Source organism: Ruegeria arenilitoris, assembly GCF_013032445.1.
Lineage (GTDB): Bacteria > Pseudomonadota > Alphaproteobacteria > Rhodobacterales > Rhodobacteraceae > Ruegeria > Ruegeria arenilitoris_F.
The window spans coordinates 1-112516 of the sequence record NZ_WQCA01000008.1 but is presented as its reverse complement, the minus strand read 5'-3'; the positions used below and the strand labels follow the sequence as shown (position 1 = coordinate 112516).

The window sequence follows — 112516 nt, the reverse complement described above, 5'->3', positions numbered from 1 at the left end:
GGAATTACCGAAAGCGCGACGTTAACCGTGTCGGGGACCGATTCTCTCTCAGGCCACTGATCCGCCGACCGTCAGGCCGTCCATCAGAACTGTGGGCTGACCCACGCCCACCGGCACCCATTGACCGTCCTTGCCGCACGTCCCCATGCCTGGATCAAGCGCCATATCGTTGCCCAGCCCGCGAATACGGTTCAGCGCCGACGGACCGTCGCCGATCAGCGTCGCGCCTTTGACCGGACCGCCGATCTTGCCGTTTTCGACGCGATAAGCCTCGGTGCAGGAGAACACGAATTTGCCGTTGGTGATATCGACCTGACCGCCGCCAAAACCAACGGCCCAGATGCCGTCTTTAATATCTGCAACCAAAGACGCAGGATCAGCGTCCCCGCCTAACATCACGGTATTTGTCATGCGCGGCATCGGTTTGTGCGCATAGCTCTGCCGCCGCCCGTTGCCGGTGGGCGCAACCCCCATCAGGCGGGCGTTCTGACGGTCCTGCATGTAACCGGTCAGGACGCCATCCTCGATCAACACGGTCCGCGAACTGGGTGTGCCTTCGTCATCCACCGTGATCGAGCCGCGCCGGTCCGCGATTGTGCCGTCATCCACGACGGTCACGCCTTTGGACGCGATCTGCTGACCCATCAGCCCAGCAAAGGCCGAACTGCCCTTGCGGTTGAAATCGCCTTCAAGCCCGTGTCCGATGGCTTCGTGCAGCAGGATACCGGGCCAGCCGGGGCCAAGGGCAACCTCCATCACTCCGGCCGGGGCAGGGACGGCGTCCAGATTGACCAGCGCGATACGCAGTGCCTCGCGGGCTTTGTCCTGCCAATCCGACGGGTCAATCAGCCCGTCCAGACCAACTCGACCGCCTCCGCCCGCCGAGCCGCTTTCGCGGCGGCCGTTCTGTTCCACAATCACGGAAACATTCAGACGGGTCATAGGCCGCACATCGCGGACAAGAACGCCATCGGGGCGCAAAATCTCGACCTCCTGCACGGATGCCATGAGTGAGGCGCTGACCTGCACGACGCGGGGGTCCAAATCGCGGGCGAAGGCGTCGATCTCACGCAGAGTTTCGATCTTCACCGGAAAACTGGCGGATTCGATCGGGTCTTCATCCGTATAAAGCCGTGTGTTGGTGGCACGCGGTGCCTCGGCCAGCGTGCCGCCGCCGTCACCCACGGCCAGCCGCGCGGTTTCCGCCGCGCGTTTCAGCGCGGGAATCGAAACGTCGGTGGAATGGGCATAACCTGCCACCTCTCCCTGCACCGCTCGCAGGCCGAACCCTTCGGACGCATCAAAGGACGCCGTCTTCAAACGCCCGTCATCAAAGATCAGAGACTCGGATTTACGGCGTTCGACGAATAGTTCTCCGTCCTCGGCCCCGGTAGTGGCAGATTGCAGAACCGCAAGTGCTTCGTCCTGTGGAAGAGCGCTTTCAAAAGGGCGAAACGGGTCGTTGGGCATCACTTGGGACCTTTCGGGTTTGATCCAGATCAAAAATAGCGTCTGTTTGACGCAAGCATTTTGCTTTATCTAACATCCGGAATATGGTTTTTAACTTTGCCAAAGACAACGGGAGAGGTGCGACCGATTCACACCTTTTCGCCAGGGACGCAAAGATCAAACGATCAGGACAGAAAATGAAGAATGCTTTGATGCTTTCGGGGCTTGTGACAGCCCTCTCCAGCCTTCCCGCCATGGCTCAGGAGCTTGAGATTATTGGCAAACCGGTTGACGGCGGCATGGGTTTCCAGCCCGCGGCCACCAGCCTTGCCGACGGTATTCAACGGCTGGACAGCATGATTCTGGTGATTATCACCGTGATCTGCGTGTTCGTTGCTGCTCTGCTGGTTTACTGCATCGTGCGTTACAACCAGCGTGTGAACCCAACGCCGGCGCGTTTCTCGCACTATACCCCGGTTGAGATTGCCTGGACCTTGGGGCCGATCCTGATTCTGGTCTTTATCGGTGCGTTCTCTCTGCCGGTGCTGTTCAAGCAGCAGGAGATCCCTGAGGGCGACGTCGTGATCAAGGTTGTGGGCAACCAGTGGTACTGGACCTACGAATATGTCGATCACGATTTTGCATTCGACAGCTATCTGCTGGGCCATCCGGCGACGCTGGACGAAGGTGCCCGCCCTGCTGATGCCGACGTAACGCCGTTTGTTCTGGATGACGCGATGCGCGCCAAACTGGCTGATGCAGGTTACAGCGATGATGAATGGCTGTTGGCCACCGATACCGCGGTTGTTGTCCCGGTTGGCAAGATCGTCGTTATGCAGGTCACCGCGTCCGACGTGATCCACTCCTGGACGATCCCATCCTTCGGCGTAAAGCAGGACGGTGTGCCGGGACGTCTGGCCGAATTGTGGTTCCGTGCGGACAAAGAAGGCGTGTATTTCGGCCAGTGTTCGGAACTGTGCGGCAAGGACCACGCCTATATGCCGATCACCGTCAAAGTGGTCAGCGAAGAGGCGTATGAACAATGGCTGCAGGGCGCTCTGGAAGAGTATGCGGGTCAGCCTGCTTCCTTTCAGGTTGCCTCGAACTAAGCCCGTATAGGCCTAGGTGAACACACGCAGGCTGCGCGGTGACCGCGCAGCTTTCGCCTCCAGAAGGACCGGAAATGAGCGACGCAAGCATCAACGCCAGCACAGTGACCGCCACGGCGCACGCGGACGAGGCCAGCTTTGGCGACTATTTCGCCCTGCTGAAGCCCCGCGTGATGTCTCTGGTCGTGTTTACGGCTCTGGTCGGTCTGCTGGCCGCACCAGTTCCGGTGCATCCGTTTGTAGGCTTCTGTGCCATCCTGTTCATCGCCATTGGCGGCGGCGCGTCTGGCGCGCTGAACATGTGGTGGGATGCGGATATCGACAAAGTGATGAAACGCACCAAGGGCCGCCCAATCCCATCCGGCAAGGTGCAAGAGGGCGAGGCGCTGGCGCTTGGCCTGGCTCTGTCGGGCTTGTCGGTCATCATGCTGGGGCTGGCGACGAATTGGTTTGCGGGTGCGTTTCTGGCGTTCACCATTTTCTTTTACGTCGTTGTCTACACGATGTGGCTGAAGCGCTCGACGCCCCAGAACATCGTAATCGGCGGCGCAGCAGGGGCTTTCCCGCCGGTGATCGGCTGGGTGGCGGCCACCGGGTCGATGACGCTTGAGCCGTGGCTGATGTTCGCCCTGACTTTCATGTGGACTCCGCCGCATTTCTGGGCGTTGGCGCTGTTCATGCGCTCGGATTACGACGATGCGGGCGTGCCGATGCTGACCGTGACCCATGGTCGCCGCGCAACCCGGTGGCATATCCTGATCTATACAGCGCTGCTGGCGGCGCTGGCGGTTGGCACCGCGTTCTCGGGCATTGGTGGCCCGATTTATCTGACCGTTGCGGTGGTGATGAACGCGCTGTTTCTGCGCGGCGCGTGGCAGATCTCGCGCCGGACCGAGGACGATGCAGAGGCAGATAATTTCAAGGTCGAGCGCTCTTTCTTCAAGTTGTCGCTGCTCTACCTTTTCCTGCACTTCGGTGCGATTCTGGCCGAAGCGCTGCTGAAACCCTATGGCTTGGGAGGTTGGTCATGAGCCTGCGCAAAAGCCACGAGCTGCACGAACGCCGCTTTAGCCGTAATCTGGGAGTTGGCCTGACATTGGCGGCCTTTATCGTGATCATCTTCGGCCTGACCATCGTCAAGGTTTCGGGCACCAGCATGGGTGTTCCGGCGCAGGAGGCGCAGAACTGATGGCATTGACCGGTCCGCAGAAAACGGTGGCGCAGACGGTGGGTGTGGTTGTCCTGATGGGCAGCCTGGCCTGGGCCGCGGTGCCGTTCTACGACTGGTTTTGCCGTGTCACCGGTTTTGGTGGCACCACCGGCGTGGCTGCGACCGCGCCCGAGGAAATTCTGGACCGCATCGTGACCGTCCGGTTCGATGCCTCGAAAGCCAAAGGTATGGCTTGGGAGTTCAAGCCGGTCGAGCGCGAAATGGACGTGCGCATCGGTGAAACCGGGCTGGCCTTCTATGAGGCCTATAACCCGACTGACCGCCCGATTGCTGGGCAGGCGTCCTACAACGTCGCGCCCTATTCAGCCGGTGGGTATTTTCAGAAAATAGCCTGCTTCTGCTTTGAAGAGCAGGTGCTGCAACCCGGCGAACGGGTTCAAATGCCGGTAAGTTTCTTTGTCGATCCTGAAATGGTCGACGATCTAGAAGCAAAGTATGTTCATACGATCACTCTGTCGTATACATTCTACGAAATTGACCTGCCAGAGGGCTATGCTGCCCTTGAAGCGCAGGCAGATACAAACACGAACTAACGCCTGTAGGTGAGGGACGCTGATGGCACACGCAAAAAACCATGATTATCACATTCTGGCCCCGTCGATCTGGCCTCTAATCGGCGCGCTTGGCGGCTTCGTGATGCTGTTCGGAGCTGTCCTGTGGATGCACGGCATCACCTCGTTCATGTTCTGGATGGGGCTGGTTGCGGTTCTGTACACCATGTTTGCCTGGTGGTCCGAAGTGGTGACCGAAAGCCGCGCCGGGGATCATACGCCAGTTGTGCGCATCGGCCTGCGCTATGGCTTTATCCTGTTCGTGATGTCCGAGGTGATGTTCTTCTTCGCTTGGTTCTGGTCGTTCTTCAAACATCGCATGTACCCGATGTACGACTATGCTGGCACCGAGTATATTCAGCCCGATATCCACGCGGTTGATCCGTTCCACCTGCCGCTGATCAACACTTTGGTTCTGCTGCTGTCGGGTTGTGCGATCACTTGGGCACACCACGCTCTGGTTCACAACAATGACCGCAAGGCGCTGGTGCAGGGTCTGGCCATTGGTATCGTTCTGGGTATCGCATTTACCTTCTTGCAGGCATTCGAATACTACGAGCTGCTGGCTCACGAAGGCTGGGAATTCGGTGGCGACCAGTTCTATTCGAACTTCTTTATGGCAACCGGGTTCCACGGTGCCCACGTGATCATCGGGACGATCTTCCTGTCTGTGTGCCTGATCCGGGCGCTACGGGGTGACTTTACCCCCGAGAAACATGTCGGCTTTGAAGCAGCGGCCTGGTACTGGCACTTCGTGGACGTTGTCTGGCTGTTCCTGTTCTTCGCCGTCTACATCTGGGGTCAGGCGCCTTTGATGTAACGCCGATCAGGCTGTTTAATTGCAAAAGCCGCCCCTAGGGGCGGCTTTTTCTCGATAAGGGCGCAAGATTGCGCCCGATACAATTGCGTGGTTGCAATTCGACCTGCGCCCCCCTTAACAAGACGCCGGTTTCTGTAACAAGGTTTAGCCCCGACATGCGCCGTATTCTGTTCCTGCTGATCTTCGGACTCGCCGGTTTAGGCGTGCTGATCTGGCTGGGTGTCTGGCAGGTGCAGCGGCTGGCGTGGAAGCAGGGTGTTCTGGCCGAGATCGAAGCGCGTATTGCGGCTGATCCGATTGGTCTGCCCAAGGCCGTTTCCGAAGAAGACGACAAATTTCTTCCCGTTACGGTGGTCGGAGACATGGAGCCGGGGGAAATCCACGTTCTGGTTTCGGTCAAACAGGTCGGGGCAGGGTATCGGATCATTCAGTCCTTTAGTACCGAAGATCGGACCATTCTTGTAGACCGGGGTTTTGTGCCGACGACCGCCAAGCAGGTTGATCGCCTGACCGGCCCGATGGAAGTCACCGGGAATCTGCACTGGCCGGACGAGATCGACAGCTACACGCCCGAGGCGGATATCGACGACAACATCTGGTTTGCCCGCGACGTCCCCAATCTGGCGGCGGCTCTGGGGGCCGAGCCGGTGCTGCTGATCGCGCGCTCGGAAACTGACCCGAACATCACACCTCTGCCGGTGGATACGGCGGGCATTCCCAACGATCATCTGCAATATGCAATCACATGGTTTGGTCTGGCTCTGGTCTGGGCCGCGATGACCGGTTATTTCCTGTGGCGCAACCGCGCCCCTTCTGAAAGTGAAGAGCAATGAAATACATCTCGACCCGTGGCCAAGCGCCCGAACTGACCTTTGAAGAGGCGATGCTGACCGGATTGGCCCGCGACGGCGGCCTGTACCTGCCTGCAGAGATTCCGGTGATGTCGCAGGATGAAATCGCAGCGCTTGCCGGTCTGCCCTATGAGGAAATCGCGTTTCGGGTGATGTGGCCCTATGTCAGCGGCTCGTTCGCCGAGGAGGAGTTCAAGGCCATCATCGCCCGGGCCTATGAAGCGTTCGGCCATGATGCGCGTGCGCCGCTGAAGCAACTGAACGAAAACCACTTCCTGCTGGAACTGTTCCATGGGCCGACGCTGGCCTTCAAGGACTTCGCGATGCAGTTGATCGGCCAGCTGTTCCAGGTGGCTCTGAAACGGCGCGGCGACCGGGTGACTATCGTCGGCGCGACCAGTGGTGATACGGGCTCAGCGGCCATTGAGGCGTTCCGGGGGCTGGACGCGGTGGATGTGTTCATCCTGTTCCCGCATGGCCGCGTGTCCGAAGTTCAGCGCCGTCAGATGACGACGCCTGCGGACAGCAACGTGCATGCGCTGGCCGTGGATGGCGATTTCGACGATTGCCAGGCCGCGCTGAAGGATATGTTCAACGATTTCGACTTCCGCGATGGAGTTAAACTGGCAGGCGTGAACTCGATCAACTTTGCCCGCGTTCTGGCGCAGATCGTGTACTACTTCTCGGCGGCGGTCAGCCTTGGCGCGCCGCATCGCAAGGTCAGCTTCACTGTGCCCACCGGTAACTTCGGCGACATCTTCGCGGGTTTTCTGGCCAAGCGTATGGGCCTGCCGATCGACCGTCTGGTCGTGGCAACCAACCAGAACGACATCCTGCATCGCTGCCTGTCGGGCGAGGGGTATTTCAAGGGCGACACTATCCCCTCGATCAGCCCGTCGATGGATATTCAGGTCAGCTCGAATTTTGAACGTGCACTGTACTACGCCTATGGTGAGGATGGCAGCGCCGTTTCTCAGTTGATGGATGAACTGAAGAATGGTGGCTTCAACGTCAGCCAGGGCACAATGGAAGCGCTGCGCGAGAGTTTCGACTCGGGCCGTGTGTCCGAAGACGAAACGCTGGCGACGATCAAGCACACGCAGGACCACAGCGCCGAACTGGTCTGCCCTCACACGGCCGTTGGCATCAAGGTCGCCGAAGAGCATCGCGCGACGGACGTTCCGATGATCACTCTGGCCACCGCACATCCCGCGAAATTCCCGGCAGCGGTCGAGAAGGCCAGCGGCGAACATCCGCCTCTTCCATCCCGCATGTCTGATCTGTATGAACGTCCGGAACGGGTGACCCGCATTGCCAACGATCTGGGTGCCCTCGAGGATCATATCAGAAGGCACATCGCTGAGTGACAGTCAGACAAGACCAACTGAAGAACGGGTTTCGTATCGTCAGTGAACATATGCCGGGGCTGCAATCTGCGGCCATCGGCATCTGGGTGACCGCCGGCGGGCGGCATGAACGGATCGAGCAGAACGGTATCGCGCATTTCCTTGAGCATATGGCCTTCAAGGGAACCGAGCGGCGTTCTGCGCTGCAAATTGCCGAAGCGATCGAGGATGTGGGCGGGTATATCAACGCCTACACCTCGCGCGAGGTGACGGCCTACTACGCGCGCGTTTTGAAAGATGACGTGGCGCTGGCGATGGATGTGATTGGTGACATCGTACTGAACCCGATCTTTGATCCGCGCGAGATCGAAGTCGAGCGCGGCGTGATCCTACAAGAGATCGGTCAGGCTTATGACACGCCGGACGATGTGATCTTTGATTGGCTGCAGGAGCAGAGCTATCACGATCAGCCTCTGGGCCGCACCATTCTTGGTCCCACCGAGCGGGTGAGTTCCTTCTCGCGAGAGGACCTGTCGGGATTCGTGGCCGAGCATTACGGCCCCGAGCAGATGATCCTGTCTGCGGCTGGGGCCGTGGATCATGACGCGTTGATGAAAATGGCCGAAGAGATGTTTGGCCACCTGCAACCGCGCAAGGGCTTGATCCCCGAAACGGCTCGATTTACAGGCGGTGAAGCGCGGCAGGAGAAAGAGCTGGAACAGGCGCATTTCGCGCTCGCACTGGAAAGCCCCGGATACCGCGACGATGCGATCTACACCGCGCAGATTTATTCGACTGCTTTGGGCGGCGGCATGTCCTCGCGCCTGTTTCAGGAAGTGCGGGAAACGCGCGGGCTGTGTTACACGATCTTTGCCCAGACCGGCGCCTATGCCGATACCGGAACAACCACGATCTATGCCGGGACCTCGGCCGAACAGGTCGCGGAACTGGCCAGCATCACCATTGACGAAATGAAACGCGCCGCCGATGACATGAGCCCCGAAGAGGTCGCCCGTGCGCGCGCGCAGATGAAGGCCGGGATGCTGATGGGGCTTGAAAGCCCGTCGAACCGTGCGGAACGTCTGGCGCGGCTCGTGCAGATCTGGGGCCGGGTGCCCTCGCTTGAGGATACGGTCGCCAAGATTAATGCGGTCAGCACCGAAGACGTGCGTGCCTTTGCCGAAGACATGGCCGTCAAGGCGCCGGCGGCGCTGGCGCTTTATGGTCCGGTGTCAGGCGCACCCAGCTTGGCGGAACTGCAGGAGAGGCGTGCGGCGTGATGCTTCTGGGCAGACGCAAGCTGAAACTCGAAACCGAGCGCCTGAGCTTGCGCCCGCCCGTGCATTCCGACTTCAACGACTGGGCGGCGCTGCGGCGCGCATCTAGGGAATTCCTGACCCCGTGGGAGCCGGTCTGGGCCAAGGATCATCTGAGCCGGAAATCCTTCACCAATCGGGTCTATTGGGCACAACGCTCGGTTTCTAGCGGCACGGCGATCCCTCTGTTCCTGTTCCGCCGCTCGGACGACGTGCTGGTGGGGGCGATTACATTGGACAACGTCCGCCGCGGCCCGGCACAGGCTGGAACGCTTGGGTATTGGACCGGCGAAGCCTTTGCCCGCAACGGCTATATGCACGAGGCGATTGGGGCCGTGGTGCACCACGCCTTTACCCGTCTGGACCTGAGCCGGATCGAGGCCGCATGCCTGCCCGAGAACAAACCCTCACGTGGATTGCTGGAAAGCTCGGGCTTCAAATACGAGGGTGTGGCGCAATCATACCTGCAGATCAACGGGCGTTGGCGGACGCATGTCCTGTATTCCAGCCTGCGGTCGGACCGGCGCGGGAAGACCGACGCGGGGTAGTGGGCTCTGCCCCCGCCGCGGTGGGCCGCGACTCCCCCGGGATGTTTATGGCCAGATGAACAAGGGGCATGACTTGGGGGTTTTCTGCGCTACACTTCCCACATGCGCTGGGTGTTTGCGGCATTGATGGTGATTTCGAGCGGAGCTGCGGCGCAGGAGCGGCGGCCGAGCCATTGTATCGCCATCGCGGATGCCGCGCCTGGGATTGAGTACATTCACAAAGCCGCGTGGCAAGACCCGATCCCTGAGTATTCAGTTCGGATCAGTTATATCGCCCATGCCTCGTTCCTGATCCAGACGCAGGGCGGGTTGAACGCGGTGACAGATTTCACCGGCTTCATCGGCAGCGCCGACCTGATCCCGGATGTGGTAACCATGAACCACGCGCACAGCACCCATTGGACCGCCCATCCCGATCCGGCCATTCCGCATGTGCTGCCCGGTTGGGGAGAGTTCGGGCAGGGGATCAAGCATCACCTTGATCTAGGTGAGATGTTGGTGCGCAATGTCTCGACCGATATCCGGTCCCCCTATGGTGGGGTGGAAGAGCACGGCAATTCGATCTTTGTGTTCGAGATTGAGGGGCTGTGCATCGGTCATCTCGGCCACCTGCACCACGTCCCTTCGGACGAGCAATTCGCGGCATTGGGTCGGTTGGATGTGGTGATGGCTGCGGTTGATGGTGGCACGACCATGCCTCTGCCCGACATGATCTCGGTCTTGAAGCGGCTGAAAAGCTCGGTGATCATCCCGATGCACTGGTTTTCAGGCTTTTCGTTGGACCGGTTCCTTGTCGATATCCGCAATGACTTTCCGGTTGAACGTAACGGGGTGTCGGAACTGGTTGTTTCGTTGAAGACGCTGCCGGATCGGCCTACGGTGGTGGTGCTTGAGCCGCGCTATCTGATTGAATTGGAATAGGGCTTGTCGCGACCGCACCGCTTGGGCAAGGAATAGGTATGACACTGAATCCTGCCGATGAGACCCTTGCAAAGCTTATCCGGGCCGACCTGGGTGACGATATTCTGCGACCTGTTTCCGAGCGATACCTGGAGGAACCGCGCCGCCGGTTTGCTGGGCACGCGGGGCTACTTGCTCTGCCGCGAACGGTCGAGGACGTTTCCGCGCTGGTCCGGCTGGCCTCGGACGCGCGGGTGCCGGTGGTGCCCTATGGCGGTGGCACCGGGCTGGTGGGCGGACAGGTTGTGCCTGATGGGCCTGCGCCGCTGTTGATCTCATTGGAGCGGATGACGGCGATCCGGGCGGTGTATCCGACCGAGAGTATCCTGATCGCCGAGGCGGGTGCGATTCTGGCTGATGTGCAGGCCGCTGCCGAGGATGCTAACCGGCTATTCCCCCTCGCGTTGGCGGCGCAGGGGTCTTGCAGGATTGGAGGCAACCTTGCCACCAACGCGGGCGGGGTGAACGTGCTGCGCTATGGCAATGCGCGTGATCTGTGTCTGGGGTTGGAGGCAGTTCTGCCCAGCGGTGAGATTTGGCACGGGCTCAGCCGGTTGCGCAAGGACAACACCGGCTATGACCTTCGGAACCTGTTGATCGGGTCCGAGGGCACGCTGGGGATTATCACGGCGGCCTCGTTGCATCTGTTTCCGCGCCCCGAAGCGGTGGGGACTGCGATGCTACAGGTCACTTCGCCCGAGTCAGCGATTGAGTTGCTGGCGCTGGCGCGGGATCAATTGGGTGACGCGGTCAGCACGTTTGAACTGATTCACCAGCAGGGACTGCAGTTCCTGACCGAGGTGCTGCCGGAGGTACGACAACCCTTTGCGACCCAGCCCGAATGGTGCGTACTGATCGAATTGGGGATGTTTGCCGGGCAATCGCCGTCTGAAGCATTGGAAACGCTCTACGCCGCTGCGGACAAGGCTGGCCTTGTCGGCGATGCGGTCATCGCACAGAGCGAGGCGCAGCGCATGGACCTGTGGGCCGTGCGCGAACGTATCCCCGAGGCGAACCGGTTGATTGGGTCGGTGTCGAGCCATGATATCTCGGTCCCGATCTCGCGGATTCCCGAGTTTATTGTTCGCGGCGCCGAGGTGGTGTCGGCGCTTGGTCCGTTCCGTATTAACTGCTTTGGGCATCTGGGGGACGGCAATCTACACTACAACGTTTTCCCACCGCTGGGATATGAACGGTCGGAGTTCGATGGGAAAAGGCAGGCTGTAAAAACCGCCGTGCATGACCTTGTGAACGAATTCCACGGGTCCGTCAGTGCCGAGCACGGTGTCGGGCGGCTCAAAACCGGCGATCTTGAGAAATACGGGGATGCGACAAAGCTGGCTGCCATGCACGCCATCAAAACTGCGCTGGACCCGTTGGGAATCATGAACCCAGGCGCGGTTTTGCGGTCGTAGAAACGGCCCGGGATAACCGGGCCGGTTCGTTTTATTGAGGCAGGATGACTTTATCGATGACGTGGATGACGCCATTTGAGGTCTCGATATCAGCCTGAACCACATTGGCGTCATTCACCATCACGCCATTGTCCAGATCGATAGTGATGTCTCCGCCCTGAACCGTGGCTGCGGTCATGTCGTCGGACAGATCGCTCGACATCACTTTGCCGGGCACCACGTGATAGGTTAGCACTGCGACCAGTTGATCCTTGTTCTCGGGCAGCAGGAGCGTCTCCACCGTGCCTTCGGGCAGAGCGGCGAACGCGTCATCTGTTGGGGCGAATACGGTGAACGGGCCTTCGCCTTTCAGCGTATCCACCAAATCGGCCGCCTGTACGGCAGCCACGAGGGTTTCAAAGCTGCCAGCGCCGACGGCAGTGTCGACGATATCTTTCGAATGGCCATCTGCGAAAGCGGATGTGCCGACTAACAGGCTGGTCACGCCAGCAATAGCGAGGTTGCGGAACATGATACAAATCCCTTGTTGAAATGCCTCAGGTGGCATCAACAGGGGTACGGGTGATCCTCGCAACAAGATCACCGGATGTGTCTGTGGGACCGGGTTGAAATCGCGACACGCCGCGCTAAGCCTGCGCAGGCCCTGATTTCCACTCACAGTCTTGTGAACGAAGGGTGCCTACAGCCCCTCGAATTCGCACAGAATATGCACGTCCATACCCATCTCTTCCAGCACCTTGCGGCCACCCAGTTCCGGCAGGTCGATGATGAAGGAACATGAGACGATCTCACCTCCCAGCCGTTCGATCAGTTTAATCCCGGCGGCGGCGGTGCCGCCGGTGGCCAGCAGGTCATCGACCACAAGGATTTTCTCGCCCGGCTGAATGGCGTCATCATGGATTTCGACGATGGCCTCGCCATATTCCAGTTTATAATCTTGGCTGATTGTGGTGCCAGGCAGCTTGCCCTTTTTGCGGATCGGGACAAAGCCGACGCTCAATTGGTGCGCGATTGCGCCGCCGAGGATGAAACCGCGCGCCTCAAGGCCCACAACCTTGTCGATCCGCTCGCCCGCATATGGGTGCAGCATCTGGTCGATTGCCATCCGAAACCCGCGTGGGTCGGCAAACAGGGTGGTGACATCCCGGAACATGATCCCTTCGTGCGGGAAATCAACGATGGTTCGGATGTAATCCTTGACCGACTTGTTTCTGGACATGGCCAACCCCTTTGGCGTCAAAACACGCGGGCGTGTTTGGCCCATTGGGGTCAGCCTTGCAAGGAAAGATTACCGTCGTCTTACTTGCGACGTTGCGAAATAGCGTTCGGCAGGCTTTTGTACCGGTAAAGCGCGGCAGGCAGCCACGACAGATGCGGTTTGCGCCAGTTGCGCTGGTCTCGCAAAAGAAATGCCTGAGCAGCATGAAGGTTCATTGCCATAATCCCATTTTTTTGTTAGGTGCTCGATAACTACAACTTCTATGCTATGTATATACATTGCATCTCGATTGGAATCAAGAGCTGAACGGGGAAAAGGCGCGTGGCTAAGAAAGACGGTAAAAGTTCTACCAAGAAAAACAGTCAGTTGGTCTTGCGTCTGGACAAGGATGAGCGCGACGCTTTTGTTGAACTGTGCAAGGAACTGGATACCTCAGCCGCGCGGGAAATCCGGCGGTTTATCCGCGGGTTCATGAAGGAACACGCCGAGGAGTGATCCTCAGGCCGGGCGGCGCAGGACGGCGGTCGCAACCCCCATACCGATCAGAGTCAGCCCTCCGAACCGGGTCATCGCGGTAATGACGCCGGCCCTCCCGATCATCAGGCGCAGCCTGTCGGCCAGCAGTGCATAGGCCAGCGCGTTCAGCCAAGCGAGGCCGACAAAGGTTGCAATCAGGATGGCGAATTGCGGGCCCAAAGGGTCTGCCGGGCGCAGGAATTGCGGCACGAACGCAATGAAGAACGCAATGGATTTCGGATTCAGCGCAGTGACGGCGGCCGCGTGGCCAAAGACGCTGCGGGCGTTGACGTCGCGCCCGGTCTCCACTGTCTGCAACCCACCCGCAGGCGCGCTGCGCAGCAATTTGATGCCCAGCCATACCAGATAAGCAGCGCCTACCCATTTCAGCACGGAAAACAGCGTGGCCGAGGCCAGTACCAGCGCCCCTAAGCCCAGCAGCGACGCAGTCATGGCTACCAGATCCCCCACCGCGACCCCGGTGGCCGAGGCCACGGCGACGCTGCGCCCTTTCGACAGGGCATAGCTGAGCACGAGCAGAACGGTCGGCCCAGGGATCAGAAGCAAAGCGGTCGATGCGGCCACAAAGGCCAACCAGAGGTCGAGGGACATGCGGGTTCCTGTTTTGATGTTGCCCTCACCAAGCCCCGACGCGGCGGCAAGGTCAAGCCTTTCGTGAATTGCGCAGCTGTTCTGTTTCCGGGTGCCAATCGAAGGGGCGCGTGCCAGATAAAGATATTGTTAAGGCTTCTACATCTTCCTTGAAACAAACGTCTGACCTTCCAAACTTGGATTAAGTGAGGATTGGAGGCTATCGTGTCGCAGACGCATCCCGACTATTCGAAAGTGTTCGAAGATATGTCTCGGTCGAAAACCGGACGGTTGAGGCGTGTGCTGGTCCTTTTGCTTCTGATCGGTGGCGTATTTTACGCCGGAATCGTGGGGTACATGTACGCAAATCAGAACGCGCTGCTGTACAAGCCTTCTGGAGAGCTGCCCGACCCTAGAACAGTCGGGCTAGCCGACGTGGATGTAATCAAGGTCCCCATGCCCGACGGCGTGGTATTGACCACATGGACCGCACCTCCGGCAATCGAGGGCGCGCCGACGGTTCTGTTTTTCCATGGTCAAAGCGGCAATCTGGGCGACCGGGCGGACCGTATGCGCGAAATCCTCAACAGCGGTTATGGCCTTCTTGCGCCCAGCTATCGCGGTTTCCCGGGCAGTGGGGGTGAGCCTTCGGAACTGGCCCTGATCTCGGACGGGATTCAGTTGTTTGACCGGCTGGATGCTGAGGGTGCGGAAATTGTTCTGCACGGCCAGAGCCTTGGAACTGGCGTGGCGGCTGCGGTGGCCGAAGAGCGCCCGAATGCGCAACTGTTGGTGCTTGAGGCGCCGTTTACCGCCACCGTGGATGTGGCGGCCGAGCGCTATCCGTTTCTGCCGGTCTCGGTCCTGATGAAGGATCAATTCGCCACCCGGGACTTGATCGACAGTATCACTGTGCCAACCCTGATCTTCCACGGCACCGAGGACGAAACCATTCCGCTGCATCATGGCGAGGCGCTGGCGGCGATCTCAGGGGACACCGCGCAATTGCACGTTATCCCCGGCGGTACCCATAACGACCTCTGGTCGCATGGGCTGTGGGCCGAGGTACAAAGCGCACTGGGGCAACAGACCGATTAAAGTATCCGACCGGCAACCGCATCCAGCTTGGCCAACAGCGCCGGGTCGCGTTTTTCCGGCGCCGTCAGGATGGCGTATTCCAGCGCCCGGTCGCAGCCATGTGGGCAGGGTGCGCGTTCGGCCCCCAGCAGATCGGGCAGGCCTTTGACCAGCGCCCGGCCTTTTTCGGCATTGCCTGTCAGGGTCGCGATGATGGCCGACACGTCAACTTCACCGTGGTCGGGGTGCCAGCTGTCATAATCGGTAACCATGGCGATTGAGGCGTAACAAAGCTCGGCCTCGCGGGCGAGTTTCGCTTCGGGCATATTGGTCATGCCGATCACGTCGCAGCCCCATTGTTCGCGGTACATCTTGGATTCCGCCAGGGACGAAAACTGCGGCCCTTCCATTGCCAGATAGGTGCCGCCACGGTGGATGGTGATACCCGCAGCCTTGCCCGCGGTTTCGCAGGCATCGGACAGGCGCGGGCAGGTGGGGTGGGCGACGCTGACATGGGCAACGCATCCGGTGCCGAAAAAGCTTTTCTCGCGGGCAAAAGTCCGGTCGATGAACTGATCGACGATCACGAAGTCGCCTGGCGCCAAGTGTTCGCGAAACGACCCGCAGGCCGAGACCGAGATCACATCCGTCACCCCCAGTCGTTTCAGCGCATCGATATTGGCGCGATAGGGCACTTCGGTCGGCGAATGCACATGACCGCGTCCGTGGCGGGGCAGGAAGGCCATGCCAACACCATTCAGCGTTCCGGTCAGGATCTGATCCGAAGGATCGCCCCATGGGGTTTCGACAGTCACCCATTCTGCATTCTCCAGCCCGTCGATCTCGTAAATACCTGATCCACCGATGATGGCGATTTTGGTCTGGGTCATGGCCGTGCTCCGCATGAAAAAAATCCGTTGGGGAATTTCTGCGGGGCGGTAGAGGATTTGGCAAGTGGCTTCAACGGTTTGTGTTGGTTACAGGTCCGGTATGCGCCTGGTGCATATCAGGGTCCCGCCTGACGCGGTATCTAAGGTGGGTTTTGACCGCTAAAAGGCCCCTTTCGCGAGAACAAAACAGACCGACAGGACCGCCCCATGCCCCGAGCCATGCTGGCAAGCTTTGCCAATCGTATAGCCAAACCCGATTTGCGTTGGGTGCCGGACGAAGGGCTGACCGCTTCGCGCCTGCGGATTGAACTGCTGTCCGGTCTGACCGTGGCACTGGCACTGGTGCCTGAGGCCGTGGCTTTTGCCTTTGTTGCCGGGGTGCATCCTCTGGTTGGTCTCTATGCAGCTTTCATGGTCGGTCTGATCACGGCGCTGATCGGTGGCCGTCCAGGCATGATCTCGGGCGCAACCGGGGCGCTGGCCGTGGTGATGGTCGCGTTGGTGGCTGAGCACGGCGTCGAATACTTGTTCGCGACCGTTGTGCTGATGGGCATCCTGCAGGTGATTGCCGGGGCCATGCACTGGGGGCGGTTCATCCGTCTGGTGCCGCATCCGGTGATGCTGGGCTTTGTGAACGGTCTGGCGATTGTGATCTTCCTGGCGCAATTGGGCCAGTTCAAGGTGCCAGGCACCATGGAAAACACTGGCCACGGTGTTGGTGGGGGCGAGTGGCTCTCAGGTCTGCAGCTTTATACAATGCTGGGTCTTGTGGCGCTGACCATGGCGGTGATCTGGGTCATGCCGCGTATCACGCGCATCGTTCCTGCGCCTCTGGCTGGTATTCTGGTTGTGGCTGCGCTGGTGATCGGCTTTGGACTGGATGTGCCGCGCGTTGGCGACCTGGCCTCGATCGAGGGCGGACTGCCCGCGTTCCACATCCCGATGGTGCCGCTGAACTGGGAAACCTTTGAGATCATCCTGCCCTACGCCGTCATTCTGGCCGCCATCGGCCTGATTGAATCGCTGCTGACCCTGAACCTTGTTGGTGAAATCACCGGTAAGCGTGGCGGAGCCTCGCAAGAGTGTATCGCGCAGGGCGTCGCAAACGTGGCCACAGGTTTCTTTGGTGGCATGGGCGGTTGTGCGATGATCGGGCAGTCGATGATCAACGTGAAATCCGGCGGTCGTACCCGTATCGCCGGTATCGCGGCGGCGCTGTTCCTGCTGGTGTTCATCCTCTTCGCCTCGCCCCTGATCGAGCAGATCCCGCTGGCCGCACTAGTCGGGGTGATGTTCATGGTGGTGATTGGAACTTTCGCCTGGAACTCGTTCAAGATCCTGCGCAAAGTACCGCTGACGGACGCCTTCGTGATCGTTCTGGTAACCGTTGTGACCGTGATGGAAGACTTGGCAGTTGCCGTGGTCGTCGGTGTTATCGTCTCGGCACTGGCCTATGCCTGGAATAATGCCAAACGAATTCACGCCGTAACTCGCGAATCCTCCACCGAAAGGGGTGCCAAGGTTTATGAAATCCAAGGCCCGCTTTTCTTTGGCTCATCCGAAGGTTTTGTCGAACTGTTCGACGTGCCAAATGATCCAGAAACGGTGATCGTGGATTTTGCCGAGAGCCGCGTTGTGGACCAGTCGGCGCTGCAGGCCATCGAGAACATCGCCGCCAAATATGAGGCCGCAGGTAAGCGCGTGATGCTGCGCCATCTCAGCCGTGACTGTCACAAGCTTCTTACCAAAGCCGGTCACCTGATGGTCGATAGTGATGACGACCCGGATTACGAACTGGCGGTGGATTATTCAGTTCGCACCGGTATCCTGGGCGGCCACTGAGGCCGCACGGCTCTGCCTTAGCGACGTTGATTAAAAAATAGCGGGGATAACATCCCCGCTTTTTTAGTCGTCCGGGCGGCTAAGGGAAAACAGCTCGGTGACAACCGAATAATCCCGGTATCCCAATCGGGCCAACGGCTGGAAAGCCGTGACATCAAAAATGCCATCCTTCAGGCAGTCGTCGCGCAGGTGAACACCAGTGACTTCGCCAAACACGACCCGGTTTGACTCTCCTGGCAGGGTAACGATTTTCGTCAATTTGCATTCCAGCGCGGCCGGAGCACCCTCGACCCGTGCACAGGGGATAGTCTCGCATTCAACGGATGTCAGACCGGCGTGATCGAATTCGTCGTGGTGTTTGGGCAATCCTGCGGAACTGGCATTCATCGCGTCCCGGTGCGCATGGGCGACGACGTTGACGCAGAACACACCAGTTGCCTCGATATTGGCGACACTGTCCTTACCGTTTTCCTGATCGTGCTTGGTGCCAGTTGACGCGAACATCACCTGCGGTGGGGTATAGGCAACTCCGTTGAAGAACGAATAGGGGGCCAGATTGTTGATCCCCTCCGGGCTGCGGGTGGAAATCCAGCCGATCGGGCGGGGCGTGATGACGGCGTTGAACGGGTTGTGCGGCAGGCCATGGCCGTCTTCGGGGCGGTAGAACATATGAACTCCAAGCGTTTGCCCAAGGCGTACCGAAGTGCTAGGGCGAATGCCAGCAAGGAAAAGAGGGCCGGGGTGCAGCAGTTCGGGATCAGGCCGGAAGAGCCGGATGATTGGTGGGAGGTCGAGGCCCTCTATGACCTGTGCTTTGCGCCCGGGCGTGAGGCGCTGTCCTCGTATCGTCTGCGCGATGATGTGCCGCCTGTGGCCGGGATGTCTCTGGTGGCGCGGGACGGGCAGGGCATTCTGGCCGGAGCCATCCGGTTCTGGCCGGTGCATGTGGGTGACCACGATGCGCTGCTACTGGGGCCGGTGGCTGTGCACCCCACCCACCAAGGCGAAGGGCTGGGCGGTTTTCTGATCCACGAAGGCCTTGAGGCCGGTCGCTCATTGGGCTGGGATCGTGTCATGTTGGTTGGTGATGCGCCGTATTATGCCCGGTTCGGATTTACGCGTCTGAGCGGGGTCGAGATGCCGCCCCCCACCAACCCGGACCGTGTTCTGGGAGTGGAGTTGTCGCCCGGCGTTTGGGAGGGCATTCGTGGTCCGGTGACCCGCTGGAGGCTCTGAGCTATTGAAACGCTTGCCGTAAGCCCCGATGTCTAAAGGACAGGAGGGTACTTATGCAGGACGTGGTTCTTGTCGAAAAACTGGATGCCGAGGCCGAATTGGACCGTTTGGCCGGGTATTACAGATCTGCGGGCGGTCCGGGCGTCAAGCTGCTGAACAGTCTGGGCGGGTCGGCAGAATCCTTGCTCGAGCAATTGCCCGAGCCGATCAGGCAGGGTTTGACAGGAGCGACGGAACAGGCCCTGTGGCTGGCAATGCACGCGGCAGAAGGCTCGCGCCGCGCGGTTCCCGACCAACACCCTTGGGTCAACACTGCAGTGACCACCGCCATGGGCGCAGCCGGAGGAATGGGTGGAATATCTACTGCCCTAATGGAACTACCTGCGACCACTGCGATGTTGTTGCGTGCCATACAAGGGGCCGCAGCCCGCGAGGGTTTCGACCCATCGGAAGAGGGGGTGAAGTTCGACTGCGTCCGTGTACTGTCGGCTGCAGGGCCCTTGTCCAGCGACGATGGTGCCGATCTCGGGTTCTTTTCCGTCAGGCTGACGCTGACCGGTCCGGCCATGCAAAAGCTGATCGCGACGGTTGCTCCGCGTCTGTCGGTCGTACTGGGGCAAAAACTGGCTGCGCAGTCCGTGCCGGTACTGGGGGCGATTGCCGGGGGCGGCACCAACTATGTCTATACACGCTATTACCAGCAGATCGCCCGCGTGCATTTTGGCCTGCGGCGATTGGCGATTGATGCCGATATTCCGCATGATGATTTGGTGCGAAAACTGGCGACGCGCATGTGACCCAAAGCCAAGGGCTTGGAGGAAAACGCTTCATATGGTATCAGTGGTCTGAGGTCCCGCTAAATAGGCAAAAAAATCGCGGGAAAACAGGCAAGGATTCCATTTGAAAGGCGGCTAGCGTGATTGACGCCAAATTTGCGCCCTATGTTTCGCGAAAGACCAGGCACCTCCCGGTGCTGCAGCAATCGGCTGCACTGTGCTATCGCATCGAGCAGGGGCGCCCTGAGGTGTTGCTGATAACGACACGTAAATCCCGTCGTTGGATCATTCCCAAAGGATGGCTGATCAACGGGTTGAGCCCGTCCGAAACAGCCTGCCAGGAAGCTTGGGAAGAGGCCGGAATTCGCGGACTGTGCGAAGCCCAGGCGGTGGGGCGGTTTTATTACCAGAAGAATCGCAACAAAAAGGGGCCGGTATTGTGCGCGGTTGATGTATTCCCCTTGCTGGTGCAATCGGTCGCATCTCGTTTTCCTGAGTGCAGGCAACGGGATCGAAAGTGGTTTTCGCCAAAAAAAGCCGCCTCAAAGGTCAATTCACACGAACTGGCACTATTGTTACGAAAGCTTGAGCCTGTTAGGCACTGAGTTGCCCCTGGAGGGGCTTGATATTGTCTTGTGCCCCGGTATCTATTTGGCAACCGACATTTTGGACGGAACATGATTCAATACGCATTGAAATGCAGCAACGGCCATACATTTGACAGTTGGTTTAAATCGGCCGCCGCTTACGACAAATTGGCATCCGCAGGCATGGTGACATGCGCGGTGTGTGGGTGCGCGCATGTCGAAAAGGCCATAATGACGCCGCGTGTGCGCCCAGCTCGCAATGCCGAAGCGCGGACCTTGGTTCCGACGCCTGAGGCCGACACGATAGAGGTGGCGGCGCCAGCACCCGACGTCGAAAAGGTGTTGGCAGAACTGCGTCGCAAGGTTGAAGAAAATTCCGATTATGTCGGCAAGGATTTTGCCAGCGAAGCGCGCAAGATTCATTTGGGAGACGCCCCCGAACGGGCAATTTATGGCGAAGCCAGGCCGGAAGACGCGCAGGCCCTGATTGATGACGGGGTACCGGTGGCTCCGCTGCCATTTGTTCCCAGCAGAAAGACCAACTGATTCATGCATGTTGTGATCACCGGTGCGGGTCGGGGAATCGGTCGAACGCTGGCGGATCGCTTTCGCGCGCGGGGTGATACGTTGACCGGTACCGCGCGAGACGGTTCTGAGCAAGTTGTGTTGGATGTCGCCGACCCGTCGCAGCACGCGGACATGGCGGCGCAACTGGAAGGCCAGCCGGTTGATCTGCTGATCTGCAATGCAGGTGTTTATCTGGACAAAGGGCAGGGCATCGAGGGCTATCCGGCAGAGATGTGGGCGCAGAGCTTTGCCATCAATGTCACTGGCGTGTTCCTGACCGTTCAGGCCTTGCTGCCCAACCTGCGCGCGGCGCGCGGCAAGGTTGCCATTCTGTCCTCGCAAATGGCGTCGCACTCGCGCGCACCGGGCGGTAGCTACATTTATCGCGCCTCAAAGGCCGCAGCACTGAATCTGGGGCGGAATCTGGCGACCGATCTGCGCGCGGACGGCATCGCCGTAGGCATCTATCATCCGGGTTGGGTAAAAACGGATATGGGCGGACCTGATGCCGAAATCACTTCGGATCAGGCCACAGAGGGCCTGATCGAGCAGTTTGATGCGTTGTCACTGGACAATACGGGTTGTTTCGAAACCTGGGATGGTCGTCCGCACGCTTATTGACGGATCAGCGCCGCTGAGGGAATTTCGTAAACTTCATCCGGATCGATGAATACCACCGTCAGGTCACCGCGGGTTTCGTGGCTGATCCGGGCGGGTGAACTGCTGGAATTCGGGACGCCATCTGTGAAATAGATGCTGCGTACCTCACCACCACCCAACGAGACAGCCAATGTCGTGGTGCCATCGTCATGGTGGCGCAATTCGGCACGGCAGCTGCTCAGCGGTTCGCCGCCCGAGGCGCAGGGCACCGTGCCCAGGGCGTTCTTGCCATCGGTTGCGGCCAGTGTGGCCACTTGCGCTAATGCGGGTGAAGACAGCAGGACAACGGCGATGGCAAGGCGGAGCATGGAAAACCTCTTGGAAAATGCGTCGTCTAAGGCTGACACCCCCTCAACCGGATGTAAAGCGGCCCCGTGCGGCGCGCAGTGCGGTTTTGAACCCTTGCCCTTGCGGCCCCCCTCGCATAAGACGCACGGAACCTGAAGTCCAAGGCGCGGAGAGACCACCCCCATGCCCTTACTCGTTATGAAATTCGGTGGCACATCGGTTGCCAATCTTGACCGCATCCGCCGCGCGGCCAAACGCATCGGCGTCGAAGTGGCCAAGGGTTATGACGTGATCGTCATCGTTTCGGCCATGTCCGGCAAGACCAATGAATTGGTGGGTTGGGTTGACGAGACCTCGCCGCTGTACGACGCACGCGAATATGACGCCGTGGTGTCTTCGGGTGAAAACGTGACCGCTGGTCTGATGGCGCTGACGCTGCAGGAAATGGATATTCCAGCCCGCAGCTGGCAGGGCTGGCAGGTGCCGCTGAAAACCACCAGCGCCCACAGCCAAGCCCGGATCGAGGAAATTCCCACCGAAAACCTGAACCAGAAATTTGGCGAAGGTATGAAGGTTGCCGTTGTGGCAGGCTTTCAGGGCATCAGCCCCGAGGGCCGCATTACCACGCTGGGACGCGGTGGTTCGGACACAACTGCTGTGGCTTTTGCAGCTGCGTTTGGTGCCGAGCGCTGCGACATCTATACTGATGTGGACGGCGTCTATACGACCGACCCGCGCATCTGTGAAAAGGCGCGCAAGCTGGACCGCATTTCGTTCGAGGAAATGCTCGAACTGGCCTCGCTGGGGGCCAAGGTGCTGCAGACTCGCTCGGTCGAGCTGGCGATGCGTTATAAGGTGAAACTGCGCGTTCTTTCTAGTTTCGAAGAACAATCCGACGAGGCCGGTACACTGGTCTGCGACGAGGAGGATATCATGGAATCCAATGTTGTGGCCGGTGTGGCCTATTCCCGTGACGAGGCCAAGATGACCGTCGTATCGGTAGCGGACCGCCCCGGTATCGCCTCGACCATCTTTACCGCGCTCAGCGATGAGGGCGTGAATGTGGACATGATCGTGCAGAACATCTCGGACGAGGGGCGCACGGATATGACCTTTTCCTGCCCGACTGATCAGGTTGCCCGCGCGGAAAAGGCGCTGCTGGCGATCAAGGATGCGGGTGAGCTGAACTACGCCGAACTGGTCGCAGATGAAGATGTCTGCAAGGTCTCTGTTGTCGGGATCGGGATGCGCTCTCAGTCTGGTGTTGCGGCCAAAATGTTCAAGGTGCTCTCGGATGAGGGGATCAACATCAAGGTCATTACAACCTCTGAGATTAAAATTTCCGTCCTTGTCGACAGGAAATACATGGAACTTGCGGTTCAGGCACTGCATGATGCTTTTGAACTGGACAAGGCGGCCTGAGCATTCAGCCAAGGGTTTAGCCTGACACCTTAATTTGGTTGGGCCATGGCGGACGGCACTGAAACAGAATCACGCAAGCTGCTAGGGCGGCTGCGCGAGGAGATGGCGAGCGAGGCCGCCGGTCAGGAACGTCTTGACCGGATTACCAGTCTGATCGCAGACAGCATCAGTGCTGAGGTGTGCTCGGTCTATCTGTTCCGCGATGAAGATACGCTGGAGCTTTGTGCCACCGAGGGCCTGTCGCCCGAAGCGGTTCACAAGACCCGTATGCGCATGGGCGAGGGGCTGGTGGGGCGCGTTGCCCAATCCGGCAAGGTGATGAACACCGCTGATGCGCCGTCAGCCAAAGGTTTCCGTTACATGCCGGAAACCGGGGAAGAGCGATTTTCGTCTTTCCTTGGGGTGCCCATTCAGCGTCTGGGTGAGAAGCTTGGCGTGCTGGTGGTCCAATCCCGCGAAGCACGAGAGCTTTCGGCGGATGAGGTATATGCACTGGAAGTCGTCGCCATGGTTCTGGCTGAAATGGCCGAACTGGGTGCATTCGTTGGTGAAGGCGCAGCTTTGTCGCCGTTGCACCAGCAATCCGTGCAATTAAGTGGCGGGCCTGCGCAAGAGGGTTCGGCCGAGGGGCATGTCTGGCTGCACGAGCCGCGCGTTGTGGTGACCAACCCCATTGCTGAAGATCCGCATCGTGAGCTTGAACGGCTAAACGAAGCCGTAGAAGAACTGCGTGTAGGCGTAGATAAGATGCTGGAAATCTCGCAGGGGGCTGACAAGGAACAGCTACAGGTTCTCGAAGCCTACCGCATGTTCGCCAACTCCAAGGGTTGGATGCGGCGGATGGAAGAGGACATTGCGCGTGGCCTTAGCGCCGAAGCTGCAGTCGAGAAAGAGCAGTCACAGGCCCGCGCCCGGATGGGGCAGGTAACCGATCTCTATTTGCGTGAGCGGTTGGCCGATCTGGACGACCTGTCCAACCGGTTGCTTCGAATCCTGACCGGGCAGGGCAAAACTGATGGGGCCGACCTGCCGCCCGATCCGATCCTGATCGCCCGCAATATCGGCCCAGGCGATCTGCTGGAATACGGCCGGTCGTTGAAGGGCATCGTGCTCGAAGAAGGCTCGGTTGGCAGCCATGCCACCATTGTCGCCCGTGCGCTGGCGATTCCGCTGGTTGTCCACGTCGGTCGCATCACCACCGAAGCGTTGAACGGTGACCATATACTGGTCGATGGCGATCAGGGCGTAGTACACCTACGCCCCGAAGATACTGTGGTCAGCGCCTTCCGCGACAAGATTGCGATGCAGGCCAAGGCGCAGGAGCGCTACGCCTCGATCCGCGAAACCCCAACCGTGACGCGGGATGGGGAAAGGATCAATCTGGTGATGAACGCAGGCTTGATGGCCGACCTGCCCTCCCTGAACAACTCGGGAGCCGAGGGCGTTGGTTTATTCCGGACTGAGCTACAGTTCCTGATCCGCAACCAGATGCCGAAGCGGTCCGAGCTTGTGACGCAATATCAGCGGGTTCTGGATGCAGCCGGTGATAAGCGCGTCGTGTTCAGGACGTTGGATATCGGGTCGGACAAGGTTCTGCCGTACATGAAACACGTGGCAGAGCCGAACCCGGCACTGGGCTGGCGCGCTATTCGTGTGGGTCTGGATAAGCGCGGTGTAATGCGGATGCAGCTGCAGGCGCTATTGCGCGCCGCCAATGGCCGTCCGTTGACGATCATGTTCCCCTTCGTGGCGCAGGCGGACGAATTCCGCGAAGCCAAGTGGGAGGTCAACAAGACCATCGAGCGAGAAAAACGCCTTGGCCATGTTCTGCCCGAAACACTCGAAGTCGGTGCGATGCTGGAAACCCCGTCGCTCGCGTTTGCGCCGCAAAAGTTCTTTGATGAGGTGGATTTCGTCTCAATCGGCGGCAACGACTTGAAGCAGTTCTTCTTTGCTGCTGACCGCGAGAACGAATTGGTGCGCCGCCGCTATGACACGCTGAATGTCAGCTTCCTCACCTTCATTGAGCGGATCGTCGAGCGGTGCAATATCTCGGATACGCCGCTTTCCTTCTGTGGTGAAGATGCCGGTCGCCCGGTCGAGGCATTGTGTCTTGCCGCGATGGGCATTCGCTCACTGTCGATGCGACCGGCCTCGATCGGCCCGGTAAAAAGCGTCCTGCTGCGCGCCGATCTGCAAGCCGTGCGCAAAATCATTGCTGACGCGCGCCATCGCGGAGAGCAATCCGTGCGGCCCGCCGTTATGGAATGGCTACGCAATCAGAGTTGATTTCCAATTCCGGGCTTGCTTTCTGCAGCTGCATTGCCTATTCAGATCGCAAATGTTAGCGATAACATGACCCATGTCGCAGGTGCCGAGGAAGAGTGGTGCTATGGTGGCGCAGGTGAAAACTGAAGGAGCCCGTCGATGGTTTCACGCGTAATTCCGGTCAATCCGTTTGACCTTGTCTTATTCGGCGCCACGGGCGATTTGGCACAGCGCAAGATATTGCCGGGCTTGTATCACCGTTTCGAAGTGGGCCAGATGCCCGAGGACGCCCGGATTATCGGCACTGCCCGGTCGGACATCGACAGCGATGCGTTTCGCGACCAGATCCGCACCTCGATGAAGGAATTTGCACCAAAATTTCAAAAGGACGTACTGGATCAGTTTCTGAGCCATGTTGAATATGTCCAGGTTGATGCGATGGGCGAATCTGGCTGGCCCGATCTGGCCAAATCCCTGCGTCCTGACGTGGTGCGCGCATTCTACCTTTCGGTTGGTCCAAGCCTGTTCTCGGGGATCGCGCAGCGTCTGCATGATCACGGTATGGCCACGCCAGACAGTCGCATCGTGGTAGAGAAACCTTTCGGACACGACCTGCCTTCTGCCAAGGCGCTGAACGAAGGTTTGCGCGCCTGTTTCGAAGAGCATCAGATTTACCGGATCGACCACTATCTGGGCAAAGAAACGGTGCAGAACTTGATGGCCTTGCGCTTTGCCAACTCGCTTTTCGAACCGCTGTGGAACTCGACTCACATCGACCACGTACAGATCACCGTTGCCGAAACGGTTAGCGTCGAGGGCCGCGGCGGGTATTACGACCAATCCGGCGCGATGCGGGACATGATCCAGAACCACTTGGTGCAACTTTTGTGTCTGACGGCGATGGAGCCGCCCTCGAAATTCGCGCCGAACGCTGTGCGGGACGAAAAGGTCAAAGTGATTGAGGCGCTGGAACCCGTTGAACCTAAAGACATCGCGCGCGGCCAGTATCGCGCTAAAGACGGGGAGGGTGGCTACGTTGATCACGTCGGCAATCCTGCCAGCCGGACCGAGAGTTTCATTGCCCTGAAGGTTCATTTGGGCAACTGGCGCTGGGCCGGGGTGCCGTTCTATCTTCGCACCGGCAAGCGTCTGCGGGCGCGGGAATCCGAGATTGCCGTGTTCTTCCGCGACCCGCCGCATACGATCTTTCCGAATGTTGGCCCACTGCATGGCAACGTGCTGGTGATCCGATTGCAACCGGATGAGGGCATTACTCTGCGCACCACAATCAAAGACCCCGGCCCGGGCGGCTTCCGTCTGTCCGACGTGGCGCTGGACATGAGCTTTGCCGATGCGTTGGGCGCTGAGGCCAGTGCGCCCGATGCTTACGAACGGCTGGTGATGGATGTGATCCGCGGCGATCAGACCCTGTTCATGCGCGGGGATGAGGCCGAGGCCGCTTGGGCCTGGGTCGATCCAATCATTCAGGGTTGGGAAGATCGCGGTGACCGTCCTGCACGGTACGATCAGGGCAGTTCAGGCCCCGAAGAAGCATTGATGCTGATGCATCGCGACGGGCGCCGCTGGCGCCAGATCGGAGGCTAAAGTGGTTCATTCTGTTATCACAGACGTCACCCAGCGGATCATTGACCGCAGCGTCGACCTGCGCGGGCCGCATGTAAAGCGGATGGAGCAGGCCCGGTCAAAGGGCCCAGCGCGCGCGCACCTGTCCTGCAGTGGTCAGGCGCATGCCTATGCCGGTGCGGGGCAGGATCAGCAGTCGATGGCGACGGGTACTGCCGGAAACTTGGGCATCGTCACCTCATATAACGACATGCTCTCGGCCCACCAGCCTTTCGAACGTTACCCTGGCCTGATCCGCGACGCGATCCGCGCGGCCGGTGGCACTGCACAGGTCGCGGGCGGCGTGCCTGCTATGTGTGATGGGGTCACGCAGGGTGAGGCGGGGATGGAACTGTCGCTGTTTTCACGCGACGTGATTGCGCTGGCAACCGGCGTGGCGCTCAGCCACAATACCTATGACGCGGCTGTGTTCCTCGGTGTCTGTGACAAGATCGTCCCCGGTTTGATCATCGGTGCGCAGGCGTTCGGGCATCTGCCTGCGGTCTTCCTGCCTGCGGGCCCAATGACCAGCGGCCTGCCAAATGACGAAAAGGCCAAAATCCGCCAGCAATTCGCCGCCGGAGAGGTTGGTCGCGACGAGCTGATGAAGGCTGAAATGGCAGCCTATCACGGCCCGGGCACTTGTACCTTCTATGGCACCGCTAACACCAACCAGATGCTGATGGAGTTCATGGGCCTGCACCTGCCGGGGTCGAGCTTCGTCAATCCCAACACACCGATGCGTGATGCCCTGACCAAGGAAGGTGCTCGCCGGGCCCTGTCTCTCAGCGCGTTGGGGAATGACTATACGCCGGTCTATCAGATACTGGACGAGCGCGCCTTTGTGAATGGCATCGTCGGGTTGATGGCGACAGGTGGTTCGACCAACTTGCTGATCCATCTGATCGCGATGGCACGCGCAGGGGGTATTGTGCTGGATTGGGAGGACTTTTCCGACATCTCCGCCGTGGTACCCCTGATCGCGCGGGTCTATCCCAACGGCTTGGCCGATGTGAACCATTTCCACGCGGCTGGCGGTCTGGGCTTTGCTATCGGAACGCTGCTCGAAGACGGGCTGCTGCATCCCGACACGCTGACTGTGGCAGGGCAGGGTCTGCACAACTACACCAAAGAGCCCAAGTTGAAGGGTGATGAGCTGACTTGGGAAGAGGGCGCAGGCCACAGCCTGAATGAAAAGATCGTCCGCCCCGCCAAGGACCCCTTCCAGCCCACGGGTGGTCTGTCGCGCCTGACCGGCAATCTGGGAACCTCCGTTATGAAAGTTTCGGCCGTTGCCGCTGAACATCAGGTCGTCGAAGCGCCAGTGCGTGTCTTCCACGATCAGGATGAGGTCAAAGCTGCCTTCAAGGCCGGAGAATTCACTGGCGACGTCATTGTTGTCGTCCGCTTTCAGGGCCCCAAAGCCAACGGTATGCCCGAACTGCACTCGCTGACGCCGATGCTGTCGATCCTGCAGGGCCGGGGGCAGAAGGTGGCGCTGGTCACCGATGGCCGTATGTCCGGGGCTTCGGGCAAGGTTCCCGCCGCGATCCATGTCTGTCCCGAGGCGCTTGAAGGTGGTCCTATCGCCTATCTGCAGGATGGCGACCTGCTGCGAGTAGACGCTGTGAAAGGCGATCTGGAAATCCTCACCCCCGGTGTGTTGGATCGCACCCCAGTCACCGCCGATCTGTCCGCCAATCAACATGGCACCGGGCGCGATCTGTTCGCCGCCTTCCGCAACAATGTCGGTTCCGCCGACGTCGGTGCTAGTATTTTCGGAGCGTAACCAATGTCGAAAACCCAACTTACCCGCGAAATCTGTGCTCTGGCACCGATTGTGCCCGTTCTGGTCGTTGACGATGCCGCACACGCTCGCCCTCTGGCCGAGGCTTTGGTTGCCGGTGGCCTGCCCGCGTTGGAGGTCACCTTGCGCACACCTGCGGCGCTGGACGTGATCCGCGAGATGGCACAAGTCGCCGGTGGCGTCGTTGGAGCAGGCACGCTGGTTACCCCTGATGACGTCCGCGCCGCCAAAGAGGCAGGCGCGCAGTTTGGTGTTTCACCCGGCGCGACCGACGCGTTGATCGCTACCTGTGAAGCAGAAGGCCTGCCATTGCTGCCGGGTGCCGCCACTGCCAGCGAGGCAATGCGCCTTTTGGAGCAAGGCTATGATATGCTGAAATTCTTCCCAGCCGAGGCATCGGGCGGTGCGCCTGCACTGAAAGCCATTGGCGCGCCGCTGCCGCAGATCAGCTTCTGTCCGACCGGTGGGGTGTCGCCTACGAATGCGAAAGACTACCTGTCTTTGTCGAATGTCGTTTGCGCTGGTGGCAGCTGGGTTGCGCCCAAGCAGATGGTTCTGGACGGCGATTGGGTCGGGATCGAAGCACTTGCGCGTGAGGCCGCGAAGCTGACGGATTGACGCCACTTTTTGCTGCGCTAGGGTGGGCGTCAATTCACACAGGTTGACCCCATGACAAACCCAATCTCTCTCGCGCAGGGGCGCGAGTATCTGGCTATTCCCGGCCCGTCGGTCATGCCCGATGCGGTGCTGCAGGCCATGCATCGCCCGTCTCCCAATATATATGACGGCGAACTGATCGAGATGATGCCGGCCCTGACCCGCGATCTGCGTCGTGTAGCCCGGACTGAACACAACGTCGCCATCTACATCGCCAACGGTCATGGCACGTGGGAGGCCGCGCTGTCCAACGTGATCGCGCCGGGGGAAACCGTGCTGGCACCGGCCTCGGGCCGGTTCACCCATGGATGGGCCGAGATGGCCGAGGCAATCGGTGCCAAGGTTGAACTGATCGATTTCGGCACGTCCTCACCTTGGGATATGGAGCGCATCGCGGATGCTCTGCGCGCTGACACTGGTCACCGGATCAAGGCGGTTCTGGCAGTGCATGTGGATACCTCAAGTTCGATCCGTAACGACATCCCGGCGCTGAGGGCGCTGCTGGACGAGGTGAACCACCCGGCGCTGTTGATGGCGGATTGCATCGCCTCGCTGGGTTGCGACCGGTTCCAGATGGATGCCTGGGGTGTCGATGTCATGGTCACCGCCTGCCAAAAGGGGCTGATGACGCCAGCGGGTGTTGGGTTTGTCTTCTTCAATGACAAAGCACAAGCCAAGCGGGCCGAGATGCCGCGAGTCTCGCAATACTGGGACTGGCAACCGCGGGTGAAACCTGAGCTATTCTACCAGTATTTCAACGGTACCGCGCCTACGCACCACCTGTATGGCCTGCGCGCGGCGTTGAACTTGATCCACGCAGAAGGCATCGAGAATGTCTGGGCCCGCCACGAACGCCTTGCCACTGCAATCTGGACAGCCTGCGAAACTTGGGCTGAAGGAGACGCGCTGCATTTGAACGTGGCTGATCGCGGTCACCGCAGCCACGCTGTCACCACTTTGCGTCTGACGGATCAGCGCGGTACGCCATTGCGCCGGTTTACCGAGACGCAGATCGGCTTGACGCTGGGCATCGGCCTTGGGATGGAGGATTGGAACGGCTTTTTCCGTCTGGGCCATATGGGCCATGTGAACGGTCAGATGGTGATGGCGATATTGGGGGGCATGGAGACCGCAATGGCCGCCCAGAATATCCCGCGCGGTAAAGGCGCGCTTGAGGCCGCAGCCGCAGTTCTATCCCAATAAGCACGGCCTATTCAGTCCGCGCTGCCGCCAAGGCTTGTGGCAGCGCGGTCGCGAAGGCGTCCAGATCCGCGGCCTCTCCGCAGCTGACCCGGATGCAGCGATTCTGAGGTGCGGCGAAGGGCATTCGCACAAAGATGCCCTGTGCCACCAGTGCCTCCAGTACTGTCTTGGCAAAGGCACCGTCCCGCCCGCAATCAATGGCCACAAAATTCGTGGCCGAGGGCAGGGGCTCAAGCCCGTTATCCCGTGCGATCTGGCTGATCCGGTCCCGAGCCGTGCTGATCTGCGCCTGCACATGGGCCAGCCATTCGGCATCCTGTAACGCCGCCAGTGCACCTGCCTGTGCGGCCCGGTTCATGCCGAAATGATTGCGCACTTTATTGAAGGCCGCGATCAGCCCCGGTGCGCCGATCGCATAGCCAACCCGCGCTCCGGCCATGCCGTAGACCTTGGAGAACGTGCGCATCCGGATCACGCGTGGGTCATCCGCCCCGATCGGTGTCGCTGTCCCTTCGGGGGCGCACTCCACATAGGCCTCATCCAGCACCAAAAGGCACCCTTCGGGCAGGACTTCCATCGCCTTTACGATATCTGCACCGCTGTGCCAGCTGCCCATCGGATTGTCGGGGTTGGCCAGATAGACCAGCTTTGCACCCACTTCCGCTGCTTTGGCGAACAGCGTTGCGGGGTCCTCGTGGTCATTCCGGTATGGCACTTTGTGCAACACGCCGCCAAACCCGGCCACGTGATAGTTGAAAGTCGGATAGGCTCCGTCCGACGTCACGACCGCGTCACCCGGCCCGACCAGCAATCGAACGAGGTACCCCAGCAGTCCATCAATCCCTTCGCCAACCACGATGTTTTCAGGCTGCAACCCGTGATGATCCGCCAGAGCGTGGCGCAGATCATAGTTCTCTGGATCGCCATACATCCAGATTTCTGTGGCCACCATCGCCTCGACCGCACGCGGCGAGGGGCCGAAGACGCTCTCATTCGCGCCCAGCCGGGCCACAAAGGGCGCACCGCGTTGGCGCTCTTGCGTCTCGGGCCCGACAAAGGGCACGGTTGCGGGCAAAGACAGGGCAAGCGGGGTATAGCGTGGGTCAGTCATGATGCGAGATAACCTCATGGTCCGCTGTCAGGCAACCACCTGTAATCGCGCCGCCAGACGTGCCCCGACGTTGCGGTGGAACTTGGCAACCCTTCCGGGCATGGTTGGGACAACGGAAATTGGGAGGTCCGCATGACACGCGTATCCGTCGAGTACAAAGATCACATCGCCCATGTCACGCTGACGCGCGGCGACAAGATGAACGCGCTGGATGACGCAATGGTCAAGGCGCTGCTGTCCGCCGGGCAGGAGGTTGCGGCCTCAGACGCCCGCGCCGTGGTATTGTCGGGTGAGGGTAAAAGCTTTTGCGCCGGGCTTGATATGGCGAGCTTTGCCAAGATGGCCCATATGGACCCAACCGAGTGGCTGATGACCCGCAGTCATAAAGACGCCAACGAGATGCAGGAACTGGCCTTGGTCTGGCGGCGCGTACCGGTGCCGGTGATCTGCGCCATTCAAGGCGTGGCTTACGGGGGTGGCCTGCAAATCGCGCTGGGCGCCGATATCCGCATCGCACATCCCGAGGCCAAACTGGCGGTGATGGAGATGAAATGGGGCATCATCCCCGATATGGGCGGAATGGTTCTGCTGCCGCAGCTTGTGCGCTCGGACGTGCTGCGGGTGTTGACTTACACCGCACGCCCCATCGGCGCGCAGCAGGCAGCGGAGTGGGGGCTGGTGACGAAACTCTCGGACGATCCGCTGACCGAAGCGCTGGCGTTGGCCGAAGATATCGCAGGCCAAAGCCCTTCGGCCATTCGCGCCGCCAAACGCCTGATTGAAGTGGCCGAGACCAAAACCCGCGCCGAAGTTTTGCTGGAGGAATCCGCTGAACAGGTCGAACTGATCGGCAAAACCGATCAGATGGAGGTCGTGATGGCGCAGATGCAGGGCCGTAAGCCCGAGTTCAAGTAACTAGCGCATAAAGGCGCGGCGGGCGTCGCGTGCCATGTTGTAGCGCATCTCAAGATCAGCGATCCGGGCCATGGCCAATTTGCGTTCGTCCGGATCTGTCAGACCTGCAAACTCTTTGCGTGCCGCATCAAGTTTTTTTCTAATCTCGAACTCTTCCGGCAGCACCCCAGCCTGAGCCATGATCCTATGGCCCGCTGCCAGGGCTGCGTCGCTCTGGGCCTCACCGGAACGGTCTGGCAGAGGGCGGCCCTCGCCTTCCAATCCCTGTAATTGACCCTCGGCTTGGGCCTTTTTGATCTGACGCTCGATCAGTTTTCCAAGCGATCCAAACATAGCGAGAGGATATCCCAGCCTTTAAGGCTTTGAAAGCAACTACCGGGCTCGATTCGTGACCAGATAAGCGACGCCTCCCGCCAGCAGCCCCCAAACCGCAGCGCCCAGACCAAAGACCGAGATTCCGGAGGCTGTGATGGCAAAGGTCAGAATAGCGGCCTCCCGTTCGGCGGGCACTTCCAGAGCTGCATGGGTCGCATTTGCCAGCACTCCGATCAGGGCGATCCCCGTCAATGTTCCCATCAGCAGAGGGTCGGCATGTACGGCAAAACCTGTGATAGCCACCGCAAAGATGCCGAAAAGGCAATAGAATACGCCTGCCATCACGGCAGACCAATATCGTTGGGCTGGATCAGGGTGGCTGTCCTCGTTGGAGCACATCGCGGCGGTTATGGCGGCGAGACAGGTAGCCGGAGCGCCGAAGGGGGCCGACAGGATGCTGGCTGCTCCGACCGAGGAAAACAGTTTGCCCGAAGCGGGCGAGTAGCCAAAACTGCGCATCACAGCGATGCCAGGGATGTTCTGTGTAGCCATGGTGACGATGAAAAGCGGGATGCCAATGCCAATGATCGATGCCAAAGAGAATGTCGGCATGATCCAGACCGGTGCCGCCATCAGGTGAGACGGCGCAACGGATGCATCGCCTGCGTTCAGAACCACAACTATTGCGGCTGCAACCACCGCCGCCGGAACAGCGAACAGTCGGTTTACCCGTCCAGCGATGAACCATGTCAGGATCACCGGCAAGGCTTGCCATGGCAGGTCAACGGCGGCCTTGAAGGGGAGGATGCACAGGGGCAGCAGAACGCCTCCGAGCATCGCCTGCGCCAGGGTTGTTGGGATTGCCGAGGCCAGTCGCCCCAAAGGACGCCAAAGACCGGCGAGCACAGTCAGCGCGCCTGCGTAGAGGAACGCGCCAACGGCTTCAGCGAAGCCCGCCGCTGGCATTGCGGAGACCGCCAATAACGCGGCACCCGGCGTTGACCATGCCACGCTGATAGGTTGCCGATACCACAGGCTTAGGCCAATGGCTGTCAGACCCATCGCAATGGCGGCCATCATAAGGCCCGAGGCGGACTCGGACGCCGAGGCGCCCATCGCCGCCAGCCCCTGCAACACAATGGGGAATGAGCTGAAGAACCCGACGATGGCGACCACAAGCCCCGTTGAGACCGTTTGAATAGGAGGAATTGCGCGCGCCATATCGACCTCTGGAACTGAACCCTCACTTGCTAACAAGGGTTAAGCAGCGGGGACAAGCACTATGAGCGGTAAAGAAAATCCCCACCACCGGATTGGGTGATGGGGATTGGATTCGAGTATTTTTGAAAAGATGAAGATCAGGCGATTTCGGCCAAACGCGCTAGGGCCTCGTTTAGCTTGGCCTCTTCTTCTTCGCGGGCGGCGAGGTTGGCTTTGGCTTCAGCGACAACCTCTTCCGGGGCCGAGGCCACGAATTTCGGGTTGTTCAGACGCCCGCGCAGACCGCCCAGTTCCTTGGCCAGTTTGCCCATGGCTTTTTCCAGCCGTTCCTTTTCGGCGCCGATGTCGATGATATCTGCCAGCGGCAGGCCAAAGGCCGCGCCGGGGGCGGCGATCGAGATGGTGCCTTTGGGCAGTTCATCGGCCTTGGTCAGGCTGTCGATCCGTGCAAGGCGCTTGATCAGCGCCTCGTTGCGGTCCCAAGCGGCCTGACCGTGGTCGTCAATTTCGGTCACCAGCATCGGTACATAGAGGCCTGCCGGAACGCGCATTTGCGCACGGGCCGAACGGGTGTTTTCGATGACCGAAATCACCCAGTTCATCTCACGATCCGCCTCCGCGTCGATCAAGTCGGCAGCGGCGTAGGTCGGCCAGTCGGCGTGAACGATCATCTTGGAACGGTCGCCGGTCAGGCCCCACAACTCTTCGGTGACGAAAGGCATGATCGGATGCAGCAGGACCATGCACTGATCCAGAACCCAACGCATGGTGGCGCGGGTTTCGGCCTGCGCCTCGGCGTCATCGCCCTGCAACAACGGTTTGGACAGTTCCACATACCAATCGCAGACCTTACCCCAGACAAAGGCATAAAGCCCGTTGGCGGCATCATTGAAGCGATAGCTTTCCAACGCCGCGTCAACTTCTTCGCGCACGCGGGCGGTTTCACCGATGATCCAGCGGTTCACGGCGGCCTTGGGCTTCAGGTCGGCCACGTTCAGTTGCGGAACGGCGTCGGTGAATACCTCGTTCATCTCGGCAAAGCGGACGGCGTTCCACAGCTTGGTGCCGAAGTTGCGATAGCCGGTGATACGTTCCTTGGACAGCTTCAACACACCGCCGATGGCGGCCATCGAGGCGTTGGTAAAGCGCAACGCATCGGCACCGAATTCGTCCACAATTTCAAGCGGGTCGATGACGTTGCCGGTGGTCTTGGACATCTTCTTGCCCTTCTCGTCGCGGACGAGCTGGTGCAGGTAGACGGTGTGGAAGGGGATTTCTTTCACCACGGCCAGTTGCATCATCATCATCCGGGCGACCCAGAAGAACAGGATGTCAAAGCCGGTGATCAGAACGTCCGTGGGGAAGTAGCGTTCCAGTTCCTCAGTCTGCTCGGGCCAGCCCAGAGTGCCGATGGGCCAGAGGCCTGACGAGAACCAAGTATCGAGGACGTCAGGGTCGCGCCAGACCGGATAGACCAGTTTGGTCGGATCCTGCTCCAACGCATACTGGGCAAGGCTTTCAGCAAACTTGTGGATCGCTTCTTGTTTGTCGGCGACTTCGACAACGGTCGCGTGGCTCAGCGGGCTGGGAATGTTGGCGTTGTCGTCGAGGAATTTCTCGGTAACGGCATCAAGGTTCGCAGCACATTCCATGACATTGCCACGGTGCAGCATGCCGCCTTCGTTCAGCAAACGGCCCAATTCGACCAGATCAAGATCACCGTCGTTCTCGTCGTCTTTGAACCCCTCAGCGGACAGGTCGAGCCCATACCAAACCGGAATTTGGTGTCCCCACCACAGCTGGCGCGAGATACACCAGGGCTCGATGTTTTCCAGCCAGTGGTAATAGGTCTTCTCGCCCGACTCGGGGATGATCTTGACCGCGCCGTCCTTGACCGCGTCCAGTGCGGGGCCAACGACCTTTGCGGCGTCAACGAACCACTGATCGGTGAACATCGGCTCGATCACAACTTTCGAGCGGTCGCCGAAGGGCTGCATGATCGGCTTGCTCTCGACCAGTGGCACCAGTTTGTCGGCACCTTCGTGCCCGGACTTCAGGGCCGTCGAACCCAGACGCGTGTCATCGGCACGGCACATGACGGCCAGACCGTCATTGGTAATCTCTTCGACGACCTTCGCACGCGCCTCAAACCGGTCCAACCCGCGCAGGTGATCGGGGACGAGGTTGATCGCGTCGATCTCGTTTTCGGTGAACTCACGTCCACGCGCGTATTCCTGTGCCTTGCCCGCCTCGTCGGCATAGGGCGCACCATCGGCCCGCATCGCGCCCTTGGTGTCCATCAGGCGGTACATCGGAATGCCGCCGCGCTTGGCTACCATGTTGTCGTTGAAATCATGCGCGCCGGTGATCTTCACCGCGCCCGAGCCGAAATCGGGATCGGGGTAATCATCGGTGATGATCGGAATCTGGCGGCGATGCTCCTTCGGGCCAACCGGAATTTCGCATAGTTTTCCAACGATTGGCGCGTAACGTTCATCCGATGGGTAAACCGCTACCGCGCCGTCGCCCAGCATGGTTTCGGGGCGGGTTGTGGCGATCGAGATATAGTCGCGTTCTTCCTCAAGCACGATGTTCCCGTCTTCGTCTTTCTCGACGTAGGTATAGGTCTCGCCCCCGGCCAGCGGGTATTTAAAGTGCCACATATGGCCCGCGACTTCGATGTTCTCGACCTCAAGGTCCGAGATCGCGGTCTCGAAATGCGGGTCCCAGTTGACCAGTCGCTTGCCGCGATAGATCAGGCCCTTTTCGTACATATCGACGAAGACCTTGATGACCGCATCATGGAAATTGGCCGAATTCTCGTGCCCCGTGCGCGGGTCACCCGCAGCACCGGCCATGGTGAAGGCATTGCGCGACCAGTCGCAGGAGGACCCCAGACGCTTGAGCTGCTCGATGATCGTGCCGCCGTATTCGCCTTTCCACTCCCAGACTTTCTCAAGGAATTTTTCGCGCCCCAGCTCGCGCCGACCGGGCTGCTGAGTGGCGGCCAGCATCTTTTCGACCTGCATCTGGGTGGCGATGCCCGCGTGGTCTTGACCGGGTTGCCACAGCGTGTCGAAACCGCGCATCCGGTGCCAGCGGATCAGGATGTCCTGCAGCGTGTTGTTGAAGGCGTGGCCCACGTGCAGCGCGCCTGTCACGTTGGGCGGCGGGATCATGATGGTAAAGCTTTCGTCGCGCGATTTGTTCGCGCCTGCCTTGAAGGCTCCGGCCTGTTCCCAGGCCTCGTAGATGCGGGCCTCGGCCTCGGCCGCGTTGAATGTCTTTTCCATCGCCATGGGGTGCGTCCTGCGTCATCAATCTTGGGTCAGCGCCTGCAATAACGAAACGCGGCGCGAAGTGGAAGGGTTTGCGGACGCTCTGGACAATGAACCGGGGCAGCCTAATGTCGCCTGCACGGCAGCGACAGGAGCACGCAATGGAAAAGTTCGGGAAAAGCCAGCCGGTCAAGCGGACCGAAGATCAGCGCTTTTTGACCGGGCAGGGGCGGTACATGGATGATGATGTGCCGAGTGACGCGCTGTTTGCGGCCTTCTTCCGCAGCCCCGTTGCCCATGGCCGGATCACCGCGCTGGATCTTGACGCGGCGTGTCAGGCGGACGGCGTTCGGCTGGTCATGGCGTTGGATGATCTGGCTAAAGCTGGGATCGACACGGTTTTGAACGCGGCGACGGTGACCAACCGGGATGGCTCCAAAGCGGCGGCACCGGACCGGCATATGCTGGCCAAGGATCGGGTGCGGTTTGTTGGTGAGCCCGTGGCTGTCGTCATCGCCGAAACCCCAATGCAAGCCCGCGACGCGGTTGAGATGATCTGGATGGAGACCGACGATCTGCCCGCCAAGCTGGATATCGATGCCGGAGGGGAAGTGCTGCATCCCGAAGCCCCCGACAACCGCGCTTTTGACTGGGGGCTGGGCGACGAGGCCGCAACCGAGGCTGCGTTTCAGCAGGCCGCTCATACCGTTTCGCTGAACGTGGCTGACAATCGGGTGATTATAACCTCGCTGGAACCGCGCGGCTGTCAGGCGCATTGGACCGACGAGCGGCTGCAGTTTGCCTATGGTGGGCAGGGTGTCTGGGCCATGCGTGCGCAATTGGCGCAGAAGCTGAAGCTCGAGCCTGACACTATCCGCGTCACCACCCCTGACGTGGGCGGTGGGTTCGGGATGAAGGTGATGCCGTACCCGGAGTATTTCTGTGTCGCCGTGGCGGCAATGAAGCTGGGCCAACCCGTTCACTGGATGTCGGACCGGTCCGAGGCGATGCTGTCCGATCATCATGGTCGCGATTTAACCTCTCTGGCCGAGCTGGCCTTTGACGCCGATCACCAGATCACCGCCTACCGGGTGCACAGCAAGGTCAACCTCGGCGCCTATAACAGCCATTTCGGGCAGGCGATTCAGACCGACCTGTTCAGCAAGGTTTTGATGGGGGTCTATGACGTTCAAACCACCTATCTGCGGGTCGATGGGTTCTATACCAACACCACACAGGTTGATGCCTATCGCGGCGCAGGACGCCCCGAGGCGATTTATGTCCTTGAACGGTTGATGGATCGTGCCGCGCGTGAATTGGGGGTCGATCCGTGGGTGCTACGCCGGAAAAACTTCATCCAGCCCGAGAGGTTTCCCTACACGTCTGCGACAGGGGAAACCTATGATGTCGGCGATTTCAACATGGTCCTGACCCGCGCTGGCGAACAGACGCAGGGCTTTGCCGAACGCAAGGCCGCCGATGCCGAGCGTGGCCTGATCCGGGGGCAGGGGCTGTGTTATTATATCGAAAGCATTCTGGGTGCCCCTTCTGAGAACGCAAAAATTGCCTTTTGTGAGGACGGGACCGTGAACCTTTACGTGGGCACTCAGTCAAACGGGCAAGGGCATGAGACGGCCTATACCCAGTTTCTATCGGATCAGACGGGTGTTCCCATGGACCGGATCACCGTCATTCAGGGCGACAGCGATCAACTGCCCCACGGGGGTGGTACGGGCGGATCACGCTCGGTCACGGTGCAAAGCACGGCAACGCTGGCCACAATCGACGTCATGATCGCCGCATTCACGCCTTATCTGGCCGATAAGATGGGTGTCGAGGAGGCTGACGTGAGCTTTGATCACGAAACATTCCGAGCGCCCGGATCCAACCTGACGCCCACCCTGACCGAGGCGGCCGAGATGGCTCGCGCCGATGGTCGCACCGATCTGCTGCAGCACGAAGCACGCGCCAACCTGGATGCCCGCAGTTACCCCAACGGAGCACATGTTGCCGAAATCGTTATCGATTCTTACACCGGTGAAACATGGGTGGACCGCTATACAGTTGTTGATGATTTTGGTAACCTTATCAACCCAATGCTGGCCGAAGGGCAGGTGCATGGCGGCGTGGTTCAGGGTATCGGACAGGCCCTGACCGAGCATGTTGTGCATGATGCGCAAGGGCAACTGCTCACGGCTTCGTTGATGGACTACGCCTTGCCCCGCGCGGCCGAGATACCCATGATAAAGTTTACCTCGGCGCCGGTTCCGTCAACTTCCAACCCGATGGGGATGAAAGGCTGCGGAGAGGCCGGTACCGTGGGCGCGCTGGCCGCTGTGGCAAACGCGGTTCAGGACGCGCTTTGGGATCACGGGGTGCGACAGGCGGATATGCCGTTCACACCCCTCAGAGTTTGGGAATTGTTGACACATGGTTCTGTCGCGGCTGAGTAGAAAGGTACTGGGATGGCTCGGACGGCCTCTGCGGTCCGAACACTCGGCCGAGACGCCTCATCGCGAACCTGTCAGCCATGTCATCATCCTCGACGGCACCATGTCGACGCTGGAGCCGGGATTTGAAACCCATGCCGGTCAGACGTTCCGCCTGTGTCAGGAGATGGGCGGCAAGGTCTCGGTGTTCTATGAGGCGGGCGTTCAGTGGGAAAGCTGGAAAACCTCGCTGGATGTGATGATGGGGCGGGGGATCAACCGTCAGATCCGCCGCGCCTATGGCTATCTGACATCACGCTACAAACCCGGTGACCGGATCTTCTTTATCGGTTACTCGCGTGGGGCTTACGGGGTGCGCAGCTTGGCCGGGGTAATCGACATGATTGGCCTGCTAAAGGCCGAGCACGCCACGGTGCGAAATATCAAACAGGCCTACCGCCACTATGAATGCAATCCCGACGGCACCGCAGCCCGGGATTTCCGCCGCAAGTTCTGTCACGAAGAAATCGCCATTGAAATGATCGGCGTCTGGGACACGGTTAAGGCGCTGGGCTTGCGTCTGCCGTTGCTGTGGCGCCGGGCCGAAGAAAAACACGCGTTCCACAACCACCAACTGGGGCCTTCCACCCGGCACGGCTATCACGCCATGGCACTGGACGAAACACGCGAGGTTTATGAGCCGGTTTTGTGGGAGTGCACCTCTGATTTCGACGGCCATGTCGAACAGGTCTGGTTCCGCGGCACCCATGGCGATGTCGGCGGCCAGTTAAACGGGTTTGAAGAGGCGCGACCGCTCAGCAACATCCCTCTGATCTGGATGCTGGACAAGGCCGAGCTGCATGGCTTGCCGCTGCCTGACGGCTGGCGCGACCGGTTCCCGACCGCGACCACTGCGCCTTCGGTCGGCACCTGGCGTGGGTGGGGCAAGATTTTCCTGCTGCGCAAACACCGGAAGGTCGGGCGTGATCCGTCAGAACGCTTGCATGTTTCGGTCGCGCCGGATGAGTTGCCCGGCTGGGTGCCGATGCCGGATTTGCCGTCGCATCCGGCACAGTAGATCAATCGAACAGAGTTGCAGACTGATCCTGTGCAAAGGCGCGAAACGCCGCCAATATGTCCGCGTGAATGTTTCTGGTCAATGAAAGTTCGGGAATTGCATCCGGAGCAAAAAAGGCGGCTTCACTGGTTTCAGCCCCCGGCTTAGGGGCATCTGAGCCGACCTCATCGCACAGGAAAAACAGCTTGTAGAAATCCCGCGTGTCTGGTGGGTATGGGTGCCGCGCTTTGTGACGCAAGGCATAAAGTTGCCTTGCCCGAACCTGCAGTCCGGCCTCTTCCAAGACCTCACGTTCGATGTTTTCCGCCGGAGAACTGCCGATATCCGCGAACCCGCCCGGCATGGCCCAATTGCCATCGCTGTGTTCGCGTACAAGCAGTATACGGCCATCACGAATGACGGCACCTCGGATGTCGATGCTGGGCGTGGCATAGCCGCCTGCATGTGTTGGGAACAACCCGGTGATTTGAGAAATGGGAACGTTGCCAAGATCGGCCAGCATGGCCTGCGCCATCTCGGCGATCTCGTCAAAACGTTCGCGGTCAAACGGGTCTTTGGTAAAGTGCTGGCCGGTTTCGGCCAGCGCCAACAGACGTTTTGCCCGGGTTAGCCAGGTATCCTCCATCGCGGTCGGATCCTGGCGCACGGCCTTTACCGCCGACGGTCGCGACGCGAGCTCATGGGCTGGAACGCCACGCCAACATGCGCCTCGCAATAGGGTTTTCCAGCTTCAACGGGCAGGCCGCAGAACCAGAAATCTTCGGTCGCAGGGTCGCCCACGGGCCATTTGCAGGTCTTCTCGGTCAGTTCCATCAGCGTCAGCTTTTTGGCCTTTTTCTCAACCTCATTGACCTTGGCCAGCGCCTCAGGGCTGATCTCGTTGGCCGAAGGCTGCGGCGGCAGCGGCTGGCCTGCCGGGATGATCTGGCGGCGGGCCGGCACAGCAGGTTTCGCTTCGGCCGCAGGGGCAGGGGCTGGGCGTGCAGGCTCGGTCTTGGGTGCGGGTTTCGGCTTGGCCTCGGCCTTGGGCGCGGGTGCCGGTTTTTCCTTGGGCTCGGCCTTGGCAGGCGCAGCACCGGTTGCGCGGTTCGACAGGCCCAGACGGTGCACTTTGCCGATCACGGCGTTGCGGGTCACGCCGCCCAGTTCCTTGGCGATCTGGCTGGCCGACTGGCCCTCGCCCCACATTTTCTTCAGCAGTTCTACGCGCTCGTCAGTCCAGGACATCGGTTGCCTTTCAAAAGCGGAAAGCGGCCCCGGATTCGGGCCGCCTTGGGAATTCGTCTCAGCCCCCTATTTTAATCACTGCGGGCCGAGTTACAAGCGGTCTTCGAATCAGCTATGGGGCAGACATGCAGAATCTTATCGATCAGGACGCGCGCCGGTTTGGGGCGGTCAATTGGATGGGCCTCTATACGCTGGCCAAACGCGAAACCCTGCGGTTTCTGGCCGTCTGGACACAGACTCTGATGGCACCGCTGGTGACGGCTGGTTTGTTCCTGCTGATCTTCACCATCGCCATTGGGCCGGGGCGGCCCGACGTGATGGGGGTTCCGTTTCTGGTCTTTCTGGCACCGGGCATCATGATGATGACGGTGATCCAGAATTCATTTGCCAATACGTCGTCCTCGATCATTATCGCCAAGATTCAGGGGAACATCGTCGACACGTTGATGCCTCCGTTGTCGCCACTGGAGATTCTGCTGGGCTATTTGGCCGGAGGCATCGCCCGCGGCGTCCTGATCGCCTTTGTCGTCGCGGCCGCGTTTCTGGTATTTCTGTCCATCGCGCCGCAGAACCCGCTGATCACTCTGATTTTCGTGATCCTCGGAGGCGCTTTCATGGGCGCGTTGGGCCTGTTTGCCGGCATCTTTGCCAACAAATTCGATCAGATGGCAGCGATCACCAACTTCATCGTCACGCCGTTGGCCTTTCTGTCGGGCACGTTTTACTCGGTCGAGGCGCTGCCGCCGCTGCTGAACAAGCTGAGCCACCTGAACCCGGTGTTCTATCTGATTGACGGGTTGCGCTATGGGATGATCGGCGTGTCCGACAGTTCTCCGTGGTTGGGAATGGTTGTCTGCACCGGCGCGACGCTGGTGGTTGGCGCGGTCACCTGGCAGATGCTGCGCACGGGTTACCGGCTCAAGGCCTGACGCTGCCGCGTTTCGCGCCACACTAGAATCAGCCCGCCGGTCAGGATGATGGCCGAGCCGATTTGGCTGATCGCATCCGGGATCACGCCGAACACCGCGAAATCGTAAAGGGCGGCAAAGATCAGCGTCGCATAGCTGATAGGCGCTACAAAGGACGCATCCGCGCGGGCCATACCGTTGACGAAACTGGCCTGCGCACAGGCCATCAGTACGCCAATGCCCGCCAGCGCCGCCCATTGCGCGGGTGTCGGCATCTGGAACACAAAACTGACCGCGACCGAGGCAATCGTCAGCCCCATCGCATTATTGACCAACAGGATCTGGATCGGAATTTCCCGGCCCGAGAGCTTTTTGATGAAAATCAACTCCATACCAATTGACGCCGCAGCGGCCAGCGCCAGCAATGCAGCCGGCTGAAAGCTGTCGGGAGTCGGGCGCAGCAGGATCAGCGCACCGGCCAATGCCACGGCTGCGGCTAACCAGCGCCATGGGCCGACACCCTCTTTCAGCAGCGGGACAGCCAACACCATCGCGAAGACCGGGTTCAGGAAGGAAATCGCCGTGGCGTCTGCGATTGGGATGAACGCGACCGAGGCGAACATCAAAGTGATCCCGACCCACCCGAAACTGGTCCGCCCGATATGCAGCCCCCAATGCGGGCGACGTAGTTTTGGGCGCAGGATCCCCACCGCGCTGACGATCACCAGAAAGGCGAACAGAAACCGCCCGTGGCTGATCTGCATCGGATGCAGCGCGGGGCCCAGCGTATCTGTCCCCAGCGCTTTGGCCAGCAGCGTGGTGCCCGCAATAAACGCGCTAGCGGTCACGATCAGCAAGGCCGCAAGGGCAGGGTTCTGGCGCGCGGGTGTCATGCCCCTAGCGGTGGGCCAGCATCGGAAAAATAGCAAGCAGGAAACATTCGTCTCAGAACGAAATTTCGGAGGTCGCGATTTTCAGGGTTTTCACAACGCCTGCGCCTCGCTATACGGCGCGGCATGATCAAACACGCACATATCCTGCGACTCCGACGCCGACGCATTGCCGCGTAACCGGCCCGTTTGATCCATTGCGCGCTGTAAATCCGCGCAAACCCCACCAAATCTGTTGACGAACCCTGCCTTCGTGTATCACTCACGGGGCTCAACATATCGAAAAGGATGATCCGATGATCCCGTCCGTTCTGCCGACCTATAATCGTGCGCCCCTGACCTTTGTGAAGGGCGAAGGCGCTTGGCTGACCGAGGCGGATGGCCGACGTTTTCTGGACCTCGGTGCAGGGATCGCGGTGAACGCGCTGGGCCATGCGCATCCGGCGCTGGTCAACGCACTAACTGAACAGGCACACGCGCTGTGGCATGTCTCGAACCTGTACAACATCCCGCAACAGCAGGCGCTGGCCGACAAGCTGGTCGAGCATACCTTTGCCGACACGGTGTTCTTCACCAATTCGGGTACCGAGTCCTGCGAGTTGGCCGTGAAGATGGCCCGCAAGTATTTCTATGACAAAGGTCAACCCGAAAAGGTCGAGATCATCACCTTCAGCGGCTCGTTCCATGGACGGTCCTCGGCCGGAATCGCGGCGGCCGGGTCTGAGAAGATGACCAAAGGTTTCGGCCCGCTGCTGCCGGGTTTTGTGCATGTCACGTTCGGCGACCTGGACGGTGTCACCGACGCGATCACCGATAACACCGCTGCCATCATGATCGAGCCGGTGCAGGGCGAAGGTGGCATTCGACCGGTGCCCGATGCCGAGATGAAGGCCCTGCGCCAGATCTGCGACGAAAACGGCCTGTTGCTGATCCTGGACGAAGTGCAATGCGGTGTTGGTCGGACCGGTAAGCTGTTCGCGCATGAATGGGCGGGGATTACCCCCGATATCATGATGGTTGCCAAAGGCATCGGCGGAGGTTTCCCTCTGGGTGCGGTACTTGCCAGCGAAGACGCCGCCAGCGGCATGACCGCAGGCACTCATGGCTCGACCTATGGCGGCAACCCGTTGGGCTGCGCCGTTGGCTGCGCGGTGATCGATCTGGTCGCTACCCCCGCCTTTCTGGAGGGTGTGAACCGCAAGGCCGGCCTGCTGCGCCAAAAGTTGGAAGGTCTGGTTGCCGATCACCCGGATGTGTTCGAGGACGTGCGCGGCTCTGGGCTGATGCTGGGCATCAAATGCAAGGCGACCAACACGGATGTTGTGAATGCGGGTTATGACAACGAGGTCATCACCGTTCCCGCCGCCGACAACGTGATCCGCCTGCTGCCGCCGCTGACCCTGACCGAGGATGACATTGCCCAGGCCATGATCCGCCTCGACAAAGCCGCCGCTCAGATCGAGAGCAATCTGGCTACGGCCTGATCTTATACCACATTCTGCGAGGGCGGTGCCCTCAGCAACTGACAGTCAAAAGCGAAACGAAATGAACCATTTTCTCGATATCCACAAAACTGACGCACACGAATTGCGGGCGATGATCAATCAGGCCAGTGAGATGAAGCAAGCCCGTTTGGGCCAGCCCAAGGCCGCGCTGGATGACGAACAGCCGCTCAAGGACCGCATGGTTGCACTGATCTTCGAAAAACCCTCGACCCGGACCCGCGTGTCCTTTGATGTGGGCGTGCGCCAGATGGGCGGGCAGACGATGGTGCTGTCCGGCAAGGATATGCAGTTGGGCCATGGTGAGACCATCGCGGACACCGCCCGCGTGCTGTCGCGCTATGTCGACATGATCATGATCCGGACCTTTGATGAGACGATCCTTACCGAGATGGCCGAATATTCCGACGTGCCGGTGATCAACGGCCTGACCGACCGCACCCATCCCTGCCAGATCATGGCCGATGTGCTGACCTTCGAAGAACACCGCGGCCCCATCGCAGGCAAAAAGGTTGTCTGGACAGGTGATGGCAACAACGTCTGCGCCTCGTTCCTGCATGCGGCAGGCCAGTTCGGGTTTGACCTGACCTTCACCGGCCCGGCGCAGTTCGACCCTGAGGATGAATTCATGGGCTTCGCTCGCCAGAAGGGGTCAAAAATCGTGGTCGAGCGTGATCCGTTCAAGGCTGTCGAGGGCGCCGATCTGGTTGTCGCAGACACCTGGGTCTCGATGCACGATAGCCAATCGGCCAAGGAGCGTCGCCACAACCTGCTGCGGCCGTACCAGGTGAATACGGAGTTGATGTCCCACGCCAAGCCCGACGCACTGTTCATGCACTGCCTGCCCGCGCACCGCGAGGAAGAAGCGACCTCCGAAGTGATGGACGGCCTGAACTCGGTGATCTTTGACGAGGCAGAGAACCGTCTGCACGCGCAGAAGGCCGTAATGCGCTGGTGTCTGGGCGTTTAACGTCTGCGCACATCCCAAACGCGCAGTTTGGCGAGCGTTCGGACGCTCGCCATCAAAACCAAAGCGCAGAGGGCGGATTTGGTCATGATCTCCATTGTGCCTTCGATCAGCATCGCGTGCACCACGCTGCCGACGATGGTCACAGCAGCCAGCAATGTGTGACCCAACCTCCAGACCCGGAACCGAAGCTTCAGACGTTGCCGATATACGCCTAGGATGGCGGCTGCAAAACTCGACCACATTGCAATGACACCCCAAGCTGAAAACGGGGTGGGTGAGACGAACAGCAAAGCGTCCACGACATCAGGCGGGCTGGTGATCCACAGGCCGCCAACGTGGATCAGGATGGCCGCGATCAGGCTGACGCCAACCCACCGGTGCCACTTGCGGCTGGCCAGTGGTGAAAGCCCGGGCAGGTATCGCCCGGCCAGAAGGGGCTGCATCAAGAGCAACCCCATACCGACCACACCCGCAATCCCGGCGATGATGTAGACAGGATCACGCCACGCCAAAAGCGGACTTTTCGCTGCTGCAACCAAGGGTACCGCCAGGACGAGGGCCAGAACTGTCCAGATCAGCAGCGCGCGAGTCACGAATGGTCAGAGGGGTTGAAGGACGAAATGCGCGGCGAGCGTCTTGTCCTTCGAACTCGCCATGATCGGCCGCAGGAACACGGTCTCGAATTCACCGCTGTCATAGGCCAGATGGCCATGCGGCTGGCCGAACGCAGGCACGATCTGCGGCATCTCCAGCCGAAACTCTCCATTCGCGTCGGTCAGTGTTGCCCCGTGGCTCTGCGGGTCGCGTTCGTGGCCTTCGGTCGTGTGCGCCCAAATCTGGATGCGCTGGTTGGGAAGCGGGGCTCCGTCACCCGCGCGGCGCACCGTGCCGGTCATCCAGAAGCCGCCGTCACCGATTTGAGTAACAATGGGCGCACCGGGGCGGTAGTTGTTGGACCCGCCGCGCATGGACGGTGTCGGGGCCAGCCCAGCCGCACGCGCAGGCAGTAGCAAGCCGGTTGTGCCGGTCGCCAGAACGGCACCGCCGAGGGCAATCATGGAACGGCGGGAAAAGCCTGTCTTTGTCATGTCGGGACCTCCTGCAAGGTGTCATCCAATTGGATCGCAACGCGCCACGGCGCTAAGATAGCACGGTTCGCGCCTTTTCCGAGGCAGGTTTCACGGCCCTGTGAACATCCAACGCGAATTTCTTTGACCCCAAGTGAACTGGGGTGCCATCCTCGCGATACCGATCCGAAAGGCCTCCCGATGGACAATATGCAAACAGTGTCACCCGACGAAATCGCCGCCTTCAAGCGCGACGGGGCCGTCGTCTTGCGCTCGAAATTCTCGGAGCATTGGCTATCGCTGCTGCGCGAGGGGATCGATGCGGACCTAGCCAACCCAAGCGAAAACTTCACCCGCCACACCAAAGACCCCAGCGCCCCGGCCTATTTCGAGGATTACTGGGCTTGGGACAAAATCCCTCAATTCACCGATTTTGTACGCAAATCCCCCTGTGCCGCGCTGGCGGGGCAACTGTTATGCGCACCGTCGATCAACCTTGTCATGGACAACTGGTTCCTGCGCGAAGCCGGGTCGACCTCACGCCCACCATTCCATCAGGACCTGTCCTATTTCGACTTCGCGGGCACGATGTGCGTCCTCTGGCTACCGCTGGAGCCGGTGACCAAGGAGAACGGTATCGCCTTTGTGAAAGGCTCGCACCTGTGGGACAAGCTGTTCATGCGGGTCCGGTTCGCGGACGGGCATCCCAGTTACGAACCGACCGAGGTTGCAGGCCTGACCTATCATCCGCCGCCCGATATCAACGCCGACCCGGATGCCTATGACCTGCTGCAATGGGACATGCAGTTGGGCGATTGCATCTTTTTCGACATGCGTACGTTACATGGAGGTCTGTCCTCGGTGACGCCCAGCGAAACGGTCCGACGCTTTACCCTGCGGATGACGGCACCGGACGGGATCATCCGGTATCGCGGCGACTGGGCAAAAGATGAACGCGCGCAGTTCGAGGCGGCAGGCTATCGTGAAGGCGACCGCATCGACGGGCCGTTCTTTCCCCGGCTGTGGCCCTAGACATCGGCAAATTTCCTGCACTCTGACTGTGCAAAATTGCAAGTTTTCCAGCGTAAATTCGCCCTATATCCTTCTTTTGTGAACCTTATACCTCTGATCACAGGAGAGCTGGAATGAGTTGGAACCCGACCCACACCCCCGAATGCCTGTCGGAAAATGCGGCACTTGAGACCTTGATCATCCCGCGCGCCCGCGATTTGGGCGGGTTCGAAGTGCGCCGCGCGCTGCCCTCCCTCAAACGTCAACTTGTGGGACCATTCATCTTCTTTGACCAGATGGGCCCTGCCGAGTTCATCACTGACGGCGGCATCGACGTGCGCCCGCATCCGCATATCGGTCTGGGTACCGTCACCTACCTGTATCAGGGTGAGTTCGAACATCGCGACAGTCTTGGTACGCATCAAATGATTTACCCCGGCGAAGTCAATTGGATGGTCGCCGGCCGCGGCGTTACTCATTCCGAGCGCACCAGCGCAGAAACGCGCGGCAAGAAACACAGCCTGTTCGGCATCCAGACCTGGATCGCTCTGCCTGAGGCTCATGAGGATATGGCCCCAGATTTCGAGCACCACAAACAAGCGTCCTTGCCGCATATTGAGGATAACGGGGTCAGCGCCCGCCTGATCCTCGGATCGGCCTATGGTGAAACTAGCCCGGTCACGATGCTGTCCGAGACCTTTTATCTGGACGTCCAGCTTGAACCGGGTGCTGCGTTTCCCCTGCCGGACGATCATGAGGATCGGGGCGTTTATGTCACTCAAGGCTCAGTCGAGATTGCCGGTGACAAGTTCGACGAGGGCCGCATGATGGTGTTCCGCCCGGGCGATCATCTTTCGGTCAAGGCCGGGCCACTGGGCGCACGGTTGATGCTGCTTGGGGGCGCGACGCTGAACGAGGATCGTTATATCTGGTGGAATTTCGTGTCGTCCTCGAAGGAAAAGATCGAGGCCGCCACCCGCGAATGGAAAACCGCCGACTGGGCGCATGGCGCGTTCCACCTGCCGCCGGGGGATGATCAGGAATTCATTCCGATCTCGGAAGAGTTGGAGCGTACCCGCCCGCGGCTGGCGCGCTGACCAAACGTAAGGGGGTCTTGCCCGACTTATTGATCCCGGCGATCCTTTGCCCCGAGGAGGCGCACCATGAAGATCGTGATCGCAGGGGCGGGCAGTATCGGCTGTTATTGCGGGGCCTTGCTGACCCATTCAGGCCACGACGTAACCTTATTGGGCCGGTCGCGCATTCTGGACCCGATCCGTGATAGGGGGCTGATTGTCACTGATTTCTCGGGCCTGAACCGACACGTGGCTGCGCAGGATTTGACCCTGACCGAGAACGCAAGCTGTCTGACCACCGCAGAAGCCGTGATCGTGTCCGTCAAGACCGGCGCAACGGCTGAAATAGCCGCCCGGATCGCCCAGTATGTGTCGAAGTCTGCCCCGGTTCTGTCGTGGCAGAACGGGATGGACAACGCCCGTATTTTGCGAGCCGCTCTGCCGGACCACGACGTGCGTGCCGGGATGGTGCCATTCAACGTAGTGCCGACCGAACCTGCGTGTTTTCATCGGGCGACTTCGGGTGAGATTGTCATTCAAAGTGGTGTTGGCGCGCTGGGTGAAAAGCTCAGCAGCCCCGATTTGCCGGTTGTTGAGAGCGACGACATCGACGCTGTGCAATGGGGCAAGCTGGTGATCAATCTCAACAACGCGCTGAATGCGTTGTCTGGTCTGACGCTGAAAGAGCAACTGTTGGACCGCAACTGGCGGAGGGTGATGGCGGACCAGATGGCTGAAGCTCTGGCGGTGCTCAAGGCGGCAGGTCACCCTGTGGCCTCGACCACACCTCTGCCTGCGTGGATGACGCCGCATATCCTGCGCCTGCCGACGCCGGTCTTTACCCGGATCGCGGCACGTATGCTTACCATCGACCCCAGCGCGCGGACCTCGATGGCCTATGATCTGATGGCGGGCCGCCCGACCGAGATTGACAGCCTGCAAGGCGAGATCATTCGTCTCGGTAAGCAGTTTGGGGTGGCGACTCCGATCTGTGCCAACGTGCGGGTGTTGATCGAACAAGCGCCCGAGATCGCTCTGTCACCGGATCAGGTTAAGCCTTAGGCAGGGTCAGATAAATGCCGTCAGGAAAACGAAAATCGCCGCCGACATGGCCGCAGCCGCAGGAACGGTAATGATCCAGGCCGCCACAATTGTCATGAAATGCGAGCGACGCACCAGCTTGCGGCGTTGGTGCTCTTCGCGGGCCAGCCGCTGTTCGGCGGGACGCTGGCGGTTCGATTGCTTCCAGCGGCGGTCCGAGTGCCATTCGCGATAGAACCCAACTCCGAACACGGCCCCCACGGCGATGTGGGTGGAACTTACCGGCAGACCCAGCCAGCTGGCAACGATCACTGTGATTGCCGCCGACAGCGCCACGCAGAACGCGCGCATCGGGTTCAGCTTGGTGATCTGGCTGCCCACCATCCGGATCAGTTTGGGGCCGAACAGAAACAGACCGAAGGAAATCCCGAAGGCACCGATCACCATCACCCAGCTTGGGATCGCCACTTTCGAAGCGAAATCGCCGAATTCTGCCGCATGCACGATCGCCGCAAGAGGGCCAACCGCATTAGCCACGTCATTGGCGCCGTGGGCGAAGCTGAGGAACGTGGCCGAGATGACCAGAGGCAGGCCAAACAGCGTTTTCAGAGATTTCGTACGGTTTTCCATCCCCTCGGATTTTCGTCGTACCCAAGGCACTGTCACCGACCAGACCAGCAGGCCCGAGGCCAGACCGATCAGAAGGGCCATCTCAAGCTCGATCTTAACGATCCGCTTCAGGCCTTTGACGGCCAGATAGGTGGAAAACGCCGCTGCCATGACGGCCACGAGGATCGGAACCCAGCGCCGAGCGGCAGCAATCTTGTCGTCCTGATACTGGATCTTGGCCTTGATCAGCGCCAGAAACCCTGCCGCGATCACTCCGCCCAAAACCGGTGAGATCACCCAGCTTGCGGCGATGGCGCTCATTGTGCCCCAGCTCACGGCGCTCAGACCTGCTGCGGCAATACCAGCGCCCATCACACCACCAACGACCGAGTGTGTGGTTGAGACCGGTGCACCGACCCAAGTGGCGAGGTTGACCCACATCGCCGAGGAAATCAGTGCGGCCATCATCGCCCAGATAAACACATTGCTGTTCTGGACCGAGGCCGGGTCGATAATCCCCTTTGAAATGGTCGAGACCACATCCCCACCCGCCAGCAGCGCACCTGCGCTTTCGGCGACGGCCGCGATGACGATCGCGCCGCCCATGGTCAGAGCATTGGCTCCGACCGCCGGACCCATGTTGTTGGCCACGTCGTTGGCGCCGATATTGACCGCCATATAGGCCCCGAAAACCGCTGCCGCGACAACGATCAGCCCGCCATCGGCCTGTCCGAAAAACACGGCTGCCGACAAACCGGCCAGCGCGATAAAGGCCAGCGCGATGCCGGGCGCCAGCATCGGGCGCGCCACATGGACATTCGCGGTTTCGACACGCGAGATGCGGTGCAGGTCGCTATCCAGCGCCTGCCAACGGGTTTTTGTAGTCATGTTCGACATGGGAATTTGCGGCTTATTTGAGTTGACACACGCGGCTAGACGGTTTCACCCGCGCGGGCAACCGCTTTGTCATCAAATTTTTGCGAAACTGTTACAATCGGAGCAGTATGTCGCGCAGTTCCGGTTCATTGACGCGTTCGGCTGCAATTGCAGGAGCTAACCAGACCCTCTTACGTTCGTCTGCTTCGGGAAAGCTGTCCGCAAGATCCTGCACTTCGATCCGGTAGACACTGGTCAGAACGGGCAGGGCCGAGCCGTCTTTCAGGATTTTGTCGTAGGTAAAATAGCCTATCGGCTCTTTAGCAGGGCTGGGCGCACGTACGCCGGCCTCTTCCCAAGCCTCCTGCAGTGCGGTTTCGGCACCGTCCTTGCCATCCATCGGCCAGCCTTTGGGGATAATCCAGCGCCCGGTGTCGCGGCTGGTGATCAGCAGGACCTCTGGCCCGCTTTCTTTTTCACGCGTGCATAACGCTGCGAACTGCACCCGCTTGGGGCGCAGGAAAATGGGTCGTGCGACCTCCTCCCAGATGTTTCGCAACCATTTGGTCATAAACTGATCTTTTGTACGCGCGTTAATGTCAAGCTGAAGAGATATAGCAACAACGCGCGATGTCTTCAATGAGACCCTCTGAATTTCCTGCGCTTTCATCGGCTTGGAGTCTTCGTCGAAAACTCTGAACAAATGGTCAATCGCGGTTTTGTCCCCGCCGCTTGGCGCGCAGGGTGGGATCGGCCTGGGTCGGATCCTCGGGCCAGGGGTGTTTGGGATATTGCGCGCGCATATCCTTGCGGACGTCGGCATAAGACCCCGCCCAGAAACCGGGCAGGTCGCGGGTGATCTGGATTGGTCGCTGCGCCGGGGACAGCAGAGTGATTTTCAGCGCCTCACCCCCTACGACAGGGTGCCGTGTGACACCGAACAGCTCTTGCAGACGCACCGATATTTCAGGCACCGCGCCGCCGTAATCAATCGGCACCTTTCGCCCCAGCGGTGTCTCAAATGATCCCGGCGCACGGCGGTCCAACTCTTGCGTCTGGTTCCAGTCCAGCCGGGCACGCAGGGCGGGCAACAGGTCGAACCGCTTCCACTCCTCGGCATTGCGCACGTTTGAGAGCGTCGGCAGCAACCAGTCTTCTAGGGTATCTGTCAGTCCCTCGATGGTGAAATCGGGCAGGTCCGCGCCCTCGGCCCGTACCAATTCTACGCGGGCGGCAAAACGTGCCGCAGCGTCGCCCAGCCGCAGACTAAGATCGCGCACACCGTCCAGCATGGCTTGCGCTACCGCATCGTCAGGGACGTCTTTCCAGATGCGGTCGCTCAGAGTGATTGCGCCGAGCCGCTCTTGTTGGCGCGCCACCACCCTCCGGTTACGTTTTGACCACTCACAACTGTCGACCCAGTCGATCTGATCCGCAAACAGGTCACGAATTTCGCGTTCCGAGATCTGGGCAGCCATTCGCACGCGCGCCTCACGCGGGTTGCCGTCGGTATCCGTGACCACCAGATAGGGCGCGGCGGCCAGAGTATCGCCAGCAACCAGCACGACCCCTTTGCCGCCGGACAGGACATAGCGTGGCACGTCACCCTTGCGGCGTTGCCCGATCCGGTCGGGATAGGCCAGCGCGGCCACCGAGGCAGGGCTCAGATCGGTGGCGTTGCCTTTGGTACGCAGCCGTTTGGCCTCAGCCTTGATCCGATCTAAGGCACCCGCGTTTACCTGCCAGACTCGATTGCGCTGAAACGCGCGTACGTCGCGCAGCGCTTCCAGCCGTAGCAGCATATCTGCCGGGGCACCTTTAAGCGGATCGCGTTCGGCCATCAGCGCGGCTAATGGCGCAGCGTCCCGCCCGACGCGTTCCAGCATATGCCCCAGACGCGGGTGCAGAGGCAGCGCGGCCAGCGCGCGCCCGTGTTCGGTGATCCGCCCTTTGGTATCCAGCGCGCCGAGCATGTTCAGCAGGGCTTTAGCCTCAGCCATGGTGCCTTCAGGGGGCGGTGTCAGGAAGGCCAGATCGCTCGGTTCTGCGCCCCACAGCGCCAGTTCCAGCGCCAGTCCGGTCAGGTCGGCGGCTTCGATCTCGGCCGGGGGATAGGCGGCCAAAGCACCCTCTTCGCCCTTGGACCACAGCCGATAGCAGACCCCTTCGGCGACACGTCCGGCGCGGCCCGCGCGCTGGGTGGCCTCGGCCCGTGTTACGCGCTCGGTCACCAACCGCGACATGCCCGAGCCCGGATCGAACCGCGCCCGCCGTGCTTGGCCCATGTCGACCACTACGCGGATGTCGGGAATGGTCAGCGAGGTCTCGGCGATCGACGTAGCGAGCACCACTTTGCGGCCTGATTCAACAGGCGCAATTGCGGCGCGCTGGGCGGCGAAGGGCATCGCGCCGAACAGGGGCCTTACTACGCAATCGCCGGATAAACGCCCGGACAAGGCGGCCTCGGCCCGCCGGATTTCGCCTTCACCGGGCAGGAACACTAGTATCCCTCCGCCGGTTTTGCGCGTATCCCGCTCGGCCTGAATCACCAGATCGACCAGAGCGTCCAGCCGCCTTGCCTGCGCCCCCAAAAGACGGTTCAGCCAACGCGTTTCAACCGGATAACTGCGCCCTTCGGAGGTCACCAGAGGCGCCTCCATCAGCCGGCCCACCGGTTCAGCATCCAGCGTTGCGGACATAGCCAGCAGGATCAGATCATCGCGCAGAGCGCCGGTGACCTCTAGGCACAACGCCAGTCCCAGATCGGCGTTCAGGGACCGTTCGTGGAATTCGTCAAAGATCACCGCACCAACGCCCGGCAGGTCGGGCTCGGATTGCAGCATCCGGGTCAGAATGCCCTCGGTGACAACTTCGATCCGCGTGGATTTTGAAACCTTGGCGTCGCCGCGTACGCGGTAACCGACCGTCTCGCCCGCGCGTTGGCCCAGTGTTTCCGCCATCCGTTCTGCGGCGGCGCGCGCGGCCAACCGGCGCGGTTCCAGCATCACGATCTTGCCGTCGCACACGCCCGCTTCAAGCATCGCCAGCGGCACCCGTGTTGTCTTGCCCGCACCCGGAGGCGCCTGCAGCACAGCGCGGCCCGAGGCTTTGAGGGCTGCGAGCAGGTCGGGGATGGCGTCGTCGATGGGCAGGCGTGTCATGCGGGCTTTATCCGCCAACCGTCCGGCAAGGTCCAGTTCCGACAGGCTGCGGCAATTCTCATGGTGCTTGGCACTGGACAAACCCCGTTCCGCTACGCCATCAAGGCGAAAATCGGGTAAGGGACGCGCATGAATACCGCTGAGCTGGGCGACAGGATTTTGAATGGCGAGCGCCGCGCGCTGGCACGGGCGATCACTCTGGTCGAAAGCGGCCGCGATGATCACCGGGCGCAGGCAACCGAGCTGTTGACCCATGTTGCCAAGTCCCAACGACAATCCTTGCGCATTGGTCTGTCGGGGACGCCGGGAGTGGGCAAGTCCACCTTTATCGAAAGCTTCGGCATGATGTTGATCGGGGAAGGGCTGCGCGTTGCGGTTCTGGCGGTCGATCCCAGTTCTGCCCGGTCGGGAGGTTCGATTCTGGGAGACAAAACCCGGATGGAGCGTCTGAGCCGCGAGAAAAATGCCTTTATCCGCCCGTCGCCCAGCCAATCGCATCTGGGTGGTGTCGCCCGCCGCACGCGCGAGGCGATTGCCCTGTGTGAAGCAGCGGCCTTTGACGTGGTTCTGATCGAAACCGTGGGCGTGGGTCAGTCGGAGACCGTGGTGTCCGAAATGTCGGACCTGTTCCTGCTGCTGCTTGCCCCGGCGGGTGGCGATGAGCTGCAGGGCGTCAAACGCGGCATCATGGAGATGGCCGACATGATTCTGGTCAACAAGGCGGACGGAGACCTGAAGGCCACCGCCACTCGCACCTGTGCCGACTACGCGGGTGCTCTGCGCCTGCTGCGCAAACGCCCGCAAGACCCAGAGGGGTTCCCCAAGGCGATGACAGTCTCGGCGGTCGAGGAGCACGGGCTGGAGGGCGCGTGGGCCGAGATGCAGTCCCTCACCCAATCTCGCCGGGATCTGGGTCACTGGGAAACGAACCGGGCGACCCAGGCGCAGTACTGGTTTGAGCAGGAGGTGCGTGCTGCCCTGCTGGCGCAATTGTCCACCGCTCAGGCGCGGGCCGATATGGAACAATTGGGTGCGCAAGTGAGAGCAGGCGGGCTGAGCCCCTCGGCGGCTGCTGAAACCATGCTGTCCTCACTCATTCCCCGTTCAGCGCACTGACTGGCTAAGGCTTGACAGGATCTCTGCCTAAAGTTGTGTTGTGGACTGACGTTGGCGTGGAAACGTGATATTCTGGTGCCCCTGATGTACCGGACCGGTCCAAATGCCCAGAATAACTGGAACAAATAGCGACGACGATATCGACGTTACAGGCAATAGCGGGTCTCTGAATGGAAGTCCGCAAGGGTCTCCGATTGACAATATTCGGGGGCGGGGCGGTGACGACGACATAAACGTCACCAATAGCGTTATCGCCGAAAACGTGATCGGCAACGCCGGAAGTGACACCATAACTGTCACCAATAGCACTGTCGGCGGTCGCATTGCGTCGGGTTCGGATGCAGACACCGTTGACATAAGCGGTTCGACTGTCGGCTCTATTCGGCTGGGCGGCGGCAATGACACCCTGAATTTCAGAAGTACTTCCGTTGGCGGCGATATTCGTGGTGGCAGCGGAACGGATACACTGAACCTGCCGGTGGGGACAGTCATCAACGACAGCACTTTCGGCACCATTACTGTCGAGGATGGTGTCGGCTATTCGGTGTCCAGTGGGACATTTACCCTGCCATCCGGCATTGTGGTGACCTATTCGGCGTTTGAGAACGGCTCGGGAGTTCCGTGTTTCACCCGCGATACCTTGATCCTGACACAGGATAGAGAGCGTTTGATTCAGGCGCTGCGGATAGGGGACATGATCCCCACGATGGAGCACGGATCACAACGTATTCGGTGGATCGGCCGCCGCAGATTTGACCGGTCTGAATTGCTGAAGAATCCGCGCCTTTGGCCGGTACGCATTCTAGCCGGTGCGCTGGGCAACGGGTTACCCAGTCGGGACTTGTTGGTTTCGCGTCAACACCGGATGCTGGTCCAGTCAAAGATCGCAGAACGTATGTTCGGTACGCCCGAAGTGTTAGTCCCGGCGATCAAATTGATCGTTTTGCCTGGGATTTTCGTTGATGAGACTGTGAAAGAGGTTGAGTATTTTCACCTGTTGTTTGATTGTCATCAGGTGATCTTCGCCGAAAATGCCCCGACCGAAAGCCTGTTTACTGGGATTGAGGCCTTAAAATCCCTTGGCGCGGACGCAAGGCGCGAGATTTTTGAGATTTTTCCTGAACTGATCGAAATGAGACTAATACCGAGGCCTGCGCGTCTTATTCCACGCGGACGGCAGCAGGCGCACCTGTTGGAGCGGCACAGAAAGAACAACAAACCGCTGTTGCGGACGAAGATTCACCCTGTCAGTGACGTCGGTTTAAAGAATTCGCGCGATCCGTCTTGACCCTTCCGGCGATTCCCACTACACGCATCCAACCAGTTTTCGGGCGCGACTTCGGGTTGCGCCCCTTGTGATTTGGCCGCGGGTATCACACCGGGCCTCCAGAAACAAAGGAAGAAACCATGTCGCGCCGTTGCGAACTGACCGGAAAAGGCCCGATGACTGGCAACAATGTCAGCCACGCCAAAAACAGAACTCGTCGTCGTTTTCTGCCCAACCTGAACGACGTTACCCTGCAGTCCGAAGCTCTGGGCCGTGGCGTCAAGCTGCGCATCTCGGCGGCTGCTTTGCGTTCGGTTGATCACCGCGGTGGTCTGGACGCGTTCCTGGCAAAAGCTAAGGACGAAGAACTGTCCTCGAACGCGCTGAAAGTGAAAAAGGAAATTGCCAAGGCACAAGCCTCGGCCTAAGCCCTTTTTACTTGCAAAGAATTCAACCCTGTACCGCAAGGTGCAGGGTTTTTTCTTGCGTAAGCTGTTCGTGAAGTGGAACTAAAATTCCTCTTTTGGTGACATTGTTCACATACTATTTGCTCTGCCTGTTTTATGTTTATTCATATTCATCTGACGGAGTTCTATTTCATGTCTTTCAAACTATCTGAAAATCTCTCCCTGTTGGCTGCCTTTGTTGGCAAATCGTTTGGGACATGCTTTCGGATGCAACGACAGGTGAACAGGTTGCATACGAGCCTGACCAAAGGGTCTGTCAAACGTCCCGGCGTGGATAGCTGACACTAAACTCTTCATTGCGGGCTTCAAGCGTATTCGAATGCACTTGAAGCCCGCTTTGCGTCCGGCCTATATCTGGCGCAGCATGAAAGCCGCTCTGAACAGATTTCTGCCTATAGCACTGTCGCTGCTCGTTTTTCTGACGGGGCAGGGGGTGGCCGCATCGCGCGGGATGGACAGAGCGGTGGGGCAGATGGTGCTGTGCACCGGTTCCGGTCCGGCGGTGGTCTATATGGACGCCGAGGGCCAACCAACGCATCCCCCGCATTTCTGTCCCGATTATGCGCTGACACTGCTGGGGGCGATTGCAGTCGCATCACCTGGTTTGCCCGAGGCACCGGAGACAGGACGGCCCGCGCCCCTGCGTAAGGTCGAGAACTTAATCGCTCTTCCGGTTCCTAACAGGCCAGCGCGTGCGCCTCCCGACCATTTCTAAGAACTTTCTTTTTCCTATCAGATATCTAAGCAAGGAGAGGCGCAATGTCCCTCAAATCCAAACTGTTGGCCACATTGGCTGCTGCAACTCTGGCCACAACTGCATTTGCACAGGATGCAATTTCCGTTGATGACGCTTATGCCCGATCGTCGGGTAAATCGGCCAAGGCAGGCGCGGCCTTCATGAATATCCAGAACACCGGGGAAGCTGACGATCGGTTGATCGGTGCGGAATCGGACGCGGCTGCTCGGGTCGAACTGCATACTCACCAAGTCGATGACAATGGCGTGGCCAAGATGGTGCATGTTGAGGAAGGCTTTGTTATTCCGGCCGGCGAAACCCACATGCTAAAACGAGGTGGCGACCATGTGATGTTCATGGGCCTGACCGCTCCGTTCGAGCAGGGTGCGACGGTTCCCGTGACCCTGATCTTTGAGAAGGCGGGCGAGATCGAGATCGAGGTTCCTGTCGATCTGGAGCGTCAGGACAAAGGTGGCCACGGATCGCATTCGCATTCGAACTGAGGCTACGCCTGTCTTCGAGCCGCTCTGCGGCCGTCATCCATGTGTCAGGTCGGGCTTTGCCCGGCCTGTTTGCGTTCGGGTGGATGGATCAGCGATTGACCACCCGCATCGCCACGCGGTCATGGGCGCGCTTGAACCGAGCGGTCAGCCAGAACATCACGGCTGAGACGGCCAGTGCTCCGAAGGCGATCGCCCAGCCAAGCGCCACCATGCCGCCACCGGGCCAGAAGATAAGCACCAGCCCGATTATCAGCGCTACAACCCCTGAATTGCGGACCGAAGCGGCATCGGGGTGTTGATTCGACATCTGTCGCCAGGCCATCAGAGAACCGATCCCCATGATCAGTGCCCACGCACCCAGAAGGAAAAAGGCCAGCCGGGCCACGCCCTCGGGCCAGATCAACAGCACCAGTCCGATTAGCAGGGCGCCGATACCCACACCGCCGATCAATCCGCGCCGGCCGAAGCCCAGCAGAGTCAGGCCGCCGTCGAAAATCAGTAACAGCCCGACAAGCCGCAGCAAGAGTGAGATGCTGCCCGTTGGCCAAAACAGCGCTGCAATGCCCAACGCCCCGGCCAGAATGCCGCGCAGAAGAAACGTCCACCACAGCCCTGCTAATTGGTCTCCCAACGAATCGCGGCCGTCCAGGCTGCCGTCGTCCAGGATTTCTTCGCGTGGAAACTGGGGGTCTGTCATGATGCTCTCCCGGCGTGTTAGGCTTTCATTATAAACAGGAAAATCCGTTGCTGTCTGCGGAGATTACGATCAGGGCTACCCCAGTAATCCCTCTACCCAGCTCGGGACGGTTTCTGACGCGGGGCCGAGGATGACTTGATCAAAACTGGACGCCCCATCCGAGGGGGCGAGGTTTAGCTCGACGGTTTGTGCGCCGCTCATACGGGCCTCGTGCACGAAGGCGGCGGCGGGATAAACCTGGCCGGAGGTGCCGATCGCCGCGAACAGAGTCGCACTGGCCAAATGGTCGTAGATTGCGTCCATGTGATACGGCATCTCGCCAAACCAAACTACATCCGGTCGCGCCGAAGGAATGTTGCACGCCGGACAACGCTCACCCACTACCATTTCGGGGGGCGAGGTCCAACGATGCCCACATGCCGCACAGAGCGCCCCGGCCAGCGTGCCATGCATGTGGATCAAGTTTTGAGCGCCGCCGGCCTCGTGCAGGCTGTCAACATTTTGGGTGACGATCACCACTTCTCCACGAAAATCTCGTTGCAGACGGGCTAGCGCCTTGTGCGCCTCGTTCGGTGGGGCCTCGGCAGCCTGCACCCGGCGGGCATTGTAAAACCCGTGAACCAATGCCGGGTCGCGGGCAAAGCCTTCGGGCGTGGCGACATCTTCGATGCGGTGTTTGGCCCAAAGACCGTCTTCGTCGCGGAATGTACCCAGCCCGCTTTCGGCGGAGATTCCGGCCCCTGTCAGAATGACGATCTTTTCCATCTTGGCCTCACGCGTTACACCTTTGCCCATGACCCACCGTATCCTCTTTGTCTGTCTGGGCAATATCTGCCGTTCTCCCGCCGCCGAGGGCGTGTTTCGCGCCCGGGTGCCTGATTGTCAGACCGACAGTGCCGGGACCTCGGGCTGGCATATCGGCGAGCCGCCTTATGGGCCGATGCAGGCGGCGGCGCGAGCGCGGGGTATCGACCTGAGCGATCTGCGGGCGCGGCAATTCGAGGCCGAGGATTTTAACCGGTTCGACCTGATCGTCGGTATGGACGCTGAGAACATCAAAAACATCGAAGCCTTGCGACCCGCAGGAAACGATACTCCGGTGCGCATGCTGACCGATTTCGCGCCTCAGACAGGGGCTGATCATGTGCCTGACCCCTATTATACGCGGGATTTCGACGGGGCGTTGGACCTGATTGAGGCCGCGGTCGCAGGGCTCGGCGCGTACTTGCGGGCTTAACCCATCACCTTCAGGCGGTCGGTGAGCCATGGCAACTGCGCCAGTGCCGGATCGACGATCTGGTTGCGCATCAGGCGACGCATCATGCCCGCGACTTCTTGAGGAACCTGATCGGACCAGTCGGTGCGAGTGAACAGGGAAATCGTGCGCGCAAAGTCTCCGAAAGGGGCGGGGTGGGCTTCGAGCGCGTCATGGAAACGAGTGGCTCGCATATAACCCAACGGAGTTGTGATGGCCCAGCCAAGGCCGCGCGCGACCATCGCCATCAGGGCCAGATGCGAGCCGATTTCGAACCGCTCTTCGTATTCCAGTCGCTGCCGGGCCAGATGAGCCTCGATCTGGCGGCTGATCAGTTGTTCGCGGGCATAGCGGAGAAAGGGCAGGTCCTGAACGGCGTTCTCAACGCCTTTGGGCGTCACCAGAATGAACGGATCCTGCACCAATGGGTATTCGACCACGCCCTCCAGCACCTCACCGGAATGAGCCGACACCATCAGATGCAGGCGCTGGGCCTCAAGCTCTTCGAACAAATCCAGGCTGGGCAGGGTGAGCAGCTTGAAGTTCGAACGGGTCAAACTGTCGGCCAGAAGAGTTGCCAGCCGTGGGGTCAGGTCATTGTCGAAATCGTCGATCAACCCAATCGACAGGGTGGTCAGGTGCCCCAAATCCATCACGGTCAACTCGCTCTGGGCCATCTGCAACTCGGCCAGCACCGCCTCGGTCCGGGCCAGAAAGCTGCGCCCCGCCTGCGTCAGCCGCATCGGGCGGCGTCCGTGATCGACCAATTCGGTCCCCAGAGCGTTTTCCAGATTGCGCAATTGCTGAGACACCGAAGGCTGGCTGAGCCCCGTGATCTCGGCGGCTTGCGCCACCGATCCCGTCCGCGCTAAGGCCTCGAACACTTCGAGCCCGCGCAGGGTCAGCCCTTTCATAACCATCAGATATCCCTTTCGCTGCGCCTTTTCTGGGGCGCAGTGCGGATCAGGTCAAGGATTGAGATTAGCTTAGCTGCAGATCGCCTGCGCCATCTGGCCGAAGTTCCGATACCGATCCCACAGCGCATCATCGTGTGCGGTTTGCGACATCTTCAATTCTTGCGCCTGATGGGGGTCGGTAAACCACTTGGCGACCGTTTTTTGATCGCTGCGGGTAAGCGCCTGATTGGCGACACGCTGGATGCAGCTGCACCGGTCACGTGTTGCTGCCGTACGGTCGGACGCCAGACATGCGCGTTTGATTTGTGCCGCCTCGACAGCCTGCGGTACCACGGTCGAGATCGACGTGGCACAGAGTGCGATTAGGAGGAACTGTTTCATGCTCGAGCCTCGTTTTTGCCTGCCCGGAGAAATCTATCGTCTCTCTCGGTCTGGGCGGGAGTATGAATCAAACGGCCCCTTGGATCAATGGACAAGATTTTCTGCAGTAAAAACGTGGCGTCGCGACGTCTCAGGGCCAGCCTGGCAGTCTGCGTCGCGTGTGAGTTTTGCACGGCGAGATCGGGGAAAAAGAGAGCGTCAGGGTCATCACTCGCGCCCAAGGGCGTCGCAAGGAGGCTTTCAGAAGCCGCGCCGTTGGCTTTGATTACCGAGTGCTGATCCAACAGAAGGTGATGATAGCAGGTCGTTTTTTCGCCCGACAGCCCGGCGAGGCCGACGTCCACAAAACTGATGGCCGGAACAAAAACCTCGGACATGCCAAAATGCAGTTCGGCAAGGGAATGGGTGAAAAGCAGCCTGTGCTGTTGCGACACGAAAAGCGGTGCAAAGTTCGAAAGCACACCGCCGGGGATTTCAACCATTCTGAAGCGCCCCGTCGCGATCACGCTCTGCGATCCGATCCACCGTACAGGGGCATACCCATCGTCCTGTGTCCAAACCCTATCGCCAGGGTTTATCTTCTCAATCGGAATGTCCCCCTGATCAGTGCGTATCAGTGTCCCGCGGCTGTAACAAATGGGTGTGACATAATCAGCGGCCTCAAAACTAGGTCCTTCCTGCGTGCCAACGACGATCAGTTCCACACCGGCCGGTGGAAACGCACCCGGGCCACCGATGAAGGCCAGGCCCTCCACCGTTCCATAGGCCGGGGATGAGTTGTTCACATTGAACGCAACGGCTTGATAGTTGTTCTCACCGTCCGTCAGCGTGATGCCATATTCGGCTTCGACCCGAGTGCCATCAGTGAACAATACCCCGTCAATCGTTTGATCCCCATCCAATCTCTGATCGCCGTCATTATCGGAAAAACTGGCGTCGCTTCCTGCATCGGTGATGAACACTTCGGTGGCCGAGCGCGAGTCGATCGTGATGGTTTGACTAATAAGGTGCGAGCCATCACCTTGAGTTATGCCGTCAAGCCCCTGCGCCAACGAGATCGACAGCTGACTTTCACCAAGCACAAAGATGGAATAGTCTGCCATGTTCTATACTGCTCTTTAGTCGTGTTTGGGTTTGTTGGTAGCAAAATTGCCCTCAGACCTCAATTTACTGTAAATACGGTTGGCCAATAACGCGCTCTGTGTGTGTTTTCAGCGCGCTTCCCGGCTTGACGAGGGGCCAATCTACGGACATATCCCGATCCATGACAGACCTCGCTCATATCCGCAATTTCTCCATCGTCGCGCATATCGACCATGGCAAATCCACCCTTGCTGACCGGCTCATCCAAGAGACCGGAACGGTTAAGGATCGCGACATGAAGGAACAGCTGCTCGACAGCATGGATATCGAGCGTGAGCGTGGCATCACCATCAAGGCCAACACGGTTCGCATCGACTATACCGCCGACAATGGCGAGCAATATGTGCTGAACCTGATCGACACCCCCGGCCACGTGGACTTTGCCTATGAGGTCAGCCGCTCCATGCGCGCGGTCGAAGGCTCGCTGTTGGTCGTGGACTCGACCCAAGGGGTCGAGGCGCAGACGCTGGCGAACGTGTACCAAGCCATCGACGCCGACCATGAAATCGTGCCGGTGCTCAACAAAATCGACTTGCCCGCGTCCGATTGTGACCGTGTGGCCGAACAGATTGAGGATGTGATCGGCATAGACGCGACCGACGCCATTCAGGTCAGCGCCAAGACAGGGCAGGGCATCCACGAAACGCTTGAGGCCATCGTTACCCATCTGCCCGCTCCGCAGGGTACTCTGGACGCGCCGCTCAAGGCGATGCTGGTGGATTCGTGGTACGACGCCTATCTCGGCGTTATCGTTCTGGTCCGCATCATGGATGGCACGCTGAAAAAGGGCATGCGGGTCAAGTTCATGTCGAACGGCACCCTGCACCATGTGGACCGGGTCGGCGTTTTCCGTCCCGAGATGGAGATGGTCGACAACCTTGGCCCCGGTGAGATCGGCTTCCTGACAGCCTCGATCAAACAGGTCCGCGACACCCGCGTCGGTGACACCATCACCAATGACCGTAACGGAACTAAGGTTGCTCTGCCGGGCTTCAAACCCGCGCAGCCGGTGGTGTTCTGTGGCCTCTTCCCGGTGGACAGCGCCGAATTCGAAGACCTGCGCGACGCGATCGAAAAACTGGCCCTGAACGACGCCTCATTCTCGTACGAAATGGAAACCTCGGCCGCGCTGGGCTTTGGCTTCCGCTGCGGATTCCTCGGCCTGCTGCACCTTGAGGTCATCCGCGACCGCATCGAACGCGAATATGATATCGAGCTGATCACCACCGCGCCGTCGGTGATCTACCACGTCTTCATGAAAGACGGTGAGATGATCGAGCTGCACAACCCCGCCGACATGCCGGATCTGTCGAAGGTCGACCACCTTGAGGAACCGCGCATCAAGGCGACCATTCTGGTGCCCGACGAATACCTGGGCGACGTACTGAAACTGTGTCAGGACCGCCGCGGCATCCAGATGGACCTGACCTATGCGGGCAGCCGCGCCATGGTCGTCTATGACCTGCCGCTGAACGAGGTCGTCTTCGACTTCTACGACCGCCTGAAATCGGTGACCAAGGGCTATGCCTCGTTCGACTATCAGATGACCGGGTATCGTGAGGACGCGCTGGTCAAGATGTCGATCCTTGTGAATGACGAGCCTGTGGATGCGCTGTCGACCATGGTTCACCGCGACCGGGCCGAGATGCGGGGGCGGGCGATGTGCGAAAAGCTCAAGGACCTGATCCCGCGCCACATGTTCAAAATCCCGATCCAGGCCGCCATCGGAGGCAAGGTCATCGCGCGCGAGACCCTCTCGGCGCTGCGCAAGGACGTGACCGCGAAGTGTTACGGCGGCGACGCCACGCGGAAACGCAAACTGCTGGACAAGCAGAAGGCCGGTAAGAAAAAGATGCGCCAGTTCGGGAAGGTGGATATCCCGCAGGAGGCGTTTATTTCAGCTTTGAAGATGGACAGCTAAGGCTGTCCTTCCTCTCCGTTGATCGGTTCTATACGGCCTCAGGATCAGCGTCACTCTGACCAAGTTCCGCGAGTTCACTCCAAACCGCTCTTGGGATATCCCAATCCGCCCATTCGAGTGTTTGTCTAACATGCTGTGGCCAAGTCACTCCACACACCGTTGACGCTATTTTTGCGTCCTGCATCGAGAATTGCAGCGCTAAGGCGCCTAGGGGCACGTCATAGCGGGCACAGATTTCCTCAACCGCGCGCACAGGTGCGAGCGTTTCTTCTGTTGCTGGCCGATAGACGTAGAAATGATGGATTGCGCTGCCTCTGGCCAAGATTCCGCCGGAGTAAGGCGCTGCGTTTAACACCGTAATGTCCTTCGAGTTGGCCAGTTCGATCAACGGCGCCGCATTCATGTTTACAAGCGTGTGCCGGTTGTGAGTCATCACCACGTCGAAATCCCGTTCGCGCAGCATTGGCATCAACACATCCAACTGCCCGCCCGCCAGACCAACTGCAGTTGCCAATCCTTCCTCTTTAATTTTAAATAATTCGTCCAGCGCACCTCCGCTGCGGGTAATCTCAGTTACGTCACCAGCGTATTCCGGGTCGTGCAGATGAAGGATGTCCACGCGATCTACCTCAAGAGCCTTGAGGCTTTGTTCAAAGGACCGCCGCGCTTGGGCGGCGTCGAAAACACTCGTTTCCATGTCACGGTCTACTTTTGTGGACAGAACGCGGCCTTTCGGCCAGCCACCGAGTTCACGGATGACACTCCCGATGCGCTCCTCGCTACGCCCCAACGCATAGCCTCGGGCGGTGTCGATAAACCCGTCGGGCCGGGCAAGTATGGCACGTATGGTCTCGCGCGCCCTATTCTCATCAACTTCGTAACCGTAAATCTGTGGAATGTTGCCTATACCGGTTGATCCAAAGCCAATTCGTGGGATTCGCACTCCGGTTTGACCTATTTCGCAAAGTGTTGTCATTGCACCTCTCCCCAGTCGTATATGAATAATTGAATTTTGAACAGGTCGACCCATCACTGCAAGTTCGGGGGCAAAAAAACACAAGAAGAAAAGCGAGAATGGAACCTGAAACTGTGACCCACCTCACAGCCGTAAATCAGCCCATCTGTTACAGTTGACCTAACGGCAACCTGTGCAGGAGGCCCCTATGTCCACATCGCTCGTTCCCCTTATCGCTTTTGGATCAGCAGGCCTTTATTCCGTTGCCATGATCGCGATGAAGTTCTGGTGGAAAATCCCCGGTGTTGGCCTCAGCCTGCTGATCGTCGCGACCCTGCTGGCCGCCGCAACGCTAGAACTCGCCGCCCTGCGCGAGGAGCGGCTGGGCATCATCTATACCGGCATTCTGGGGGCCGAAGTCATCCTGATCGCCATCGCCTCGTACTTTCTGTTTGGCGAAAACTTCTCTTATCGCGAAGCCGTGGGGATTGCCCTTGTCCTGGTTGGCACGGCGCTGGCATGGGCCTGATTGCGCCGCGCTATTTTGCCTGAAATCAACCGGCAGTCTGACCCAGATCAAGGACCGCTTTCAGCCTCGGTACTAGCGTCCCCGGAAACACACTGAAAAACACGAGGCCCCCATGTCGCCCCTGACGCTGATCCTTCACATCTTCCTTGGTTCCACCCTTGCCGGGTGCGCGGTTATTGCGGTGCTGGTCATGGGGCACGCCGCGTGGACAACTCTGCTGATCGCGGCGGTTGTTGGCTTTGTGGCGGCGTTCCCTGTCTCGTTTCTGGTGGCTCGCAAGCTCGAAGGCTGAGCGCCCAGTTTAGACGCAAAGAACGGAATGTGTTATCCTCCGCGCGGGGGACCGCGTTCAGGCGGTTTTATTTTTCAAATGCTTGCAACGCCTGCCCCTCAGAAATGAGAGGTTATTATGCACAAGTTCTTAATTGCGACCGCAACCACAGCCCTGACGCTCGGCTTGTCCGGAGGTCTGGCCGTAGCCGAGACCCATGACGCCGCAGGCAAGGGCATGGGGATGAATGCGAATGAGGTCTACGGTATCGCGGACGGGCATGCGGTGGTGAAAACGCAGACCAATTATGACAGTTTCGAGGTCGCAGCCGGCCACCCTCTGGAGGGGGCGTCAGGCGCGTGTTTCGGCGCGCTGCTGGTCAATGGGGCCGGGGTCTCGGGCACCGGAAATTGTGTGTTCGACACTGCCGCAGGGGAAAAGGCGGTGATGACATGGGTTGCCTCGGGGTTCGGTGCGGATGGCGCTTTGACCGGGGACTGGACCGTCTCGGGCGGCTCGGGCAATTGGGCGAGCGCAACGGGCGGAGGGACATTCTCATCCCTGACCGACCCGGACACCAAGAAATTTGTGAACACGATCACTGGCAGTTTAACGGTGGAATAGGCTAAACCTCACAATGGGTTAAGGCGGGGTTTGTGGCCCCGCCTGTTGTAGCCGTCTTAGGGTTCAGTGAACCAATCATGAAGTTTCCCTTAGGTAAGTTGTAACCGGCTTTCTCGCTCCCAATCTGATCAGCAGGCCAAGGACGGCCACAGCTTTGGAGGAGAGAGCCAATGACCAGATACATGACTGCCGGAGCAGCCGCTCTGGCCGCGACCCTCACCCTAGGAACAGCCGCTTTGGCCGACGCACCGGACCTGCGCGGCACATGGCTGGGGTCGTACACGACCGTTTCGCCAACCCATGCCCATCGTGGTGAAGAGCCGCGTTTCAACCAAGCTGAGTGGATGCTGGATATCCAGATTCAGGAGGAAAACGTTTTTTGGGGCCCCAGCAAGTGGCGGCGTGACGGCGATACTGAATGGAACGTGAATGAGGCCACCGGGACCATCAGCCTCGATGGGTCGGGTAGCATCGGGATCGTCGAAACCTCACCGCTGGTCATTGGCGCGAATGCGTTGATCGATGCCCGGTACGAAGAGGGTAAAATCTATGCGGATTTCCGTAGCCTGCGTAACGGAACGACCTACAGCACCGTTCTGGAACGTCAGGTGAACTGAAGCGTATCTGGCCTGGTCGGTCTGTAGGGGGTGCTGGCGGCAGTCTGCCGCAGCGTGTAAACGGTAATCCCGGCCGGGCCAGAACGTTTCTCAGGAAGCGGAAACAAAGTCTCCAACGGGAGGGAGACGGGTCGGACGCGCTTCGTCCTGCCTGCGACAAGGTTTGGATCGGCCTGTGCCGGTTTACGGCGTAAACTGGCGTTGGCCGCCCGAACCTCGCGAGCCTTCAGCGCTACGTCTCAGATGAGGAGGAGGCGCGTCCGACCCGGGTTCCGTTTCTAAATTTCTCGATGGCAAAATGCGGGGTGTGATACGAATCGCGAAGTGGGGATTTAAGAACCGGGATCCTCAGATATTGTGGTCAGCAACCAGATTGGGCCCAATGCAGTTGCAGAAACGTGATGTCGTTGGGTGTTTTGCGCCAATTCAGAGTTTTCCTGCCTCAAGCTGACGCTGCAGCGAGAATTCCTGAGTTATCCCCAAATCCCTCCCAAAGGATATCAACATGTTATCCCCGCCTATTTTTTATGCTGCAGTGCTATTTTCTTGTCGGATCACAGGCGCCAATGCGACAGTCTCTGTACCACAACAGTTCTCAGGAACGGGGTGGGGCGCAAAGGCTAGGGGGTCTGCGCGGTGAGGGCAGGTTTTAGGATCTGACTTGTTGCGCCGAGACTTACCGGTGGATGTTTGGTGATCGGGGTGTCGTATCCGGATCAGTGGTCATCCTCTCAGAAGGCCGTCGCAAACTGTGTGGTGCCTTCGGGTGCTGTACAGCGGCCGTGGCTCTTTCAGGGGCTGCGGAAACTGGCTCGGGACGTCTGCGGACGTGTCGACCCGGCAAGGCGTCAGGAGTATCCGCAAGGGTACATGCATAGACCGTGTCTGCGCACCTGACGCCTTTTCCTTTAACCGTATTCCGGTTCGAAACAGGCTGCCACTTTCCCCTTGTAGGAAAACCAAACGGGGATCTTGTGTGTTCACAAGATCCCCGCCGTCGTGTCAGATGTGCAATACCGCGTCTATGTACCTCTAACCCAAAGCCAAATGTGGCCTGAGTTGAGGATCAATTATACGTTGCTTATGCGCAAATTTCTGCAAAATACTTACGTTACAGGTTTTGCTGAACGTCTGTTGCTGCGTCCTGAATCGCGTCGCCCGCTTTCTCGATGTCTTTGCCAGCACCCTTTGCGGTCTCGCATGCGGTGAGAGTGAACAGGGTAAGTCCTACTAAGATTGCACGGATCATGAGTGTCTCCATTTGTGTCAGTCTCATGTTGCGTATCAGTTTTCCTTGAGTGCAACCAGCGCTTTAAGGTTTTTCAGACTTTGCGGATCGACGGCAAAATAAACTTTGATGCACCAATAAAAGCGGTCTTTCAGGTGGTGCTAGTCCAACCGGGCCTTCGGTTAGTACAGAACCACCTAACCTGCCTACGAAATTGTAGCCAGCAGCAACGATCACCAATGCAATTTCGTTGACAATTGATTTCGCCTCAACCTCTCAGAGAGGTCCGCAGTCGTCGGTTCCGAGAAGGCTCAAGAGTAATGCGACAACGCGTAGGGACATGACGTAAAAGCGTCTGATGGGCAGTCAAACTGCGTCGGATTTGAGCGGATTGCACTTGTGTATTGCCGTGTTCCGAACCGCTGCGCGGTATTGGGTAACGGGGGTCAAAGCTGCCTAATCGAACACGAACTGATCGGTCTCTTAGTCTTTTTCGTCGCCGCAGAACATGTCGTAGACCAGTTCCAGCATGCGGCGCGGACGGTCATCGGCCAAACGGTAATAGATGGCCTTTCCCTCGCGGCGAGGAGTGACCAAACCTTCAAGACGCAAACGTGACAGTTGTTGGGATACAGCCGCTTGGCGAGCGGACAGCAGTTCTTCCAATTCGGTCACGGATTTTTCACCTGACACCAAATGGCACAAGATCATCAAGCGCCCCTCATGGCTGATGGCTTTCAGGAAATTCGACGCGCGCGTCGCGTTTTCCAGCATATTGTCGAACGATTTCGGGGGTGTTCCTTGCGAAAGCTGGGGAAGGGCCATCGTGTGTTTCCTTTTTATACCTAGAGGCCGGGAAAAAGTTGGGGTGGGCGGCACTACAGGATTATGATCCTTGGGTACATATTTTGATCATGAATTTCCATATGCATGGATCAAAATAATGTGATGTAATCTCATATAGGTTTGGTGGGTGGTTGCCGCAGTGCCCTCGAGACAGCAGGAGCGACCCGCAAAATACCGCGCCGATGCATGAAGTACTCTGTCCCCCTTGCAGCCCCCCTGTGGCGACACTAAGACTCGGGTAACGTTTCTTCGGGTAATGTCCCGATCCTTAGCAAAGCAGGCAGGTTCAGAATGTTCGATCCAGTTGATACCTATATGAATACGCTCGTCCCGATGGTGGTCGAACAGACCAGCCGGGGCGAACGTGCCTACGATATTTTCTCGCGCCTTCTAAAAGAGCGGATCATCTTCATCAACGGCCCAATCCATGACGGGATGAGCCATCTGGTCGTCGCCCAGCTGCTGCACCTGGAGGCAGAAAACCCCAGCAAAGAGATCTCGATCTACATCAATTCGCCTGGCGGTGTTGTGACCAGCGGTTTGTCGATTTACGACACAATGCAGTATATCAAGCCGAAATGTTCGACATTGGTGATCGGTCAGGCGGCCTCGATGGGGTCGGTTCTGCTGGCCGGTGGTGAGAATGGGATGCGGTTCTCGTTGCCCAATAGCCGCATCATGGTGCACCAGCCCAGCGGCGGATATCAGGGTCAGGCCAGCGACATCATGATTCACGCGGCCGAAACGCAGAAACTGAAAGATCGCCTTTATGACATCTACGTACGTCATACCGGCCAGACCAAAAAGGCGGTTGAAAAAGCGTTGGATCGTGACAATTTCATGAGCCCGGAAGAGGCAAAAGATTGGGGCCACATCGACGAAATCGTCGAAAATCGCGCCAAAATGGACGGCGAAGAGGCCTGACGTTAAGCCTCCGTGCGTGTAGCGCGGAGGCGCATTTTGAGATTGTAGCCGTCTCGGTGCTGGCCTAAGCTGCACCAACAGGCGGCAAGCGGTCCGAGGGGGACCGCAGGGACGAAGCCCGAAAGGTAGAACATGGCGACGAATTCAGGCGGTGACGGCAAGAACACGCTCTACTGTAGCTTCTGCGGCAAGAGTCAGCACGAGGTACGCAAGCTGATTGCCGGCCCGACAGTATTTATCTGCGATGAATGCGTCGAATTGTGCATGGACATCATCCGCGAGGAAACCAAGGCAAGTGGCCTGAAATCCTCGGACGGTGTGCCGACGCCCAAGGACATCTGCGAAGTTCTGGACGACTACGTGATCGGGCAGGCTACGGCCAAGCGAGTTCTCTCGGTCGCGGTGCACAACCATTACAAGCGCCTGAACCATGCTCAGAAAGCGGGCAGCGATATTGAGCTGGCGAAATCCAACATCCTGCTGATCGGCCCGACCGGCTGCGGTAAAACACTGCTGGCACAGACGCTGGCGCGGATTTTGGACGTGCCGTTCACCATGGCCGATGCCACCACGCTGACCGAAGCCGGTTATGTGGGTGAGGATGTTGAAAACATCATTCTGAAACTGCTGCAGGCCAGCGAATACAACGTCGAACGTGCGCAGCGTGGCATCGTCTATATAGACGAGGTCGATAAGATCACGCGCAAATCCGAAAACCCTTCGATCACCCGTGACGTATCGGGCGAGGGCGTGCAACAAGCGCTGCTGAAGCTGATGGAAGGCACCGTTGCCAGCGTGCCGCCGCAGGGTGGGCGCAAGCACCCGCAGCAGGAATTCCTACAGGTGGATACGACTAACATTCTGTTCATCTGTGGTGGTGCCTTTGCCGGTCTGGACAAGATCATCGCGCAGCGCGGTAAGGGCTCGGCCATGGGCTTTGGCGCCGATGTGCGGGATAACGACGAACGCGGCGTGGGCGAGATCTTTAAGGATCTGGAGCCCGAAGACCTGCTGAAATTCGGCCTGATCCCGGAATTTGTTGGCCGTCTGCCGGTTCTGGCAACGCTGGAAGATTTGGATGAGGACGCTCTGGTTACCATCCTGACCAAGCCCAAGAACGCTCTGGTCAAGCAATACCAGCGCCTGTTCGAACTGGAAGATGCTGAACTGGCCTTTACCGACGATGCGCTGAAGGCGATTGCCAAGAAGGCCATCGAACGGAAAACCGGTGCACGTGGTCTGCGTTCGATCCTCGAAGATATCCTGCTGGACACGATGTTCGAACTCCCGGGCATGAAGAACGTGACCGAGGTTGTGGTCAACGAAGAGGCGGTGTCGTCCGACAAGCAGCCGTTGATCATCTACGCGGATGCGGCGGAATCGGCATCTGCCGGTTAAGCTCAAAACGATTTAACAAACACGGCGCGGCACTGACCGCGCCGTTTTCTTGTGGGGGTCACTATGACGATCAGACGCATTTCCTCGGGTGGAGAATTTGAGGCCAAAATCGGATATTGCCGCGCCGTGGTTGCCGGTGGTTGGGTTCATGTCGCCGGAACGGTCGGGCAGGGCGATGATGTGACCGCGCAGTGCCGGTCGGCCCTTGAAACGATCGGCAAGGCGCTGACCGAAGCCGGGGCCAGTTTCGCAGACGTCGTACGCGTGACCTATATGCTGCCGGACCGGTCCGAGTTCGAACCCTGCTGGCCCATCTTGCGGGAATATTTCGGCGACAATCCACCGGCTACAACGATGATTGAGTGCGGTTTGATCGACCCGAAGTACCGGATCGAAATCGAAGTCACGGCATATCTGCCGGAATAGCAGGTGCGGCCCTAGTGGCACTGGACCTTGGCGGGGCTTTGGTCCATATCTGCGGGAACAGAAATGTCGGAGGCAACCGATGGGTATCCTGAACAGTCTTTTGCGGGCCGTAACCTGGTGGAACGGGGCCACTCTGAACACTCAGTTCTATACCGCGCGCAAAGGCGTCAAGGTCGGTGAGGATAACGAGGGCAATGTGTTCTATCGCAATGCCGATGACAGCAAGCGCTGGGTGATTTTCAACGGTGAGGCCGAGGCCAGCCGGATCGACCCCGACTGGCACGGCTGGCTGCACCGCACCTGGGATGAGCCGCCGACCGACAAGCCGTTGCAGCACAAGTCCTGGGAAAAACCGCATCAGGAGAACCTGACGGGGACGGCTCTGGCCTATACCCCCGCGGGGTCGCTGCGCCGTGTCGACCCGGTCGAGCGTACGGACTACGAGGCCTGGAGCCCGGAATAAACGAGGCGAGCAATGTCGAGTTACAACGTTACCGAAGTTCTTGTCGGTGGGGCCGTTCTAGCCTGCGCCGTTGCTTTTGGCGTTTATGCCAGCCAATCCACCGGCCTGTCGCAAGGTAGTGCGGGATATAAGCTTGAGGCGTCGTTCCGTTCACTCGAAGGCGTGGGCGTAGGCACGGATGTGCGGTTGGCCGGGGTCAAGATCGGCACGGTGACGGGCGTTGACCTGAACCCGGACACCTATCGCGCTGACACCACATTTTCGATTGCGGACGGCATTCTGGTGCCGGATGACAGCGCCATCGTGATTTCGTCTGAAGGCCTGCTGGGCGGCAATTTTGTCGAGGTAATGCCCGGCGGTTCACCTTTCTATTTTGAACCCGGCGATCAGGTTGAAGACACGCAAGGCGCGGTCAGCCTGATTTCGCTACTGGTCAAATTCGTGGCCGGAGACGGCGGAGAATGAGGCGTTTTGCCCTGATTGCGGCGCTACTGGCCGCCTCGGGTGCAACGGCGCAGCAAAAGGCGCAGTCAGGCCCCGGAGCGATTCTGCGGGGCCTCGACAAGGTCAGCGGTCAGACCGTCGATGTGGAATTGCAGAACGGTGAGACCACGGCAGTTTTTGGTCTGGACGTAGCGCTCGGCGATTGCCGTTACCCGGCCGAGAACCCGACCGGTGATGCCTTTGCCTATCTGACGATCTGGGAAAAAGGTAAGCCGGACGAATTGTTCGACGGCTGGATGATTGCCACATCTCCGGCGCTGAACGCGCTGGACCATGCGCGTTACGACGTCTGGGTGATCCGCTGTATGACACCTTCGGGTGACTGAGCCAGCGGCGCGGTGAAATCCGCGCTGGCATTTATCGCCTCGTCCAATTCCCGTCGGTATTGTGTTCGCGGAATTTCAATCGCGCCCAATGAGGCCAGATGCGCGGTCAGAAACTGCGTATCGAACAGTTGAAAGCCGGTTTGCCGCAGGCGGTCCACCAGATAGGCCAGCGCGATTTTTGATGCGTCCGTTCGGCGCGAGAACATGCTCTCTCCGAAAAACGCCGCGCCCAGTGCGATACCATAGACGCCTCCAACCAGATGATCCGCCTCCCAGATCTCTAAAGAATGCGCGTGGCCCAGGTGGTGAATCTGTTGGTAGAGATCTCGCAATTCGGCGTTGATCCATGTGTCCGCGCGATCTGCACAGCCATCAACGACACCGGCAAAATCCTGATTGATCGTCACTGAAAACCCGCTTTTGCGGATACGTCGCGCAAGGCTTCGCGACACGTGAAATCCATCCAGCGGAAAGACACCGCGAAATTTGGGATCAACCCAGAACAGCTCTGGCGCGTCACGGTGTTCGGCCATCGGAAAAATGCCGATGGAATAGCTGTGGAGTAAGAGTTCCGGGGAAAGGCTCATTGGGAATGCCCGAAGGTCGAAGGGCTGGTGCCCTTCGACCCTGATGATTTAATCGGCCATATGCTCCGCAAGCCAGCGCTCCAGCCAGTGGATGTTATAGTCGCCGCTGTGGATGTCGGGTTCCTGCAACAACGCATGAAACAGCGGAACGGTGGTGTCGATGCCGTCCACGATCAGTTCCCCCAAGGCTCGCTCCAGACGCGCCAGCGCCTCGGCCCGGTCACGGCCCTGAACGATCAGCTTGGCGATCAGCGAGTCGTAATACGGCGGGATCGAATAACCGTTATACAGCGCCGAATCCATCCGCACACCCAGACCGCCCGGCGCGTGATAGGCCGTGATTTTGCCCGGGCAGGGCGAGAAGTTGGGCAGCTTTTCAGCGTTGATCCGAACCTCGATGGCGTGGCCATTGATCTCTAGATCGTCCTGACCGAACGACATGTCCTCACCAGCGGCGACAAGGATTTGCTCGCGCACCAGATCGACGCCAAAGATGCCTTCGGTCACCGGGTGTTCCACCTGCAGGCGGGTGTTCATCTCGATGAAATAGAACTCGCCGTTTTCATATAGGAACTCGATGGTGCCCGCGCCGATATAGTTGATCTTGGCCACGGCGTCGGCACAGATCTTACCGATCTTGTCGCGTTCTTCCGGGCTGATCGCGGGGCCGGGGGCCTCTTCGAACACTTTCTGGTGGCGGCGTTGCAGCGAGCAATCACGCTCACCCAGATGCACCGCCTTGCCCTTACCGTCGCCAAAGACCTGAATCTCGATATGGCGCGGCGTGGTCAGGTATTTCTCGATATAAACCTCGTCGTTGCCAAAGGCGGCTTTGCCCTCGGCACGAGCGGTCATGAAGGCGCTCTCCATCTCAGCGGCACTGTTTGCAACTTTCATGCCGCGACCGCCGCCACCGGCGGTGGCCTTGATGATGACGGGATAGCCGAATTCCTCACCGATCTTCTTGGCGGTGGCCAGATCGGGCACGCCACCGTCCGAGCCCGGAACACAAGGCACACCCAGCGCCTTCATCGTGTCCTTGGCGGTGATCTTGTCACCCATGACGCGGATGTGTTCTGCGGTGGGGCCAATGAAAGTGATGCCGTGATCTTCGACGATCTGAACGAACTCGGCATTCTCGGACAAAAAGCCATAGCCGGGGTGGATCGCCTGCGCGCCGGTGATCTCACAGGCTGAGATGATCGCGGGTACGGACAGATAGCTTTGCGGGCTGGGCGGTGGGCCGATGCACACCGATTCGTCCGCCATGCGCACATGCATCGCGTCGCTGTCGGCGGTGGAGTGGACGGCGACCGTCTTAATCCCCATCTCGCGCGCTGCGCGGATCACGCGCAGGGCGATCTCGCCTCGGTTGGCAATCAGGATCTTGTCGAACATGGGCCCGCCTTACTCAACAATGACCAGAGGGGTGCCGAATTCCACCGCGTCGCCGTCACCGACCAGAATGCGCTTGATGGTGCCCGACTTGGGCGCGTGGATGTGGTTCATGGTTTTCATCGCTTCGACGATCAGCAGCGTGTCGCCTTCGGACACCGATGCACCAACCGAGATGAACGCAGGCGCGCCTGGCTCGGGTTGCATGTAAACCGTTCCAACCATGGGCGACGTCACTGCACCGGGGTGGCTGGCTGGATCTTCCAGCGCGGCGGGGGCTTCGGCAGCGGCAGGAGCGGCAACCGGGGCTGCGGCGGGTGCTGCCGCCGGAACTGCGACCTGAACCGGAGCGGCTGCGGCCGGAGACATGCGGCTGACGCGCACGTTCAGGCTGTCTTCCTCGCCATATTCGCGTTTGACCTGCAGCTCAGTCAGGTCGTTTTCGCGCAGCAATTCGGCCAGTGCCTTGATGAATGCCACATCCGCTTCGTGTTTGGTGTCTGTCATGAGTGTCCTCGACGGTTCCCCTTTGGCCCGTCTGTTCCATGCGGGCTTTGGTCTGATTACGCAGCGTTATAAGGCATGCGCCCGGCCATGAAAAGCGCGTCCGGGCCTGTCAGATGGGGGTTTTAATGAAGTTTTTGAAGGGCAGGAGGGGTTATAGTGGCATTCCCGAAAGTTTCGCCACCAGTTCGGGCAGTTTGCGGGCCCCGAATTTTTCCAAAAGACGGGCGCGATAGGCCTCGATTGTGCGATAGCTGAGCTCCAGTTCAGCCCCGATTTCCTTGGCGGACAGGCCCCGGCAAGACAAGATCGCAACCTCGCGTTCACGCGTGGTCAGTTCGACCAGGGGGCGTTCTTCCGAGATGTCGGAAAAGCTCCAGATACCGTGGCGGAACGGGTCATCCGGGGTCAGCGACCGCCCGCGTGCACGGCACCAGAACAGATCGCTGTTGCGCCGCCGCATGACACGTTCATCGGTGTAGTAGCCGGTGTCGCGCATCACCTGCAGGCTGCGCGCGCCGATACGTTCCCAGTCGGCCACCGAGGGGTAAAGGTGCAAAAGGGGCATGTTTCGATAATCTGCGGCCTCACCGCCAAAGGTGCGGGCGAACTGCAAATTGCAGCGCCGGATGATCCGGTTTTCCAATTCGACAAGTCCGATTGGCGCATATTCAAACGCGGGGTCGCTCATCCGGCTATCGTGCCGGGATTTCAGGGAAATTAGAAGGGGGCCCACGCAGATTCTGCGTGCCCTTTACGGGCGCTCGGTGATCCTATTTTGTCAAACTTGTAAAGGACCTATGAAAACTCTGACTTAACCACTAGAAATACAGTAAGAGTTCTGAAAATAAGCCGAGATCAGGTTCGGATGGTTTCGCTTTGGGAGGGGTGAGAACATGCGCGACACGCTGACAGGCAGCCGCATTCGTGAAAGGCGCCAGATCGCGGGCCTGCGGCAAGCGGAACTGGCGCGTCAGGTCGGGATTTCAGCGTCATATCTGAACCTTATCGAACATAATCGACGGCGGATTGGCGGTAAGCTGTTGGTCGATATCGCCGGGGCGCTGACTGTAGAGCCGTCGGTGCTGACGCAAGGGATCGAGGCTACGCTGATCTCGGCCCTGCGCGAAGCCGCCGCCGATGCCGTTGGTCAGCAGGCGGAACTGGACGGGCTTGAGGAGTTTGCCGGCCGGTTCCCCGGATGGGCAGGTGTGCTATCGCAGATGCACCGCCGGGTCGTGTCGCTGGAACGCACTGTGGAAACGCTGTCGGACCGTCTGACTCACGACCCGCATCTGGCGGCCTCGATGCATGAGGTTCTGTCAACCGCCGCTGCGATTCGGTCAACCGCCGCGATTCTGGCGGATACACAGGATATCGAACCCGAATGGCAGGACCGCTTTCATACAAACCTGCATCAGGACGCCGAACGTCTGGCGGAAAGCTCCAAGTCGCTGGTTACTTATCTGGATGAAAGCGATTCTGATGGTGATCATCGCGGCGTTCCGATGGAAGATGTCGAAGCGTTTTTCGAAGCCCACGGGCACCATTTCCCCGAGATTGAAGAGGTCGGCGAGGAGGCGGAAATAGACCTTAGCGATCTTGAATCCGCCGCTGCAAGAACCGTGACACGCGAGTTCCTGAAGGTCTATGCCGCAGATGCCAAGGCGATGCCGTTGGACAGGCTGCAGGCCGCACTGGCCGAGGCTCCGTTGGACCCGTTGCAGTTGGCGGCGCGGTTCTCGGTGAATGTCGCGACGGTGCTGCGGCGCCTGGCTGCTTTGCCAGGCGGGTATTTGGGGCGGCCGACGGGGCTGGTCATATGTGATGCCTCTGGCAGTATACTGTTCAGCAAATCCGTGCCCGGATTCGCCATGCCTCGCTTTGGTGAGGCTTGCCCCCTGTGGCCTCTGTTTCAGGCGCTGAATCGGCCGTTGGTGCCGATCCGCAAACGCGTCGTACAGCTTGGGCGGACGGCGGCGGTATTCGATTGTTTTGCCTATGCGTGGCCGCAGCACATATCCGATTTTGACGACGGGCCAATCTATCGTTCGGTAATGCTGGTGCGGTCGGTAGAGGACGTTGCCCAGGATGAACAAGCGGTTGCAAGGGTTGGTCCCAGTTGCAGGGTTTGCCCAAGCAGCGATTGCGCATCCCGCCGCGAACCTTCTATTTTGAGCGAAGGTTTTTGACAGTCTCCTGACACTGCGCGTAAGCTGGCAGAGATGGGTCGATCAGTTTAAGACCCGTCACGGGGAGGACAGAAAATCATGAGCCGTAAGGTTCTGCTAATTGAGGATGAGCCTAACATCGCCGAGGCCATTAGGTTCTTGCTGACCCGCGAGGGTTGGCAAGTTGAGACGCACGCCGAAGGCAGCGACGCATTACAGGTCATTCAGGGTGCAGACCCCGATCTAGTGATTCTCGACGTGATGCTGCCGGGAAAAAGCGGGATGGAGATCCTGCGCGATCTGCGCGAGTTGGAACACATGCAAGGCCTGCCGGTTCTGATGCTGACCGCCCGCGGGCAGTCTCGTGATCGGGAAATGGCCGAAAACGCAGGTGTCAGTCGTTTCATGACTAAACCGTTTTCAAATACCGAGATGTTGACTGCTGTGCGGGACCTGCACGCGCAGGCAACGCAGTCATGAGTTCGGACGAAGACCGTAAGCCATCGGGCGTCCGGCCTTCACTGTTTCTCGAACGGCAGAGCTATCGTCGCCGCCGATTGTCGGATGCCGCGCGCCTGCTGCCCTTTCTGGGGGCGGCTCTGTTGGCCATACCGTTACTATGGCCGGATGGTCAGGGCGCGCAGGAGGGTGTGTCTCTGTCCTCGGCCATCTTTTATATCTTCACGTGCTGGGTGGCGATGATCGGGGCCAGCCTGGTGTTTGGATTTGCCGCCAGACGCATGAGGGCTCATGAGGATTCCGAACCCGAGACGGACCGATGGCAACGCTGAACGTTCTGATTCTGGTATGTCTGGGCTACGTGGTGCTGCTGTTTGGTGTCGCCTTTGCCGCTGACAGGCTTGCCGCAGCGGGAAGGGGGGCGTGGCTACGGTCGCCACTGGTCTACACGCTGTCACTGTCGATCTATTGCACGGCCTGGACGTTTTATGGCGCCGTCGGGAATGCTGCGCGGTCGGGGTTAGAATTCGTCACGATCTACCTTGGCCCAACGCTGGTCATGGTCAGCTGGTGGTGGGGGCTGCGCAAACTGGTGCGGGTCGGGCGTAGTCAGCGGGTGACGTCGATCGCAGACTTGATCTCATCCCGATATGGCAAATCCAACACGCTGGCGATCTGTGTGACCATTCTGGCGGTGTTGGGCGGCACCCCCTATATCGCGTTGCAACTGCAATCCATCACACTGTCGTTTTCAATCTTTGCCGAAGCTGATCCCACTGGCTTGTATCGCGAAGGCTCCAGCGTCTTTTGGGTAGCGGCTGGGTTGGCCGTGTTCGCAATCCTGTTCGGTACGCGCAATCTGGACGTCAACGAACGCCATCACGGGGTCGTCACCGCCATTGCACTGGAATCGGTGGTTAAATTGTTCGCCCTGCTTGCGGTGGGCGCGTTTGTGGTCTGGGGTGTTGCAGGCGGTGTCGGGCCGATGATGGACCGCATCGACGCGTCCGAGATTGGGCAATGGAACGTGGACGCCGGACGCTGGACCACTTTCATCTTTCTGTCTGCAGCGGCCTTCATCTGCCTGCCGCGCATGTTTCAAGTCATGGTGGTCGAGAACGCGGACGAAGGGCATCTGAGAACCGCCGCCTGGGCTTTCCCGCTGTATCTGCTTTTGATGAGCCTCTTTGTCGTGCCCATCGCAGTTGTTGGTCTGGACCTGCTGCCTGAAGGCTCGAACCCCGATTTGTTCGTGCTGACCGTGCCGTTGTCGCAGGGAAATGACTGGTTGGCGATGCTGTCCTTTATCGGCGGGTTTTCCTCGGCCACGTCCATGGTCATCGTCACTGCCATGGCGCTGTCGACGATGGTATCGAACCACGTTGTCATGCCAATCTGGCTGAGCATGCAAGAAGGGTCCGGTTCCGTATCCGGTGACGTCAGAAACGTGGTGCTGGTGGCGCGGCGGGTGTCAATCGCGGTGATCATGGCGCTGGGTTACTATTACTATCGCCTGTCCGGCGGCGGCGCAGCTCTGGCCTCAATCGGTTTGATTGCCTTTGCCGGGATTTCCCAGATTCTGCCCGCATTGGTTGGCGGCCTGTTCTGGCGCGGAGCGACGCGGACCGGCGCCTTGGTGGGGCTGTCGGTAGGCTTCCTCTTGTGGATCTACACCCTGCTGCTGCCGGGGATGGAAGGGGCGCTGATGTCTGAGACGGTGCTGCAATACGGACCGTTCGGTTTGGGTTGGCTGCGCCCGCAGGCCCTGTTCGGGATCGAAGGGATGGATCCGATAGTGCATACCGTGATGTGGTCGCTGTCCCTGAATACCATTGCGTTCTGCGTGGCATCTCTACTGAGTTTCCCCAGCCCCTTGGAACGCCTTCAGGGCGCGCAATTCGTCAACGTTTTCGATCATTCTGTCGCGCCGCGTGGTTGGTCCGGGTCGGTCGCACAGAGCGAAGACCTGATGATCATGACCCAGCGGATATTGGGCGCAGGCCCCGCGCAGGAGTTCTTTCAGGCCGAGGTGGACTTGCAGGGCGGGCGTTCCAACCTGCCGGAGCCCACCCCGGCCTTTCTGGAACGGCTTGAGCGCGAACTGAGCGGTTCCGTCGGTGCTGCCACGGCCCACGCAATGATTGGTCAAATCGTCGGTGGTTCGTCTGTGTCGGTTGAAGACCTGCTGGCCGTGGCCGACGAATCCGCGCAGATGCTGGAGTATTCCAGTCAGTTGGAGTTGAAATCCGCCGAACTGACCCGAACCGCGCGGCAATTGCGTGAGGCAAACACCAAGCTGACGCAAATCTCGGAGCAGAAGGACAGTTTCCTCAGTCAGGTCAGTCACGAGCTGCGCACGCCGATGACCTCGATCCGCGCGTTTTCCGAGATCATGCGCGACACCGAGGGGCTGAGCGGGGAAGAACAGACGCGCTATGCCGCGATCATCCACGACGAGGCTCTGCGCCTGACCCGCTTGTTGGACGATCTTCTGGACCTAAGCGTGTTGGAAAGCGGTCGGGTCAATCTGAACGTCGGTGATGACACGTTGCGCTCGGTGCTGGATCGGGCTGTGCCCAGCGCGCTGGCGGGTTCGAACCGGACCCTCACGGTTCGGCGTACAAAGACAACAGAGCGCATTCCGCTACACACCGATCTGGATCGGTTGGGGCAGGTCTTTATCAACCTGATATCCAACGCACAAAAATACTGTGACGCCGAAGAGCCGGTGCTAACGATCGCAGCCCATGATGTCGGCGGGCAGGTGGTGATTGATTTCGCCGACAATGGCAGCGGCATCCCGCCCGAGGCCCGTTCGATGGTGTTCGAGAAATTCGCTCGCGTGGGTGTCGACAAGGCGGGCGGGGCCGGGCTGGGGCTGGCGATCTGCCGCGAGATCATGCAGCGACTGGGCGGAGAGATTACCTATCTGCCGGGGCAGGGCGGGGCAGCGTTTCGTGTCAGGCTGCCAATGGCCTATCAACAGGCGGCGCAGTGATGCGGGTGTAAAGACATTCGTAACCTGAACCGGGTTAGACCAGATGTCGGATACAGCAGTCTACAGCGGTTTTGGGCATGACGCAGACGATCAGCGCAGCTTTGGCGCGCAAGCTTTCAGTGGGACAGGAAGAGCAGGGCGACAAGCCGCGCTCGGTCCTGCGCGCGCTGCGGCTGGCTTTTGCTCGGGCTGCCGGGGATCGGTTGCAGTTGCCCATGGTTGTTATTGGGGCCAAGCAATCCCACCGAACACCGGACATGTTGGCAGATCAGGTCGGGGAAGATTGGCTGCTGTTGCAGTTTGTCGATGGCGACGGGGCGTTGGCCGCCATCTGCATGGATATTGGTGCGGTATCGGCCATCGTTCAGGTGCAAACCATTGGCGAGGTGATGGCGGGTGAATCTTCGCCCCGGGCGTTTACACCTACCGACGGGGCAATGGTGGTGCCTCTGATCGAAGACGCCATGGCGCGCGCGGTCGATCTGGTAGAGGCTCCGGGGGATCAATCCAGCTTGTCGGGGTTTGAATTTGCCACACGTCTTGCAGATCTGCGCACGTTGTCGCTGGCGATGGTCGAAGACGCGTATCGGGTGTTTGACCTGACTGTGGAACTCGGCGGCGGTCTGCGACAAGGGCAGATTTCGGTGTTCCTGCCAGACCGGACCGCCGAGGATGCCGACGAGCTGACGCAAGAGGACACAGGCCCAAATCTAGAGCAAGCATCGGGGGTATTGCGGGCCGAGCTGAATACGGTGATCTGCCGCATGTCGCTGCCTCTGGCATCTCTGTCTCGCCTCAAGACTGGGGATGTTCTTCCCCTGACGGGTTCAAGGCTGGACCGCGCCGAGGTTCTGACGATTGACCGCAGCCGCGCCGCGATTGGCCGGTTGGGGCAGTGTGGTGGGATGCGCGCGGTCCGGCTGAACGAATACACGCCGCTGACAGCGCTGACCCAATCCGAAACTGCCGAGTTTCTTGAGGCCCGCACGATCGCAGCGCCGCAACCCGATCCGGATATGCCCGCGCCGACGGAGCTATCGCAGATGCCGGTCGCGTTCGATCCAGGTGCAACAAGCGAAACCGAGCCCAACCTGAATTTCGCCGATTCAGATCAGATGGTGGCCGAAATTTCGCAATTGGCGGGTCTGAAATTTTCAGACACGGATCCGGGGGCGCTGAGTTAAGTCAGTCGGCACCGCCGCGGATCTGATCAAGGGTCGGGCGCAGGTTTTCCAGCGCGTAACCCGCTTTGGTGGTGGCATTCAGGATGTCGTCCGTGCTCATCCGGTCGCACTGACCCAGCGCCCAAATCACGGAGCAGCGCGTGCCCGAGGCGCAATAGGCCAGAACCGGCCCGCTGCAGCTTTCGGCCAGCTCGCGTTGCAGGGCCACATTCTCGGGCGTCATGGTCTGGTGTGTCAGTTCCAGTACTTCGTATTCCAGTCCCGCCGCGCGCACCGCTTCACCTATGGCATCCGATTGCATTACGGCCGGAACTTCGACATTTGGCCGGTTGCAGATGACTTTGACAAAACCAGCCTCGGCAATGGCGGGAACGTCCTCGACCGTGATTTGCGGCGAGACGGCGTAGCGGGGGGTAATCGGGCGAATCTCCATGGCAATTGATTAGGCCGCGTTTGCGACTCTGTCCAGTTGCGCGCCCATCGTCGGTGCCGCGTACATCCCCGCGATCATAGCCAGCAGAAAGACAACCCCGCCAACCCCGCCATAGCTGAGCGAGGCAAGCGCAGGTCCGGGGCACAATCCGGCCAGCGCCCAGCCCATCCCGAACAGCACAGACCCCAGGATCAGGCGGCGGTCCAACTCGGGCGCGGCCGGTTTTGGAAACTGCCCACCGGTCAGGGGGCGCCGATGGGGCGTCAAACGCCAGGCTATCAGCATTGGCAGGATCGCACCGCCCATCACAAAGGCCAACGTCGGGTCCCATTGGCCGAAGAAATCCAGCCAGCCCTGTACCTTGGTGGTGTTGGTCATACCGGACAACAGCAGGCCCGCACCGAACAGAGACCCCGCCAGTAGCGAAACAAGCGCACGCATCAGATCACTCCCCAGACATGGCGGAACAAGGTGATCGTAACAACGCCAGCCCCGATATAAATCAAGGTGGCGACGATGCCACGCAGCGAGAACCGCGAAATCCCGCAGACACCGTGACCGGATGTGCACCCGTTGGCGATGCGCGTTCCGGCCCCCACCAGCAGACCGGCGATGATTACTACGGCGATATTGCTGGTCAGATGTGTCTCGGGCGCCGGAGAGAGCAGGGGCCGCAGCAACAGGGGCATCCCGATTACACCCGCCAGAAAGCTTAGTCGTTCCAGCGACCGATCACTGTTGTCGATCAACCCGCCCAGAATGCCGCTGGCCCCCATGATGCGCCCGTTGCCCAACAAGTAGACGGCGGCGCCAAGGCCAATCAGAAGACCTCCGCCAAGGCCCCATATCCAGTCTAAGTGCATTTTGTGTCCTTTGCCGTTTGCGGCCAGATTGTCAGAGTTTGTTCAGGGGTAGCTTCAGAAACACGTCACCATGTTCATCCGCCGGAGGCATTTGCCCCGCGCGCATGTTGACCTGCAGGGACGGCAGGATCAGCCGCGGCATACCCAGCGTCGCATCCCGGGCGTCGCGCATCTCGACAAATTCCTCGATCGAGCGACCCTGACCAATGTGAACATTCAGCGCCTTCTGCTCACCAACCGTTGTTTCCCAGGCGTACTCATCGCGTCCCGGGGCTTTGTAATCATGGCCGACAAAAATCCGCGTCTCATCCGGAAGCGACAGGATTTTCTGGATCGAGTCATACAGTATCGCAGAAGACCCACCCGGAAAGTCGCAGCGCGCTGTGCCGAAATCCGGCATGAAAAGGGTGTCGCCGACAAAAGCCGCATCCCCGATTACGTAAGTCAGGCAGGCAGGCGTATGTCCGGGCGTATGCAGCACGTCTCCACGCATCTGCCCGACGTGAAAACTGTCACCTTCGCGGAATAGGGCGTCGAACTGGCTGCCATCGCGCTGAAACTCGGTGCCTTCGTTGAAGATTTTTCCAAAGGTTTCCTGAACGGTGACGATCTGATCGCCGATGCCGATCTTACCACCCAATTCCTGCTGCAAATAAGGCGCCGCAGACAGGTGATCGGCATGAACATGGCTTTCCAGTATCCATTCGACCCGCAGATCATTCTTGCGCACATGGTCGATGATCTGATCCGCCGAGCTTGTGCTGGTGCGGCCAGAGGCGTGGTCGAAATCCAGAACACTGTCGATGACCGCACAGGCAAGGCCTTCGGGCTCTTGCGCCACGTAGGAAACCGTAAAGGTCTCGGGGTCGAAAAACGCTTTCACTATGGGTGTCATGTGGCTCTCCGTCAGTGTTGCCATGTCACATATTAATTACGGAATATGTCATAATCAACATGTGTAATTTGATGCTGGTCAAGGCAGGGAAGTCTCATTATGAGTAAAATTTAGTCAATTCGCTTTAGGACAACCGGAACGGCAGGGCCAACAGGCGGATTCCCGCGCGATTTATGCGTAATCTGGGCGGGTCTTAAAAAGGTCACATATATCGGAGTAAATGAAGACATTTGGGAGGATGGAAATGTCATCAATCAATTTATACTCGGAAGCTGAAGAACTTGAAAAAAAGCTCAACGGTGCGGGTCTTGATACGCGACTTGCCCTTCAGCCCAGCCTGTCCAAAGTGATCGATAGGATGCGTCAGGAGGGTATGCACGTACCGTCGCGCCTGCGACAGCTGGATGCAGCCCTGTGCGAAGATGCCATGGAGGCGCGCTTCGACAATCTGCCGGTCTAGTCCGTCAGGCTAGCTAAAAGAAATCCCTAAGATTACCACCATCAAGCCAATCACCGACAAAAACAACGAAGCCAGATTCCACGGCAGAATACCCTGAACAACAGCGCGCAATTCTTCGTCCGAGAGGCCGGATTTGCGCGCCTTCATCACGTGTGCAATGCACCAGACCAGGCCCACAAGCCCGGCAAGAGACAGGGCGGCACCGCCCCAAGTGATGAATTCGAACATGGTTCCCCACATTTGCGTGTCACGTTCCTCTGCGATTAGCCGAGAACCCATGCGCACACAAGCCCGCTGGTGATTGGGCGCTTGCGGCGCGGGCGGTGGCAATGTATCCGGCATATTGCCCGTTGCCAAAGCAACAGCAATCCACCTCTGGGAGAGACATAAATGGATGACATGGCCGAAGATCAGGCCACTGCCAATTATCGCGTAACCGCAGGCGAGCTACGCCAATTCATCGAACGGTTCGAAGGTCTGGACGCTGAAAAGAAAGATCTGGCTTAACAGCAGAAAGAGGTCATGACTGAGGCTAAAGCCCACAGTTATTTTTACCACCAATAAACTGTTGTCTAGTTTTAAAGGCAATGAGTAATGAGAGATACACGCATCCCAAGATGTGTTCTCTGTACCCGGATAAACGCAGCGAAAACTAATGAGGTAAATGATGGAACAGGATTCGGTCCAAGATAGCTACAAGGTCACCGCCGGAGAATTGCGCCAATTTGTCGAGCGTATTGAGCGTTTGGAAATGGAAAAGAAGGATATCGCGGATCAAATAAAAGAAGTGTATTCAGAGAGTAAAGCACGTGGTTACGACGTGAAGGCCATGCGCAGCATCATTTCTCTCAGAAAAAGAGATAAAGACGACATTGCCGAACAAGAGGCTGTAATTGAAATGTACAAAGAAGCATTGGGCATGAACTAAAGCTCGCGATCCGGGAAGCTAATATTTGGTTTCCTGATCTCCTGAACTTCCCGACCGCGGGGCCTGTCCGATCTTCAGGACCCGAAGTTGATCGGCGCCTTGACGTCGGTTTCGATCCCAGGGTTGCGCGCTCGCCGTTTTCAAATCGACGTATCTGGACGAAGGCGTGCAACTCCAAAACCTCTCGCAAGAATATCCCGAGAGAAAGATCTCATTACCGTCGCGGACTGGCAGCGGTGGCGCGTGCGTCGGCGGAGCTTACATTCAGGGGCAATCTTCACCCGAAGATCCTGGTCACCGTTGCGAAAACAAAAGTTGGGATTTGTACTTGCAGCGAATGGCTGCAATGAGGAATGCGACCACAGCATTGATATGCCATGGCCAATTACAGCGCTAATTTTTTTCTCGGAGTCGTTTGATCCACGAGACGACGCGTTCGATCTCTTCGATCAGGCAATCTTGAAAATCCCTGTCGATCTGTGAAGCGTTGATGCCAATCGGCTCGACGACTGCGAACCGGTAGAGAGGAAGGTCTTCGACGATCCGCGGCTGCCCCTTGTTCCCCTTCCACCAATGACAAGCCGTAAAAGCATCTACGACAGGTAGCCCACCACAAGTTTTGCAGAGAGTGAGTGCAGCTAAAGATGTTTCGACAGTCACTGGCGGGTGCTCACCTACTGGTAAATCGCTAAGCGACAATGCACTCTCAACCTCGTTGCGAAGCCCGATAATCTGATAGGGCGCCATCTGATCCAGTTTCAGCGCCCCCTGATCTGCGGACAAGGGATGACCTTCGGGAACAAAACAAACATGCGGCAAGCTCCCTTCGTATAAGATGTTCATTTCCTTCAACGAACGGGACACATAGGCGAAACCTGTTCTCATCGCTCCGAAACGGGCATAGTCCAGTATCCAGTTCGAAGATCGCACCCGCCAATCGATCCGAATGTTCTTTTCCGCTATGTTCAGCCGCTTCAAAGCCTGAGGCACGATATCCAAAGAGGCGGCGGTTATTGTAGCGATGGATAAAGATCCGCGATCCTTTCGAGCGATCTGAGTTGCGACCTCGTCCAGGTTCGCAAGGGCCAGAAAGTTGCGTTCAACCTCTTGATAGAATTCCTCGGCTTCGGGGAGCGGCGTCACACCCTTACTTCGGCGACGAAACAAGGGCACGCCGAATTCCCGCTCCAGATCTGACAATAGCCGACTGACGCTGGGTTGTGACAGGTTCAACCTGCGACCAGCAGCGGAAACCGACCCGGTTTGCATGATTGCAGAAAAGACTTTGAGTTGGTTGTGGGTGAACATAGATATTTGGTTAACAAATATCATATAAAACAGATAGTATTATTTCAAATGTAAGGTCCGTGATACTGTCCCGTTGTTTTGGGGTGCAGTGCTAAAAATGAAGAAGAATGTCATTTTGATTATGACGGACCAGCAACGCGCAAACAGTCTGGGTTGCACTGGAAACGAGCATGTCAGGACACCGAATATAGATGCGTTGGCCCAGCGGGGCGCTGTCTTTACCAAGCATTTCACACCGCACCAAATCTGCTCTCCAAGCCGGTCCACGTTGTTCAGCGGTCAATATGCAAGGTCGCACGGTCTTACGCGCAATGGGGTTGCCTTGCCTGAAGACCTGCAACTGATAACCCATGATTTTCAGGCCGTGGGGTACAAGACCCATGGGATAGGGAAGTTTCATTTCCAACCCATTCTGGCCGGGCCAGAGCATCTGATGCCGGACTCGAACGCCTTTTGGGACTTACCGGAAAGTGAGGGATGGCGCGGCCCCTTTTACGGGTTTGACACGGTCGACATGCTGATTGGAGAATCCGTTAGCGCAACGGAAGGTGGGCATTATGCCCGGTGGCTGGAGACCGTTGCCCCGGGGGCAGCTGACCTCTATCTGCCTGAAAACGCGCTTGAACCGCAATCCGGGGATATCGACGAAGTTTGGAAATCGGCCATCCCTTTCGATTTGCATTACAACTCTTGGATCACAGATCGGGCTTGCGAATTTCTGTCTGAAAATGATGGGTCAGACCCGTTCTTTCTGTTTGTCTCATTCCCTGACCCGCACCACCCATTCTCGCCCCCTGCGCCATGGTGCGACATGTATGATCCGGCAGACATGCCGATGCCCGCGCACATACCGGATGAGTTGGCAGCGATGCCGTCTTTCCTGCGCGACGGTGACAATGATGAAAAAGACAAAAGCTACGTCGACTTTCTGCGCGATCCGGGACCACCGCGCGAGCAAGGATTTCTGCAAACCACATCGAAGTTCTCGGATGACTCCATTCGCCGTGCGATCGCCTATACCAATGGAATGATCTCGATGATTGACGATTGCGTCGGGCGGATCATGGCACAGGCAGAGCAGCAGGGTCGTCTTGAAGATACGGTTGTCATTTTCACCTCGGATCATGGGGAACTCCTGGGCGACCATGGGCTGATCCGAAAAGGCCCCAGCCCTTACAGATCCCTCTTGCAGGTACCGCTGATCGTCGCAGGTCCGGGCATCGAACCTGGTGAACGTAATGGAACGACAAGTCATCTGGATTTGCGCGCGACCCTGCAGGATTATCTGGAACTGAAATACCAGCCGACTGAAGGGGTCTCGTTCGCTCACCTGATGACGCATTCAGACGGGTCAGGACGGCAAGAATTTTTTGCCGAGTATCATCCACGCACGCGCATGGACACTTACAATCAAACGGTAATGACAGATGAATGGCGCGTCACAATCTACCCTCAGAACCCAAATTGGGGAGAGATGTTCGATCTGCGCAACGATCCGGGTGAGCACGTCAATCTCTACTTCAAAGAAGAGTATCGCGGCAAACGTGACGAGATCATCGAAAAACTGTCACAGCGCTTTCCGCCAGCCGCAGATGCAGGCGGTGTGTCACTTGCAACCTATTAGTCAAATCTAAGCTCTCAAACGACAACGGGGAAACCACCATGAACGAACACATCAAGTATCTGGCAAAACAGGCGGCCATGGGCAAAATGCCCCGCCGTGAATTTCTTGGGAAGGCGTCTGCCTTGGGGCTGGCAGCGGCAACGGCCAATCTGGCGATGTCGTCAGCGGTCAAAGCCGCTGGTCCGCAGAAAGGCGGTACCATTCGCGTTGGTATCCAGGGCGGCGGCACGACCGACAGCCTTGATCCTGCGACTGCCGCAAACTCGACTGCCAATATGGTCGCCCGCCTGTGGGGTGAGACGCTTTTGGCGCTTGCACCTGACGGCGGTCTTGAGCCCAAAGTTGCTGAAAGCTTCGAGGCTTCTGCCGACGCAAAAACATGGACGTTCAAGATCCGCGACGGCATTACATTCTCTAACGGCCAGCCCGTCACCGCCGAGGATGTTCTGCAGACCATCGACCGACACTCGAACGAAGAGACCAAATCCGGGGCGTTAGGTTTGTTGCGTGGTATCGCCGGCATGCGGACGGATGGCGACCTGTTCATCGTTGAGTTGGAGGCGCCCAATGCAGACCTCCCATATCTGCTTTCGGACTATCACCTGGTAATCCAGCCCGGTGGCGGCAAGGAGGACCCTGCCGCCGTAATTGGCACTGGCCCCTATATTTTGAAAGCCGCCGATATGGGTGTGCGTTTCGTGGCCGAACAGAACCCCAATCATTGGGATGACAATATTGGCCATGCCGGCACAATCGAAGCGATTGTCATCAACGACAACACCGCACGTGTCGCGGCGCTTCAATCCGGTCAGGTCGACATGATTGACCGGGTGCCACCCCGTACCGCGCGCCTTGTTGACCGTGCACCCGGAGTTACCGTCCGCTCGACTTCTGGCGCAGGCCATTACGTTTTCATCATGCACCTTAATACGGCGCCGTTCGACAATCACGATCTGCGGATGGCTTTGAAATATGCTATCAATCGTCAGGAAATGGTAGACAAGATCCTCTTTGGCTATGGCTCTGTGGGGAATGACACACCCATCAACGGCTCTTATCCAATCGCGACCGAGTTCGAACAGCGGGATTACGACCCGGACAAAGCGGCGTTCCACTTCAAGAAATCGGGTCATAGCGGGCCAGTCACGCTTCGGTCGTCTGAGAACTCGTTCCCCGGCGCATTGGATGCGGCCGCGTTGTTTCAGCAGTCCGCAGTTGCCGCGGGTATAACACTGGACGTAAAGCGCGAGCCCAATGACGGCTACTGGTCCGAAGTTTGGAACAAGCAACCCTTCTGCACCAGCTACTGGGGTGGCCGTCCGGTTCAGGACCAAATGCTGTCCACAGCCTATTTGTCTACAGCGGATTGGAACGACACCCGGTTCTTCAACGAGCGTTTTGACCAAATCGTCATCGCGGCGCGCGCAGAGCTTGATGAAGCGAAGCGCAAGGAAATGTACGCGGAAGCCTCTGCTTTGATCCGTGATGACGGTGGTCTGATCTGTCCGATGTTCAACGACTTTGTCGGTGCGACTTCGGATCGGATCGACGGTTGGGTCGACGATCACAAAGGCTTTGACCTGATGGATTTCCGGGCACCATTGAAAATGTGGGTCGCCGCTTAAACGCGCGATTACCGGGCTTGCCCATGAACAAGAGCAGCTCTTCTCGCGAACTGCTCCTGTTCAAAAGGCGACACTAACCAACGATTTAAACAGAAATGGCGTGTTGGTCAATGATTGGCATCAAGAGTCCTGACGAGATGAATAAAGTCAGCATCCATCCTGGTTCTCAGTTTCCAAAGCCAGATGTCTCATCGCTCAATGGTCAACTTCGATCCACTCTGTGAAATCTTGTGCCGGATGCGTCCGAGGCAGTCACAGGACTCACTGCAGTTGAATAAGCTTCAGATTCGAAGAAACTCTTCGGCGAGGGCAGTATAATTGGCTCCGCCATACAGGAGCCGGCTTCCAGAAACGCGTTCAGGGTTTAAGAACACGAACCCCAGGAATGGAACCAAGCCGTTCAAGATCCTGTTCATACAATTCGGTAAACGCGTCTACGACTTCGATACTCCAACCGGGCAGATCCAGTTCTTCTTCGATTTCACCCGGCTTTGCGTGGTTTTCGAAAATACGAGCCATGTTTTCGTGCAGGCTTGCCTCACTTGGTTCGGCATCCTGATGGGACAACTCCAAGACTTCCTTCTGACCCGTTTCGTCCAGCAAAGACAGCAGCAGATCGTGTTCGTCTACTAGTGGGGTGTCTTCGCTCAGGTCACCCAGAGCACGAATGATGTCTCCCCAGATAAAGGGGGTGTCTTCGTTGCCCCATAATGTAATTTGAACTCCGGGCGCGAGATCTCGGATGTCTTCGATCATGCCAATCCAACTCAGACAGCTCAGATCTGTATTCCGAATAGCGTCGGCGCGTTCCTGTTCCGGCAATGACATCAGCAGTTTCGGGATGAAACTACCCGGGTTTCTGAGCCCCATGAAAAGTTCGATCTGATGGTCGCGGAAGTTTTGCTCCAAAAAGGCCATTCTGCGGCCTGCAAGAGGGTACAGGTGCCCTTCCTTTAGAGCCGATACCGTTTCTCCCACGAAGCTGCCGCAGGAGTATAAAACCCGCGGGGTATTTGCACCGACCGGCAAAGTCTCATCAGGGTTCTGTTGCGAGTTTAAGTCGTTAGATGCGGCCTCAAACTTGTCAAAAGCCGGTTTGAACACGCGTCTGTAACGTCGCGGACCAAAAACCGTCACCCCGTTTGCCGCCAGTGTGGAGGCATTTTTTGTCAATGAAGCCAGCACCCGACCTTCGTCGGTAAACGCCGCGCCTGCGTGGATAGCAACCTGCATCTTCGGTTCGTGCCCTTGCTTGTGCCCCGTTCGTCGAGTTACAGGCTGCGACAGGAGCAGTCAAACCCACGCCATTCTGAGTGATGGGGCATTGCCAAGTGATGAACACCGCAAATCCCCGAGTTACATTATTTATATAGGCTTGCGGTCCACTACAAGTGAAAGTAATTGACGCCAAGTGCCCCTTTAGCCAAGTTAATAGAGATACTGATTTGTAATCAGCAGGTCCGCATTTCAAGACTGTGTAGGCAAGGCGCCTCCCGGATATCAAATAACTGTTCCGTAAACCTCAGATTATTTAGCGTGACTTACCGTCTCGTACAGGGACGTTTGCGGTGAGGCAGATCTCGGATATGTTCATCTCTCGTTGACGCCCGAGCACCTCGACCGCAAGGCAAGTATGCCTACAATTCTTCGAGTTGCGGAAAACCCTATAGATCAGTGTAAAAAGCCGCAGACAGCCTTTTCAGATGATGCCAACAATCGAACCAGTGTTTTCTGCGATATCTGGGAAATGGAAGTTCACAAACAGGCATAACCAGTGCTTGAGGACAACGTCACGAACTACGAAATTTAGCGGGTTGCGGGTCTGAAATTTTTGCCATATACGCCTGCTCATCCAGTGGGACGGCGTCCGAGGAACAAGGGTTAAAGTGTTCCGAAGTTCGTCCTGACTTTTGACGCTTAGCCGTTTGATTGGCTTGATCCAAGAATGAATTGGGTCTGGTCATGTCGAAGAAGCGAGGCAAAAAGGTGCCCCTATAGCTCAGCTGGTAGAGCAACTGATTTGTAGCGCCGCCTCAAGCTCTAATTCTGAGGCAAAGTTGCAGCCCTTGATGGAAACGTTAAGGTGAACTGGTGTCAAATTCGGGGAAACCTGAGCAGGTAGTGCTGCTGGCAATCCCGAGCGAAGCTTTCCGAGGCAACTCGGATTGAACGTGTAGAGACTTGACGGCACCCACCTAAAGCCCTCCGGGGTCACGGTGAAGAGAAAGTCCAGACCACAAAGCGCTCTGTGCGTGGCGGCGAAAGTCGTAGTGGTATGAATCAGTAGGTCCGCGGTTCGAGTCCGTGTGGGGGCACCACTTCAACATCCAGTTGCGTCCGGTTTCGACTGATAGTAGTTTGTATTAGCAGGATTTCTACTGTCGGATTGTCCGATGTTGTCCTGCTGCGTGCGCTAAAATCTACTCCCCAATTGGGTACGTACCGCACGGTGACTGGAAGGTACCCCCAATGCCTGTTTTGAGCAACGCACGGATTCGGGCTCTGAAACCTAAGGAGAAGCCCTACAAACAGGCCGATTCTGACGGGCTTTATCTGCTGGTGAAGCCGAACGGTTCGAAACTATAACGCTTCAAGTATTGTTGGCTCCAAAAGGAAAAGCTGCTGGCGCTGGGTAAGTATCCTGAAGTGACATTAGCCGATGAGAGACGGAAACGTGATTGTGCCCGCAGCCTGATCGCTAATGGCGAGGACCCTTCCAGAGTTCGCAAAGCCAAAAAAGCAAGAGAAGAGGCAGAAAACAACGCTACCTTTTCCAACTTGGCGGCAGAACTACTGGAAAAGAAGCGCAGCGAAGCCCGTGCCGAAGCAACGCTGGCAAAGACCGCCTGGTTTCACCGGCTGCTTTCCGCAGGCATCGGGCAAATACCGATCACGCAAATAACAGTATGGGATATTCTAACTCCGCTGCAGAAGATGGAGAAAAAGTGTAATCACGAAAGCGCCGTACGGATTGCGATATGCTGCCGGGGCTGTCTTTCGCTATGCCATCGCCCTGGGACTGGCGGACAACGATCCGACCTATGGTTTGAAGGATGCCCTGATCCGGACCCAGGTGCAGCACCGCGCGGCAATCACAGATCCGGCGCAGGTCGGTGCATTGCTCCGGGCTATCGACGGGTTTGCCGGTCAAAGAACTACGCGCCTCGCGTTGCAACTACTCGCATTGACTTACGTTTTAGCGTCCTGAATGATTGCACCTATTAGTAATTTGCTGAAATGTCAGCGGCCGCTTTGTCCGCATAGAAGTCGTTCACGCCTATTATGGCGAACGACTGCATAGAGCCCGAAGCAAACGCTCGCCTTGCGCGCCGTTTCTCAGTATTGCGATTAATCTCTCAGCTTCTAGCGACGGCCTGTGCCGAGTTCGCAAGACAGGTTAAGGAACGTCAACACTGGTTCACCGGTTCGGGCATCCAAGCTGGTACCCGATATCGCAATGCGCTTTCAGCCGTTTGGTGTCAGTAGCAGTCCAGTCCGCAGGGGCCGTGACCTCGACCCAGGGCGAGATGTAATCCTGCGCAAAATAGGCGTGGCCATGTCCTGGTGGCGTGCCAAAAGATAACGCCATGTCGAGGGCCAACTGAAACTGCGTGACTACCGGGATGAAGACAAGATGCTTTGAAACATCTTCAGCTGGAGGCTCGTTCATCCAGGGCGGTGCCCGCCAAAGCGAACTCGGATCGTAGAAGACGATCGGATCGCTGGAATACTGCAGGAATACGATCCGCATCTCCCCCCAGTCTGCGATGGCTTGAGAAGCATCCGAGAAGTGCGACGCAAATCGGACGAACGATCCGTTCCCAATGATAGGGAGCACCCATGGACTGCTAGGTTCGCGCGCGTTCTGCGCTTGCTGCCAGAACCGTGACGGAAACGGCGGACCTGCCCAAAAAGCCCCATCGATCGGGTCGTCGGCAAGTCGGAAGAGGTTTGTGGCGTACATCGACGACCAAGCACCAAGACTCAGACCGTGCACGTAAAATCTTGGGCGGCGATCCTTTGGCAGCGTCCGCCAATAGGAGTGCACCACGTCGAGAAGCGCGGTTGCCTGATCGAGGCCGGTCCGGGTTTCTAGAACTAAAGCCAGAGGCGATTGTAGGTAGGAATACTGGGCGCTAACCGTCGCGATGTCGCCATTGTGCATGTATTCCACCGGATCGTGAGAACCCGGGTCCATCCAACCGGTTCCTGTGGGGCTAGTAACGATCAGAACTTCCCGATCAAAAGCCCTCAGCCGTTTTAGCTCGGCAAGTGCCAGTTCGGCCCGCTCTTGCGGTGACTCGCCGTTTGCCCGGCCGACATAAACCCGTATAGGGTCCAGCGCGGGTTTGCCTGAGAAGGCGGAAATCGCTTGGCGTCCGGGCCACCCAGGACGAAATCTCGGCCGGGCTGACCCATCGCCGCCCAGTCAATCAGAGACGCTTCGGAACCGGCCTGATCCGGTCTTTCGGGCAGGTCAGGCGCGACATCAAATAGCATCTGAGCAGCCTCATAACTTTCATCGAGGCCCGTGACCACCCGGTCGAAAATGCCGTCGCGGGTGACGACGAAGAGCAGCAGGGCGACCGTCACAACGCCCAGAACATTGGCCCGGCGCGGCGGCATGAAGCGATAGAAGCGGCCCCTGACCCATCGGAACAGGGCAGCCACGAGCGCGCCGATCAGAAAAAAAAGCGCAAAGGTTCCGGTCCCTGCCAATAGGATCTGCGCCAGGTGCTTTGCATCTGCAAGCTCCATCCCCATTTTTGCGCGTAGCTCATTCTGCCATTCAAAGCTGAAGGTCAGCGCCCATATTGAAAATCCGGCAACAAGAGCTGCAAAGACAATGTTACCGACAAGCGCTAGACGTCCGCGCATGCGCGGCAGATCAGCGGCCTGCCAAATCAGTTCGAACACACGCCCTAGAAGGTAGCCAAGCGCCACCAAGATCCCGCCTAATAATCCTTGAACCATCGGCTCGCGTGGAATAAGGGAGGGGGTCAGCGAGGCCGCAAAAAACAGAAGACCTAAAAGCAGGCACGGGAGGGATACTCCGTCAATCAGTGGTCTTATCCACCGCACAATCGTTCCTCCACGAACCAGGAAAACTCAGTCAGCTTAGTGAAACGCAGCGCGATGGGCCATGTTTATTGTGCAAGTTCCGGGGTATCGCAAGCGCCGGAGCTTTTGCGGTCCCTCTCCCTGAAGAGGCACATAATGCTTGAAACGGACATGGCCGCTTTGGGCTAACCGCGGTCATTTCCTACTCATGAGGCAATCACCGTTTTGTCCGCTTAGCGGTCACTAAAGCATGCATAAGCGAATGATCAGGTTACTGCATTCAATGTTCAAACCGCTGAAGCTGGCTCGCTGCCAGATTGATCGCAAAGCTCGTATCATACGAACGACTGGTTTTTGAGGGCGTAGTTGTGCTCAAGGTCAAAATTGGCCTCTACTTGGTAACGGTCACGGTAAGTACACTGCAAATGCAGGCGAGGCAATTTCGCTGCAGGGGGTACCATTAGGGGTATCATGCGGCTTGTGCAAAAATTCTTTAATTTAGAAGTATACATTTACCATATTTTTTTACGTGTGGGGCGCCATAAAAATCAATAAATATCAGTACTTTAAAGCTCATTCACTGGATTAGAAGGTGACACACGAGGTGACACTATGCCTCTAGTCATCGCTGAACTTGGAGCCATTGCGATCTCAGCGAAATACGTTAGGCGCGCCCATCTCCGACGCGATTCAAGATGCCTCTGAAGCAATTGAAGCGAACATGAATGAGTATGTTCAATAAAATGCGCGAAGCATGGCGAATCACAGATATGCTGAACAACACTTGAGAACGGTTTTTTCCCTTCAGGACACCGCCACTTGGGACCACGATGCCGCAGCCGACGGCAAGGCTATGCACCCGTTTTGATCGCCTGCCCAACGCCCCCTCCCGAATGGTCGGCCAAGATATGCCCGGCGAGAAGCGCAATTCCTGATCGAACAACGGAGGAAGCACCGCGTCATCAAACGACCGCATAGTGCTCTGGGACATCGCTGACCAGCCCGGGAAGCCTTGGTTGCGATGGCTCAGCCGGTCATGCGCCAAAAATCAATCCGGATCACGTAGATGGGTCCAATCATAATTGTTCGCATCAACGGATTGTGCTTTCGAACGTGAAAGCATCTGGGCTTTCTCCGATGGGAGCCCAGCACGGCCCGGTAGTGGAGCGACTTCTTCCGTGGCATGGCAACTTAGCGGCTTTTCAATCAGTTCGCTTGGCAGTAAGAGTTCCCGAGGTCACCAGCTTCAAGACATCGGTGGCACGCGGATGTGGCGAAACTGGTAAACGCAAGGGACTTAAAATCCCTCGCCCTAGGGCTTGCGGGTTCGATCCCCGCCATCCGCACCACATTTAAAAACAACTGGTTAGGCGGAAATGCTCGGCGGTTTCCAAAAAGGTGTTTTTCTTTACTCACAGTGCCAATTCACACTTTCCCGTACTGGTCTTGTTCTGTTCTCGTTTTAGAATCTGCACGTTTGGGCGGCCTTGGAAAGCATTCGACGGTCAGCCCGCTTGCGATAATAGGCGACCATTTCGGCTCTTTGATTGGTGACGGCCTGAATCTCGGCGTCTGAACACCCCGCCTCTGGCAGACGGACAATCGCCAGTTTTCGTAGCCCGTGCAGAACGGATTGTTTTGCATTGGGCCCCAGATCCTTGCGCCAAGCACGAAACGCTTTCTCTACGGCATGATACCCCAACGGCTGGGTTAGGCTCTTGGCCAGCACATGTTTGCCGCTTTTGGGCAGGGTGGCGAGGACAAGAACGGAACTGGCGATAACTCACAGTTCAGTGTGGATAACTGTATTGCGAAAGAGTTCTTCTAGGAGGGGAGTGCCGGTTCGTTCCAGAGTGTTACAAACTCGATTGAGTTTGGTCCCGCCAATACCGGCGATGCGCTGTTAACAAATACAACCGGCGATTATTCATCATGGCGTGACTTCATCACCCTGGACAACGTGAACAACCGCCAAGGTCAAGCCTACCTCGAAAGTCTGAATGCTTTGTGGAGCGGAGCCCCAGCCCCGACCGGGCGAGCGATTATGCTACCCGGTGGCCAGCCGCTCATTATCAACGGCCAGATTATCTCTGTAGGTTAAACCGTATGTACCCCACCAGACCAAGAAGCGCGGTAAACAGGAGGAAACCCCCGGCAGGAACTGGGACCGGGGCAATAGATACTTCCAGATTGTCGACCTGAAACCCGGCGCACCACTGTGGGCACCAGACTGTGTTTGGACTCGTTGTGGCGGGGAATTCTATGTCGCTATCTTGTCCCATTATCGCACTAGGAATACTTAGGGTCAGGTAAAGTTGATCGATAAGTCGAAAGGTCGCGTCAAAGAGAACAGTTGACCATTCCGAAGGCGCAACGGCCTGAGAAGCGACTACGGCCCCGTCTCTCAGCCCATAAAAATTGAGGAATGGGAGTGGCGCAAGCCCTGAAATCCCCCACTCAGACGCATCAGTTGGCGCGCCGGGTATAGGTCCCGATCCAGTCTTGTACACACGAGAGTAGCCCCGAACATCAATGCTGTGTGCGGAAAAAACAGATCCCTGCTCATGGGCGATTCTGGATGAGGTTATGCCGGAATCGTCGTGAAGGTAGATGTGATCGCCGCTAAGGTAGGTTACATCATAGAGGTACTCGAAACCTTGGCTCGCCCCTAAGAAACCACCAGGAACACTTGGATCAGTTCCTATATCATGGTCAAATGTAACCGTTGCCGCCCCGGCATTGGACGCGAATAAACAGGCTAAAGCCGCAAGAAAAATGCGCATCGTTACCCCCAAAAAGAATCAAATAATATGGACAGGGTAGCACCGTTCATGAAATCGGCAAAATCTACGCGGGCTGGATACTGCCGGTAGACTCAGGCATGAGCTATGAATGCTCGTCCTATACCTCACATGTCCCCAATGCACCTAAACCGGCATGACCCGGAATGAAAAGGCTATCGAAGCCCATAAGACAGTGAAACCATTCCGCTCCAAGTGCAGCAAGTGCGGGCATACCGAATCCTCTGACCAGTTCCAGCGCAGTCTATCGTTTTACAAGGATGTGAACCCGTATCCGCAGTCACAGGGGGGGAGGGGTAGGTTTAAAAGTACCACTCACACTTTCACCTTACGTTCTTGATATGTTTGTGTGAGTAAAAAGCGCTAAGCGGCTGTTTTTCAGCGAAGTCGATTGAACTTAAAATCCCTCGCCCTAGGGCTTGCGGGTTCGATCCCCGCCATCCGCACTATTCAATTGGTCAGACCGGAAATCCCAGTTTGCCGATAAGGTGCCAGATATCGCGGTTCGCTGCAGAAAGCTGTGCCACGATGTCCTCGATTTCCTGAATTGCCTTATCGTCCATGGTGTCTTCACGCCCCACTTTTATGTCGGTCTTTCGATCCGCGATACGCATCAGAATGGTCTTGGGGTTACCGCTGTCGGCATCGAACGAGTAAATACAATGATTGTACCTGTTGCGAATTGAGGACAGCTTGCTCAGTCGTTGAGTATGCTCGAGGATCGTATCGCGTATGTCGGCTGGACGACCGTCCATCTTGGCAAGCCGCTCGACAAGATCGATCCGGGCGCGCGTGGTATTGAGTGTCAGGAAAATGATGACCGCTACATCCTTGTTGGTGCCACTCAGGCCGGCAATCAGATGAATCAACAGGCTTTCGGTATTGGTCCACATGTAATTTAGCCTGCCGACCAGCAGGATCAGGCGGTCAAAGCGAGTTTCGAGCGTCTCAGTCAACGCTTTGCCCGTACGCGTCGTCTGCGGTTACTTTGAAGTAGAACTGCGCGGCTGCGGTTCGGTTGCTTACGCCGATCTTTCCCGCAACATTGTGCATGTGCAGTTTTACTGTGTGTTCGGTAATGCCGAGGTTCGCGGCGATGATCTTGTTGCTTTGACCTTTTGCGACCAGTTTCAGAACCTGTTTTTCCCGCCGTGTTAGCCGCGAATAGACCGGATGAGGCTCTTTCGGCTTTACACTGCTCGTACTCAGCAGACATGGCTTGTTCTGAGATCGGGGTGCGGATACGCAATCGGCAAGGAAGCTTGGCAGATAAAGTTCTTCATGCATCAGTAGCCGAAGAATAGAGCGCCACACGTCCGGTGCGACGTTCATTGGAAGATACCCGATATCTCCGAATTGTGCGCGATCCCAGGCTTCGAACAAGGCCCGCGCGGCGTCTTCTTTGCGGTAGGCTAAAGCCAGGCAGCCCGTCCCGGCTGCTTCGGTATAGACATGCGGGCGGGCAAGCAGATCATCCAGCATCATCTGATCAACGACCACCACTTTGCCTCCCAGCGGGACCTGGGCGCCTGCCGATGACAGGTCAGCGACATCTTCGTACCGATGTGCGGACACGCCGAATTCCGACTGAACACTTCGCAGAGTTTGATTTGAAAAGAAGAGTTCCTTGCCGATGAAATTGATCGAGAAATCTTCGGAACATACATTTATTTGGGCGGCACTATCCTGCAAAGGATTGCTCATTCTTTCCCCCTTTAAACCAACGCCATAAAATTTTTGGCGAAATCGTAAAAATAAACGCGGAGCGCAAAATAGCGGCAATTTTTCAGTTTTTGCCTAACTATTATACCTGAAAGTATATTTTTCTACAACAATCCGTGTTGACTTGACGATTGGGACTAGAACTTTTAGTTAGGTTCGTTGTGGCCAATTCCATAAAAGCAAAGCAATATTATAGATTTAACGGAATGGCCGAATTTCGGCCGTATTTTCGTGTGCGAGCTGATCAGTTTCGAGCACATCGTAAAAAAATAATTTAAAATTAACTAGTTGAACCTGTCTAATGCTTTAGAGCAGCTATTCAGACCTCTTTCCTGCTGCAACGATGATCCGGCTTCAATTTGGGAAGCACTGTTCCTGACGTGTCCGCGAATCGCGAATTAGCGTGAATTTCAATATTGCGGACAGTTCATCGGCTTAGCCGGGAAAGGGAGGTGGGAAACGAATTCACTGAACAACACCGCGTCATGCGCGTTCTGCGCTTGAGGCCAAATTTTTTATTTTAACCGCGCCGGTAGCTGCTTTGTAGATGAATGGTGGCCAGGCGCTCAATGAGTGGAAAATTGTTATGTCATCGAAACGTTATACTCCCTATGCTGAAGCCACAGCTGTTGGCGAAGTAAATATCGACGAGGCGCACATCCCGATTGAAGCCGACATTGATGTCGAAAACGCTGAAGTCGATGCGAACCTCAATGAGCAAGAGCAAACCAACGACAACAGCGTTGATAACGATCAGCAGCAGCAGCAGAAGCAAGATCAGAAGACGAAAGTCGATAACGAGAACGATCAGGATCAAAAACAGAAGCAAGATCAGGATCAGGACCAACATCAGAAGCAACAACAGCAGAACACAAACGGCGGTGACGACAGCAACGACAACTCGAACTCTGTTCACATCGACTTTGGTGGTGGCGAATGGATTCCCCGTGATGATGACCACGTCGACATTGATGTCTATGACGGCGGTTCGGTAGGGGACGTTATTACTGTTGGTGGCGACTACGATCCTGGCGACGACATTAATATCGATGTTTCGCTGGATGGCGCCGGTAACGATATGGCGTCCTTCAATAACCAGCTTGCAAGCTTGGAAGACAATGACGAATTGGGTTCTGCTCAGGTTGGTAATTGGGGCACGTTCGAACAGAACGGCGATGCATCCGGAGGTCATGCTGAAGCGAGTGAAGGCATCAGCGCCAACTCAACCGCCGGCGATTCCGGTAACGGTGGTTCAACAGAAGCTGGCGACGCAGACGCCTATGTAAAAGGTAGCAAAGCCGATGCCACTGGTGGTGATTCTGGCGACGCCAATGGCGACGCAGAAGCCGGCGATGGCGGCGACTCGGGCGACGCAAAAACAGCAAGCCTGGGTGTTGGTAAGTCGGAAGCGTCCGCCGAAGGCGACAGCGACGGCGGAGACAGCGGTGACGCTGACAGCAACTCCGAAGCTGACCAAGACAGCGATTCAGACGTAGATGCCGATGGTGACGGTGGTGATGGCGGAAACGCCGGTTCGATCGGCCTTGGCCTGGGTCTTGGATTGTCGAATGCCGACAATGACGCCGATTCTTCCGGTGGTGAAAACGACACCGACTCTGACGCAGATCAAGACAGCGATGCAGACAACGACACGTCGAATGGCGACGCAGACGGCGGCGACAGCGGCGCCGGTAACATCGGACTGGGTCTTGCTGGTGGGCTAGCGGCCAATCATTCAGACGGAACTGGCGGTGACGGTGACGGCGGTGACGGTGACGGTGGTTACGGTGACGGTGGTTACGGTGACGGTGGTTACGGTGACGGCGGTGACGGCGGCGACGGCGGCGACGGAGAAGGCGGTTACGGTGACGGCGGTTACGGTGATGGCGGCGACGGCGGTGACGGCGGTTACGGCGACGGCGGTGACGGCGGCGACGGCGGCGACGGCGGCGACGGCGGTGACGGCGGTAACAGAGGTCGTGACGAAAGCAGCAACGGCGGTGACGGTGGCGACGGCGGTGACGGCGCTCGCGGTGACGGTGGTGACGGCGGTGACGGCGCTCGCGGTGACGGCGGCGACGGCGGTGACGGAAATGGCGCCGAAGGTACTGCCGGTGATGGTGCTCGCGGTGACGGCGGTGACGGCGGCGACGGTAACGGTGGTGACGGCAATGGCGCCGAAGGTACCGGTGGCGACGGCGGCGGTGGCGACGGCAATGGTGGCCCTGCGGACGCAAGAGTTGATGCTGACGGCGTTGGCGATCAGGACGCAGACTCGACAGCCGGAGCCGGTGGTTTCAACGAAGCTGATGGTGCAGCAGATGCTAACGGAACCAGCACCTCGACGGCAGACGGCGTTGGCGGTGGCGGTGGCGCTGTTGACCAGGATGCAACCTCGGATGGTTCTGGTACAGGCTCTGCTGACGCGACCAACACAGCCGGTGATGGCGGGCTCGCCGAAGTCTTCGCAACGTCTGAAGTTGACGGAACTGCTGACAGCCTGTCCGAAGCTATCTCGGGCTATGGCGGAGCGGCAAACTCCGACAACGATGCAACCTCGACCGGAACGGGTGAGGCCACAGGTATGTCGGAATCGGGCATCGGTGGCGGCGGCGGTGCCGCACAAGCCTGGGGCGGAACCAGCGGTGACGCGAGCGGATTTGCTGAATCTGGCCACACCAATGGTGGCGTGAATACCGGTGGCAACGCATCGGGTGCATACTCGGGCGATGGCGGTGCCGGTGGCAGTGCAGGAAACTGGGGTTCGAACAACGACGGTGACGGCGTTGTAAGCGGTGAATCCTATGCATCTGCTGCTGCAGTGATCGATACGTCGGCCTTCAACCAGGACATCGTCATGGGTGCCAATGTTCTTGGCAACAACGTCGATACCACAATGGTTGGCGGTAACATGTCGTCCAGCTACTCCAGCGACGATACCGACGCGTAACTGAAAACAGAGCCCGCCCTTGAGCGGGCTCTGATTTCATTCAAGAAAACGCCGAGGCCGTATCGGGCGGCCTCGGCCCAACTTAACCTCAACCGGAAATTTTTGGCCGGGGCGGGGAAAGGACATCAATATGTCACTTGACAGTATTTCGGAACAAATTGCCCATTTTATTGGAACTTTTGAGCTAACCACAGAACAGGTTCGGTTACGGGATCAGTATGAAGAATTTGTCGCGCTGAAACGGAAAGCCGAACTGGAAGATTTGGAAGACCCCACTCGTATTGAGATTAAGGCAGACCTGAAGATGAACCCGGGTGAATACGACCCGTTGCCTTACAAATTTTTCGCTCCCCAAGAACAACTCACTTCAACCCCGGCAGATCCCGGACCGTTGAAAGAATCCGAGGTCAACCTCGGGTCAAGCCCAGGGCGCGAATTCACCCTTCCTGAGGGGTTCGAAGGCAGTGGAGCTGCCTTTCAACTAAACACTATTCAAATTGTGCCGGAATTTGTGACCGAGTTGATTGGGTCTGCAGTTACCTATACGTTCCAGACGATCAAATTGAACGACAATGATGTCGTTGGAGAAGGTGATTTCCGCGATTTGGAAACCCTGATCGCACAGGGCGAGGCGATGTTGGCAACAGCCTTGTCGCTGCATGTGATTTCCGGGTTCTCGATTGACGTCAATGAGTATTTGTCTGGCGAGGCGGTAGAGCGACTAATTGATCAGATTAACTCGTTTGTACACATCGAAATTGAAGGTGCCACAGTCGTTCAGTTCTACGGCGAAGATGCACATGGCGTTATCGTGAATGGTGAATATGTCGATGAGGCGCCTGATTTTAATGACTTGCTGCCGGAAAACCTCACGTCAGAGGAAGACGAGGAAACCGAACACGACTTTTCATATGCGATGCCGGATGAGTGGGACCAGCCCATAGACGCCGAATTCGAAGGTGGTCATTCTGTGGTCGCAGGGGGCAACCTTGCGGTTAACGAAGTTTCAATCAGCGTTGGCTGGGTTGACGCACCTAACATCCTGGTTGGTGGGCAATCCATAAACCTCGGCGTTGTCAGTCAGGTTGCAGTTGTAACCGACTTTGACGAGGGTGAACCGGGCGTGCAAAGCACGACCCACGTGGTTCAGTCTTCGGAAATTCTGGTCGAAGGCAACGAGGCGCCATGGCTAGAAGGTAACGTCGGCGAGGCTGGTGAAGACCCGTTTGTTGTCGTCGACTGGATTTCTGGCGATCTGCTGGTAACCAATTTTATCAAACAGATCATCGACGCCACGGATATTGACCACATTCATACCGAGATAACGGCCTCGTCCACGGCATATACGTTGGGTGAGAACATCATGACCAACGTAACCGACATTCTACAGTTGGGCAGTTTCTACGACATGATCATCGTTGGTGGTGACATGCTCTCAATCGATGTCGTGACCCAGACCATTGCGCTTATGGATAGCGATGTGGTTCACGGTGCGCACCCGACCGCGCCAGAAGAAAACCTTGTAATGAACGAGGTTTCTCTGACGACAACCGGCGAGGATACGCATGAAGAGATGAGTGACTCTTTGGCGGACGTCATTCCTATGCAGGAGGTCGACACAGATGCACTGGAAGATGCGCTTATGAACGATCCGATGTTCGCGGGTGCTGAGTTGGTGCGCGTGCTGAAGATTGAAGGTGATTTGCTACAGGTCAACGCCATCGAACAAGTGACCAAGTTGCAGGACGATGACGACATCTATGTTGACGCGAACAACGGGCAAGAGGTTTCTGCCATAGGTGCCGGCAACGCCATTCTGAACAAAGCCAATATCAAAAAAATGGGCGTTGATTCAGTGATTATGGCAAAGGAAGAAGAATACTCGGAGCTGATGCTGCATCAGGCGAGCATGTTCGAGAGCGCGCAAGAGGAAAAGGCCGAAATCGTTGGCGAGGCTGTCGCGCTTATGCTGGAAGAAATGGATGCAGCTGCCAACTCTAAGCACATGCCGGACCATCACAAGCTGACACCTTCGGAACAGGCCACCATCGACGATGGCCTGCAATCTATGCTAGCGTAGTAACCCTGTTTGTTACGAGTGACCTGAAAGTTTTAACATGTCGATTGTTTTTCTGTCGCGCCCGCGTCGATACGCCAGCCCATTGGATCGTAACGGCGGCGGCGTATCAAAACCGTCCAGCGCGGGCCAGTCCAAAAAGAAACCAAAGAAGATCCCCGGATTACGTCTAAGCGAAGATTTACGCATTGGTGATCCGCAAGACGGTAAACGGGAGGCAGTCGCCAAAAGCGATGCGAGCGCCGGCGAAACCGTGAAAGCAGAACCTGTACATCACGACGAAAAAGAGGAATCGCAATTACGCGCCGGACCTCCCCCCCGGTGCGAGCAGCCGCAGCCTGCCGAAGACAATGACCAACAGGGCAGCGGTGCTGGGGTGGCCGACGCCGAGAGCCCCGATCCGGAACCCGTCAATAAAACGAGCGACCGTACACCCCCCGCGTCGCGCTCGAATGGCGGTGATGGCATGGGCACCACTATCGAGGCCAAGGCGAACGAACCATTGCTGCGCAGCAATTCAGGTGGCGGCGATGGGAAAGGGCCACCCCAAACTTTCCATAAACGGACCCCGCCAGAAGATTTCCGGAAGACACTGCGCACTTCTTTGCGCGCGATCTATCGCAATTTGGCATTCGTGTTGGTCCTGACTTGTGCAACGAACCTTCTGATCCTGGCGATCCCGATCTATCTGTTCCAGATCAGTGACCGCGTTCTGACCAGCCGGTCGTTGGATACGCTGATCATGCTGACGGCCATCGTTGGCGGGGCCGTGATTTTCCAATCGGCCTTTGATGCGGTGCGGCGGTTCATGCTGATGCGTACTGCGGTCGAGGTGGCCGCCCGTCTGGGCGCCCCGGTTCTGAGCGCGGCTGCGCATGCCTCTTTGCATGGGAACGGTCGCGAGTATCAGACGCTGGGTGATCTGCAGCAAGTGCGTGGGTTTCTGGTTTCCGGCACGTTGATATCATTCTTGGACGTACCATTCGCGCCATTGTTCATACTGATGATCTTTTTGGTGCATCCGCAGCTTGGGATGATCGTGATCGTCACCGCCTTGCTGTTGGTGACCATCGCGTTCATCAACCAGCGTATGACGGCCAAGCCGTTTGCCGAGGCCAACAAGGCGCAGTCGATGGCAAACATGCATTTGGACTCAATGTCCCGAAACAGTCAAATCATCAACGCTTTGGCCATGATCCCCGAGGCCGTGCGCATCTGGGGCCGTGATACTGCGAAATCCCTGACTTGGCAGGTCCGCGCACAGGACCGAAACGTGATCTTTGCGGCCATTTCCCGAGCGGTGCGTCTGCTGACGCAGATCGCAATTCTGGGCTGGGGCGCGTTTCTTGCGCTGCAGGGCGAGATCACCGGCGGCATGGTCATCGCAGCTTCAATCATCGCAGGTCGTGCTTTTGCGCCGATTGAAGGCTCGATTGAAGGCTGGAATGCTTTCTTGCTGACACGCGCAGCCTATGGACGGATCAACCAATTGCTGTCCAATTCAGCGTTGCAATTTGAAAAGCTACGCCTGCCGCGCCCCGAGGGACGGTTGGATGTAGAGCGGTTGCTTTATGTGCCGGGCGGAACCAAACGGGTCGTGCTGAATGGCATCAGTTTTTCACTGAACCCGGGCGAGACGCTGGCGATCATCGGCAACTCTGGCGCTGGCAAGACCACGCTTGGTAAAACGCTGGTCGGGTCGGTCCTGCCAACTTCGGGCAGTGTACGGTTGGATTTGATGGACATCCGCAACTGGGATCCGCGTCAGTTTGGTGAAAGCATCGGCTATCTGCCGCAGGACGTGCAGCTGTTTCCCGGCACGATCAAGGACAATATCGGACGGATGCGCGAAGATGCGACGGACGAGCAAATCCATGACGCCGCCGTTCTGGCCGATGTCCACAACATGATCGCGACGCTGCCGCAGGGCTATGAAACCGTAGTGGCTGCGGATGGCTCACCCTTGTCCGGCGGTCAGAAACAGCGCATCGCATTGGCACGAGCCTTCTTTGGCAATCCGCGCATGGTGGTTCTGGATGAGCCGAACTCGAACCTAGACGTTGCCGGGGACAAGGCGCTTGCGCGGGCCATTGAACAGGCCCGGGAAAACAAGATTACCGTTGTGGTGATCACGCAGAAACCAACGCTGCTGAACGTGGTCGATAAGATCATGCTGCTGACGGATGGCCGTGTTGCGTTGTTCGGTCACCGCGAACAGGTTCTGCAACAACTGAACGGGCCGCGTAACAATCAGCCCGGCATACAGAAACAATAAGGGGGTGCGACATGAATGAACTGGTACCCGTAAACAACGACCCCAAGGACCCGGCGGTATGGTACGCCGAAGTTCCGCGTTCGATAAACCACTTGATAGTCATCGGGATGATCATGCTGGTTGTCTGCTTTGGCGGGTTCGGCATCTGGTCTTTCCGGGCACCTTTGGCTGCTGCAGTGATCGCGCAGGGCAGTTTTGTCGCTACTGGTCGCAACAAGATCGTCCAGCATCTGGAAGGAGGTATCATTCAGGATATCAAGGTTATCGAAGGCCAGGCTGTCAAAGCCGGGCAGGTTATGATGACGTTGGACCAGACCTCGGCCGAAGCCAATGAGCGTGAGCTGTTCATCCGCAAAATCCGCCTGCAGGCTATGTCGGAACGTCTGAATGCGGAATATGGCGAGCTTCAACGGCTGGAGTTTTCTCCCAACCTGATTGCCGCGTCGGATGATACCGAAGTGCTAAGCATCCTTGATGGGCAAAAGATCACCTTTGACCTGTCCCGCAAGACCTTGCTGAACGACATCGCTTTGCTTGAGCGCAACATGGAGGCGCTGAGAATTCGATCCAGCGGATTTGAGGCGCAGTTGGAAAGCATGGTCCGGCGTGCAGAAATCCTGCAGGAAGAGTTTGAAACCAAAGAAGCGCTTTTCGAAAAGGGCCTTGTACGCAAGGGCGAATTGAACACCATTCGCAGGGTTCAGGCCGAAGCCGAAGGCCAGCAGGCGCGTTTGCAGGCCGAGGCAGCCGAGATCAGCCAGATGCTGTTGAAATACGAGGAGCAGATTTCCCGTACCCGGGCAGCTTATCGCGAGGCTGCGCTGGACGAGTTGGGTGTGATAGAAGCCGATCTGGAAAGTGTCCGTGAAAAAGCGCGTCAGGCCCGCAGCGTTCTGGACCGCGCGGTCGTGAGGGCTCCGGTGACAGGAACAGTTGTGCGGCTGCACTATCACACGCCGGGCGGCGTGATCGAAACCGGTGAACCGATCGCCGAGATTCTACCCGCCGACGCGCCCCTTATCATTGAGGCTCAGATCCCACGCACCGAGATTGACAGCGTGGTGACCGGCCAGGACGCGACGGTGCGTCTGGTTGCCCTGAACCAGCGAACAACGCCGGTTCTGAACGGTCAGGTGTTCTATTTGTCGGCTGACTCGCTGATCGAAGAAACCAATGGTGCGCCGCAAGAGGTATACTTGGCCCGCATCTCGCTGGAACCGGAAGAGATCGAGCGCGTCCGAGGCTTTATTCCAACCCCTGGTATGCCCGCTGAGATCATGATCCAGACCGAAGAGCGCACCTTCGCGGCCTACATCGCAAAACCTGTGACAGACAGCATGTCGCGCGCTTTCCGCGAGCAATAAACAGGCTGGCCCTTGGGCAGGTCTACTCCTTCCGTTTTCTGCATGTTACTTTCCGGTGGGAAACACCGGAGGAATGCGTATGCCCCTGACCGTTAAAGACATGATCGAAGCCGCAAATGCCGTAGTCGAGCGTATCGACATGGGCACCGCGAAAGAACTGTTGGGGCAGGGCGGGTTGTTGCTGGATGTCCGTGATGCCATCGAGGTGCAGAAGTCAGGGCGGGCCAGTGGCGCGCATCATATCCCGCGTGGCGTGCTGGAATTCAGTGCTGACGAAACCCTGCAATCCCATGATCCCGAGCTTAGAAAAGACCGTCCGATTGTTCTGTACTGCGCCGCCGGTGGTCGCGCCGCGCTGGCGGGCAAGCTGCTGAAAGATATGGGGTATGAACGGGTCTATAACATCGGCGGTCTGACCGATTGGGTCAATGGCGGGGGCGAAGTCACCGCCTAAAGTGTCAGGCGTTCAGGAAGGCCCGAACCGCGGCTTCGAACTCGCGCGGTTTCTCGGCGTGTAGCCAGTGGCCTGCGCCGGGAATTTTGGCGAATTTGGCGGCGGGGAACATTCCACGGATCAGATCGCGATGCTCGGGCAGGACATAATCCGACTCGCCGCCCGACAGGAAAAGGGTCGGCCCTCCCCACGATGCATCCAAATCCGGGAAGCCCATGATCTTTGGCATCTCAGCCGCAAGAACATCGAGGTTCAGCAGCCAACGTTTCCCCTTGATATCAAGAGATTGGGTGAAAAAGCTTTGCAGAGTGGGCTCAACGCCCAACGCGGCCAGTTGCTCTGACGCGTCTGAGCGCCGTTCGACCTTTGAGAAATCAACAGCACGCATCGCCTCGATGAATTGAATCTGGCTGTGCGTGTAGGTCACCGGCGCGATGTCGGCGACCACCAGTTTGCGCAACAGATGCCCGTGTTGAAGGGCCAGCGTCATAGCGGCCTTGCCGCCCATCGAATGGCCCACCACGTCAGCTTTACCACCGAAATGTTCGATGACCTCAGCCAAATCATTGGCCAATTCCGGATAGCTGTGCTGATCGGTCCACATGCTGAAGGCGTGGTTGCGCATATCCACGGCCACAACCTGCCGTTCGTCCGCCAGACGCCGGGCAATTACCCCCCAGTTCCGGGCCGAGCCATAAAGCCCGTGCGCAATCAGCAGAGGAGGGTTCGCAGTCGGTTCGCCATGTATGATCGTATTCAGCATGAGGCTGTGATACCCGTCGCGATCAGAAACAACCAGCCCCATTGTCGCCTTCGTCTATGGCGGTTAAGTTGGCAGCTTCGGAGGCCGCGTCATGTCGGAAAATACAGATATCCAAAGCCAGATTGCGCAGACGGTTCAGCTGTTGCGCAAGAAACTGGGTGTAAAGGACAAGACGCTGGCGGAATCGATCCGCAAGGCCAAACGGCTGCTGCCCCGCCGTATATACAAACAGGCCTTGATGCTGGCGCATGCCGAGCCGATGGCAGCCCATCCAAAACTGCGGCTGGTGCTGGATACGCCAAAACTCGCGCGCGCGTCAGAAGAGGTTCAGGCCCATCTGAGCGGGATCAACCGCGCCGACCGGCGGATGGGCTGGTTTCTGGGAATGCTGGGCGGGCTGGCGTTCAATCTGCTGGCGCTGCTTGTGCTGCTGATCATTTTCCTGCGGTGGCAGGGGTTTATCTGACCCGCGTCAAAAAGAACGGCGCCCATCGGGCGCCGCTCAGGTCTTTGATTTTAAACCTGATTACAGGTTAGGATAGATCGGGAATTTGGCGCAGAGGTCTGCGACCTCGGCTTTGACCTTGGCTT

At 58.4% G+C, this 112516-nt stretch carries 112 protein-coding genes, 1 tRNA gene and 2 pseudogenes; 70 read left to right on the top strand and 45 right to left on the bottom strand.

The window, feature by feature from the left end; all coding sequences use genetic code 11:
- Window positions 1-48: 48 nt before the first annotated feature.
- Window positions 49-1470: a metalloprotease TldD gene (tldD, locus tag GOW98_RS13200; RefSeq protein ID WP_170332733.1), complete on the bottom strand. Its 1422-nt coding sequence runs from the start codon at window positions 1468-1470 to the stop codon at window positions 49-51.
- 176 nt (window positions 1471-1646) lie between these two features.
- Here tldD and coxB point away from each other — a divergent pair, with 176 nt between their 5' ends.
- From coxB to GOW98_RS13145, 11 genes are all read left to right on the top strand, one after another.
- On the top strand, window positions 1647-2558 hold the full coding sequence (gene coxB / locus GOW98_RS13195) for a cytochrome c oxidase subunit II (protein WP_170332731.1): 912 nt from the start codon (window positions 1647-1649) through the stop codon (window positions 2556-2558).
- 74 nt (window positions 2559-2632) lie between these two features.
- A complete protein-coding gene (gene cyoE, locus GOW98_RS13190) occupies window positions 2633-3589 on the top strand; it encodes a heme o synthase (RefSeq protein ID WP_170332729.1) in 957 nt (318 codons plus the stop codon).
- Window positions 3586-3747, top strand: a complete 162-nt coding sequence (locus tag GOW98_RS13185; RefSeq protein WP_170332727.1) for a hypothetical protein — start codon at window positions 3586-3588, stop codon at window positions 3745-3747. The genes cyoE and GOW98_RS13185 overlap by 4 nt, the downstream gene beginning before the upstream one ends.
- Window positions 3747-4322: a cytochrome c oxidase assembly protein gene (locus tag GOW98_RS13180; RefSeq protein ID WP_170332725.1), complete on the top strand. Its 576-nt coding sequence runs from the start codon at window positions 3747-3749 to the stop codon at window positions 4320-4322. Before GOW98_RS13185 ends, GOW98_RS13180 begins: the two co-directional genes overlap by 1 nt.
- Window positions 4323-4344: 22 nt before the next feature.
- Window positions 4345-5160, top strand: a complete 816-nt coding sequence (locus GOW98_RS13175; protein WP_170332724.1) for a cytochrome c oxidase subunit 3 — start codon at window positions 4345-4347, stop codon at window positions 5158-5160.
- 155 nt (window positions 5161-5315) lie between these two features.
- Entirely contained in the window at window positions 5316-5993 is a 678-nt protein-coding gene (locus GOW98_RS13170; RefSeq protein ID WP_170332722.1) for an SURF1 family protein, read from the top strand.
- Window positions 5990-7378, top strand: coding sequence for a threonine synthase (gene thrC / locus GOW98_RS13165; RefSeq protein ID WP_170332720.1), 1389 nt, complete (start codon window positions 5990-5992; stop codon window positions 7376-7378). Before GOW98_RS13170 ends, thrC begins: the two co-directional genes overlap by 4 nt.
- A complete protein-coding gene (locus GOW98_RS13160) occupies window positions 7375-8637 on the top strand; it encodes a M16 family metallopeptidase (RefSeq protein ID WP_170332718.1) in 1263 nt (420 codons plus the stop codon). The genes thrC and GOW98_RS13160 overlap by 4 nt, the downstream gene beginning before the upstream one ends.
- Window positions 8637-9221, top strand: coding sequence for a GNAT family N-acetyltransferase (locus GOW98_RS13155; RefSeq protein WP_170332716.1), 585 nt, complete (start codon window positions 8637-8639; stop codon window positions 9219-9221). Before GOW98_RS13160 ends, GOW98_RS13155 begins: the two co-directional genes overlap by 1 nt.
- Window positions 9222-9323: 102 nt before the next feature.
- The gene (locus GOW98_RS13150; protein ID WP_170332714.1) at window positions 9324-10142 is read left to right on the top strand and encodes an MBL fold metallo-hydrolase; all 819 of its coding nucleotides are present in this window, start codon (window positions 9324-9326) and stop codon (window positions 10140-10142) included.
- 38 nt (window positions 10143-10180) lie between these two features.
- On the top strand, window positions 10181-11596 hold the full coding sequence (locus GOW98_RS13145) for an FAD-binding oxidoreductase (RefSeq protein WP_170332713.1): 1416 nt from the start codon (window positions 10181-10183) through the stop codon (window positions 11594-11596).
- Window positions 11597-11627: 31 nt separating this feature from the next.
- Here GOW98_RS13145 and GOW98_RS13140 read toward each other — a convergent pair whose 3' ends face one another.
- The 3 genes from GOW98_RS13140 to GOW98_RS26085 form a co-directional block, all read right to left on the bottom strand.
- Window positions 11628-12107 (bottom strand): fasciclin domain-containing protein, encoded by a 480-nt coding sequence (locus GOW98_RS13140; RefSeq protein WP_170332711.1) that lies wholly within the window; start codon window positions 12105-12107, stop codon window positions 11628-11630.
- A gap of 168 nt (window positions 12108-12275) precedes the next feature.
- Entirely contained in the window at window positions 12276-12815 is a 540-nt protein-coding gene (locus GOW98_RS13135; RefSeq protein WP_170332709.1) for an adenine phosphoribosyltransferase, read from the bottom strand.
- An 80-nt stretch (window positions 12816-12895) separates the two neighbouring features.
- Window positions 12896-13030 carry a hypothetical protein gene (locus GOW98_RS26085; RefSeq protein ID WP_302479271.1) on the bottom strand — a complete coding sequence of 45 codons (135 nt, stop codon included), beginning with the start codon at window positions 13028-13030 and terminating at the stop codon, window positions 12896-12898.
- A 106-nt stretch (window positions 13031-13136) separates the two neighbouring features.
- On the opposite strand from GOW98_RS26085, the gene GOW98_RS13130 reads away from it, so the two are divergent.
- Complete coding sequence (locus tag GOW98_RS13130) at window positions 13137-13310, top strand: hypothetical protein (protein ID WP_170332706.1); 174 nt, start codon at window positions 13137-13139, stop codon at window positions 13308-13310.
- Window positions 13311-13313: 3 nt separating this feature from the next.
- Here the strand turns inward: GOW98_RS13130 and GOW98_RS13125 are convergent, their stop codons facing one another.
- A complete protein-coding gene (locus GOW98_RS13125) occupies window positions 13314-13943 on the bottom strand; it encodes a LysE family translocator (RefSeq protein WP_170332704.1) in 630 nt (209 codons plus the stop codon).
- Window positions 13944-14147: 204 nt separating this feature from the next.
- Between GOW98_RS13125 and GOW98_RS13120 the strand changes: the two genes are divergently transcribed.
- Window positions 14148-15020: an alpha/beta hydrolase gene (locus GOW98_RS13120; RefSeq protein WP_367646842.1), complete on the top strand. Its 873-nt coding sequence runs from the start codon at window positions 14148-14150 to the stop codon at window positions 15018-15020.
- On the opposite strand, the gene GOW98_RS13115 is transcribed toward GOW98_RS13120, so the two are convergent.
- Window positions 15017-15889 (bottom strand): S-methyl-5'-thioadenosine phosphorylase, encoded by an 873-nt coding sequence (locus GOW98_RS13115; RefSeq protein ID WP_170332703.1) that lies wholly within the window; start codon window positions 15887-15889, stop codon window positions 15017-15019. The genes GOW98_RS13120 and GOW98_RS13115 overlap by 4 nt on opposite strands.
- Before the next feature lie 207 nt (window positions 15890-16096).
- Between GOW98_RS13115 and GOW98_RS13110 the strand changes: the two genes are divergently transcribed.
- Window positions 16097-17731 carry a SulP family inorganic anion transporter gene (locus tag GOW98_RS13110; RefSeq protein ID WP_170332700.1) on the top strand — a complete coding sequence of 545 codons (1635 nt, stop codon included), beginning with the start codon at window positions 16097-16099 and terminating at the stop codon, window positions 17729-17731.
- A gap of 63 nt (window positions 17732-17794) precedes the next feature.
- Here GOW98_RS13110 and GOW98_RS13105 read toward each other — a convergent pair whose 3' ends face one another.
- Entirely contained in the window at window positions 17795-18400 is a 606-nt protein-coding gene (locus tag GOW98_RS13105; RefSeq protein ID WP_170332698.1) for a flavin reductase family protein, read from the bottom strand.
- Between the two features lie 72 nt (window positions 18401-18472).
- Between GOW98_RS13105 and GOW98_RS13100 the strand changes: the two genes are divergently transcribed.
- The 5 genes from GOW98_RS13100 to GOW98_RS13080 all read left to right on the top strand — a co-directional run bounded on the left by GOW98_RS13100 (window position 18473) and on the right by GOW98_RS13080 (window position 21518).
- Window positions 18473-18967 carry a GNAT family N-acetyltransferase gene (locus tag GOW98_RS13100; protein ID WP_367646848.1) on the top strand — a complete coding sequence of 165 codons (495 nt, stop codon included), beginning with the start codon at window positions 18473-18475 and terminating at the stop codon, window positions 18965-18967.
- 53 nt (window positions 18968-19020) lie between these two features.
- A complete protein-coding gene (locus GOW98_RS13095) occupies window positions 19021-19764 on the top strand; it encodes an EcsC family protein (RefSeq protein WP_170332696.1) in 744 nt (247 codons plus the stop codon).
- 119 nt (window positions 19765-19883) lie between these two features.
- Window positions 19884-20348, top strand: coding sequence for an NUDIX hydrolase (locus tag GOW98_RS13090; protein ID WP_170332695.1), 465 nt, complete (start codon window positions 19884-19886; stop codon window positions 20346-20348).
- Between the two features lie 72 nt (window positions 20349-20420).
- On the top strand, window positions 20421-20876 hold the full coding sequence (locus GOW98_RS13085; RefSeq protein ID WP_170332693.1) for a DUF1178 family protein: 456 nt from the start codon (window positions 20421-20423) through the stop codon (window positions 20874-20876).
- 3 nt (window positions 20877-20879) lie between these two features.
- The gene (locus GOW98_RS13080; protein WP_170332691.1) at window positions 20880-21518 is read left to right on the top strand and encodes an SDR family NAD(P)-dependent oxidoreductase; all 639 of its coding nucleotides are present in this window, start codon (window positions 20880-20882) and stop codon (window positions 21516-21518) included.
- On the opposite strand, the gene GOW98_RS13075 is transcribed toward GOW98_RS13080, so the two are convergent.
- A complete protein-coding gene (locus GOW98_RS13075; protein ID WP_170332689.1) occupies window positions 21512-21865 on the bottom strand; it encodes a hypothetical protein in 354 nt (117 codons plus the stop codon). The genes GOW98_RS13080 and GOW98_RS13075 overlap by 7 nt on opposite strands.
- A 163-nt stretch (window positions 21866-22028) precedes the next feature.
- Between GOW98_RS13075 and GOW98_RS13070 the strand changes: the two genes are divergently transcribed.
- The 6 genes from GOW98_RS13070 (at window position 22029) to GOW98_RS13045 (ending at window position 30825) form a co-directional block, all read left to right on the top strand.
- Window positions 22029-23267, top strand: coding sequence for an aspartate kinase (locus tag GOW98_RS13070; RefSeq protein WP_170332687.1), 1239 nt, complete (start codon window positions 22029-22031; stop codon window positions 23265-23267).
- Between the two features lie 45 nt (window positions 23268-23312).
- Window positions 23313-25556: a phosphoenolpyruvate--protein phosphotransferase gene (gene ptsP, locus GOW98_RS13065; RefSeq protein ID WP_170332685.1), complete on the top strand. Its 2244-nt coding sequence runs from the start codon at window positions 23313-23315 to the stop codon at window positions 25554-25556.
- A 138-nt stretch (window positions 25557-25694) separates the two neighbouring features.
- Window positions 25695-27140, top strand: coding sequence for a glucose-6-phosphate dehydrogenase (zwf, locus tag GOW98_RS13060; RefSeq protein WP_170332683.1), 1446 nt, complete (start codon window positions 25695-25697; stop codon window positions 27138-27140).
- Window position 27141: 1 nt separating this feature from the next.
- Window positions 27142-28947 carry a phosphogluconate dehydratase gene (gene edd, locus GOW98_RS13055; RefSeq protein ID WP_170332680.1) on the top strand — a complete coding sequence of 602 codons (1806 nt, stop codon included), beginning with the start codon at window positions 27142-27144 and terminating at the stop codon, window positions 28945-28947.
- A 3-nt stretch (window positions 28948-28950) separates the two neighbouring features.
- The gene (gene eda, locus GOW98_RS13050; RefSeq protein WP_170332678.1) at window positions 28951-29583 is read left to right on the top strand and encodes a bifunctional 4-hydroxy-2-oxoglutarate aldolase/2-dehydro-3-deoxy-phosphogluconate aldolase; all 633 of its coding nucleotides are present in this window, start codon (window positions 28951-28953) and stop codon (window positions 29581-29583) included.
- Between the two features lie 51 nt (window positions 29584-29634).
- The gene (locus tag GOW98_RS13045; RefSeq protein ID WP_170332676.1) at window positions 29635-30825 is read left to right on the top strand and encodes a pyridoxal-phosphate-dependent aminotransferase family protein; all 1191 of its coding nucleotides are present in this window, start codon (window positions 29635-29637) and stop codon (window positions 30823-30825) included.
- A gap of 7 nt (window positions 30826-30832) precedes the next feature.
- Here GOW98_RS13045 and GOW98_RS13040 read toward each other — a convergent pair whose 3' ends face one another.
- Entirely contained in the window at window positions 30833-31936 is a 1104-nt protein-coding gene (locus tag GOW98_RS13040; protein ID WP_170332674.1) for a pyridoxal phosphate-dependent aminotransferase, read from the bottom strand.
- Between the two features lie 132 nt (window positions 31937-32068).
- Between GOW98_RS13040 and GOW98_RS13035 the strand changes: the two genes are divergently transcribed.
- On the top strand, window positions 32069-32851 hold the full coding sequence (locus GOW98_RS13035; RefSeq protein WP_170332671.1) for a crotonase/enoyl-CoA hydratase family protein: 783 nt from the start codon (window positions 32069-32071) through the stop codon (window positions 32849-32851).
- Here GOW98_RS13035 and GOW98_RS13030 read toward each other — a convergent pair whose 3' ends face one another.
- From GOW98_RS13030 to GOW98_RS13020, 3 genes are all read right to left on the bottom strand, one after another.
- Entirely contained in the window at window positions 32852-33184 is a 333-nt protein-coding gene (locus GOW98_RS13030; protein WP_170332669.1) for a DUF1992 domain-containing protein, read from the bottom strand.
- Between the two features lie 39 nt (window positions 33185-33223).
- The gene (locus GOW98_RS13025; protein ID WP_170332667.1) at window positions 33224-34387 is read right to left on the bottom strand and encodes a benzoate/H(+) symporter BenE family transporter; all 1164 of its coding nucleotides are present in this window, start codon (window positions 34385-34387) and stop codon (window positions 33224-33226) included.
- Between the two features lie 137 nt (window positions 34388-34524).
- Window positions 34525-37686, bottom strand: coding sequence for a valine--tRNA ligase (locus tag GOW98_RS13020; RefSeq protein ID WP_170332665.1), 3162 nt, complete (start codon window positions 37684-37686; stop codon window positions 34525-34527).
- Window positions 37687-37826: 140 nt separating this feature from the next.
- Here GOW98_RS13020 and GOW98_RS13015 point away from each other — a divergent pair, with 140 nt between their 5' ends.
- Both GOW98_RS13015 and GOW98_RS13010 read left to right on the top strand, forming a co-directional pair.
- Window positions 37827-40118 (top strand): xanthine dehydrogenase family protein molybdopterin-binding subunit, encoded by a 2292-nt coding sequence (locus GOW98_RS13015; protein WP_170332663.1) that lies wholly within the window; start codon window positions 37827-37829, stop codon window positions 40116-40118.
- The gene (locus tag GOW98_RS13010) at window positions 40096-41172 is read left to right on the top strand and encodes a DUF2235 domain-containing protein (protein ID WP_170332661.1); all 1077 of its coding nucleotides are present in this window, start codon (window positions 40096-40098) and stop codon (window positions 41170-41172) included. Before GOW98_RS13015 ends, GOW98_RS13010 begins: the two co-directional genes overlap by 23 nt.
- A 1-nt stretch (window position 41173) precedes the next feature.
- Here GOW98_RS13010 and GOW98_RS13005 read toward each other — a convergent pair whose 3' ends face one another.
- The gene (locus tag GOW98_RS13005; RefSeq protein WP_217359565.1) at window positions 41174-41818 is read right to left on the bottom strand and encodes an NUDIX hydrolase; all 645 of its coding nucleotides are present in this window, start codon (window positions 41816-41818) and stop codon (window positions 41174-41176) included.
- A 5-nt stretch (window positions 41819-41823) separates the two neighbouring features.
- Entirely contained in the window at window positions 41824-42399 is a 576-nt protein-coding gene (locus GOW98_RS13000; protein ID WP_170332657.1) for a GcrA family cell cycle regulator, read from the bottom strand.
- Window positions 42400-42524: 125 nt separating this feature from the next.
- Here GOW98_RS13000 and GOW98_RS12995 point away from each other — a divergent pair, with 125 nt between their 5' ends.
- Window positions 42525-43328 carry an ABC transporter permease gene (locus GOW98_RS12995; protein WP_170332655.1) on the top strand — a complete coding sequence of 268 codons (804 nt, stop codon included), beginning with the start codon at window positions 42525-42527 and terminating at the stop codon, window positions 43326-43328.
- Here the strand turns inward: GOW98_RS12995 and GOW98_RS12990 are convergent.
- Window positions 43310-44200 carry a DMT family transporter gene (locus GOW98_RS12990; protein WP_170332653.1) on the bottom strand — a complete coding sequence of 297 codons (891 nt, stop codon included), beginning with the start codon at window positions 44198-44200 and terminating at the stop codon, window positions 43310-43312. The two genes, GOW98_RS12995 and GOW98_RS12990, sit on opposite strands and share 19 nt — an antisense overlap.
- 293 nt (window positions 44201-44493) lie before the next feature.
- Here GOW98_RS12990 and GOW98_RS12985 point away from each other — a divergent pair, with 293 nt between their 5' ends.
- A complete protein-coding gene (locus GOW98_RS12985; protein WP_170332651.1) occupies window positions 44494-45681 on the top strand; it encodes an aspartate aminotransferase family protein in 1188 nt (395 codons plus the stop codon).
- A 61-nt stretch (window positions 45682-45742) separates the two neighbouring features.
- Window positions 45743-46669: an ornithine carbamoyltransferase gene (argF, locus tag GOW98_RS12980; protein ID WP_170332649.1), complete on the top strand. Its 927-nt coding sequence runs from the start codon at window positions 45743-45745 to the stop codon at window positions 46667-46669.
- Here the strand turns inward: argF and GOW98_RS12975 are convergent.
- Both GOW98_RS12975 and GOW98_RS12970 read right to left on the bottom strand, forming a co-directional pair.
- Window positions 46666-47262: a ferric reductase-like transmembrane domain-containing protein gene (locus tag GOW98_RS12975; protein WP_170332647.1), complete on the bottom strand. Its 597-nt coding sequence runs from the start codon at window positions 47260-47262 to the stop codon at window positions 46666-46668. The genes argF and GOW98_RS12975 overlap by 4 nt on opposite strands.
- A 6-nt stretch (window positions 47263-47268) precedes the next feature.
- Window positions 47269-47757, bottom strand: a complete 489-nt coding sequence (locus GOW98_RS12970) for a twin-arginine translocation pathway signal (protein ID WP_170332645.1) — start codon at window positions 47755-47757, stop codon at window positions 47269-47271.
- Between the two features lie 180 nt (window positions 47758-47937).
- Here GOW98_RS12970 and GOW98_RS12965 point away from each other — a divergent pair, with 180 nt between their 5' ends.
- The 3 genes from GOW98_RS12965 to GOW98_RS12955 all read left to right on the top strand — a co-directional run bounded on the left by GOW98_RS12965 (window position 47938) and on the right by GOW98_RS12955 (window position 50885).
- Entirely contained in the window at window positions 47938-48768 is an 831-nt protein-coding gene (locus tag GOW98_RS12965) for a phytanoyl-CoA dioxygenase family protein (protein ID WP_170332643.1), read from the top strand.
- 113 nt (window positions 48769-48881) lie between these two features.
- Window positions 48882-49844 (top strand): pirin family protein, encoded by a 963-nt coding sequence (locus GOW98_RS12960; RefSeq protein WP_170332641.1) that lies wholly within the window; start codon window positions 48882-48884, stop codon window positions 49842-49844.
- 66 nt (window positions 49845-49910) lie between these two features.
- The gene (locus GOW98_RS12955) at window positions 49911-50885 is read left to right on the top strand and encodes a 2-dehydropantoate 2-reductase (protein ID WP_170332639.1); all 975 of its coding nucleotides are present in this window, start codon (window positions 49911-49913) and stop codon (window positions 50883-50885) included.
- Window positions 50886-50891: 6 nt separating this feature from the next.
- Here GOW98_RS12955 and GOW98_RS12950 read toward each other — a convergent pair whose 3' ends face one another.
- The 3 genes from GOW98_RS12950 to hrpB form a co-directional block, all read right to left on the bottom strand.
- The gene (locus tag GOW98_RS12950) at window positions 50892-52370 is read right to left on the bottom strand and encodes an inorganic phosphate transporter (RefSeq protein WP_170332637.1); all 1479 of its coding nucleotides are present in this window, start codon (window positions 52368-52370) and stop codon (window positions 50892-50894) included.
- 91 nt (window positions 52371-52461) lie between these two features.
- A complete protein-coding gene (locus GOW98_RS12945; protein WP_170332635.1) occupies window positions 52462-52920 on the bottom strand; it encodes an NUDIX hydrolase in 459 nt (152 codons plus the stop codon).
- 136 nt (window positions 52921-53056) lie between these two features.
- Window positions 53057-55510 (bottom strand): ATP-dependent helicase HrpB, encoded by a 2454-nt coding sequence (gene hrpB / locus GOW98_RS12940; RefSeq protein WP_170333058.1) that lies wholly within the window; start codon window positions 55508-55510, stop codon window positions 53057-53059.
- 129 nt (window positions 55511-55639) lie between these two features.
- Between hrpB and meaB the strand changes: the two genes are divergently transcribed.
- From meaB to GOW98_RS12915, 5 genes are all read left to right on the top strand, one after another.
- Window positions 55640-56626: a methylmalonyl Co-A mutase-associated GTPase MeaB gene (gene meaB, locus GOW98_RS12935; protein ID WP_170332634.1), complete on the top strand. Its 987-nt coding sequence runs from the start codon at window positions 55640-55642 to the stop codon at window positions 56624-56626.
- A 103-nt stretch (window positions 56627-56729) separates the two neighbouring features.
- Window positions 56730-57914 carry a Hint domain-containing protein gene (locus GOW98_RS12930; protein ID WP_170332633.1) on the top strand — a complete coding sequence of 395 codons (1185 nt, stop codon included), beginning with the start codon at window positions 56730-56732 and terminating at the stop codon, window positions 57912-57914.
- 119 nt (window positions 57915-58033) lie between these two features.
- Entirely contained in the window at window positions 58034-58321 is a 288-nt protein-coding gene (gene rpmB / locus GOW98_RS12925) for a 50S ribosomal protein L28 (RefSeq protein WP_170332632.1), read from the top strand.
- A gap of 358 nt (window positions 58322-58679) precedes the next feature.
- A complete protein-coding gene (locus GOW98_RS12920) occupies window positions 58680-59075 on the top strand; it encodes a hypothetical protein (protein ID WP_254437997.1) in 396 nt (131 codons plus the stop codon).
- A gap of 44 nt (window positions 59076-59119) precedes the next feature.
- Window positions 59120-59599 (top strand): copper chaperone PCu(A)C, encoded by a 480-nt coding sequence (locus GOW98_RS12915; RefSeq protein WP_170332631.1) that lies wholly within the window; start codon window positions 59120-59122, stop codon window positions 59597-59599.
- Between the two features lie 88 nt (window positions 59600-59687).
- Here the strand turns inward: GOW98_RS12915 and GOW98_RS12910 are convergent, their stop codons facing one another.
- Together GOW98_RS12910 and GOW98_RS12905 are read right to left on the bottom strand one after the other, a co-directional pair.
- Window positions 59688-60296 carry an HdeD family acid-resistance protein gene (locus GOW98_RS12910; RefSeq protein ID WP_170332629.1) on the bottom strand — a complete coding sequence of 203 codons (609 nt, stop codon included), beginning with the start codon at window positions 60294-60296 and terminating at the stop codon, window positions 59688-59690.
- Between the two features lie 75 nt (window positions 60297-60371).
- Window positions 60372-61061, bottom strand: coding sequence for an NAD-dependent deacylase (locus tag GOW98_RS12905; RefSeq protein WP_170333054.1), 690 nt, complete (start codon window positions 61059-61061; stop codon window positions 60372-60374).
- A 28-nt stretch (window positions 61062-61089) separates the two neighbouring features.
- On the opposite strand from GOW98_RS12905, the gene GOW98_RS12900 reads away from it, so the two are divergent.
- Complete coding sequence (locus tag GOW98_RS12900; RefSeq protein ID WP_170332627.1) at window positions 61090-61533, top strand: low molecular weight protein-tyrosine-phosphatase; 444 nt, start codon at window positions 61090-61092, stop codon at window positions 61531-61533.
- Here the strand turns inward: GOW98_RS12900 and GOW98_RS12895 are convergent.
- The 3 genes from GOW98_RS12895 to GOW98_RS12885 all read right to left on the bottom strand — a co-directional run bounded on the left by GOW98_RS12895 (window position 61530) and on the right by GOW98_RS12885 (window position 63952).
- Window positions 61530-62471 (bottom strand): LysR family transcriptional regulator, encoded by a 942-nt coding sequence (locus GOW98_RS12895; protein WP_170332625.1) that lies wholly within the window; start codon window positions 62469-62471, stop codon window positions 61530-61532. The two genes, GOW98_RS12900 and GOW98_RS12895, sit on opposite strands and share 4 nt — an antisense overlap.
- Window positions 62472-62537: 66 nt before the next feature.
- Window positions 62538-62849, bottom strand: a complete 312-nt coding sequence (locus GOW98_RS12890) for a hypothetical protein (RefSeq protein WP_170332623.1) — start codon at window positions 62847-62849, stop codon at window positions 62538-62540.
- Complete coding sequence (locus GOW98_RS12885) at window positions 62846-63952, bottom strand: Hint domain-containing protein (protein ID WP_170332622.1); 1107 nt, start codon at window positions 63950-63952, stop codon at window positions 62846-62848. Before GOW98_RS12885 ends, GOW98_RS12890 begins: the two co-directional genes overlap by 4 nt.
- Before the next feature lie 161 nt (window positions 63953-64113).
- Between GOW98_RS12885 and lepA the strand changes: the two genes are divergently transcribed.
- Window positions 64114-65913: a translation elongation factor 4 gene (lepA, locus tag GOW98_RS12880; RefSeq protein WP_170332620.1), complete on the top strand. Its 1800-nt coding sequence runs from the start codon at window positions 64114-64116 to the stop codon at window positions 65911-65913.
- A 28-nt stretch (window positions 65914-65941) separates the two neighbouring features.
- Here lepA and GOW98_RS12875 read toward each other — a convergent pair whose 3' ends face one another.
- The gene (locus tag GOW98_RS12875) at window positions 65942-66889 is read right to left on the bottom strand and encodes an aldo/keto reductase (protein WP_170332618.1); all 948 of its coding nucleotides are present in this window, start codon (window positions 66887-66889) and stop codon (window positions 65942-65944) included.
- Window positions 66890-67076: 187 nt separating this feature from the next.
- Between GOW98_RS12875 and GOW98_RS12870 the strand changes: the two genes are divergently transcribed.
- The 4 genes from GOW98_RS12870 to GOW98_RS12855 all read left to right on the top strand — a co-directional run bounded on the left by GOW98_RS12870 (window position 67077) and on the right by GOW98_RS12855 (window position 68909).
- Window positions 67077-67397 carry a hypothetical protein gene (locus GOW98_RS12870; RefSeq protein ID WP_170332616.1) on the top strand — a complete coding sequence of 107 codons (321 nt, stop codon included), beginning with the start codon at window positions 67077-67079 and terminating at the stop codon, window positions 67395-67397.
- Between the two features lie 112 nt (window positions 67398-67509).
- Window positions 67510-67689: a CTP synthetase gene (locus GOW98_RS12865; RefSeq protein ID WP_170332614.1), complete on the top strand. Its 180-nt coding sequence runs from the start codon at window positions 67510-67512 to the stop codon at window positions 67687-67689.
- 117 nt (window positions 67690-67806) lie between these two features.
- Window positions 67807-68292 carry a hypothetical protein gene (locus GOW98_RS12860; RefSeq protein WP_170332612.1) on the top strand — a complete coding sequence of 162 codons (486 nt, stop codon included), beginning with the start codon at window positions 67807-67809 and terminating at the stop codon, window positions 68290-68292.
- Between the two features lie 170 nt (window positions 68293-68462).
- Entirely contained in the window at window positions 68463-68909 is a 447-nt protein-coding gene (locus tag GOW98_RS12855) for a hypothetical protein (RefSeq protein WP_170332610.1), read from the top strand.
- Window positions 68910-70020: 1111 nt separating this feature from the next.
- Here the strand turns inward: GOW98_RS12855 and GOW98_RS12850 are convergent.
- Together GOW98_RS12850 and GOW98_RS12845 are read right to left on the bottom strand one after the other, a co-directional pair.
- Window positions 70021-70158 (bottom strand): entericidin A/B family lipoprotein, encoded by a 138-nt coding sequence (locus GOW98_RS12850; RefSeq protein WP_170332608.1) that lies wholly within the window; start codon window positions 70156-70158, stop codon window positions 70021-70023.
- A 462-nt stretch (window positions 70159-70620) separates the two neighbouring features.
- Window positions 70621-70962: an ArsR/SmtB family transcription factor gene (locus GOW98_RS12845; protein WP_170332606.1), complete on the bottom strand. Its 342-nt coding sequence runs from the start codon at window positions 70960-70962 to the stop codon at window positions 70621-70623.
- Window positions 70963-71274: 312 nt separating this feature from the next.
- On the opposite strand from GOW98_RS12845, the gene GOW98_RS12840 reads away from it, so the two are divergent.
- The 6 genes from GOW98_RS12840 to GOW98_RS12815 all read left to right on the top strand — a co-directional run bounded on the left by GOW98_RS12840 (window position 71275) and on the right by GOW98_RS12815 (window position 75024).
- The gene (locus tag GOW98_RS12840) at window positions 71275-71907 is read left to right on the top strand and encodes an ATP-dependent Clp protease proteolytic subunit (RefSeq protein ID WP_170332604.1); all 633 of its coding nucleotides are present in this window, start codon (window positions 71275-71277) and stop codon (window positions 71905-71907) included.
- A gap of 132 nt (window positions 71908-72039) precedes the next feature.
- Window positions 72040-73305 carry an ATP-dependent Clp protease ATP-binding subunit ClpX gene (gene clpX / locus GOW98_RS12835; protein ID WP_170332602.1) on the top strand — a complete coding sequence of 422 codons (1266 nt, stop codon included), beginning with the start codon at window positions 72040-72042 and terminating at the stop codon, window positions 73303-73305.
- A 63-nt stretch (window positions 73306-73368) separates the two neighbouring features.
- Window positions 73369-73731 carry a RidA family protein gene (locus tag GOW98_RS12830; RefSeq protein WP_170332600.1) on the top strand — a complete coding sequence of 121 codons (363 nt, stop codon included), beginning with the start codon at window positions 73369-73371 and terminating at the stop codon, window positions 73729-73731.
- 79 nt (window positions 73732-73810) lie between these two features.
- Window positions 73811-74194: an NADH:ubiquinone oxidoreductase subunit NDUFA12 gene (locus GOW98_RS12825; protein ID WP_170332598.1), complete on the top strand. Its 384-nt coding sequence runs from the start codon at window positions 73811-73813 to the stop codon at window positions 74192-74194.
- Window positions 74195-74206: 12 nt separating this feature from the next.
- Window positions 74207-74659 (top strand): outer membrane lipid asymmetry maintenance protein MlaD, encoded by a 453-nt coding sequence (mlaD, locus tag GOW98_RS12820; RefSeq protein WP_170332596.1) that lies wholly within the window; start codon window positions 74207-74209, stop codon window positions 74657-74659.
- The gene (locus tag GOW98_RS12815; protein ID WP_170332594.1) at window positions 74656-75024 is read left to right on the top strand and encodes a DUF2155 domain-containing protein; all 369 of its coding nucleotides are present in this window, start codon (window positions 74656-74658) and stop codon (window positions 75022-75024) included. The genes mlaD and GOW98_RS12815 overlap by 4 nt, the downstream gene beginning before the upstream one ends.
- Here GOW98_RS12815 and aat read toward each other — a convergent pair.
- The 4 genes from aat to GOW98_RS12795 all read right to left on the bottom strand — a co-directional run bounded on the left by aat (window position 74979) and on the right by GOW98_RS12795 (window position 78201).
- Entirely contained in the window at window positions 74979-75611 is a 633-nt protein-coding gene (gene aat / locus GOW98_RS12810) for a leucyl/phenylalanyl-tRNA--protein transferase (protein WP_170332592.1), read from the bottom strand. The genes GOW98_RS12815 and aat overlap by 46 nt on opposite strands.
- A gap of 48 nt (window positions 75612-75659) precedes the next feature.
- Window positions 75660-77009: an acetyl-CoA carboxylase biotin carboxylase subunit gene (gene accC / locus GOW98_RS12805; protein ID WP_170332590.1), complete on the bottom strand. Its 1350-nt coding sequence runs from the start codon at window positions 77007-77009 to the stop codon at window positions 75660-75662.
- A 9-nt stretch (window positions 77010-77018) separates the two neighbouring features.
- Entirely contained in the window at window positions 77019-77513 is a 495-nt protein-coding gene (accB, locus tag GOW98_RS12800; protein WP_170332588.1) for an acetyl-CoA carboxylase biotin carboxyl carrier protein, read from the bottom strand.
- A gap of 151 nt (window positions 77514-77664) precedes the next feature.
- The gene (locus GOW98_RS12795; protein ID WP_170332586.1) at window positions 77665-78201 is read right to left on the bottom strand and encodes a LuxR C-terminal-related transcriptional regulator; all 537 of its coding nucleotides are present in this window, start codon (window positions 78199-78201) and stop codon (window positions 77665-77667) included.
- 205 nt (window positions 78202-78406) lie between these two features.
- Between GOW98_RS12795 and GOW98_RS12790 the strand changes: the two genes are divergently transcribed.
- From GOW98_RS12790 to GOW98_RS12770, 5 genes are all read left to right on the top strand, one after another.
- Window positions 78407-79702: a helix-turn-helix domain-containing protein gene (locus GOW98_RS12790; RefSeq protein WP_170332584.1), complete on the top strand. Its 1296-nt coding sequence runs from the start codon at window positions 78407-78409 to the stop codon at window positions 79700-79702.
- Between the two features lie 78 nt (window positions 79703-79780).
- Window positions 79781-80161, top strand: coding sequence for a response regulator transcription factor (locus GOW98_RS12785; protein ID WP_170332582.1), 381 nt, complete (start codon window positions 79781-79783; stop codon window positions 80159-80161).
- The gene (locus GOW98_RS12780; protein WP_170332580.1) at window positions 80158-80472 is read left to right on the top strand and encodes a hypothetical protein; all 315 of its coding nucleotides are present in this window, start codon (window positions 80158-80160) and stop codon (window positions 80470-80472) included. The genes GOW98_RS12785 and GOW98_RS12780 overlap by 4 nt, the downstream gene beginning before the upstream one ends.
- Window positions 80460-83138: a sensor histidine kinase gene (locus tag GOW98_RS12775; RefSeq protein ID WP_170332578.1), complete on the top strand. Its 2679-nt coding sequence runs from the start codon at window positions 80460-80462 to the stop codon at window positions 83136-83138. Before GOW98_RS12780 ends, GOW98_RS12775 begins: the two co-directional genes overlap by 13 nt.
- 77 nt (window positions 83139-83215) lie before the next feature.
- Window positions 83216-84322: a FliM/FliN family flagellar motor C-terminal domain-containing protein gene (locus GOW98_RS12770; protein WP_170332577.1), complete on the top strand. Its 1107-nt coding sequence runs from the start codon at window positions 83216-83218 to the stop codon at window positions 84320-84322.
- A gap of 1 nt (window position 84323) precedes the next feature.
- Here the strand turns inward: GOW98_RS12770 and GOW98_RS12765 are convergent, their stop codons facing one another.
- From GOW98_RS12765 to GOW98_RS12750, 4 genes are read right to left on the bottom strand one after another with little or no spacing between them, the layout of a single operon-like run.
- Window positions 84324-84755, bottom strand: coding sequence for a TIGR01244 family sulfur transferase (locus tag GOW98_RS12765; RefSeq protein WP_170332574.1), 432 nt, complete (start codon window positions 84753-84755; stop codon window positions 84324-84326).
- 9 nt (window positions 84756-84764) lie between these two features.
- On the bottom strand, window positions 84765-85196 hold the full coding sequence (locus GOW98_RS12760) for a DUF6691 family protein (protein WP_170332572.1): 432 nt from the start codon (window positions 85194-85196) through the stop codon (window positions 84765-84767).
- Window positions 85196-85618, bottom strand: coding sequence for a YeeE/YedE family protein (locus GOW98_RS12755; RefSeq protein WP_170332570.1), 423 nt, complete (start codon window positions 85616-85618; stop codon window positions 85196-85198). Before GOW98_RS12755 ends, GOW98_RS12760 begins: the two co-directional genes overlap by 1 nt.
- Before the next feature lie 31 nt (window positions 85619-85649).
- Entirely contained in the window at window positions 85650-86513 is an 864-nt protein-coding gene (locus GOW98_RS12750) for an MBL fold metallo-hydrolase (RefSeq protein ID WP_170332568.1), read from the bottom strand.
- A gap of 244 nt (window positions 86514-86757) precedes the next feature.
- On the opposite strand from GOW98_RS12750, the gene GOW98_RS12745 reads away from it, so the two are divergent.
- Window positions 86758-86973 carry a hypothetical protein gene (locus GOW98_RS12745; RefSeq protein WP_170332566.1) on the top strand — a complete coding sequence of 72 codons (216 nt, stop codon included), beginning with the start codon at window positions 86758-86760 and terminating at the stop codon, window positions 86971-86973.
- A gap of 9 nt (window positions 86974-86982) precedes the next feature.
- Here GOW98_RS12745 and GOW98_RS12740 read toward each other — a convergent pair whose 3' ends face one another.
- On the bottom strand, window positions 86983-87201 hold the full coding sequence (locus tag GOW98_RS12740; protein ID WP_170333052.1) for a hypothetical protein: 219 nt from the start codon (window positions 87199-87201) through the stop codon (window positions 86983-86985).
- A 162-nt stretch (window positions 87202-87363) separates the two neighbouring features.
- Between GOW98_RS12740 and GOW98_RS12735 the strand changes: the two are divergent.
- Both GOW98_RS12735 and GOW98_RS12730 read left to right on the top strand, forming a co-directional pair.
- Window positions 87364-87477: pseudogene (locus tag GOW98_RS12735) on the top strand (GapR family DNA-binding domain-containing protein); the annotation flags it as partial.
- 163 nt (window positions 87478-87640) lie between these two features.
- On the top strand, window positions 87641-87901 hold the full coding sequence (locus GOW98_RS12730) for a DUF2312 domain-containing protein (RefSeq protein ID WP_170332562.1): 261 nt from the start codon (window positions 87641-87643) through the stop codon (window positions 87899-87901).
- A gap of 393 nt (window positions 87902-88294) precedes the next feature.
- Here GOW98_RS12730 and GOW98_RS12725 read toward each other — a convergent pair whose 3' ends face one another.
- A complete protein-coding gene (locus GOW98_RS12725; protein WP_170332560.1) occupies window positions 88295-89209 on the bottom strand; it encodes a LysR family transcriptional regulator in 915 nt (304 codons plus the stop codon).
- 97 nt (window positions 89210-89306) lie between these two features.
- Between GOW98_RS12725 and GOW98_RS12720 the strand changes: the two genes are divergently transcribed.
- Together GOW98_RS12720 and GOW98_RS12715 are read left to right on the top strand one after the other, a co-directional pair.
- On the top strand, window positions 89307-90833 hold the full coding sequence (locus tag GOW98_RS12720; RefSeq protein WP_170332559.1) for a sulfatase family protein: 1527 nt from the start codon (window positions 89307-89309) through the stop codon (window positions 90831-90833).
- 38 nt (window positions 90834-90871) lie between these two features.
- The gene (locus GOW98_RS12715; protein ID WP_170332556.1) at window positions 90872-92458 is read left to right on the top strand and encodes an ABC transporter substrate-binding protein; all 1587 of its coding nucleotides are present in this window, start codon (window positions 90872-90874) and stop codon (window positions 92456-92458) included.
- A 357-nt stretch (window positions 92459-92815) separates the two neighbouring features.
- On the opposite strand, the gene GOW98_RS25775 is transcribed toward GOW98_RS12715, so the two are convergent.
- Complete coding sequence (locus GOW98_RS25775; protein ID WP_254437995.1) at window positions 92816-93376, bottom strand: hypothetical protein; 561 nt, start codon at window positions 93374-93376, stop codon at window positions 92816-92818.
- A gap of 1680 nt (window positions 93377-95056) precedes the next feature.
- On the opposite strand from GOW98_RS25775, the pseudogene GOW98_RS26480 reads away from it, so the two are divergent.
- Together GOW98_RS26480 and GOW98_RS25770 are read left to right on the top strand one after the other, a co-directional pair.
- Window positions 95057-95386: pseudogene (locus GOW98_RS26480) on the top strand (integrase arm-type DNA-binding domain-containing protein); the annotation flags it as partial.
- A gap of 43 nt (window positions 95387-95429) precedes the next feature.
- Entirely contained in the window at window positions 95430-95666 is a 237-nt protein-coding gene (locus GOW98_RS25770; protein ID WP_254437994.1) for a hypothetical protein, read from the top strand.
- 210 nt (window positions 95667-95876) lie between these two features.
- Here the strand turns inward: GOW98_RS25770 and GOW98_RS25765 are convergent, their stop codons facing one another.
- Entirely contained in the window at window positions 95877-96737 is an 861-nt protein-coding gene (locus tag GOW98_RS25765; RefSeq protein ID WP_254438003.1) for an alpha/beta-hydrolase family protein, read from the bottom strand.
- Window positions 96719-97402, bottom strand: a complete 684-nt coding sequence (locus GOW98_RS25760) for an alpha/beta-hydrolase N-terminal domain-containing protein (RefSeq protein WP_367646841.1) — start codon at window positions 97400-97402, stop codon at window positions 96719-96721. The genes GOW98_RS25765 and GOW98_RS25760 overlap by 19 nt, the downstream gene beginning before the upstream one ends.
- Before the next feature lie 1381 nt (window positions 97403-98783).
- Here GOW98_RS25760 and GOW98_RS12695 point away from each other — a divergent pair.
- Window positions 98784-98868, top strand: a tRNA-Leu gene (locus GOW98_RS12695).
- 113 nt (window positions 98869-98981) lie between these two features.
- Here GOW98_RS12695 and GOW98_RS12690 read toward each other — a convergent pair.
- The 3 genes from GOW98_RS12690 to GOW98_RS26080 form a co-directional block, all read right to left on the bottom strand.
- Window positions 98982-99248 carry a hypothetical protein gene (locus GOW98_RS12690; protein ID WP_170332552.1) on the bottom strand — a complete coding sequence of 89 codons (267 nt, stop codon included), beginning with the start codon at window positions 99246-99248 and terminating at the stop codon, window positions 98982-98984.
- 1530 nt (window positions 99249-100778) lie between these two features.
- Window positions 100779-101276 (bottom strand): hypothetical protein, encoded by a 498-nt coding sequence (locus GOW98_RS12685; RefSeq protein ID WP_170332550.1) that lies wholly within the window; start codon window positions 101274-101276, stop codon window positions 100779-100781.
- Window positions 101269-102024, bottom strand: coding sequence for a helix-turn-helix transcriptional regulator (locus GOW98_RS26080; protein WP_170332548.1), 756 nt, complete (start codon window positions 102022-102024; stop codon window positions 101269-101271). The genes GOW98_RS12685 and GOW98_RS26080 overlap by 8 nt, the downstream gene beginning before the upstream one ends.
- 604 nt (window positions 102025-102628) lie before the next feature.
- On the opposite strand from GOW98_RS26080, the gene GOW98_RS12675 reads away from it, so the two are divergent.
- The 5 genes from GOW98_RS12675 (at window position 102629) to GOW98_RS12655 (ending at window position 111162) form a co-directional block, all read left to right on the top strand.
- Complete coding sequence (locus GOW98_RS12675; protein ID WP_170332547.1) at window positions 102629-104992, top strand: hypothetical protein; 2364 nt, start codon at window positions 102629-102631, stop codon at window positions 104990-104992.
- A 130-nt stretch (window positions 104993-105122) separates the two neighbouring features.
- On the top strand, window positions 105123-107072 hold the full coding sequence (locus tag GOW98_RS12670; protein WP_170332545.1) for a type I secretion protein: 1950 nt from the start codon (window positions 105123-105125) through the stop codon (window positions 107070-107072).
- A 37-nt stretch (window positions 107073-107109) separates the two neighbouring features.
- Window positions 107110-109344 carry a type I secretion system permease/ATPase gene (locus GOW98_RS12665; protein ID WP_170332544.1) on the top strand — a complete coding sequence of 745 codons (2235 nt, stop codon included), beginning with the start codon at window positions 107110-107112 and terminating at the stop codon, window positions 109342-109344.
- Window positions 109345-109355: 11 nt separating this feature from the next.
- Window positions 109356-110708, top strand: a complete 1353-nt coding sequence (locus GOW98_RS12660; protein WP_170332542.1) for an HlyD family type I secretion periplasmic adaptor subunit — start codon at window positions 109356-109358, stop codon at window positions 110706-110708.
- Window positions 110709-110787: 79 nt separating this feature from the next.
- Window positions 110788-111162 (top strand): rhodanese-like domain-containing protein, encoded by a 375-nt coding sequence (locus tag GOW98_RS12655; RefSeq protein WP_170332540.1) that lies wholly within the window; start codon window positions 110788-110790, stop codon window positions 111160-111162.
- A 4-nt stretch (window positions 111163-111166) separates the two neighbouring features.
- Here the strand turns inward: GOW98_RS12655 and GOW98_RS12650 are convergent, their stop codons facing one another.
- Window positions 111167-111967 (bottom strand): alpha/beta fold hydrolase, encoded by an 801-nt coding sequence (locus GOW98_RS12650; RefSeq protein ID WP_437436859.1) that lies wholly within the window; start codon window positions 111965-111967, stop codon window positions 111167-111169.
- Window positions 111968-112016: 49 nt separating this feature from the next.
- On the opposite strand from GOW98_RS12650, the gene GOW98_RS12645 reads away from it, so the two are divergent.
- Complete coding sequence (locus tag GOW98_RS12645) at window positions 112017-112391, top strand: hypothetical protein (RefSeq protein WP_170332538.1); 375 nt, start codon at window positions 112017-112019, stop codon at window positions 112389-112391.
- The last annotated feature ends 125 nt before the right edge of the window (window positions 112392-112516 follow it).

What these genes read in the sequence shown, in the direction of transcription:
- tldD (WP_170332733.1), bottom strand. Translation starts at nt 1,470, where the DNA reads ATGCCCAACGACCCGTTTCGCCCTTTTGAAAGCGCTCTTCCACAGGAC.
- coxB (WP_170332731.1), top strand. Translation starts at nt 1,647, where the DNA reads ATGAAGAATGCTTTGATGCTTTCGGGGCTTGTGACAGCCCTCTCCAGC.
- cyoE (WP_170332729.1), top strand. Translation starts at nt 2,633, where the DNA reads ATGAGCGACGCAAGCATCAACGCCAGCACAGTGACCGCCACGGCGCAC.
- GOW98_RS13185 (WP_170332727.1), top strand. Translation starts at nt 3,586, where the DNA reads ATGAGCCTGCGCAAAAGCCACGAGCTGCACGAACGCCGCTTTAGCCGT.
- GOW98_RS13180 (WP_170332725.1), top strand. Translation starts at nt 3,747, where the DNA reads ATGGCATTGACCGGTCCGCAGAAAACGGTGGCGCAGACGGTGGGTGTG.
- GOW98_RS13175 (WP_170332724.1), top strand. Translation starts at nt 4,345, where the DNA reads ATGGCACACGCAAAAAACCATGATTATCACATTCTGGCCCCGTCGATC.
- GOW98_RS13170 (WP_170332722.1), top strand. Translation starts at nt 5,316, where the DNA reads ATGCGCCGTATTCTGTTCCTGCTGATCTTCGGACTCGCCGGTTTAGGC.
- thrC (WP_170332720.1), top strand. Translation starts at nt 5,990, where the DNA reads ATGAAATACATCTCGACCCGTGGCCAAGCGCCCGAACTGACCTTTGAA.
- GOW98_RS13155 (WP_170332716.1), top strand. Translation starts at nt 8,637, where the DNA reads ATGCTTCTGGGCAGACGCAAGCTGAAACTCGAAACCGAGCGCCTGAGC.
- GOW98_RS13150 (WP_170332714.1), top strand. Translation starts at nt 9,324, where the DNA reads ATGCGCTGGGTGTTTGCGGCATTGATGGTGATTTCGAGCGGAGCTGCG.
- GOW98_RS13145 (WP_170332713.1), top strand. Translation starts at nt 10,181, where the DNA reads ATGACACTGAATCCTGCCGATGAGACCCTTGCAAAGCTTATCCGGGCC.
- GOW98_RS13140 (WP_170332711.1), bottom strand. Translation starts at nt 12,107, where the DNA reads ATGTTCCGCAACCTCGCTATTGCTGGCGTGACCAGCCTGTTAGTCGGC.
- GOW98_RS13135 (WP_170332709.1), bottom strand. Translation starts at nt 12,815, where the DNA reads ATGTCCAGAAACAAGTCGGTCAAGGATTACATCCGAACCATCGTTGAT.
- GOW98_RS26085 (WP_302479271.1), bottom strand. Translation starts at nt 13,030, where the DNA reads ATGAACCTTCATGCTGCTCAGGCATTTCTTTTGCGAGACCAGCGCAAC.
- GOW98_RS13125 (WP_170332704.1), bottom strand. Translation starts at nt 13,943, where the DNA reads ATGTCCCTCGACCTCTGGTTGGCCTTTGTGGCCGCATCGACCGCTTTG.
- GOW98_RS13115 (WP_170332703.1), bottom strand. Translation starts at nt 15,889, where the DNA reads ATGACCCAGACCAAAATCGCCATCATCGGTGGATCAGGTATTTACGAG.
- GOW98_RS13110 (WP_170332700.1), top strand. Translation starts at nt 16,097, where the DNA reads ATGCCCCGAGCCATGCTGGCAAGCTTTGCCAATCGTATAGCCAAACCC.
- GOW98_RS13105 (WP_170332698.1), bottom strand. Translation starts at nt 18,400, where the DNA reads ATGTTCTACCGCCCCGAAGACGGCCATGGCCTGCCGCACAACCCGTTC.
- GOW98_RS13095 (WP_170332696.1), top strand. Translation starts at nt 19,021, where the DNA reads ATGCAGGACGTGGTTCTTGTCGAAAAACTGGATGCCGAGGCCGAATTG.
- GOW98_RS13085 (WP_170332693.1), top strand. Translation starts at nt 20,421, where the DNA reads ATGATTCAATACGCATTGAAATGCAGCAACGGCCATACATTTGACAGT.
- GOW98_RS13080 (WP_170332691.1), top strand. Translation starts at nt 20,880, where the DNA reads ATGCATGTTGTGATCACCGGTGCGGGTCGGGGAATCGGTCGAACGCTG.
- GOW98_RS13075 (WP_170332689.1), bottom strand. Translation starts at nt 21,865, where the DNA reads ATGCTCCGCCTTGCCATCGCCGTTGTCCTGCTGTCTTCACCCGCATTA.
- GOW98_RS13070 (WP_170332687.1), top strand. Translation starts at nt 22,029, where the DNA reads ATGCCCTTACTCGTTATGAAATTCGGTGGCACATCGGTTGCCAATCTT.
- ptsP (WP_170332685.1), top strand. Translation starts at nt 23,313, where the DNA reads ATGGCGGACGGCACTGAAACAGAATCACGCAAGCTGCTAGGGCGGCTG.
- zwf (WP_170332683.1), top strand. Translation starts at nt 25,695, where the DNA reads ATGGTTTCACGCGTAATTCCGGTCAATCCGTTTGACCTTGTCTTATTC.
- eda (WP_170332678.1), top strand. Translation starts at nt 28,951, where the DNA reads ATGTCGAAAACCCAACTTACCCGCGAAATCTGTGCTCTGGCACCGATT.
- GOW98_RS13045 (WP_170332676.1), top strand. Translation starts at nt 29,635, where the DNA reads ATGACAAACCCAATCTCTCTCGCGCAGGGGCGCGAGTATCTGGCTATT.
- GOW98_RS13040 (WP_170332674.1), bottom strand. Translation starts at nt 31,936, where the DNA reads ATGACTGACCCACGCTATACCCCGCTTGCCCTGTCTTTGCCCGCAACC.
- GOW98_RS13035 (WP_170332671.1), top strand. Translation starts at nt 32,069, where the DNA reads ATGACACGCGTATCCGTCGAGTACAAAGATCACATCGCCCATGTCACG.
- GOW98_RS13030 (WP_170332669.1), bottom strand. Translation starts at nt 33,184, where the DNA reads ATGTTTGGATCGCTTGGAAAACTGATCGAGCGTCAGATCAAAAAGGCC.
- GOW98_RS13025 (WP_170332667.1), bottom strand. Translation starts at nt 34,387, where the DNA reads ATGGCGCGCGCAATTCCTCCTATTCAAACGGTCTCAACGGGGCTTGTG.
- GOW98_RS13020 (WP_170332665.1), bottom strand. Translation starts at nt 37,686, where the DNA reads ATGGCGATGGAAAAGACATTCAACGCGGCCGAGGCCGAGGCCCGCATC.
- GOW98_RS13015 (WP_170332663.1), top strand. Translation starts at nt 37,827, where the DNA reads ATGGAAAAGTTCGGGAAAAGCCAGCCGGTCAAGCGGACCGAAGATCAG.
- GOW98_RS13010 (WP_170332661.1), top strand. Translation starts at nt 40,096, where the DNA reads ATGGTTCTGTCGCGGCTGAGTAGAAAGGTACTGGGATGGCTCGGACGG.
- GOW98_RS13000 (WP_170332657.1), bottom strand. Translation starts at nt 42,399, where the DNA reads ATGTCCTGGACTGACGAGCGCGTAGAACTGCTGAAGAAAATGTGGGGC.
- GOW98_RS12995 (WP_170332655.1), top strand. Translation starts at nt 42,525, where the DNA reads ATGCAGAATCTTATCGATCAGGACGCGCGCCGGTTTGGGGCGGTCAAT.
- GOW98_RS12990 (WP_170332653.1), bottom strand. Translation starts at nt 44,200, where the DNA reads ATGACACCCGCGCGCCAGAACCCTGCCCTTGCGGCCTTGCTGATCGTG.
- GOW98_RS12985 (WP_170332651.1), top strand. Translation starts at nt 44,494, where the DNA reads ATGATCCCGTCCGTTCTGCCGACCTATAATCGTGCGCCCCTGACCTTT.
- argF (WP_170332649.1), top strand. Translation starts at nt 45,743, where the DNA reads ATGAACCATTTTCTCGATATCCACAAAACTGACGCACACGAATTGCGG.
- GOW98_RS12970 (WP_170332645.1), bottom strand. Translation starts at nt 47,757, where the DNA reads ATGACAAAGACAGGCTTTTCCCGCCGTTCCATGATTGCCCTCGGCGGT.
- GOW98_RS12965 (WP_170332643.1), top strand. Translation starts at nt 47,938, where the DNA reads ATGGACAATATGCAAACAGTGTCACCCGACGAAATCGCCGCCTTCAAG.
- GOW98_RS12960 (WP_170332641.1), top strand. Translation starts at nt 48,882, where the DNA reads ATGAGTTGGAACCCGACCCACACCCCCGAATGCCTGTCGGAAAATGCG.
- GOW98_RS12955 (WP_170332639.1), top strand. Translation starts at nt 49,911, where the DNA reads ATGAAGATCGTGATCGCAGGGGCGGGCAGTATCGGCTGTTATTGCGGG.
- GOW98_RS12950 (WP_170332637.1), bottom strand. Translation starts at nt 52,370, where the DNA reads ATGTCGAACATGACTACAAAAACCCGTTGGCAGGCGCTGGATAGCGAC.
- GOW98_RS12945 (WP_170332635.1), bottom strand. Translation starts at nt 52,920, where the DNA reads ATGACCAAATGGTTGCGAAACATCTGGGAGGAGGTCGCACGACCCATT.
- hrpB (WP_170333058.1), bottom strand. Translation starts at nt 55,510, where the DNA reads ATGACACGCCTGCCCATCGACGACGCCATCCCCGACCTGCTCGCAGCC.
- meaB (WP_170332634.1), top strand. Translation starts at nt 55,640, where the DNA reads ATGAATACCGCTGAGCTGGGCGACAGGATTTTGAATGGCGAGCGCCGC.
- GOW98_RS12930 (WP_170332633.1), top strand. Translation starts at nt 56,730, where the DNA reads ATGCCCAGAATAACTGGAACAAATAGCGACGACGATATCGACGTTACA.
- rpmB (WP_170332632.1), top strand. Translation starts at nt 58,034, where the DNA reads ATGTCGCGCCGTTGCGAACTGACCGGAAAAGGCCCGATGACTGGCAAC.
- GOW98_RS12920 (WP_254437997.1), top strand. Translation starts at nt 58,680, where the DNA reads ATGCACTTGAAGCCCGCTTTGCGTCCGGCCTATATCTGGCGCAGCATG.
- GOW98_RS12915 (WP_170332631.1), top strand. Translation starts at nt 59,120, where the DNA reads ATGTCCCTCAAATCCAAACTGTTGGCCACATTGGCTGCTGCAACTCTG.
- GOW98_RS12910 (WP_170332629.1), bottom strand. Translation starts at nt 60,296, where the DNA reads ATGACAGACCCCCAGTTTCCACGCGAAGAAATCCTGGACGACGGCAGC.
- GOW98_RS12905 (WP_170333054.1), bottom strand. Translation starts at nt 61,061, where the DNA reads ATGGAAAAGATCGTCATTCTGACAGGGGCCGGAATCTCCGCCGAAAGC.
- GOW98_RS12900 (WP_170332627.1), top strand. Translation starts at nt 61,090, where the DNA reads ATGACCCACCGTATCCTCTTTGTCTGTCTGGGCAATATCTGCCGTTCT.
- GOW98_RS12895 (WP_170332625.1), bottom strand. Translation starts at nt 62,471, where the DNA reads ATGGTTATGAAAGGGCTGACCCTGCGCGGGCTCGAAGTGTTCGAGGCC.
- GOW98_RS12890 (WP_170332623.1), bottom strand. Translation starts at nt 62,849, where the DNA reads ATGAAACAGTTCCTCCTAATCGCACTCTGTGCCACGTCGATCTCGACC.
- GOW98_RS12885 (WP_170332622.1), bottom strand. Translation starts at nt 63,952, where the DNA reads ATGGCAGACTATTCCATCTTTGTGCTTGGTGAAAGTCAGCTGTCGATC.
- lepA (WP_170332620.1), top strand. Translation starts at nt 64,114, where the DNA reads ATGACAGACCTCGCTCATATCCGCAATTTCTCCATCGTCGCGCATATC.
- GOW98_RS12875 (WP_170332618.1), bottom strand. Translation starts at nt 66,889, where the DNA reads ATGACAACACTTTGCGAAATAGGTCAAACCGGAGTGCGAATCCCACGA.
- GOW98_RS12870 (WP_170332616.1), top strand. Translation starts at nt 67,077, where the DNA reads ATGTCCACATCGCTCGTTCCCCTTATCGCTTTTGGATCAGCAGGCCTT.
- GOW98_RS12865 (WP_170332614.1), top strand. Translation starts at nt 67,510, where the DNA reads ATGTCGCCCCTGACGCTGATCCTTCACATCTTCCTTGGTTCCACCCTT.
- GOW98_RS12860 (WP_170332612.1), top strand. Translation starts at nt 67,807, where the DNA reads ATGCACAAGTTCTTAATTGCGACCGCAACCACAGCCCTGACGCTCGGC.
- GOW98_RS12855 (WP_170332610.1), top strand. Translation starts at nt 68,463, where the DNA reads ATGACCAGATACATGACTGCCGGAGCAGCCGCTCTGGCCGCGACCCTC.
- GOW98_RS12850 (WP_170332608.1), bottom strand. Translation starts at nt 70,158, where the DNA reads ATGATCCGTGCAATCTTAGTAGGACTTACCCTGTTCACTCTCACCGCA.
- GOW98_RS12845 (WP_170332606.1), bottom strand. Translation starts at nt 70,962, where the DNA reads ATGGCCCTTCCCCAGCTTTCGCAAGGAACACCCCCGAAATCGTTCGAC.
- GOW98_RS12840 (WP_170332604.1), top strand. Translation starts at nt 71,275, where the DNA reads ATGTTCGATCCAGTTGATACCTATATGAATACGCTCGTCCCGATGGTG.
- clpX (WP_170332602.1), top strand. Translation starts at nt 72,040, where the DNA reads ATGGCGACGAATTCAGGCGGTGACGGCAAGAACACGCTCTACTGTAGC.
- GOW98_RS12830 (WP_170332600.1), top strand. Translation starts at nt 73,369, where the DNA reads ATGACGATCAGACGCATTTCCTCGGGTGGAGAATTTGAGGCCAAAATC.
- GOW98_RS12825 (WP_170332598.1), top strand. Translation starts at nt 73,811, where the DNA reads ATGGGTATCCTGAACAGTCTTTTGCGGGCCGTAACCTGGTGGAACGGG.
- mlaD (WP_170332596.1), top strand. Translation starts at nt 74,207, where the DNA reads ATGTCGAGTTACAACGTTACCGAAGTTCTTGTCGGTGGGGCCGTTCTA.
- GOW98_RS12815 (WP_170332594.1), top strand. Translation starts at nt 74,656, where the DNA reads ATGAGGCGTTTTGCCCTGATTGCGGCGCTACTGGCCGCCTCGGGTGCA.
- aat (WP_170332592.1), bottom strand. Translation starts at nt 75,611, where the DNA reads ATGAGCCTTTCCCCGGAACTCTTACTCCACAGCTATTCCATCGGCATT.
- accC (WP_170332590.1), bottom strand. Translation starts at nt 77,009, where the DNA reads ATGTTCGACAAGATCCTGATTGCCAACCGAGGCGAGATCGCCCTGCGC.
- accB (WP_170332588.1), bottom strand. Translation starts at nt 77,513, where the DNA reads ATGACAGACACCAAACACGAAGCGGATGTGGCATTCATCAAGGCACTG.
- GOW98_RS12795 (WP_170332586.1), bottom strand. Translation starts at nt 78,201, where the DNA reads ATGAGCGACCCCGCGTTTGAATATGCGCCAATCGGACTTGTCGAATTG.
- GOW98_RS12790 (WP_170332584.1), top strand. Translation starts at nt 78,407, where the DNA reads ATGCGCGACACGCTGACAGGCAGCCGCATTCGTGAAAGGCGCCAGATC.
- GOW98_RS12785 (WP_170332582.1), top strand. Translation starts at nt 79,781, where the DNA reads ATGAGCCGTAAGGTTCTGCTAATTGAGGATGAGCCTAACATCGCCGAG.
- GOW98_RS12780 (WP_170332580.1), top strand. Translation starts at nt 80,158, where the DNA reads ATGAGTTCGGACGAAGACCGTAAGCCATCGGGCGTCCGGCCTTCACTG.
- GOW98_RS12775 (WP_170332578.1), top strand. Translation starts at nt 80,460, where the DNA reads ATGGCAACGCTGAACGTTCTGATTCTGGTATGTCTGGGCTACGTGGTG.
- GOW98_RS12770 (WP_170332577.1), top strand. Translation starts at nt 83,216, where the DNA reads ATGACGCAGACGATCAGCGCAGCTTTGGCGCGCAAGCTTTCAGTGGGA.
- GOW98_RS12765 (WP_170332574.1), bottom strand. Translation starts at nt 84,755, where the DNA reads ATGGAGATTCGCCCGATTACCCCCCGCTACGCCGTCTCGCCGCAAATC.
- GOW98_RS12760 (WP_170332572.1), bottom strand. Translation starts at nt 85,196, where the DNA reads ATGCGTGCGCTTGTTTCGCTACTGGCGGGGTCTCTGTTCGGTGCGGGC.
- GOW98_RS12755 (WP_170332570.1), bottom strand. Translation starts at nt 85,618, where the DNA reads ATGCACTTAGACTGGATATGGGGCCTTGGCGGAGGTCTTCTGATTGGC.
- GOW98_RS12750 (WP_170332568.1), bottom strand. Translation starts at nt 86,513, where the DNA reads ATGACACCCATAGTGAAAGCGTTTTTCGACCCCGAGACCTTTACGGTT.
- GOW98_RS12745 (WP_170332566.1), top strand. Translation starts at nt 86,758, where the DNA reads ATGTCATCAATCAATTTATACTCGGAAGCTGAAGAACTTGAAAAAAAG.
- GOW98_RS12740 (WP_170333052.1), bottom strand. Translation starts at nt 87,201, where the DNA reads ATGTTCGAATTCATCACTTGGGGCGGTGCCGCCCTGTCTCTTGCCGGG.
- GOW98_RS12730 (WP_170332562.1), top strand. Translation starts at nt 87,641, where the DNA reads ATGGAACAGGATTCGGTCCAAGATAGCTACAAGGTCACCGCCGGAGAA.
- GOW98_RS12725 (WP_170332560.1), bottom strand. Translation starts at nt 89,209, where the DNA reads ATGTTCACCCACAACCAACTCAAAGTCTTTTCTGCAATCATGCAAACC.
- GOW98_RS12720 (WP_170332559.1), top strand. Translation starts at nt 89,307, where the DNA reads ATGAAGAAGAATGTCATTTTGATTATGACGGACCAGCAACGCGCAAAC.
- GOW98_RS12715 (WP_170332556.1), top strand. Translation starts at nt 90,872, where the DNA reads ATGAACGAACACATCAAGTATCTGGCAAAACAGGCGGCCATGGGCAAA.
- GOW98_RS25775 (WP_254437995.1), bottom strand. Translation starts at nt 93,376, where the DNA reads ATGGCCTTTTTGGAGCAAAACTTCCGCGACCATCAGATCGAACTTTTC.
- GOW98_RS26080 (WP_170332548.1), bottom strand. Translation starts at nt 102,024, where the DNA reads ATGAGCAATCCTTTGCAGGATAGTGCCGCCCAAATAAATGTATGTTCC.
- GOW98_RS12675 (WP_170332547.1), top strand. Translation starts at nt 102,629, where the DNA reads ATGTCATCGAAACGTTATACTCCCTATGCTGAAGCCACAGCTGTTGGC.
- GOW98_RS12670 (WP_170332545.1), top strand. Translation starts at nt 105,123, where the DNA reads ATGTCACTTGACAGTATTTCGGAACAAATTGCCCATTTTATTGGAACT.
- GOW98_RS12665 (WP_170332544.1), top strand. Translation starts at nt 107,110, where the DNA reads ATGTCGATTGTTTTTCTGTCGCGCCCGCGTCGATACGCCAGCCCATTG.
- GOW98_RS12660 (WP_170332542.1), top strand. Translation starts at nt 109,356, where the DNA reads ATGAATGAACTGGTACCCGTAAACAACGACCCCAAGGACCCGGCGGTA.
- GOW98_RS12655 (WP_170332540.1), top strand. Translation starts at nt 110,788, where the DNA reads ATGCCCCTGACCGTTAAAGACATGATCGAAGCCGCAAATGCCGTAGTC.
- GOW98_RS12650 (WP_437436859.1), bottom strand. Translation starts at nt 111,967, where the DNA reads ATGGGGCTGGTTGTTTCTGATCGCGACGGGTATCACAGCCTCATGCTG.
- GOW98_RS12645 (WP_170332538.1), top strand. Translation starts at nt 112,017, where the DNA reads ATGTCGGAAAATACAGATATCCAAAGCCAGATTGCGCAGACGGTTCAG.